Origin of the sequence: Acinetobacter puyangensis (genome assembly GCF_900096995.1) — a bacterium.
GTDB lineage: Bacteria > Pseudomonadota > Gammaproteobacteria > Pseudomonadales > Moraxellaceae > Acinetobacter > Acinetobacter puyangensis.
This window is the reverse complement of the sequence record NZ_OANT01000001.1, coordinates 634,385-749,727: the sequence shown is the minus strand read 5'-3', so window position 1 is coordinate 749,727 and position 115,343 is coordinate 634,385. Positions and strand designations below refer to the sequence as shown.

Annotated in this window: 102 protein-coding genes and 3 pseudogenes (2 of these 105 running past the window's edge); 42 read left to right on the top strand and 63 right to left on the bottom strand. The window is 39.1% G+C overall.

Annotation, left to right across the window (positions count from 1 at the left end):
* Window positions 1–1,102, top strand: the 3' portion of a protein-coding gene (gene rho, locus CRO21_RS03480; protein WP_097077921.1) for a transcription termination factor Rho. It extends 161 nt beyond the left edge of the window; 1,102 of the gene's 1,263 nt are visible here — the last part of the coding sequence; the start codon falls outside the window, past its left edge; its stop codon occupies window positions 1,100–1,102.
* Between the two features lie 408 nt (window positions 1,103–1,510).
* Window positions 1,511–1,837, top strand: coding sequence for a hypothetical protein (locus CRO21_RS03475; RefSeq protein ID WP_097078129.1), 327 nt, complete (start codon window positions 1,511–1,513; stop codon window positions 1,835–1,837).
* Window positions 1,838–2,447: 610 nt separating this feature from the next.
* Here CRO21_RS03475 and CRO21_RS03470 read toward each other — a convergent pair.
* From CRO21_RS03470 to CRO21_RS03445, 6 genes are all read right to left on the bottom strand, one after another.
* Window positions 2,448–2,741 (bottom strand): integration host factor subunit alpha, encoded by a 294-nt coding sequence (locus tag CRO21_RS03470; protein ID WP_097077920.1) that lies wholly within the window; start codon window positions 2,739–2,741, stop codon window positions 2,448–2,450.
* Window positions 2,738–5,140: a phenylalanine--tRNA ligase subunit beta gene (gene pheT / locus CRO21_RS03465; protein ID WP_097077919.1), complete on the bottom strand. Its 2,403-nt coding sequence runs from the start codon at window positions 5,138–5,140 to the stop codon at window positions 2,738–2,740. The genes CRO21_RS03470 and pheT overlap by 4 nt, the downstream gene beginning before the upstream one ends.
* Window positions 5,141–5,289: 149 nt before the next feature.
* Window positions 5,290–6,270: a phenylalanine--tRNA ligase subunit alpha gene (pheS, locus tag CRO21_RS03460; RefSeq protein WP_097077918.1), complete on the bottom strand. Its 981-nt coding sequence runs from the start codon at window positions 6,268–6,270 to the stop codon at window positions 5,290–5,292.
* A 183-nt stretch (window positions 6,271–6,453) separates the two neighbouring features.
* Window positions 6,454–7,053, bottom strand: coding sequence for a GNAT family N-acetyltransferase (locus CRO21_RS03455; protein ID WP_378234917.1), 600 nt, complete (start codon window positions 7,051–7,053; stop codon window positions 6,454–6,456).
* A gap of 52 nt (window positions 7,054–7,105) precedes the next feature.
* Window positions 7,106–7,543: an NUDIX hydrolase gene (locus tag CRO21_RS03450; protein WP_097078128.1), complete on the bottom strand. Its 438-nt coding sequence runs from the start codon at window positions 7,541–7,543 to the stop codon at window positions 7,106–7,108.
* A 13-nt stretch (window positions 7,544–7,556) separates the two neighbouring features.
* Window positions 7,557–8,087 carry an AAA family ATPase gene (locus CRO21_RS03445; RefSeq protein WP_097077916.1) on the bottom strand — a complete coding sequence of 177 codons (531 nt, stop codon included), beginning with the start codon at window positions 8,085–8,087 and terminating at the stop codon, window positions 7,557–7,559.
* 114 nt (window positions 8,088–8,201) lie between these two features.
* On the opposite strand from CRO21_RS03445, the gene CRO21_RS03440 reads away from it, so the two are divergent.
* Both CRO21_RS03440 and CRO21_RS03435 read left to right on the top strand, forming a co-directional pair.
* On the top strand, window positions 8,202–9,407 hold the full coding sequence (locus tag CRO21_RS03440; RefSeq protein ID WP_097077915.1) for an acetyl-CoA C-acetyltransferase: 1,206 nt from the start codon (window positions 8,202–8,204) through the stop codon (window positions 9,405–9,407).
* Between the two features lie 11 nt (window positions 9,408–9,418).
* Window positions 9,419–11,554 carry a 3-hydroxyacyl-CoA dehydrogenase NAD-binding domain-containing protein gene (locus CRO21_RS03435; RefSeq protein ID WP_097077914.1) on the top strand — a complete coding sequence of 712 codons (2,136 nt, stop codon included), beginning with the start codon at window positions 9,419–9,421 and terminating at the stop codon, window positions 11,552–11,554.
* A gap of 58 nt (window positions 11,555–11,612) precedes the next feature.
* On the opposite strand, the gene CRO21_RS03430 is transcribed toward CRO21_RS03435, so the two are convergent.
* Entirely contained in the window at window positions 11,613–11,819 is a 207-nt protein-coding gene (locus CRO21_RS03430) for a hypothetical protein (protein WP_097077913.1), read from the bottom strand.
* A gap of 380 nt (window positions 11,820–12,199) precedes the next feature.
* On the opposite strand from CRO21_RS03430, the gene CRO21_RS03425 reads away from it, so the two are divergent.
* Together CRO21_RS03425 and CRO21_RS03420 are read left to right on the top strand one after the other, a co-directional pair.
* The gene (locus CRO21_RS03425) at window positions 12,200–13,978 is read left to right on the top strand and encodes an ABC transporter ATP-binding protein (protein WP_097077912.1); all 1,779 of its coding nucleotides are present in this window, start codon (window positions 12,200–12,202) and stop codon (window positions 13,976–13,978) included.
* Window positions 13,971–15,767, top strand: coding sequence for an ABC transporter ATP-binding protein (locus CRO21_RS03420; protein WP_213064391.1), 1,797 nt, complete (start codon window positions 13,971–13,973; stop codon window positions 15,765–15,767). Before CRO21_RS03425 ends, CRO21_RS03420 begins: the two co-directional genes overlap by 8 nt.
* Window positions 15,768–15,805: 38 nt before the next feature.
* Here CRO21_RS03420 and CRO21_RS03415 read toward each other — a convergent pair whose 3' ends face one another.
* Window positions 15,806–17,026, bottom strand: a complete 1,221-nt coding sequence (locus CRO21_RS03415) for a class I SAM-dependent methyltransferase (RefSeq protein ID WP_097077911.1) — start codon at window positions 17,024–17,026, stop codon at window positions 15,806–15,808.
* A 150-nt stretch (window positions 17,027–17,176) separates the two neighbouring features.
* On the opposite strand from CRO21_RS03415, the gene trhA reads away from it, so the two are divergent.
* The 5 genes from trhA (at window position 17,177) to CRO21_RS03390 (ending at window position 24,850) form a co-directional block, all read left to right on the top strand.
* On the top strand, window positions 17,177–17,827 hold the full coding sequence (gene trhA, locus CRO21_RS03410; RefSeq protein ID WP_097077910.1) for a PAQR family membrane homeostasis protein TrhA: 651 nt from the start codon (window positions 17,177–17,179) through the stop codon (window positions 17,825–17,827).
* Between the two features lie 69 nt (window positions 17,828–17,896).
* Window positions 17,897–19,198 (top strand): MFS transporter, encoded by a 1,302-nt coding sequence (locus CRO21_RS03405; RefSeq protein ID WP_097077909.1) that lies wholly within the window; start codon window positions 17,897–17,899, stop codon window positions 19,196–19,198.
* Between the two features lie 320 nt (window positions 19,199–19,518).
* Window positions 19,519–20,913, top strand: a complete 1,395-nt coding sequence (locus CRO21_RS03400) for an APC family permease (RefSeq protein WP_097077908.1) — start codon at window positions 19,519–19,521, stop codon at window positions 20,911–20,913.
* A gap of 601 nt (window positions 20,914–21,514) precedes the next feature.
* A complete protein-coding gene (aspT, locus tag CRO21_RS03395) occupies window positions 21,515–23,197 on the top strand; it encodes an aspartate-alanine antiporter (RefSeq protein WP_097077907.1) in 1,683 nt (560 codons plus the stop codon).
* 57 nt (window positions 23,198–23,254) lie between these two features.
* The gene (locus CRO21_RS03390) at window positions 23,255–24,850 is read left to right on the top strand and encodes a bifunctional aspartate transaminase/aspartate 4-decarboxylase (RefSeq protein WP_097077906.1); all 1,596 of its coding nucleotides are present in this window, start codon (window positions 23,255–23,257) and stop codon (window positions 24,848–24,850) included.
* A 234-nt stretch (window positions 24,851–25,084) separates the two neighbouring features.
* On the opposite strand, the gene CRO21_RS03385 is transcribed toward CRO21_RS03390, so the two are convergent.
* Window positions 25,085–25,645 carry a flavodoxin family protein gene (locus CRO21_RS03385; RefSeq protein ID WP_097077905.1) on the bottom strand — a complete coding sequence of 187 codons (561 nt, stop codon included), beginning with the start codon at window positions 25,643–25,645 and terminating at the stop codon, window positions 25,085–25,087.
* 129 nt (window positions 25,646–25,774) lie between these two features.
* Here CRO21_RS03385 and CRO21_RS03380 point away from each other — a divergent pair.
* Window positions 25,775–26,144 (top strand): annotated as a pseudogene (locus CRO21_RS03380) (winged helix-turn-helix transcriptional regulator).
* 44 nt (window positions 26,145–26,188) lie between these two features.
* Here the strand turns inward: CRO21_RS03380 and CRO21_RS03375 are convergent.
* The 13 genes from CRO21_RS03375 to sdsA all read right to left on the bottom strand — a co-directional run bounded on the left by CRO21_RS03375 (window position 26,189) and on the right by sdsA (window position 42,320).
* Window positions 26,189–26,668: a tRNA (cytidine(34)-2'-O)-methyltransferase gene (locus CRO21_RS03375; protein ID WP_097078126.1), complete on the bottom strand. Its 480-nt coding sequence runs from the start codon at window positions 26,666–26,668 to the stop codon at window positions 26,189–26,191.
* A 194-nt stretch (window positions 26,669–26,862) separates the two neighbouring features.
* The gene (gene cysG / locus CRO21_RS03370; protein ID WP_097077904.1) at window positions 26,863–28,245 is read right to left on the bottom strand and encodes a siroheme synthase CysG; all 1,383 of its coding nucleotides are present in this window, start codon (window positions 28,243–28,245) and stop codon (window positions 26,863–26,865) included.
* Window positions 28,246–28,314: 69 nt separating this feature from the next.
* Window positions 28,315–29,586, bottom strand: a complete 1,272-nt coding sequence (serS, locus tag CRO21_RS03365; RefSeq protein WP_097077903.1) for a serine--tRNA ligase — start codon at window positions 29,584–29,586, stop codon at window positions 28,315–28,317.
* A 111-nt stretch (window positions 29,587–29,697) separates the two neighbouring features.
* Complete coding sequence (locus CRO21_RS03360) at window positions 29,698–30,525, bottom strand: RsiV family protein (RefSeq protein WP_171293972.1); 828 nt, start codon at window positions 30,523–30,525, stop codon at window positions 29,698–29,700.
* 43 nt (window positions 30,526–30,568) lie between these two features.
* Complete coding sequence (locus tag CRO21_RS03355; RefSeq protein ID WP_097077901.1) at window positions 30,569–31,000, bottom strand: YbjQ family protein; 432 nt, start codon at window positions 30,998–31,000, stop codon at window positions 30,569–30,571.
* 11 nt (window positions 31,001–31,011) lie between these two features.
* A complete protein-coding gene (locus CRO21_RS03350) occupies window positions 31,012–31,362 on the bottom strand; it encodes a YbjQ family protein (RefSeq protein ID WP_097077900.1) in 351 nt (116 codons plus the stop codon).
* Between the two features lie 34 nt (window positions 31,363–31,396).
* A complete protein-coding gene (locus CRO21_RS03345) occupies window positions 31,397–32,203 on the bottom strand; it encodes an RsiV family protein (RefSeq protein ID WP_097077899.1) in 807 nt (268 codons plus the stop codon).
* 126 nt (window positions 32,204–32,329) lie between these two features.
* On the bottom strand, window positions 32,330–33,775 hold the full coding sequence (adeC, locus tag CRO21_RS03340; RefSeq protein ID WP_097077898.1) for an AdeC/AdeK/OprM family multidrug efflux complex outer membrane factor: 1,446 nt from the start codon (window positions 33,773–33,775) through the stop codon (window positions 32,330–32,332).
* A gap of 4 nt (window positions 33,776–33,779) precedes the next feature.
* Window positions 33,780–36,950, bottom strand: a complete 3,171-nt coding sequence (locus CRO21_RS03335) for an efflux RND transporter permease subunit (RefSeq protein WP_097077897.1) — start codon at window positions 36,948–36,950, stop codon at window positions 33,780–33,782.
* Between the two features lie 13 nt (window positions 36,951–36,963).
* Complete coding sequence (locus tag CRO21_RS03330) at window positions 36,964–38,226, bottom strand: efflux RND transporter periplasmic adaptor subunit (RefSeq protein WP_097077896.1); 1,263 nt, start codon at window positions 38,224–38,226, stop codon at window positions 36,964–36,966.
* A gap of 10 nt (window positions 38,227–38,236) precedes the next feature.
* Window positions 38,237–38,854, bottom strand: a complete 618-nt coding sequence (locus tag CRO21_RS03325; protein ID WP_097077895.1) for a phosphatase PAP2 family protein — start codon at window positions 38,852–38,854, stop codon at window positions 38,237–38,239.
* Window positions 38,855–39,274: 420 nt separating this feature from the next.
* A complete protein-coding gene (locus CRO21_RS03320; RefSeq protein WP_097077894.1) occupies window positions 39,275–41,305 on the bottom strand; it encodes a site-specific recombinase in 2,031 nt (676 codons plus the stop codon).
* 31 nt (window positions 41,306–41,336) lie between these two features.
* Window positions 41,337–42,320, bottom strand: a complete 984-nt coding sequence (gene sdsA / locus CRO21_RS03315) for an All-trans-nonaprenyl-diphosphate synthase (RefSeq protein WP_097077893.1) — start codon at window positions 42,318–42,320, stop codon at window positions 41,337–41,339.
* Between the two features lie 400 nt (window positions 42,321–42,720).
* Between sdsA and rplU the strand changes: the two genes are divergently transcribed.
* The 3 genes from rplU (at window position 42,721) to lolA (ending at window position 44,202) form a co-directional block, all read left to right on the top strand.
* On the top strand, window positions 42,721–43,032 hold the full coding sequence (gene rplU / locus CRO21_RS03310; protein WP_087619020.1) for a 50S ribosomal protein L21: 312 nt from the start codon (window positions 42,721–42,723) through the stop codon (window positions 43,030–43,032).
* A 19-nt stretch (window positions 43,033–43,051) separates the two neighbouring features.
* The gene (gene rpmA, locus CRO21_RS03305) at window positions 43,052–43,306 is read left to right on the top strand and encodes a 50S ribosomal protein L27 (protein WP_087619021.1); all 255 of its coding nucleotides are present in this window, start codon (window positions 43,052–43,054) and stop codon (window positions 43,304–43,306) included.
* A gap of 203 nt (window positions 43,307–43,509) precedes the next feature.
* Window positions 43,510–44,202: an outer membrane lipoprotein chaperone LolA gene (gene lolA / locus CRO21_RS03300; RefSeq protein WP_097077892.1), complete on the top strand. Its 693-nt coding sequence runs from the start codon at window positions 43,510–43,512 to the stop codon at window positions 44,200–44,202.
* Between the two features lie 72 nt (window positions 44,203–44,274).
* Here the strand turns inward: lolA and CRO21_RS03295 are convergent, their stop codons facing one another.
* From CRO21_RS03295 to CRO21_RS03285, 3 genes are all read right to left on the bottom strand, one after another.
* Window positions 44,275–44,925 (bottom strand): HD-GYP domain-containing protein, encoded by a 651-nt coding sequence (locus CRO21_RS03295; RefSeq protein WP_097077891.1) that lies wholly within the window; start codon window positions 44,923–44,925, stop codon window positions 44,275–44,277.
* Window positions 44,926–45,190: 265 nt separating this feature from the next.
* Window positions 45,191–45,982, bottom strand: a complete 792-nt coding sequence (locus CRO21_RS03290; RefSeq protein WP_097077890.1) for an SDR family oxidoreductase — start codon at window positions 45,980–45,982, stop codon at window positions 45,191–45,193.
* A gap of 30 nt (window positions 45,983–46,012) precedes the next feature.
* Window positions 46,013–46,678 (bottom strand): DUF1062 domain-containing protein, encoded by a 666-nt coding sequence (locus CRO21_RS03285; protein ID WP_097077889.1) that lies wholly within the window; start codon window positions 46,676–46,678, stop codon window positions 46,013–46,015.
* Between the two features lie 155 nt (window positions 46,679–46,833).
* Between CRO21_RS03285 and CRO21_RS03280 the strand changes: the two genes are divergently transcribed.
* The 9 genes from CRO21_RS03280 to CRO21_RS03240 all read left to right on the top strand — a co-directional run bounded on the left by CRO21_RS03280 (window position 46,834) and on the right by CRO21_RS03240 (window position 57,569).
* A complete protein-coding gene (locus CRO21_RS03280; protein WP_097077888.1) occupies window positions 46,834–49,791 on the top strand; it encodes a valine--tRNA ligase in 2,958 nt (985 codons plus the stop codon).
* A 67-nt stretch (window positions 49,792–49,858) separates the two neighbouring features.
* Window positions 49,859–50,044 carry a hypothetical protein gene (locus CRO21_RS03275; RefSeq protein WP_097077887.1) on the top strand — a complete coding sequence of 62 codons (186 nt, stop codon included), beginning with the start codon at window positions 49,859–49,861 and terminating at the stop codon, window positions 50,042–50,044.
* Window positions 50,045–50,050: 6 nt separating this feature from the next.
* The gene (locus CRO21_RS03270; protein WP_097077886.1) at window positions 50,051–50,347 is read left to right on the top strand and encodes a type II toxin-antitoxin system RelE/ParE family toxin; all 297 of its coding nucleotides are present in this window, start codon (window positions 50,051–50,053) and stop codon (window positions 50,345–50,347) included.
* A gap of 423 nt (window positions 50,348–50,770) precedes the next feature.
* Complete coding sequence (locus tag CRO21_RS03265) at window positions 50,771–53,038, top strand: ATP-binding cassette domain-containing protein (protein WP_097077885.1); 2,268 nt, start codon at window positions 50,771–50,773, stop codon at window positions 53,036–53,038.
* Window positions 53,039–53,725: 687 nt separating this feature from the next.
* Complete coding sequence (locus CRO21_RS03260; RefSeq protein ID WP_097078125.1) at window positions 53,726–54,673, top strand: transporter substrate-binding domain-containing protein; 948 nt, start codon at window positions 53,726–53,728, stop codon at window positions 54,671–54,673.
* Between the two features lie 72 nt (window positions 54,674–54,745).
* Window positions 54,746–55,492: an amino acid ABC transporter permease gene (locus CRO21_RS03255; RefSeq protein WP_097077884.1), complete on the top strand. Its 747-nt coding sequence runs from the start codon at window positions 54,746–54,748 to the stop codon at window positions 55,490–55,492.
* Window positions 55,492–56,175: an ABC transporter permease subunit gene (locus tag CRO21_RS03250; RefSeq protein ID WP_097077883.1), complete on the top strand. Its 684-nt coding sequence runs from the start codon at window positions 55,492–55,494 to the stop codon at window positions 56,173–56,175. The genes CRO21_RS03255 and CRO21_RS03250 overlap by 1 nt, the downstream gene beginning before the upstream one ends.
* A 14-nt stretch (window positions 56,176–56,189) precedes the next feature.
* A complete protein-coding gene (locus tag CRO21_RS03245) occupies window positions 56,190–56,915 on the top strand; it encodes an amino acid ABC transporter ATP-binding protein (protein ID WP_171293982.1) in 726 nt (241 codons plus the stop codon).
* 303 nt (window positions 56,916–57,218) lie between these two features.
* Window positions 57,219–57,569, top strand: coding sequence for a hypothetical protein (locus tag CRO21_RS03240; protein WP_097077881.1), 351 nt, complete (start codon window positions 57,219–57,221; stop codon window positions 57,567–57,569).
* A 128-nt stretch (window positions 57,570–57,697) separates the two neighbouring features.
* On the opposite strand, the gene CRO21_RS03235 is transcribed toward CRO21_RS03240, so the two are convergent.
* Window positions 57,698–58,696, bottom strand: a complete 999-nt coding sequence (locus CRO21_RS03235) for a metallophosphoesterase (RefSeq protein WP_097077880.1) — start codon at window positions 58,694–58,696, stop codon at window positions 57,698–57,700.
* 300 nt (window positions 58,697–58,996) lie between these two features.
* Here CRO21_RS03235 and CRO21_RS03230 point away from each other — a divergent pair, with 300 nt between their 5' ends.
* Entirely contained in the window at window positions 58,997–60,526 is a 1,530-nt protein-coding gene (locus tag CRO21_RS03230; protein ID WP_171293971.1) for a phospholipase D family protein, read from the top strand.
* A gap of 68 nt (window positions 60,527–60,594) precedes the next feature.
* On the opposite strand, the gene CRO21_RS03225 is transcribed toward CRO21_RS03230, so the two are convergent.
* Complete coding sequence (locus CRO21_RS03225) at window positions 60,595–61,410, bottom strand: lysophospholipid acyltransferase family protein (RefSeq protein WP_097077878.1); 816 nt, start codon at window positions 61,408–61,410, stop codon at window positions 60,595–60,597.
* Between the two features lie 196 nt (window positions 61,411–61,606).
* Here CRO21_RS03225 and hflX point away from each other — a divergent pair, with 196 nt between their 5' ends.
* The 7 genes from hflX (at window position 61,607) to CRO21_RS03190 (ending at window position 70,085) form a co-directional block, all read left to right on the top strand.
* Window positions 61,607–62,944: a ribosome rescue GTPase HflX gene (hflX, locus tag CRO21_RS03220; RefSeq protein WP_097077877.1), complete on the top strand. Its 1,338-nt coding sequence runs from the start codon at window positions 61,607–61,609 to the stop codon at window positions 62,942–62,944.
* A 54-nt stretch (window positions 62,945–62,998) separates the two neighbouring features.
* Window positions 62,999–63,364, top strand: a complete 366-nt coding sequence (locus CRO21_RS03215) for a hypothetical protein (protein WP_097077876.1) — start codon at window positions 62,999–63,001, stop codon at window positions 63,362–63,364.
* A 36-nt stretch (window positions 63,365–63,400) separates the two neighbouring features.
* Entirely contained in the window at window positions 63,401–64,090 is a 690-nt protein-coding gene (locus CRO21_RS03210; RefSeq protein WP_228150345.1) for an LrgB family protein, read from the top strand.
* Window positions 64,091–64,357: 267 nt separating this feature from the next.
* Complete coding sequence (locus tag CRO21_RS03205) at window positions 64,358–64,816, top strand: DUF2147 domain-containing protein (RefSeq protein ID WP_097077875.1); 459 nt, start codon at window positions 64,358–64,360, stop codon at window positions 64,814–64,816.
* Window positions 64,817–65,126: 310 nt separating this feature from the next.
* Window positions 65,127–65,777: a hypothetical protein gene (locus CRO21_RS03200; protein WP_097077874.1), complete on the top strand. Its 651-nt coding sequence runs from the start codon at window positions 65,127–65,129 to the stop codon at window positions 65,775–65,777.
* A gap of 47 nt (window positions 65,778–65,824) precedes the next feature.
* A complete protein-coding gene (locus CRO21_RS03195; RefSeq protein ID WP_097077873.1) occupies window positions 65,825–66,934 on the top strand; it encodes an efflux RND transporter periplasmic adaptor subunit in 1,110 nt (369 codons plus the stop codon).
* A 46-nt stretch (window positions 66,935–66,980) separates the two neighbouring features.
* Window positions 66,981–70,085, top strand: a complete 3,105-nt coding sequence (locus tag CRO21_RS03190) for an efflux RND transporter permease subunit (RefSeq protein WP_097077872.1) — start codon at window positions 66,981–66,983, stop codon at window positions 70,083–70,085.
* 165 nt (window positions 70,086–70,250) lie between these two features.
* Here the strand turns inward: CRO21_RS03190 and CRO21_RS17605 are convergent, their stop codons facing one another.
* Together CRO21_RS17605 and CRO21_RS03180 are read right to left on the bottom strand one after the other, a co-directional pair.
* Complete coding sequence (locus tag CRO21_RS17605; protein WP_213064390.1) at window positions 70,251–70,502, bottom strand: PIN domain-containing protein; 252 nt, start codon at window positions 70,500–70,502, stop codon at window positions 70,251–70,253.
* A complete protein-coding gene (locus tag CRO21_RS03180) occupies window positions 70,486–70,758 on the bottom strand; it encodes a hypothetical protein (protein ID WP_097077871.1) in 273 nt (90 codons plus the stop codon). Before CRO21_RS03180 ends, CRO21_RS17605 begins: the two co-directional genes overlap by 17 nt.
* Window positions 70,759–70,906: 148 nt before the next feature.
* Here CRO21_RS03180 and CRO21_RS03175 point away from each other — a divergent pair, with 148 nt between their 5' ends.
* A complete protein-coding gene (locus CRO21_RS03175; RefSeq protein WP_097077870.1) occupies window positions 70,907–72,622 on the top strand; it encodes a proline--tRNA ligase in 1,716 nt (571 codons plus the stop codon).
* A 58-nt stretch (window positions 72,623–72,680) separates the two neighbouring features.
* Here CRO21_RS03175 and CRO21_RS03170 read toward each other — a convergent pair whose 3' ends face one another.
* The 14 genes and pseudogenes from CRO21_RS03170 to CRO21_RS03105 all read right to left on the bottom strand — a co-directional run.
* On the bottom strand, window positions 72,681–73,286 hold the full coding sequence (locus CRO21_RS03170) for a Uma2 family endonuclease (RefSeq protein ID WP_097077869.1): 606 nt from the start codon (window positions 73,284–73,286) through the stop codon (window positions 72,681–72,683).
* A 187-nt stretch (window positions 73,287–73,473) separates the two neighbouring features.
* Complete coding sequence (locus CRO21_RS03165; RefSeq protein WP_097077868.1) at window positions 73,474–74,865, bottom strand: hypothetical protein; 1,392 nt, start codon at window positions 74,863–74,865, stop codon at window positions 73,474–73,476.
* Between the two features lie 14 nt (window positions 74,866–74,879).
* Window positions 74,880–77,327 (bottom strand): DUF6160 family protein, encoded by a 2,448-nt coding sequence (locus CRO21_RS03160; RefSeq protein ID WP_097077867.1) that lies wholly within the window; start codon window positions 77,325–77,327, stop codon window positions 74,880–74,882.
* A gap of 25 nt (window positions 77,328–77,352) precedes the next feature.
* Window positions 77,353–78,129, bottom strand: coding sequence for a hypothetical protein (locus CRO21_RS03155; RefSeq protein WP_097077866.1), 777 nt, complete (start codon window positions 78,127–78,129; stop codon window positions 77,353–77,355).
* A 9-nt stretch (window positions 78,130–78,138) separates the two neighbouring features.
* The gene (locus CRO21_RS03150) at window positions 78,139–80,199 is read right to left on the bottom strand and encodes a hypothetical protein (RefSeq protein WP_213064397.1); all 2,061 of its coding nucleotides are present in this window, start codon (window positions 80,197–80,199) and stop codon (window positions 78,139–78,141) included.
* 525 nt (window positions 80,200–80,724) lie between these two features.
* Entirely contained in the window at window positions 80,725–81,312 is a 588-nt protein-coding gene (locus tag CRO21_RS03145) for a Uma2 family endonuclease (RefSeq protein ID WP_097077865.1), read from the bottom strand.
* A 43-nt stretch (window positions 81,313–81,355) separates the two neighbouring features.
* On the bottom strand, window positions 81,356–81,925 hold the full coding sequence (gene dcd, locus CRO21_RS03140) for a dCTP deaminase (RefSeq protein ID WP_097077864.1): 570 nt from the start codon (window positions 81,923–81,925) through the stop codon (window positions 81,356–81,358).
* Window positions 81,926–81,966: 41 nt separating this feature from the next.
* Complete coding sequence (locus CRO21_RS03135; RefSeq protein ID WP_171293970.1) at window positions 81,967–82,254, bottom strand: type II toxin-antitoxin system RelE/ParE family toxin; 288 nt, start codon at window positions 82,252–82,254, stop codon at window positions 81,967–81,969.
* Window positions 82,241–82,432 carry a type II toxin-antitoxin system RelB family antitoxin gene (relB, locus tag CRO21_RS03130; protein WP_097077862.1) on the bottom strand — a complete coding sequence of 64 codons (192 nt, stop codon included), beginning with the start codon at window positions 82,430–82,432 and terminating at the stop codon, window positions 82,241–82,243. Before relB ends, CRO21_RS03135 begins: the two co-directional genes overlap by 14 nt.
* Window positions 82,433–82,488: 56 nt before the next feature.
* Window positions 82,489–83,175, bottom strand: a complete 687-nt coding sequence (gene rpe, locus CRO21_RS03125; RefSeq protein ID WP_097077861.1) for a ribulose-phosphate 3-epimerase — start codon at window positions 83,173–83,175, stop codon at window positions 82,489–82,491.
* A gap of 74 nt (window positions 83,176–83,249) precedes the next feature.
* Window positions 83,250–84,245 (bottom strand): M48 family metallopeptidase, encoded by a 996-nt coding sequence (locus CRO21_RS03120; protein WP_171293969.1) that lies wholly within the window; start codon window positions 84,243–84,245, stop codon window positions 83,250–83,252.
* 18 nt (window positions 84,246–84,263) lie between these two features.
* Window positions 84,264–85,400 carry a YjgN family protein gene (locus CRO21_RS03115; protein ID WP_097077859.1) on the bottom strand — a complete coding sequence of 379 codons (1,137 nt, stop codon included), beginning with the start codon at window positions 85,398–85,400 and terminating at the stop codon, window positions 84,264–84,266.
* 195 nt (window positions 85,401–85,595) lie between these two features.
* Window positions 85,596–87,065: an AlbA family DNA-binding domain-containing protein gene (locus CRO21_RS03110; RefSeq protein ID WP_097077858.1), complete on the bottom strand. Its 1,470-nt coding sequence runs from the start codon at window positions 87,063–87,065 to the stop codon at window positions 85,596–85,598.
* 64 nt (window positions 87,066–87,129) lie between these two features.
* A pseudogene (locus CRO21_RS03105) lies at window positions 87,130–87,528 on the bottom strand (alpha/beta hydrolase-fold protein); the annotation flags it as partial.
* Between the two features lie 98 nt (window positions 87,529–87,626).
* Here CRO21_RS03105 and CRO21_RS03100 point away from each other — a divergent pair.
* Genes CRO21_RS03100 through CRO21_RS03080 form a run of 5 tightly spaced genes read left to right on the top strand, consistent with a single transcriptional unit; the run spans window position 87,627 to window position 93,521 of the window.
* Window positions 87,627–89,009: a tyrosine-type recombinase/integrase gene (locus CRO21_RS03100; protein ID WP_097077856.1), complete on the top strand. Its 1,383-nt coding sequence runs from the start codon at window positions 87,627–87,629 to the stop codon at window positions 89,007–89,009.
* 5 nt (window positions 89,010–89,014) lie between these two features.
* Entirely contained in the window at window positions 89,015–90,811 is a 1,797-nt protein-coding gene (locus tag CRO21_RS03095; protein ID WP_097077855.1) for a hypothetical protein, read from the top strand.
* Window positions 90,804–92,804 (top strand): site-specific integrase, encoded by a 2,001-nt coding sequence (locus tag CRO21_RS03090; RefSeq protein WP_097077854.1) that lies wholly within the window; start codon window positions 90,804–90,806, stop codon window positions 92,802–92,804. The genes CRO21_RS03095 and CRO21_RS03090 overlap by 8 nt, the downstream gene beginning before the upstream one ends.
* On the top strand, window positions 92,797–93,213 hold the full coding sequence (locus CRO21_RS03085; protein ID WP_097077853.1) for a hypothetical protein: 417 nt from the start codon (window positions 92,797–92,799) through the stop codon (window positions 93,211–93,213). Before CRO21_RS03090 ends, CRO21_RS03085 begins: the two co-directional genes overlap by 8 nt.
* Window positions 93,214–93,224: 11 nt before the next feature.
* Window positions 93,225–93,521, top strand: a complete 297-nt coding sequence (locus CRO21_RS03080) for a hypothetical protein (protein ID WP_097077852.1) — start codon at window positions 93,225–93,227, stop codon at window positions 93,519–93,521.
* A gap of 30 nt (window positions 93,522–93,551) precedes the next feature.
* On the opposite strand, the gene CRO21_RS03075 is transcribed toward CRO21_RS03080, so the two are convergent.
* Window positions 93,552–93,761, bottom strand: coding sequence for a helix-turn-helix domain-containing protein (locus tag CRO21_RS03075; RefSeq protein ID WP_097077851.1), 210 nt, complete (start codon window positions 93,759–93,761; stop codon window positions 93,552–93,554).
* 87 nt (window positions 93,762–93,848) lie between these two features.
* Here CRO21_RS03075 and CRO21_RS03070 point away from each other — a divergent pair, with 87 nt between their 5' ends.
* Complete coding sequence (locus CRO21_RS03070; RefSeq protein WP_097077850.1) at window positions 93,849–94,337, top strand: hypothetical protein; 489 nt, start codon at window positions 93,849–93,851, stop codon at window positions 94,335–94,337.
* Between the two features lie 51 nt (window positions 94,338–94,388).
* Here the strand turns inward: CRO21_RS03070 and CRO21_RS17600 are convergent, their stop codons facing one another.
* The 12 genes and pseudogenes from CRO21_RS17600 to tsaB form a co-directional block, all read right to left on the bottom strand.
* Entirely contained in the window at window positions 94,389–97,502 is a 3,114-nt protein-coding gene (locus CRO21_RS17600) for an AAA family ATPase (protein WP_213064389.1), read from the bottom strand.
* Window positions 97,502–98,044: an ABC-three component system middle component 1 gene (locus CRO21_RS03060; protein ID WP_097077849.1), complete on the bottom strand. Its 543-nt coding sequence runs from the start codon at window positions 98,042–98,044 to the stop codon at window positions 97,502–97,504. Before CRO21_RS03060 ends, CRO21_RS17600 begins: the two co-directional genes overlap by 1 nt.
* The gene (locus CRO21_RS03055) at window positions 98,028–99,296 is read right to left on the bottom strand and encodes an ABC-three component system protein (protein ID WP_097077848.1); all 1,269 of its coding nucleotides are present in this window, start codon (window positions 99,294–99,296) and stop codon (window positions 98,028–98,030) included. The genes CRO21_RS03060 and CRO21_RS03055 overlap by 17 nt, the downstream gene beginning before the upstream one ends.
* Window positions 99,293–100,357, bottom strand: a complete 1,065-nt coding sequence (locus CRO21_RS03050; RefSeq protein ID WP_097077847.1) for a ComEC/Rec2 family competence protein — start codon at window positions 100,355–100,357, stop codon at window positions 99,293–99,295. Before CRO21_RS03050 ends, CRO21_RS03055 begins: the two co-directional genes overlap by 4 nt.
* 88 nt (window positions 100,358–100,445) lie before the next feature.
* Window positions 100,446–101,276, bottom strand: coding sequence for an S-formylglutathione hydrolase (gene fghA, locus CRO21_RS03045; protein WP_097078122.1), 831 nt, complete (start codon window positions 101,274–101,276; stop codon window positions 100,446–100,448).
* A 58-nt stretch (window positions 101,277–101,334) separates the two neighbouring features.
* Window positions 101,335–102,021: a hypothetical protein gene (locus CRO21_RS03040; RefSeq protein WP_097077846.1), complete on the bottom strand. Its 687-nt coding sequence runs from the start codon at window positions 102,019–102,021 to the stop codon at window positions 101,335–101,337.
* Window positions 102,014–102,430 (bottom strand): hypothetical protein, encoded by a 417-nt coding sequence (locus tag CRO21_RS03035; protein ID WP_097077845.1) that lies wholly within the window; start codon window positions 102,428–102,430, stop codon window positions 102,014–102,016. Before CRO21_RS03035 ends, CRO21_RS03040 begins: the two co-directional genes overlap by 8 nt.
* Before the next feature lie 172 nt (window positions 102,431–102,602).
* Window positions 102,603–103,049, bottom strand: a pseudogene (locus tag CRO21_RS03030) (alpha/beta hydrolase-fold protein); the annotation flags it as partial.
* A 3-nt stretch (window positions 103,050–103,052) separates the two neighbouring features.
* Window positions 103,053–104,471, bottom strand: coding sequence for a C13 family peptidase (locus tag CRO21_RS03025; RefSeq protein WP_097077843.1), 1,419 nt, complete (start codon window positions 104,469–104,471; stop codon window positions 103,053–103,055).
* 167 nt (window positions 104,472–104,638) lie between these two features.
* Window positions 104,639–105,442: a class I SAM-dependent methyltransferase gene (locus CRO21_RS03020; RefSeq protein ID WP_097077842.1), complete on the bottom strand. Its 804-nt coding sequence runs from the start codon at window positions 105,440–105,442 to the stop codon at window positions 104,639–104,641.
* Window positions 105,443–106,267: an undecaprenyl-diphosphate phosphatase gene (locus tag CRO21_RS03015; protein WP_097077841.1), complete on the bottom strand. Its 825-nt coding sequence runs from the start codon at window positions 106,265–106,267 to the stop codon at window positions 105,443–105,445.
* A gap of 17 nt (window positions 106,268–106,284) precedes the next feature.
* Window positions 106,285–106,953, bottom strand: coding sequence for a tRNA (adenosine(37)-N6)-threonylcarbamoyltransferase complex dimerization subunit type 1 TsaB (tsaB, locus tag CRO21_RS03010; RefSeq protein WP_097077840.1), 669 nt, complete (start codon window positions 106,951–106,953; stop codon window positions 106,285–106,287).
* Window positions 106,954–107,088: 135 nt separating this feature from the next.
* Here tsaB and CRO21_RS03005 point away from each other — a divergent pair, with 135 nt between their 5' ends.
* Window positions 107,089–107,769, top strand: coding sequence for a Uma2 family endonuclease (locus tag CRO21_RS03005; protein ID WP_097077839.1), 681 nt, complete (start codon window positions 107,089–107,091; stop codon window positions 107,767–107,769).
* Here the strand turns inward: CRO21_RS03005 and CRO21_RS03000 are convergent.
* Together CRO21_RS03000 and CRO21_RS02995 are read right to left on the bottom strand one after the other, a co-directional pair.
* Entirely contained in the window at window positions 107,766–108,299 is a 534-nt protein-coding gene (locus tag CRO21_RS03000) for a gamma carbonic anhydrase family protein (RefSeq protein WP_087619065.1), read from the bottom strand. The two genes, CRO21_RS03005 and CRO21_RS03000, sit on opposite strands and share 4 nt — an antisense overlap.
* A 95-nt stretch (window positions 108,300–108,394) precedes the next feature.
* Window positions 108,395–108,994 (bottom strand): CoA pyrophosphatase, encoded by a 600-nt coding sequence (locus tag CRO21_RS02995; protein WP_097077838.1) that lies wholly within the window; start codon window positions 108,992–108,994, stop codon window positions 108,395–108,397.
* A gap of 182 nt (window positions 108,995–109,176) precedes the next feature.
* Here CRO21_RS02995 and CRO21_RS02990 point away from each other — a divergent pair, with 182 nt between their 5' ends.
* On the top strand, window positions 109,177–109,725 hold the full coding sequence (locus CRO21_RS02990; protein ID WP_097077837.1) for an NUDIX hydrolase: 549 nt from the start codon (window positions 109,177–109,179) through the stop codon (window positions 109,723–109,725).
* 9 nt (window positions 109,726–109,734) lie between these two features.
* On the opposite strand, the gene CRO21_RS02985 is transcribed toward CRO21_RS02990, so the two are convergent.
* On the bottom strand, window positions 109,735–110,631 hold the full coding sequence (locus CRO21_RS02985) for a polyprenyl synthetase family protein (protein WP_097077836.1): 897 nt from the start codon (window positions 110,629–110,631) through the stop codon (window positions 109,735–109,737).
* A gap of 14 nt (window positions 110,632–110,645) precedes the next feature.
* Entirely contained in the window at window positions 110,646–110,996 is a 351-nt protein-coding gene (locus CRO21_RS02980; RefSeq protein WP_087619074.1) for a zinc ribbon domain-containing protein YjdM, read from the bottom strand.
* Between the two features lie 310 nt (window positions 110,997–111,306).
* On the opposite strand from CRO21_RS02980, the gene CRO21_RS02975 reads away from it, so the two are divergent.
* The gene (locus tag CRO21_RS02975) at window positions 111,307–112,221 is read left to right on the top strand and encodes an MBL fold metallo-hydrolase (RefSeq protein WP_171293968.1); all 915 of its coding nucleotides are present in this window, start codon (window positions 111,307–111,309) and stop codon (window positions 112,219–112,221) included.
* 197 nt (window positions 112,222–112,418) lie between these two features.
* Here the strand turns inward: CRO21_RS02975 and prpF are convergent, their stop codons facing one another.
* From prpF to miaE, 3 genes are all read right to left on the bottom strand, one after another.
* Window positions 112,419–113,609 carry a 2-methylaconitate cis-trans isomerase PrpF gene (gene prpF / locus CRO21_RS02970; protein WP_097077834.1) on the bottom strand — a complete coding sequence of 397 codons (1,191 nt, stop codon included), beginning with the start codon at window positions 113,607–113,609 and terminating at the stop codon, window positions 112,419–112,421.
* 225 nt (window positions 113,610–113,834) lie between these two features.
* On the bottom strand, window positions 113,835–114,902 hold the full coding sequence (locus CRO21_RS02965; RefSeq protein ID WP_097077833.1) for a DUF1176 domain-containing protein: 1,068 nt from the start codon (window positions 114,900–114,902) through the stop codon (window positions 113,835–113,837).
* Between the two features lie 148 nt (window positions 114,903–115,050).
* Window positions 115,051–115,343 carry the end of a tRNA-(ms[2]io[6]A)-hydroxylase gene (gene miaE, locus CRO21_RS02960; protein ID WP_097077832.1) on the bottom strand. The gene runs 373 nt beyond the window's last position, so 293 of the gene's 666 nt are visible here — the last part of the coding sequence; its start codon lies off the right edge, out of view — the gene reads right to left on this strand; its stop codon occupies window positions 115,051–115,053.

Below are 115,343 nucleotides of genomic sequence, written 5' to 3'. Positions count from 1 at the left end.
ACTCGAAATTCTTTCTGATGGTTTTGGTTTTTTACGTTCCGCAGCAGGTTCTTATTTAGCGGGTCCTGACGACATTTATATCAGTCCATCACAAATCCGCAGATTTAACTTACGCACAGGCGATACCATCACCGGTACCATTCGTCCCCCGAAAGAAGGCGAACGCTATTTTGCATTGTTAAAAGTCAATCAAATTAACTACGACACACCAGAAAACTCACGTAATAAAATTCTATTTGAAAACTTGACCCCTTTATTTCCGACCGAACAAATGATCATGGAACTGGGTAACGGCACAACAGAAGATTTAACCGCACGTGTGGTCGACCTTGTTGCACCCATCGGTAAAGGTCAACGTTCTATCATTGTGGCACCACCGAAAGCCGGCAAGACCATGTTATTACAAAACATCGCGCAATCGATTGTACGTAATAACCCCGAAGTTTTTCTGATTGTATTGTTGATTGACGAACGTCCAGAAGAAGTCACGGAAATGGAACGCAGTGTGCGTGGCGAAGTGGTTGCTTCAACATTTGATGAATCTCCAGCACGTCATGTTCAGGTTGCCGAAATGGTGATTGAAAAAGCCAAACGTCTGGTCGAACATAAAAAAGATGTGGTTATCTTGCTGGACTCAATTACCCGTCTTGCCCGTGCTTATAACACCGTCATTCCCTCTTCAGGCAAAGTCTTGACTGGTGGTCTTGATGCCCATGCTCTGGAACGCCCTAAACGTTTCTTTGGTGCTGCACGTAACATTGAAGAAGGCGGCTCTTTAACCATTATTTCTACTGCGCTGATTGAAACCGGCAGTAAAATGGATGAAGTGATCTACGAGGAATTCAAAGGTACTGGTAACCAGGAAATTACACTTGATCGACGCATTGCCGAAAAACGTGTCTTCCCTGCAATGAATATCAAAAAATCCGGTACGCGTCGTGAAGAACGTCTGATGAATGAAGAAAATCTTCGTAAAGTCTGGATTCTGCGCAAACTGTTACATCCTATGGATGAGCTTGCCGCGATGGAATTTTTGCTTGATCGCATGAAAGAAACCAAGACCAATGATGACTTTTTTGATCAAATGAAACGTAAACAATAAGTTTAGCTGTCCAAGTAAATAGCCGTCATTTTATAAAAAATGGCGGTTTTTTTATGAATTGAAATTTGGTTGACAAACATTACATTTTTTTACATGACTTAACGTAGCACATGCGACTATTTTAGATGATTAATTATCCGATAAAAAATCAATATAATTCAATTCATTAAAAATTAATCATTAGAATCTTAGAATCGGCTATTGCTAAATCTTCTTAATTTTTAAAAGTTAATTTATATTTTTCATCATTAAAAAATATTAAGCCAGTAGAAATTAAAATCACTCGGTGATAGCATATTCATCAAGCCGATAAGCCTTAAGATATTTCATCCAATGCGAGGGACGTTTTATCTTTTTACTATAAAGGCGAATCTTAACTTAATCTCATTTTATATAGAGAGTGATGCCATGTTATTCAAAAATATTGCTATTGCAACCGCTATTGCTGCGTCTTTAACTTTCGTTGGCTGTGCTAAGAAAACTGAAGAAGCTGCTACTGATGCTAACGCTGCTGCTGCTGACGCAACTGCTGCTGCTACAGAAGCTGAAGCTGCTGCTGACGCTGCTGCTGCTCAAGCTACAGACGCTACTGCTACAGAAGCTACTGCTGCTGCTGACCAAGCTGCTGATGCCGCTACAACTGCTGCTGATGCTGCTACTGATGCCGCTGCTGCTGCTACTGACGCCGCTGCTGCTCCAGCTGCTGACGCACCTAAAGAAGAAGCTGCTCACTAATTTTTAAAATTAGAAGCATAATTCTTAGAAAAGAGAGCATTTGCTCTCTTTTTTATTGTCTTCACGGTTTAAAAATAAGCTTTAGTTTAATTATAATTCTTTCTTCTATCCTTATTCGTTTAACAACTTATTTTATTACAACCCATCTGCCTATCCCTGTTTTAAGCCCTATCAATGCATTAAAACACTGAATTTCTCCTTTACCTTATCAAAACGACAATCCCTCATTGCAAGCTATAGCAAAATTCGGTTTATAGGCTACGTATCATCTCGTCATACTTGCCTTGCGAGATACATCTCTCAAAGTATCCAGAGCAAAGTTCTTAAGGCCTAGGCTTTAGCTTTATAGAGTTTGATTTAGGATACGTTAACTCTGAATGCCGGATCAAGTCCGGCATGGCACAAATATAGCTTACATTTTGAATTTTGCTATATATACAGCATATAACGCCATTTATTACTCTCCCTATACTTTTTTATGATTATCCTTATCTAAAGTCATAAAGATCAATATCCAGAAGATGTTTTGTATCTTCCTAAAAAAGCTATGCCATTTAAATTCAGACATTAAAAAAGGCACCACTTGGATGCCTTAGAGCGAAAACTAGAATTAACCTTGTTCGTTTTCTACTCGCTGTCTAAATTTTTGACCAGCGCGGAAGGTCACGACACGACGCGCAGTAATTGGAATTTCTTCGCCAGTCTTTGGATTTCGTCCAGGACGTTGACGTTTATCACGTAATTCAAAATTACCAAATCCTGAAAGTTTGACTTGCTCACCTTCAATCAATGCCTGACTCAGCTCGTTAAAGAAAAGCTCGACAAGTTGCTTTGCTTCCCGACGGTTTAAGCTTGTTTTTTCACTTAGATGATCTGCCATCTCAGCTTTCGTTAATGCTGTCATGATGCCCTCAATTTTGCTTTATAGGTTGTTTCTAGGCTTTCAATCACGTTGTCCATCGCTTGCTTAATCTCAGCATCTTCGAGTGTACGTGAAGAATGTTGGAAATGCAAAGCAAATGCCAATGAACGATACCCTACCTCTACACCTTGCCCTGTATAGACATCAAACAACCAACTCGCTGCCAGAAACTCACCTGCTGCTTGTTTTATTGTCGATTCTATACGACTTAGCGCAATAGTATCATCAATTAATACCGCAATATCACGTCTAACAGAAGGAAAACGTGATAATTCTGTAAAATTATATACATACGGTTGCAAAACTGCACTTTGATCAAGCTCTGCCACCCATGTGACGCCCAAATCCAGTGCGGTTTCCAGCGAAGGATGTAAACGGCCTAAATAACCGATAGACTTGCCATTATGCAAAATCTCTGCCGATTGTCCCGGATGTAACCAGGCACGTTCGGAACGTACATATTCCGGTTGTACATGCGCAACGGCCAGAATATTTTCGATTTCACCCTTTAAATCAAAAAAGTCCATGGCTTGAGTTTTTTCATGCCATTGTTCAGGTTTATGCGAACCTACAGCAATCAAGGCCAGTGTCGGAATTTGCTTAAGATCATCAATACTGTTTGTACCTTGCTGATCTTGTGGATAGGCAAAACGTAAGCCTAGCTCAAAGAAACGTACACGACCTTGCTGACGATTAATATTGTATTGTACACATGGAATTAAACTCGATAGCAAAGTGCTACGCATCACCGCAAGATCACTGGAAATTGGATTGGCCAATGCCAATGCCTGAACCTGTGGATTCAGTTGTTTTTCCAGTTTTTCATCGACAAAACTAAAGCTGATTGCTTCCTGATAACCCAATGCTACCAAGGTTTGACGCAGTTGCCCCAATTCTGTCTGATCCTGATAATCAGCCAGCGTAATCTGCATCTCTGGTTTGGCAGTTGGAATATTGTCATAACCATAGATGCGGGCAATTTCTTCAATCAAATCCTGATAAATGCTTAAATCATAACGATGTGAAGGCGGTGTAACAATCCAGCCATCCTCTACGGTGCGTTCAACCTGACATTCAAGACGTGTCAGAACATCTTCAATAAAAGCACCTTCAATGCTAAAGCCGAGTAGTTTATCCACCTGAACTTGTGTCAAACCAATCGCTGTACGCTTTGGTAATAACTCAGGTTTTTCCTCTACGGTAATTTCAGCAAAACCGGTTTCATCTGTTGCTGCCAGTTGTTGAATCAACTGACTGGCACGCTGCATGGCAAGCAAAGGTAATTCGAAATCGACCCCACGTTCATAACGTTGCGATGCATCGGTATGTAAACCAAAACGACGGGCACGACCAGCAATGGCTAAAGGATCAAAGAAGGCACTTTCCAGAAAAATATCCCGAGTTGTATCAGTCACACTAGACGATAAGCCACCCATGATCCCTGCAATTGCCAGCACTTTTTCATCATCAGCAATTACCATCACATCATCTTGCAGTGCAACTTCCTGCTCATTCAGTAAAACCAACTTTTCACCTTGTTTGGCCTGACGCACAATCACTGAACCAGTGATTTTATCCAGATCAAAAGCATGCAGGGGTTGACCCAGTTCCATCAATACATAGTTGGTAATATCCACCAGAATACTGTGACTACGAATCCCCGAACGTGACAATGCCTCTTGCATCCAGTCTGGTGTAACTGCCTGCGTATTGACATTTTTAATGATACGGCCCAAATAACGTGGTGCACCTTGTGTTTCCACAAAGACTGGTTTTTCATCTGCAATCGTTGCGGCAACAGGCTCAATATCAGGTGCCTGATATTTCAGTTGATTGATTACTGCTACTTCGCGGGCAATCCCACGAATACTAAAACAGTCACCACGATTCGGTGTAATACTAATGTCAATGACCCGATCATCAAGCTTCAAATATTCGCGGATGCATATCCCAACTGGTGCATCTTCCGGTAATTCCAGCAAGCCATCAATCTTATCTTCCAGATCAATTTCTGATGCACCGCATAGCATGCCATGTGATTCAACGCCACGTAGCTTACCTTTTTTGATTTTAAAATCACCCGGTAATACTGCACCAATGGTCGCTACCGGAGCTTTCATTCCGACACGTACATTAGGGGCACCACAAACGATTTGTAGAGGTTCAGCCTCTCCGATGTTGACTGTGGTGACACGTAAACGATCTGCATCGGGATGCTGCTCAACCGTCAAGACCTCTCCTACCACCACACCGGTAAAAGGTTTTGCCACAGGAGCAGTTTCATCAATTTCCAGTCCCAACATGGTCAGTTGTTCGGCCAACTTGTCACTATCAACTGCCGGGTTCACCCAACTGCGTAACCAATTTTCACTAATTTTCATCTTGTCTATTCCCTAATCTCCCCTAACCCCTCTTTGGAAAAGAGGAGGAATCCACGAATTAATCTCTACAATTTATTTCGTAAGAAGTCCCCCTTTTTAAAGGGGGATTTAGGGGGATTTTAATTTCATCATTACAATCAATATCTATATTAGGCAAATTGGCGTAAGAAACGCACATCATTTTGATAGAACAAGCGCAAGTCATTTACGCCATAACGTAACATGGCAAAACGCTCAATTCCTAAACCAAAGGCAAAGCCTGAATATTGTTCCGGGTCAATCCCGCAATTTTTAAGTACAGTTGGATGTACCATGCCGCAGCCCATGACTTCCAGCCATTTACCCCGTTCATCCATAATATCCACTTCGGCACTTGGCTCAGTAAATGGAAAATAGGACGGACGAAAACGCACGGTTAATTCTTTTTCAAAAAAGGCTTCCAGTAAATTGATGATAATGCCTTTAAATTCGGTAAAGTTGGTGTTTTCAGTCACATACAGACCTTCAATCTGATGGAACATCGGCGAATGCGTCTGGTCTGAATCACAACGATATACACGCCCCGGGCAGATGATCCGAATCGGCGGCTTGCTCACTTCCATGGTACGGATTTGTACACCCGATGTATGGGTACGCAGTAAATGCTGGGCATCAAAATAAAACGTATCGTGCATGGCACGCGCAGGATGATGCCCCGGAATATTTAAAGCTTCAAAGTTGTGATAATCATCTTCAACTTCTGGACCTTCTGCCACCAGAAAGCCGGCTTTGGTAAAAAACTGGCTAATACGCTCACGTACTTGCGTCACAGGATGAATGCTACCAATGTGTTGACCACGACCCGGTAAACTGATGTCGATGGTTTCGCTGGCAAGTTTTGCCTGTAAAGCCTGTTGTTGTAATGCTGTCTGACGTTCGGTCAGTGCGTTGTTAATCGCTTCACGAACGGCATGGATTTTTGCCCCTTCAACTTTGCGTGTTTCGGGATCCATTTTACCCAGTGATTTTGACTGCTCTGCAAGCTGACTTTTTTTCCCTGTAAATTGCACACGTACTTGATCAAGTGCTGCAAGATCATTGGCTGCTGCAATCGCAGCCAACGCTTCATTGGTCAGAGCTTCCAGTGACATAATAACTCTCGTTGATTGATTCATATGTTAAAAACCGCTCTATTCTAGCAGTTTTTTAAGCCAGTTTAACCCTCTCTACGCTGTGAAAGCAGATAAAAATCTTCGCCTTACTCCTCGTATCTTGATGAAATAATTTTTCTCGACAATACAAAAAGCTGATGCTTATCCAAATACTGCCCTTTTCTAATATTTATTCTGTAATAAATCGCTTAAATGCGCTTTCACATTTGTCCATTCACCATGAACAATGCTATACATCACAGTATCGCGAATGCTGCCATCTTTACGCAAAGCATGCCCACGAATCACCCCATCTTTTTTTGCACCCAGACGTTCAATTGCTTTTTGACTGGCAAAATTAAATTGATCGGTACGAAAACCTACTGTATTGGCCTTTAATACCTCAAAAGCATGTTGTAACAGCAAAAATTTACAGGTGGTATTGACATAGGTACGTTGATAGGTCTTGGCATACCAAGTATAGCCAATTTCCACACGCCCAAGTGCAGGCACAATATCATGATAACTACTGGTACCAATCACAATATCCTGCTCAATATCAATCACGGCAAAAGCAAATCGGCTACCCACATCTTTTTGTTCAAGTGCCTGAGCAATATATTCATCAACCTTTGTATAATGGGGTGTAGACGTTACCCGCAATGTCCACAGTTCTCCATCTTGGCATGCTTTAGCCAAACCATCAGCATGGCTAAAATCCAAAGGTTCCAGACGCACACCACATTGACTTAAGATCACCCCATTTGCCAAGAAATTTGTCATTTCATCCATATTTTAAACACTCGATTTATCTTAAATTGAAACATGATCATACCTAGAAAGAATTGCTAAACAGTACACGATCAACGCCTATCGGATAAACAGGTTTTTGGCTAGTATAAATTTCAGCCTGACTAAACCATTTTGCAATAAACTGCGTCCCATCGGTTTCGCAGCCCAATACTTGCGGTTGATCATATATACGTTGATCTTTTAATTGTGCATGATACATAAACACAATTTCGTGACCTTGTTTGCCATTAAAAGTAAATAAATTTTCATATACCTCTAGCAATCCAAGCACATGGATTTCTGCACCAATCTCTTCAAGTACTTCTCTTTCAATGGCCTGTTGCGATGTTTCGCCAAACTCAATGCTACCACCGATCGGTCTTAGATAATGTTCATCTTTGGCTGGATCATAAGCTTCTGATAATAAAACTTTGTCATTATGACGAAAAATACACAAAGCTTTAGCGCGAATTGTTTGCATCATCTTTCTCTGATTAAAGCTGCTGTAAAAATGCTTTTGTTTGTTTTGTTGAAGTTAAATGAATAAATTGAATATGTTGATATTTCGGGTCTTGCATCATTGCCAAATACTTTTGTCGGTTTTTAGGATATTTTTGAATCATCCAAATAAAAATAGATTCTTTGGATAACATCATTTTAAAACTTTCCCGATTATTGGAATCTGACCATAATTGTTTGCGACTGATGACACGACTCAATGTTCGTTTAAATAAGCGATATAGATTTAACGAAAATGAATAATCCAACCAAATAATCGTATCTACTTGTTGCCAGATCATTCCCGTAGCACGAGTGTAAATATTATCAATCACCCATCCCTGTGATGCAGCCCGTATACTGTGTTCAAGTTTCGCCAAAAACTCTGTATCAGGCGATTCTTGCCAATCATCTAACCATAATAAATTATCCAATTCGATATAGCTTAATTGAAGTTTTTTTGATAACGCTCGTGCAAGCGTTGATTTTCCCGAACCTGTTGTCCCCACGATATTGATATAACGCATAATAATGTAAATTGACCAATAAGATCAGCCAAGTTTATCAAACTGGTCATTGTGATAGAGATTTTATTGCGTACACTCGTTACATAATGATTTTAATGATACAGGATCGTCAGCATGAGCGAAGCTTATATTTTTGATGCGATTCGCACGCCCCGCGGTAAAGGAAAAAAAGATGGTAGTTTATACGAAGTCAAACCCATTACACTCGTCACCACGCTATTACATGCCTTACAACAACGTCAGCAGCTTGATACTGCAAAAGTCGAAGATATTATTTTAGGCTGTGTTACCCCAATTGCCGATCAGGGTGGCGATATTGCCAAGACCGCTGCCATTGCCGCAGGCTGGAGTGATCAGGTCGCTGGTGTGCAAATCAATCGTTTTTGTGCCTCAGGTCTGGAAGCTGTTAATTTAGCGGCTCAAAAAATTCGTTCAGGCTGGGAAGATTTAATCGTGGCAGGTGGTGTCGAATCCATGTCACGGATTGCCATGGGTTCAGATGGCGGACCTTGGGCACTGGATCCAGAAACCAATTTAAAATCCTCATTTGTTCCGCAAGGTATCGGCGCAGATTTAATCGCCACTTTAGATGGTTATAGTCGTACAGATGTCGATACTTTTGCGCTACAGTCCCAGCAAAAAGCTGCACAAGCGCAAGCCAATGGGTATTTTGATCGCTCTATCATTGCTGTCAAAGATGCCGCAGGGGTGACGATTCTGGATAAAGATGAGTTTATTCGTGGCAATACTACAGTTGAAAGTTTAGCCAAACTCAATGCCAGTTTTGAAATGATGGGGCAAATGGGCTTTGATGCTGTTGCCTTACAAAAATATCCAGAAGCACAAAAAATCAATCATGTCCATCATGCAGGGAATTCATCAGGCATTGTTGATGGTGCAGCATTGCTCTTGATTGGCTCAGAAAAAGCCGCACAGGAACTAGGTTTAAAACCTCGTGCCAAAATTATTGCCACGGCACTGGTCGGGACAGATCCTACCATTATGCTGACTGGCCCTGCCCCTGCGGCACGTAAAGCATTGCAAAAAGCTGGTTTAACCATTGATGATATTGATTTATTTGAAGTCAATGAAGCTTTTGCAGCGGTAGTGATGCGCTTTATCAATGAATTAAATGTGCCTGCGGAGAAAGTCAATGTTAATGGTGGTGCAATTGCCATGGGACATCCGCTGGGTGCCACAGGTGCAATGATTATCGGCACATTACTGGATGAACTAGAACGTCAAAACAAAAAACGTGGTTTAGCCACCCTCTGCGTAGGCGGTGGGATGGGGATTGCCACCATCATTGAAAGAGTTTAAGGAGTAAAGTCATGAGCGCAATTCAATATCACAAAAATGCCGATAACATCGTGATTTTAACCTTGGATTCCCCCAATCAATCTGCCAACACCATGAATGCAGATTTTCGTGAGGCTTTAACCGACACAGTTAAAACACTTGCTCAGGAAGACAAAATCACAGGCGTTATTTTTACCTCGGCAAAAAAAACTTTCTTTGCTGGAGGAGATCTTGATGATCTGATCCAAATTCAACCCGAACATGTCACAGCATTTTTTCATACCATTCAGGAACTGAAAACCCAGCTACGTTATATCGAAACTTTGGGTGTGCCTGTGGTGGCGTGTTTAAATGGTACAGCCTTGGGTGGCGGCTGGGAAATTGCTTTAGGCTGTCATCATCGTATTGCCTTAGCCGACCCTAAAGCCAAGTTTGGTTTACCCGAAGTTACTCTAGGTTTACTCCCCGGTGGTGGTGGCATTGTGCGTATGGTCCGTTTACTTGGTTTACAAACTGCATTCCCTTATCTATTGGAAGGTAAACAGTTGGGTGTAGAGCAAGCCCTTAAGGCTGGTTTAATCCATGACACTGCGCAAACACAAGCAGAATTACTGGAAAAAGCCATTGCATGGGTCAAAGCCAATCCAAAGAGCCAACAACCTTTTGATGTTAAAGGCTATAAAATTCCAGGTGGTGATCCCAAAACCCCTGCGGTTGCACAGATGCTTGCGATTGCCCCAGCCATATTAAGGGATAAAACCAAAGGTTGCTACCCTGCACCAGAAGCCATCATGGCAGCAGCAGTAGAAGGTGCACAGGTCGATGTTGATACCGCCCTACGTATAGAAAGTCGTTATTTTACCCTGCTTGCTACAGGTCAAGTCGCCAAGAACATGATTGGTACATTCTGGCACGGATTAAATGCGATTAAGGCAGGTGCCAGCCGTCCACAAGGCATTGCCAAATGGCAAGCCCAAAAAGTAGGTGTACTCGGTGCAGGCATGATGGGTGCTGGTATTGCCTATGCTACTGCGATCAAGGGAATCCCGGTCATCCTTAAAGATGTTTCGATTGAGGCGGCGGAAAAAGGCAAAGCCTATAGTCAAAAATTACTGGAAAAACGTGTTTCTCGTGGTCGTTTAACCACGGAAAAAAAAGATCAAATTTTAGCCCTCATCCAACCGACTGCCGAAGCCAAAGACTTGCAGGGATGTGATCTGATCATTGAAGCAGTATTTGAACATCAGGAATTAAAAGCGAAGGTCACAAAAGAAGCAGAACAATATTTGCTAGATGGCGGTGTTTTTGCCTCAAATACATCGACCTTACCGATTACAGGTTTAGCTCAAACCAGTAAGGATGCAACACACTTTATTGGTCTGCATTTCTTTAGTCCAGTGGATAAAATGAAATTGGTAGAAATCATCAAAGGACAACATACCTCTGATGAAACACTGGCACGTGCTTATGATTTTGTACAACAAATCGGAAAAATACCCATTGTCGTTAATGACAGTCGTGGTTTCTTTACCAGTCGAGTATTTGGGACATTTGTACAGGAAGGTATGCGCTTGCTGGCCGAAGGGGTACATCCCGCCAAAATTGAAATGGCAGCACTTAAAGCAGGTATGCCTGTTGGCCCACTTGCCATTCAGGATGAAGTCAGTCTGACCTTATCAGAACACATTGGCAATGAAGCACGTAAAGCCCTTGCAACTGAAGGAAAATCCTTGCCACATTCACCGAGTGAAGATGTACTACAATGGATGATTCATCAACAAAACCGTAAAGGTAAAGCCGCAGGCGCAGGCTTTTATGAATATCCTGAAAGCGGAAAAAAATATCTTTGGGAGGGTTTAAGCTATTGGGCAAAAGATCATGACCTGACCGAGCAAGATATTATTGACCGTATTTTGTTTGTACAGGCACTAGATACGCTACGCTGCTATGAAGAAAATGTACTGGAATCGGTAGTCGATGCCAATGTCGGTTCAATTTTTGGTATCGGCTTTGCGCCATGGACAGGTGGGGCAATTCAGTATTTAAATCAATATGGTCTAGACAAAGCATTACAACGTGCTAATACTCTTGCAGCCAAATATGGTGAACGATTTAAAGCGCCAGAATTGTTAAAAAAACATGCTGCATCAGGTGAAATCATTCAATAACATCTGGATTCAAATCACTTACTGAAAGAGTATTCATCTACTTTTTCGGTTTTTATCGTTATTTCACTAAAACAGCAAATTTTTCCTTTAATACACCCAAACCTGTTTTGGGTAATTTTACATGATGCACTTGTTTAAATTTTTCCAGTTCCTGTTCCAGTTTTTGTATTTTGTCACGTTGTACTTCGATGATGGTCACTTGATGTTCGATAATATCTTTATATTTAGCAATGACTTTTTGTTGTAATGCATGGGTTATCTTCATCACATTTTCCAATGTATCTATTTAACCTAATCAACAAGATACTTTGAAAATATGTCATTGTGATGAATTCTATTTAATCGCAAACATGTAAGTGGAAACTTTATAGCACACTCGGATTCACCGAAACTGCATTTAAGACTAACTGATATTTTATCTTAATCTTTCAGTATATTAAGCAATCCATTCCCCAGAATTGAGCGAAAAATATGAAAAATCAATAACGCTGAATCTATGCGATCACACCGAATAGATGACCAAATCAAATATAAAGAGTTTAAATATCAGTGTACTAAATTACCCAGTTCATTTTTCACTGGTCTTCTCGAAATAGATAATATATATTCGATAATGATTATTATTATCATAAAAAGAGGATCAAAATGAGTGACAATCCAAACTGGCGAATTATTGCGCCAGTGAAAAAACAAATTAACTTTGCGATCTTACTCTCGACTTTATCTGCAATCTGCACAGTTGCTTTACTGGTTGCGATTGCCTATCTGGTACAGGCCTTGCTACAACAACACATTACACAGATTTATACGATCTTTAGCGTAATTGTATTACTCACCATTATTGCTTATGTCTTACGCTTAAATGCGTTTAACCAATCTCATTTTGCTGCATTCAGATTGGAAGCAATTTTGCGTAAAAACATGAGTGTGCATCTTGCCACATTACCTTTAGGCTACATTACCACGACTGGTTCGGGCGCGATCAGCAAAATCATGCAGGATGACGTAAAATCACTGCATGCCTTTGTGGCTGATGCAACACCACTTTTTGCCCGTGCCTACGTTTTCCCTGTTCTCACATTTCTGGCATTGCTCTGGTTTGACTGGCGTATGGCCTTACTCAGTGTTGCCATCTTGATTGTAGGCATGCTGATTATGTCATTGGTGATGAAAAATCACGATGAAATGAATAAGGTTTATAATCAGGCACGGGAAAATGTAAACGGTGCAGTCATCGAGTTTGTACAGGCTATGCCCGTCGTACGAACATTTGACGGTGGACAAAAGTCCTTCCGCCGTTATGAAAACGCGCTATATGCCTATAAAGTGATTCTTAGCGACTGGTACAAACAAAGCGGATTAACAGCCCGAATTTCCATGTTAATCCTGAATCCCCTACCCACGTTTGTGATCTTGCTGATTATCGGTATTTATTTATGGCAACACGGGCAGTTAAGTTTTGAGGTGCTGGTCGCCACTCTGTTACTCGGTACGGGCATGGTGGAATCCTTAATGCCCTATATGAGTTTGTATCATCTGATTGAAAAATCAAAAATTAGTGCAACCCGTATTCTAGAATTACTTGCCGTGGCGCCTTTGCCACAAACTGAACACAGCAAGACACCAGAACAACACGCTATCGTGTTTGAACACGTTAATTTTCGTTATCCAGAACGTCAAATACTGGCATTAAAAGACATTAATTTTACTGTCCCTGAATATAGTTTTACCGCATTGGTTGGTGCATCAGGTGCAGGTAAATCCACTGTTGCCAAATTGATTCCCCGTTTCTGGGATGTCGATAGCGGGGCAATTAAAATTGGCGGCATTAATATCAAGGATATCGCCACAACAGATCTGATGGCACAAGTTGCCTTTGTCTTTCAGGATAATTTTCTATTTTCCGATACCATTGCCAATAATATCCGGCTGGGTGTACCGCATGCCACAGAAGAACAGATTCGGGAAGCAGCACGTTTAGCACAAGCAGATGAGTTTATCCGTAATCTCAATGATGAATATGATACGCAAGTGGGCGAACGTGGTGCCAATCTTTCTGGCGGACAGCGCCAGCGGATCACCATCGCCCGTGCGATTTTGCAGAATCGTCCCATCCTTATTCTGGATGAAGCAACCGCATTTGCCGATGCCGAAAATGAAGCATTATTGATGCAAGCCCTAAAAAATCTGATGCATGGCAAGACTGTAATCATGATTGCCCATCGTCTTGCCACGATTCAGCATGCCGATCAAATTCTATTTTTTGATCAAGGTGAATTAATCGAACAAGGTACACATCAACAATTATTGCAAAAACAGGGTCGCTATGCCGAATTATGGCAGGCATTTCAACAGGCACAGCATTGGCATATTGCACTGAAGCCCGTCTCTTCAGTTGCTCAGGGAGAATCTTCTCATGGCTGATATACATCACAAAACACAGCGTATTCATTCCCTTAAAGAAATTTATCAGCAGATGTTACGTTCCGCAGGCGATGAACAGGCCAGTTTGCGTAAGGCATTTCTCCTCATGACCTTATCTGCCATTTGTCAGGGGATCGCATTTAGTTGTCTTTATCCTATTTTTCTGGCAATGGCTACGCAGCAGATTTCCAACATCACTTTTTGGCTGGTTGTTTTAACTGCTTTTGTGCTGTTGAGTTCGGCGCTACGCTGGAAGGCACAGGATTACGACTATCAAGGCCATGCTGCACAGGCACAACATGTCTTAAGAACCAACCTTGGAGAAAAATTAAGACAAATTCCCCTACAATTATTATCGAAAAAACGTGCTGGCGAATGGAATGCCACCATTGCTGGCAGTGCTGATGAAGTCATTGCCTATACCTTGACTGTGGTCAGTATCATGCTGTATGCCTTGGTGGTACCGATTACTGTCGGCATTTTATCGTTTTTCTTTGACTGGCGTATTGCTCTGATTATTTTACTGATCTTTCCTGCAATTATTCCCTTATATCGCTGGCGTAAACCTGCCTATGATCGTGGCATGCAGATGATGAGTCAACTCAATGGCGAATTGAATGCCGAGCTGGTGGAATATACTCAGGGCTTGCCAGTGTTAAAGGCAGCCAATTGTGTAGGTGATCAGACGCAGCGTCTTTACCTGATGATTGATAAAGTTCATATAGCACAGGAGATCGGCCATCGTAAAGGTGGTAAGCCCAATCTGATCGTCACCTCTGCAATTGAAGTGGGTTTACTGATTGCTATTGCAATTGGCCTATGGTTGGTATTGTTTGGTTATAGCAATGCAATGTATTTTATTGCCATGCTGGTGATCATCATTCGTTTTGCCGAACCGATTGCTGCATTTACCTCAATGACCATGTTTTTCAGTTTACTTGAAGCGGGTTATGCCCGTATTGAAAATATGCTGAATATTCAGCCTTTAATCACCCATACACCAACACAACTGCCAACCCGCTTTAATATTCATTTTGATCAGGTCAGTTTTCAATATGAACAGGACAACGATAAAAGTAATGATGAAAATCAGGACTGGGCATTACATCAGATTAATCTCCATATTCCAGAAAAAAGTCTGACGGGTCTGGTTGGGCATTCAGGTTGTGGAAAAACCACCTTGACACGCTTGATCATGCGTTATGCAGATTGTCAGCAAGGTCAGGTTAAAATTGGCGGTATTGACATTAAAAATATGCTTCCGCATGAATTGATGTCTTATATCTCGGTGGTGTTTCAGGATGTATATTTATTCGATGACAGCATCATGAATAATATTAAAATGGCCAAAGAAGATGCCACCGAAGCAGAAATCATTGCGGTTGCCAAACGGGCACAATGCCATACGTTTATCTCGCAACTCCCGGAAGGCTATCAAACCCGTATTGGTGATATTGGTGGCAGCCTTTCTGGAGGTGAAAGACAACGCATTTCCATCGCACGGGCATTGTTAAAAGATGCACCAATTGTCATTCTGGATGAACCGACTGCGGCACTGGATACCTTTAGTGAACTGGCTGTACAGGCAGCAATTGATGAACTGGTGAAAGACAAAACCGTGATTGTGATTGCACATCGCCTATCCACCATTGTTGCTGCAAGCAATATTATTGTGTTGGAACAGGGCGAGGTTCTGGAACAAGGTACGCATCAGGCATTGCTGGACAAACAAGGCAGATATGCACAGCTCTGGCGATTACAATATGCCGGTGAGAACATGCCTAGTTAATCCTGATCATGATTAAAATCAAATCAGTTTGTGCCTGTCTAACAGGCACATCCAATCTTTTGATCGACCGGTAAATCCTTTAATAACAACTCCAGTGTATGTTTTTCAATACCATAAAAAGTTTTTAACTGCTGTACCTGATCCAGAATATTTTGATCCACCTGTTTAAATGACTGTTGCCGGGTGGCCAGAATCATTTTGTTTTTACTGGTATGTTCCAACGATACAAATTCCAGCACTTTGGTTTCGTAGCCATAGGCTTGTAACAATAAAGCCCTTAAGGTATCAGTCAGCATTTCTGCTTGCTGTCCAGCATGTACGCCAAATTGCAGCATGGGTTTTAAAACCTGTGGCGCTTGCAACTGCGGACGTAATTCCTTATGACAGCATGGCGCGCACATAATGACTTTTGCGCCCAAACGAATACCAGTATGAATGGCAAAATCGGTGGCAACATCACAGGCATGTAGTGCAATCATCACATCGGTTTTTTCCGGAAAATAACTGCGTACATCACCCTGAAAAAAATTAAGCTGATCATAGCCTGCTTGCTGCGCCACATTCTGGCAAAATTTTACCAGTTCTTCCCGCAATTCAACGCCTGTCACGTGCGGCTGTAAATGTTGACCCAGTAAGTAATCATAAACAGCACAGGTCAGATAACCTTTACCTGAACCAAAATCCACCACATGTAAATCTCCTTGCTGCTTTAACTGTGCCTGTTCAATTGCACCTGCAAAAATTTCCACAAACTTGTTAATTTGTTTCCATTTACGTGCCATGCTGGGAATAATTTCGTGCTTTTGATCGGTAATACCCAACAATTGTAGAAACAAACGATCCTGTGCAATCCAGCGTTTTTTATTGCGATCATGAGATTGTGGTAGAGCCTGAACAACTGCATTTGATTTATGTTTACTTTGGCTCAGTTTCCATTGACCTTTTTTATATTTCAATTGAATTTCCCGACCCTCGGTAAATAAATTGATTTGCTGACATTGATTCAGCCATTCCTGTAATAATGCTGAAAACTCATGCCATGAATAATTTTTAGTAATATCCTGTGTTTGATAACGATACACCACATTCAGCAAAGTTTGATCTTTCAATACAATGCTGCGCACGGTTATTTTTTCCAGTTTTGCGATTTCACCTTGGTATTGACTCAAAATAATACGTTCAAAATGCTGTTGTTGCCATGCCTGCTCGACTTGATTAAAAAATTCAAGCTGATTGGGTTGTAAGATATTGGCAGTCATGGTGCTTCCATTATTTTAAGTCAAGTCGGCTATTTTAACCAACTTCAGTCCAAGCTGCATTAGCTTTGCAAAAATAGCAGAAATGCCATATCTTTTTTATGGATTATGGCGCATAAATAGATCCGATTTAAGCTTTAACTTTCCCGGACCATGATTAAAATTCCTTATACTTATAGTGCAGAAGAAGAAAGATTAAATGCATGGACACACGGTCTGGCTGCGATCCTTGCAATTTTGGGCACCATTTTCTTGCTGGTCAAAGCCGTCCCCCTATCCTGGCAAGCTGGAATCAGTATGCTGGCCTATGGACTAAGCCTGATTTTGTTATTTTCTGCGTCAACTCTCTATCATCTGTCTGATTCCGCAACACAGCGCATCTGGTTAAAAAAACTGGATCATACCGCAATTTATTATCTGATTGCCGGCACCTACACTCCTTTTCTGGCGCTCTTTTTACCCACTGAAAAAGCTAAAATTCTGCTTATTGCTCTATGGATTATTGCCCTCATCGGTACATTTTTTAAATTATTCTTTGTGCACCGCTTTCAGAAAATATCGTTGATCGCTTATATCGTGATGGGTTGGTTGGCTGTGCTGGTGATGGATGACATGAGAACCTATTTAAGCAGTACAGCGCTACAATTGCTCATTGCCGGCGGCTTATTTTATACCATTGGTACTATTTTTTATGCGGCCAAAAAATATAAATATACCCATGCCATCTGGCATATTTTTGTGGTCATGGGTGCTGCCAGTCATTTTTTTGCCATTTGGTCAATGCTGAACACTTTATCGTCTTAAATTTTTAATTTCAAAATGGCCAAGACCTCGTTAGAATAAGCAAATTTTCTTTCAGGGACATTGAAAACCATGGAAACTGCCGCTGCTGTTGATCAGCCTTTAAACTCAAAAGGACGCGTACTTGCCGCAAGTATGGTGGGAACAACCATCGAATTTTATGATTTTTATATTTATGCCACAGCAGCAGTCATTATTTTTCCGCATTTGTTCTTTCCAGACGGCGATCCCCAAGCCAATACTTTAAAATCTTTGGCAACATTTGCGATTGCCTTTATTGCCCGCCCCATCGGTTCGGCATTGTTTGGACATTTTGGTGACCGTATCGGACGTAAAGCAACGCTAGTGGCAGCTTTATTAACCATGGGAATTTCGACCATTGCAATTGGGTTATTGCCAACCTATCACGATATCGGGATTACGGCAGCACTTTTACTAGCTTTATGCCGTTTGGGCCAAGGGATTGGACTAGGCGGAGAATGGAGTGGTGCAGTTTTACTGGCCACGGAAAATGCACCTGAAGGAAAACGTGCATGGTATGGCATGTTTCCACAACTTGGCGCACCCTTTGGTTTAATTCTTGCCAATGGTTTCTTTTTATTGCTGGGTTCTATCTTAAGCGAACAACAATTTATGGCATGGGGCTGGCGCATTCCATTTCTTGCCAGTGCGATTCTGGTGATTATGGGCCTGTATATTCGTTTAAAATTACACGAAACACCAGCATTCCAACGGGTTCTGGATAAACAAGAGAAAAAAAATGTCCCTGTAGCAGAAGTGTTTAAACATCACCTGCCGATGCTAATCTTAGGTACATTGGCGGCGGTCTGTACTTTTGTAGTGTTCTATTTGACCACGGTATTCTCTTTAAACTGGGGAACCCAGCAGTTAGGCTATAGCCGTGAAGATTTCTTAAAAATGGTGACTCTGGCAACCTTATCTTTTGCTGCCTTTATTCCACTGTCGGCAATTCTGGCAGAAAAATTTGGTCGTCGCGCTACGTCAATTGTGATTTGTATTCTTGCTGCGATATTCGGTTTGTTCTTTGCCGATATGCTGGCGTCAAATAATCCCTTTACTGTATTTCTATTCTTATGCACAGGCTTGGGAATCATGGGACTTACCTATGGACCAATCGGTACAGTATTATCGGAATTATTCCCTACCTCGGTGCGTTATACCGGTTCTGCCCTGACTTTTAACATGGCAGGTATTCTTGGTGCATCTTTTGCACCATTAATTGCCACCTATCTGGCAACAACCTATGGTTTACAAGCCGTAGGCTATTATCTCTCCGGTGCAGCCATTTTATCCCTGATTGCCTTCCTACTGATTAAAGAAACCAAAAATATTGATGTTAATCGTCAGATTTAATGCTTTATTTTCAAGCCTGATCAAAATTTTGATTAGGCTTTTGATCAATAATATTTCAGCACAGGCTTTAAGCGTTAAATGATCAACTTTTCCAATACAATTTTTTTATTTTTTCCTCGTAATTTTTGCATATTTCTCTATCATTAGCCCATGTTGGCTAATTTTTTGCTTTTTTGGCCACGAACTTGCTGACAATCTACAGTATTTACGCTAGATTGGCGCACTTTTTTTAAAAAAGTGTTTTTGGGGAGGATCCACAGATGATCCTTAAACTATCATAGCGATCCTTGATCATCCTTATCTAAAAGAGGATAACGCCATTGACTACTCATACTGGGACTCAATCGGTAGCTAAACTGCAAAAAACGCTGGGTCTCTGGCACATCATTATTATCGGTTTAGCTTATATTCAACCCATGACTTTGTTCGATACTTTTGGTTTGGTATCAGAAGAAAGTCATTATCATGTACCTACATCCTATATTTTTGCACTCGTTGCCATATTGCTGACATCAATTAGCTATGGTCATATGATCAGACGCTATCCGTCTTCCGGATCTGCCTATACCTATGCTCAAAAATCAATCCATCCCAATGTTGGATTTATGGTGGGCTGGTCATCATGGCTGGATTATTTACTCTCACCGATGGTCAATATTGTCCTAGCAGTGATTTATCTTGAAGCACTATTTCCTGATGTCAATCACTGGATCTGGGTCGTGGTACTGACCGCATTTATGACCGGTGTTAATCTGCGTGGTGTCAAGTTTGTTGCCAACTTTAACAGTCTGATTGTTTTTGTACAGATTATCGTGATCATTGTCTTTACCTATCTGGTCTATCACAAGCTCAGTATGGGGATCAATGCCGATGGTAGTATGGTTGATCAGGACACTGCATATCAACTGTGGAGCCTTGCACCATTCTGGAATGAGCTGACCTCTGTAGGCGCGTTGATCACAGGGGCAACCTTGCTGTGCTTTTCATTTACTGGCTTTGATTCGCTTAGTTCATTGGCAGAAGAAACCAAAGATACCGAAAATACCCTGCCTAAGGCCATGTTTTTAACTGCTTTGTTTGCCGGAATTATTTTCATTATCAGCACATATTTTATGCAGGTTTATTTCCCGAACGATCCGAAAACTTATTTTGAAGATATTGCTGCAACGCAACCTGATATTTTGTTACTGGTTGGTGGTTCATTATTCCAGTCTTATGTACTGGCTTTTGCCATTGTCACTGTGATGGCTTCTGGAATTTCAGCACATGCAGGGGTCTCACGCCTGATGTATGTGATGGGACGTGATGGTGTCATCAACAAAAAGATTTTTGGTCATATTAGTCCAAAATCATTTACCCCTTCCTATAACATTATGATTGTTGGTGCTGTCGCATTAACTGCGGGCTTTATGGATCTGGATTTTGTGGTGTCCCTTATCAGTTTTGGTGCACTTACAGCATTTAGCTTTGTCAATTTGTCGGTGATTTCCCGTTATGCGTTGCGTGATCGTAGAACGAAGACACCCAAGGATATTTTCCAATATGTGGTGATTCCATTACTTGGCTTTATGAGTATTTTTGCGTTATGGCTAGAAATTGAAGAAACTTCGCTTAAATACGGGCTGATCTGGGCAGTACTTGGTGTCGGTTATCTGGCTTATAAAACTGGCGGTTTTACTCGACCAGCACCGCAATATAACGAGTTTGATGATTAAGCTTCGATATATGCCCTATCAGGTCTATTGCATTTAATCGAATTGATATCGTCTATCCCACTGATTAGGTCAACGTTTAAGTTGACCTAATTTTTATTATTTAATTAAAAAATAACGATAAATTTTTTGATGTTCTGCACTTATTTCATTTTTTACAATGTCACTTTTTTGTGACCAGAACTCTATTTTCTTTTTGCTTCTGCCTAAAAAATAAGTGTATCCGTGTTAACTGTTTAGTCCAGAAATGATCATAATTTCCTTTATTTGCTCATCTCTAGCCGTCAAATAAACATCTCAAGAAACCCATAATATATTTTATTTTTCAGTTATATAGTATTAGATCTTTATATTACATCAAATTAATACTTCCTTGATTTTTCTCAGTTGCATACCGCCTCACTCTAAATCAATAAAATTGCAATTCTTATAAGATTTATAACAAAAGGAACACATGCTTCAATTGAACTTTATTTTCCGTAGGTCGATAGTAACGACAGAATTTAGTCTTAAGAATTAAACATTACTGCACGATGACTTAACAACAATAGGTCAATAAAACTTAACTTTTATCTTCCTATTTTTATATAAAAAGGACAGTGTTATGACGTGGTTACAAAGTCAGCTCAGTCATTCTCCCGAAATACTCATTTTCTTGTCGTTGGCAATTGGCTTCTGGATCGGCCAATTCCAACTGGGCAAATTTCAGCTGGGCGGTGTCGCCGGATCCTTGATTGTCGCTGTTGCGCTAAGTTTACTCAATGTCCCTATTGATAATGGTGTTAAATCCATTCTATTTGCCTTGTTTATTTATGCCGTTGGTTTCGAAAGTGGTCCCCAGTTTTTCAAATCTCTAGGACCTAGTTCCATCAAAGAAATTTTACTTGCGGTGTTTATGGCCGTGGTGGGCTTAATTACCATTCTAGTACTGGCAAAAATGTTCCATCTGGATAAGGGACTTGCTGCGGGCTTGGCCGCCGGTGGCATGACCCAATCTGCAATTATCGGTACAGCAAGTGATGCCATTGCCCGTCTGGATTTACCTTTGGATCAAATTCAGAAATTGCAAGCCAATGTGGCGATTGGTTATGCCGTGACGTATATTTTTGGATCGTTGGGTGCCATTATTGTTTGTGTCAATATCTTACCCAAATTTATGGGCAAAGATATCCATGATGATGCGATTAAAGCACAAAACCAACAATTAAAAGGCGCATTTGTCCTGACTTCAGGACAATCATTGGCGATTCCGGATATTGTTGGCCGTATTTATCAGGTGGAAAAAATTGATCATCTTAGCGTGGCACAAGTTGAAACCATGGGCAAAAACATCACCATCGAACGGTTAAAAAGAAAAAATCGTCTAATCGATATTGCCCCGGATACCCTGATTCAACAGGGTGATATTGTGCTCATGGTTGGACGGCGCGCTGATGTGGTTGCCATTGCGGATCAAATCGGCAAAGAGTTGCAATCTTCAGACGGTATCGATGTGGTGATGAATACCGATGACATTGTATTAAAAAATCCCAAATATATCGGCAGAACACTGGGCGATATTAAATCTTCAACCTCTGCGATTTTAAGACACGGAATCTTTATTCTGAGCATTAAACGCAATGATGATCCTGTCCCACTTCAGGATGATACAACTGTTTTACAGGGGGATGTGATTACTGCCTATGGTGTAGAACAAGATTTAAAACGCTTTGCTCATGAAGGTGGGATTCCAATTCCAAATACTATTCGAACCGACTGGATTTTTCATGGCGCCGGTTTGGTGGTGGGTTTATTGATCGGCCTGATCGTGATTCGTATTGGTAGTATCCCAATCACACTAGGTGCAGGCGGTGGTGCCCTACTTTCCGGTCTGTTATTTGGCTGGCTCAGAACACGGCATCAAACCAGTGGTTCCATGCCACCGGCAGCCTCTCAGATTTTAAAAGATTTAGGTTTGGCAGGTTTTGTTGCCGCTGTCGGTCTGCAATCGGGTTTACAAGCCATACAGACCATTAAAGAAAGTGGTGTATCACTCTTCATGATTGGTGTGTTGGTTACATTGATTCCCCTGCTGCTCTCTATGCTTTTTGCACGTTATGTACTGCGTTACGACAATGTCGCTGTTCTGGCAGGTGCTTTGTCAGGTGCCCGTAGTGCCAATCCGGCATTCGGTGGTGTATTGGATAAAGCCGGCAATAGCATTCCAACGGTTCCCTTTGCAATTACCTATGCCTTGGCCAATGTGTTTTTGACACTTTTAGGCCCTTTGGTTGTAGCATTTGCATAACCCCGATTTTCATACAACAGTTTTCACTTTTTAAAAAGACAAGATTGGAGAAATATAATGTCTACTACAGATTATTCAAAATTTGCAAAACTCAGTCCTTTTGAACTTAAAGATAATTTAATGGCCTTGGCACAAAGCCATGCCGATCGATTGATGCTCAACGCAGGTCGCGGAAATCCGAACTTCATGGCAACCATTCCACGCCGGGCCTTTTTCCAATTGGGCCTATTTGCTACCACCGAAGCAGAATTTTCCTTTGCCTATATGTCCGAAGGTGTAGGCGGTTTCCCACGTAGCAAAGGTTTAATGGCACGTTTTGATGATTTTTTACTGGAAAATAAAGATAAACCCGGGGTACTTTTTTTAAGTAAAGCCATTTCTTATATCCGCGACCAGCTGGGGTTGGATGCCTATCAGTTTTTACAGGAAATGGTAGAAGGTGTTTTGGGATGTAATTATCCGGTTCCTGACCGAATGTTGCGCTTATCTGAACAAACCATTAAAGAATATATCATTCGGGAAATGGGCATTAAAAATTTAAATGCAGATGCTTTCGACTTATTTGCTGTTGAAGGTGGTACTGCGGCCATGGCCTATATTTTTAATTCTTTAAAAGAAAATAAAATCTTAAATCATGGGGATAAAATTGCGATTGGTTCGCCAATTTTCACCCCCTATCTTGAAATTCCAAAACTCAACGATTACCAACTCGAACAAGTGCATATCCAAGCTGATCCTGCGCTAAACTGGCAATATCCCGAATCAGAATTACGGAAACTTGAAGATCCCTCAATCAAGGCATTTTTTCTGGTCAATCCGAGTAATCCACCTTCTGTAAAAATCAGTGATGAAAGCCTGGATATCATTGCCGATATTGTGGCCAAACGTCCAGATCTAATCCTGTTAACTGATGACGTCTATGGCACTTTTGCCGACGATTTCCAATCCCTATTTTCTATTTGTCCCGATAACACCATTTTGGTATATTCATTCTCTAAATATTTTGGTGCGACCGGCTGGCGTTTAGGGGTGATTGCTCTGAGCCATAATAATATTCTTGATCAAAAAATACGTCAGTTAGCCCCAGGCGATCAACAAGAATTGGCAGACCGATACGCGTCTCTGACCGCAGAACCGGAAAATTTTAAAATGATTGATCGTATGGTGGCAGACAGTCGTACTGTGGCGCTCAATCATACAGCCGGGTTATCCACACCACAGCAAATTCAAATGGTGCTATTTGCTTTATTCAATATGATGGATGCCACACAAAACTATAAAAAAGCCCTGAAAACAGTCATTCGTAATCGTGATGCGGCGTTATACCGTCAACTTGGCGTACAGCGGCAAGATAATCCAAACAGTGTAGATTACTACACTTTAATTGATCTGGATCAAACCTGCCGTGCACTATACGGAGATGCCTTTGCCGATTGGGTGATTCAAAGCAAAAATCCAACCGATTTACTCTTTAGAGTCGCCGATGAAACCGGTGTGGTTTTATTACCTGCCTCAGGTTTTGGGGTAACACATTCTGCGGCACGTGCATCACTGGCCAATCTAAACGAATACCAATATGCCGCTATTGGTAAATCATTAAGAGCTTTTGCAGAAGAATATTATCAGGAATATCAAAAACAACTGAAATCTTAAGCATAAGATATCAGTCGCTATAAGATTAAAACTGCGTTGCAGTACAAAATAGTAAGCAACGCAGTTTTTTGTCATTTCAGAGATCAATGTCTTGAAATACCAAAGGTGAGTAAGCTAAGTTTATAAAGCCAGAGGATAGGTGCTAACTCACCTCTTACTTAAAACATGCTTAGACTCGGATTTAAAAATTCGAGTCTTTGTTTTATACGAAATTAGATTAAATACTGAGGTTATTTAGCGCGAGATATAAAATCTTTCAGTAATTTTTGCCACACGTTGTGCAAAAACTTTTGCAGTTTCCAAATCTCCTGTCGGAATTTCATCTACGCCCGCATCTGCTGGTGTTTGTACCAATAGTCCTACAGAACCCCCTAAACTATTGATGTCCTCACGTGTCGCTTGTTTCGTATTGGCAGGTAATAACCCTAAACTGACCCAGATTCCGCCATGCTGAGAAGCAAGCGTCTGTAACTGATATAAGGTAAGTTGTTTATCACCATTTAAACTGGCACTATTGGTAAATCCTGCAAAAATCTTATCTTGCCACTCTCGAGTTGCCCATAATTTTGACGTCGCATCGGCAAATTTCTTAAACTGCCACGGGGCAGCACCCATATAAGTTGGGACCCCAAATACAATTGCGTGTGCATCATTTAAGATTTGCCAATCGGTATCGGCAATTTCACCTTGTTGATCAATTTCAATCAATGCTGCATTAATTTCATTTGCAAATGTTTCAGCGACCACTTTGGTATGTCCGTATCCAGAGTAATATACTACTGCAACTTTAGCCATCTTGGTTCCCGTGTGTTTATCAATAATTATTCTATAATATATTTTAGAAACCAAGTGTCAATTAGTTACCCATAAGTAACCTACTTAGATCTTATATCCTTATCACAACTAAATATTTTGGAGAATTTTATGCATGATGATCTGAAATATAATGTTTATCGCCAGCAATGCCCTGCCCGTTTGTTTTTTGAAAAAATTGCTGATAAATGGGTGCTACTGATTTTATATTTATTGGAGCATCAGCCGTTACACTTCAATCTTTAAAAAAAAGCATTGAAGGTATCTCACCCAAAGTGTTGTCGCAAAAATTGAAAATGTTAGAACGAGATGGTTTTATTAGCCGCCATGTGCAATCGACTTCACCTATCCGGGTAGAATATCAGTTAACGAATCTTGGCCGGGAAGTATCGAAAACAGCGAATCAATTGAAAAATTGGGCGGAAAAAATATTGAACAAATTTTACATGCACAGCAGATATATGATGCACAACAAAAATAAGCGCGTATTGATCTAGTTCAATCTGCACTGTATTGCGTGACAGCTTAAATTAAAGGCTGAAACCCTTGTTGCCGCCATGCTTCATAGACAATCACTGCCGTAGCATTAGATAGATTTAAACTACGAGAATTTTCTGCCATTGGCAGTCGAATCCAATTTTGTTGGGGAAACAACAGGCGCACTTGTTCAGGTAAACCCCGAGTTTCAGGTCCCATTAATAAAGCTACCGGTTGGTTGAGATCAACTGTATAAGGTGCCGCAGAACCTTTAGTGGTTAAGGGAAAAACTTGTTCAGGGCTGATACCATGTTCAGCCAAATGGGCAAGACAGGTTTCAATATTGTCCCAGATTTGCATTCTGGCCCATTCATGGTAATCCAGCCCTGCCCGTTTCAGTTTCTTATCATCCAGTTCAAAACCTAAAGGTTTGATCAAGTGCAAGCGTGCACCGGTATTGGCACATAAGCGAATAATATTACCGGTATTACTTGGAATTTCAGGTTCAAACAGGACAACATGAATCACTTCATTACTCACTTATAAATATTTCATTGGTAGCTTAGGCACCGTCTTTTTGCAGAGCTACATTACTCAGGCACAGCCTTCGCCTTGCGCTCGGACAGCGATTATCAATCGCTGTTACAGTACTATCGCACCTATCCTCTTTGCTCAGGCATAGCCTTCGCCTTGCGCTCGGACAGCGATTATTAATCGCTGTTCTATCCTCGCTCATGCCATTGCAATTGCTCGCGCAATTTTACCACTTCACCAATAATGGTCAGGGTCGGTGCCTGAATTTCGTATTCAGCTACTTTATCTGCAATATCAGCCAAGGTACCAATCACGACTTTTTGCTCAGGCGTGGTGCCTTTGGAAATCAATGCCACCGGCATATTAGGACGTTGACCATGTGCAATCAGGTTTTTACAGATTTTCTCTAGTCCGACCAAACCCATATACAACACCAAGGTCTGATTTTCATAAACCAGTTCATCCCATGGTAATTCAGGTGAACCTTCTTTTAAGTGTCCGGTTAGAAACCTTACACTTTGCGCATAATCACGATGTGTTAAGGGAATACCCGCATATGCCGAACAACCTGAAGCTGCGGTAATCCCCGGCACCACCTGAAAAGTCACCCCGGCATCAAACAGTTGCTGAATTTCTTCACCACCACGGCCAAAGATAAACGGATCACCACCTTTTAAGCGACAGACCCGTTTCCCTGCCTGTGCATATTTAACCAGCAATGCATTAATGCCTTCCTGTGGTACAGCATGATTGGAACGTGCTTTGCCGACATAAATTTTTTCTGCATCACGACGACACATATCCAGAATCGGCTTGGACACCAAACGATCATAAATCACCACATCCGCCTGCTGCATTAACCGTAAAGCCTTTAAAGTCAGCAATTCCGGATCACCCGGCCCGGCACCGACCAGATAGACTTCACCTTTTGGTGCTTGCCAGTCCATTAAAGCCTGCTGAATATAGGTATCTGCATCACTTAAATTGTCATGAAAGACCTGTTCTTTTAAAGGGCTGGCATACAAGTCTTCCCAGAAAATCCGACGTTCATCCGGATTACTGATTTTTGCTTTCACGGTTGCCCGCCATTTACCGGAAAATTCGGCCAGTTTGCCCATCCCATGCGGAATACTGCTTTCCAGTTGGGTACGGATCTGACGTGATAATACCGGTGATGTACCATTACTCGCCACCGAAATCAGCAACGGTGAACGATCAATAATCGCAGGCACCATAAACCGACAATGTGGAATATCATCGACACTATTGACCAATATATTCTGCGCTTCACAATACAGGAAAACCTGTTGATTCACTTCTGCCTGATTGGTTGCAGCAATCACCAGTCGATAATGTCTGATCTGCATCTCGGTAGAAAATTCGGTCTTGCTGAATTGTCCACCTGTGTCATGCACCAAATCCAGCAATGCTGGTTCAATCTCAGGCGCAATCACATCAATGATCGCACCTGCTCTGGCCAACAATACCGCCTTGCGATAGGCAATATGTCCACCACCCACCAACAAACAAGGCTGATCTTTCAATTTTAACGAAATCGGGAAAATATCCAAAGATGAACCTCTACATAAGTTTGATGGCGATAGCTAAGCAAAAATCATGCAATTTATCTTTGACAAGGTCTAATCGATATATTCTGCACCGCCCATATAGGGACGCAAAACCTGTGGAATTTCAATTGAACCATCTGCACGCTGATAATTTTCCATGACTGCCAGTAAAGTACGACCAACGGCCAAACCAGAACCATTTAAAGTATGAACAAATTCGGTTTTCTTTTGATCAACACGATAACGGGCTTTCATGCGACGTGCCTGAAAGTCACCCATGTTTGAACATGAGGAAATTTCACGATACGTATTCTGAGTTGGTACCCACACTTCCAAATCATAGGTTTTGGTAGAACCAAAGCCCATATCGCCGCCACACAGAATAATTTTACGATATGGCAATTCAAGCGCCTGTAAGATACCTTCGGCATGACCTGTTAAATCTTCCAGTGCTTGCATTGATGTTTCAGGTTTGACGATCTGTACCATTTCGACTTTATCAAACTGGTGCTGACGGATTAAACCACGGGTATCACGGCCATAAGAACCCGCTTCGCTGCGGAAACATGGCGTATGTGCTGCGTACTTAAGCGGTAAACGTTCTGCATCAATGATTTCATCACGGACAAAGTTGGTCACCGGAACTTCTGCGGTTGGAATCAGATAATATTCTTTTTCGCCTTGCAGTTTAAACAAATCTTCTTCAAATTTAGGTAACTGCCCTGTGCCACGTAGCGAATCGGCATTGACCAGATACGGCACATAAGCTTCGGTATAGCCATTTTTCAAGGTATGCGTATCCAGCATAAATTGAGTAAGTGCACGTTGCAGGCGTGCCAACGGCCCTTTCAATACGCTAAAGCGTGAACCAGTCAGTTTGGTTGCAGTTTCAAATTCCAGACCACCCATCAACTCGCCTAGATCGGTATGATCCTTGATCTCAAAGTCAAACTGGCGTGGCGTTCCCCAACGTAAAATTTCGACGTTATCACTTTCATCTTTACCTTCTGGTACAGATGCATCAGGCAAGTTTGGAATAGATAAAGATTTTTCTTCAATTTCCGCCTGTAAGTCGGCCAATGCAGTTTCGGCAGTTTTAATTTCATCAGCAATCGCCTGCATACGTGCCATGACTTCTGACGCATCACCGCCTTCACGCTTGATCAGGCCAACCTGTTTGGCACCTGCATTACGTTCGGCTTGTAAGGATTCTGCTTTGGATTGAATTTCTTTACGACGAGCTTCCAGATCTGCCCATTCTTGTACATTCAACTGAATGCCACGTTTGGCAAGTGCGGCATTGACTGCTTCAATATTATTACGTAAAATTTTTGGATCAATCATAACAATCTAAATGGCTAAAAATGAATGCCATATAGTGTAAGCGCTTCGACTAAAAAAAAATAGTCACTCCATCACCATCACCGCTATTTTGCAGTTGCTTATTAATCTGCTCTAGGAAAAATTCCTGCTTAACGTCATGTCCGGTAAACTTGGCATATATTCAGTTTTTAGTAATCCATTTAAATCTTCATATGACACATAAAGTTCCGGCATACCATAAACAAACGGCGCAATTTCATAAAGTGCATAGACAAAGACCAGACCATGTTCAGCAAAATAAAAATTTTCGCTTAATTTCAGGCTCTCAAGATCTGTACCGTATTCTTTCAATTCATGTACATTATTTTGTTTAAGTAATGCCAATATCTTAGACTGGCTGTTTTTATTCAGTACATCATTTAAAGCAAGGTTTTTCCTTACTTTCAAATCAAACACATCGTATTGAACACTAAAGACATTATGTGCCCCACCCAAATAAACATTATTAAATCGTGAAAAAGTCACCAGCTGATAGCGTTGCCCCACAAAAGATACCATGCTGCCATCATAATACTGCCGGAATTCACCTTGAGACTTGTCTACATTTTTCTCTGTAGCGATCCCTGATGCAGAATCCTGTAATTGTGCATGGTAATATTGATTAATCCAGTCCACATTGGTCTTGATCGATTGTATATCGTAAGTGGTACAGGCTGCTTCGCGATCTTCAGTGGCTGCTTCACAAAGTTCTTGTTGGCTTATTCGATAAGATTTTGCCCATACCGCAGGAATATCATCTGATTGCTGTTTTGCTGGTAACTGTTCAGGCTGTGGTATTGCCTCTGATTTGGTGCTTGTATCCTGTCCTCTGTCATTGACTGGCGGATTTTTTGGGGTACATGCGCTTAATCCCCCGACCATCATGACAATTGTCAGCGTAAAAATATTTGTTTTGACCATGCTGTTAATTCCCTTTTTTAAATCTTTGTTATGCGTATATTTATTACCGAACAGCAGTGCCATAAGCAAAAACTTCCACCATACCGCCTTGCATTCCCAATTCCGTGGTACTTAACCGCAATCCCATAATCTGCGTTGCGCCCTGTGCGTATGCCTGTTGTTTTAAACGAATAATTGCTTCTCGCCGGGCACGTTCCACAATGCTTTCATAACTGGTTAAACGTCCACCAAAAAAATTCTGGATCGCAGCCAGTACAAATTTAAAATAATCATGGGACAACACCACATTACTGGAAATCAATGCACCTTGTGTATGACTAACCACAAACTTATTGGTATCAACTTGAATATGTGCCAGTTGTTTTTCCTGCTCTGCCAAATACTGTAAATGTTTTGCTTCAATATGGCGACCAAAGCCCCAACCAATCAGGAACAAAATAATAAAAATCGCAATTTGCACAATGATCCCAGACATGCGATTTCCTCTTAAATGGTAAATGGATCAGGCAATTTGGGTACCTGTGCTTCCACAATCACCGCAGTACCATAAACAAAAAGTTCGGAGGCGCCCTGTGCAATATTGGAAGTGGAAAAACGAATACCGACAATGGCATTGGCACCAAGTTGACCCGCCTTGTCAATCATACGTTGCATGGCTTCCTGACGCGATTCCTCAAGCAATTCGGTATAACCTTTTAATTCTCCCCCGACTATATTTTTTAACCCCGCCATAAAATCACGTCCTACATGTTTACTACGTACAGTGCTGCCATAGACCACATCAAGCTGGCGAACAATACGATGCGCTGGGACTGTTTCCAGATTACTTAATAGCATTTTCTCTATTCCTAAATATTTCAATTAAATGAGTTTAAAAGTCCTGTCTTGGTTCAGGTAAACTCGGTAAATATTGAGCTTTCACAAAGTTTTTTAATTCCACATATGGAATAGTCAGTTCCGATTCACCCTCGGCATATGATGCCAACTCATAAACTGGATACACCAAGACCAAGCCATCGGCACCAAGATAAAAATTCTCGCTAATATTTAAATCTTTTACTGCAATATTATGATCATCAAGCCAGGTACTATTATAACTATATAACGCATCTTTTAATTTTTCTTGTGCTCCGGGCAGTAAAATATCATTCAGGTTTAAAATCTGTTGCTGGCTCAGATCAATGACCACGTAACAACTTGCATAGGTACCGTGTGCTGCACCTGCCGGATAATAATCAACCAAATATTCAAATGTGGCAATATTATAGTTTTGACCGATATAACGTACCGATGCCCCACTATAATTAACCGATGGAATTTTAGGATCTAACGTGACCTTAACAGCAGGTTGATCATCAAAAGCCTCGGCATGATCTTTTTTAATCGTGTCCTGAAAATAGGTGTTAATCCACGCAACATTAGTGTTAATTGTCTGCAAATCATATTGCGTACAGGTAGCAAGATCATCGCTAGACTCTGCGGCATGACAGACTTCATCTTTTTTAGGCTGTACTCTCTCAACTTTTGCCTGAATCAAGGGAATGGCCGTATCCGTTTTTACTTGATTTTTTTGTATAGCCTCTTTTTCAGAAGCTGTATCTGACTTTGGTTTTTCCTGACAAGCTGTCAATGCAAATATACTGGCGAATAGCGTACAAGCGGCCCATTTAATTTCCATATTACATCTCTTATTTATATCATCATTTTTAAGTTTAACACTAGATCAAGCAGACTTTACAAAGACATAAAAAAACAGCCACCGTAGTGACTGCTTTTATATTCAAGACCAACGACCTATAATCGATTACTGTACAGGCGTACTAGTCGTATTATCAGCATCGGCTAGTGTTTGTGAAGTTACACCACCACCCAACGTTTTATATAGCTCGATCTGGCTATTGATATTGGCTTGTTGCAATGCCAATAATCCCTGCTCTGCGGTATACGAATTACGCTGTGCATCAAGTACAGTTAAATAACCATCAATTCCTGCTCTAAAGCGTGCTTCAGATAAACGATACGTGATATTGGTGGCTTCAACCAGACGACGCTGCGCTGCAATACGATCATCAATGTTAGCTCGCGTTGCCAGTACATCATTGACCTCACGGAATGCGGTCTGAATCGATTTCTCATAATCGCTTAATGCAATTTGTTGATCTACTTCTGAAATTTTGACATTCGCACGACGTGTACCATAGTCAAAAATCGGTAAATCCAGACTTGGGGCAACACTCCAAATAAACGAACCAGATTTGAACAAGTCGCTTAATTGACCCGAAGAATATCCAGCCGAAGTCGACAAACTGATAGTTGGAAATAAACGGGCTTTGGCTGCACCAATATTGGCACCTGCTGCACGAAGTTGATATTCGGCAGATTTGATATCTGGACGATTATTTAACAGCTCACTTGGCAAACCTGCATTTAATACATTGTTATTGGTAATTTTAACCACACGAGTTTCGGGCAATAAATTATCCGCAATAGTTTGTCCAGCCAATAAATTCAATGCATTTTTCGCTTGCTGAATTTGTGTCTTATAATTGGCAACATCATTTCTAGCGGTTTCAACCGAAATTTGTGCCTGACGAACAGGCACTTCACTGTCAATTCCAACATCAAAACGACGTTTATTTAAATTATAAGACTCTTGCTGTGCTTTCAATGTTTGTTCGGCAAGTTTCAGATTCTGCTCGGCAAAAGAAATTGCTGTCCAAGCCTCGGCCACTTGCCCAATTAGGGCAACCTGCGTTGCATCACGGGCACTTTGAGTAGCAAAATAGCTGTCTAAAGCTGCATCTTTTAGGCTACTGACACGTCCCCATAAATCCAGCTCAAATGCTGTGACACCTAGTCCAACACTATAAGCAGAGTAAGGCTGATAACTACTGCTTGCTGTTGCCTGTCGGGCAAAACCTGCATTTGCACCCACTGTTGGTAACTGATCATTGCGGGTGATTTGATATTGTTGCTGTACCTTCTCTACATTTAATGCTGCTGTACGTAAATCACGGTTATTACCTAAAGCTAAAGCAATCACCTGTTTTAAACGTTCATCAGCAAAAAAGTCCTGATAGCCTTGAGCTGCAATTGAAGCTGTCGATGCTTGTGACGCAGCCGTGTAAGCATCAGGAATATTTGCCTGAACGGTCGGCTCTGTACCCCGCATGCTTTGACAAGCAGCCAAAGACAATGCAAGTACAGATAATGCCAAACCACGGCCAGCCAACGTCATGATCTGTGTCATATCATTATTCCTGAGAAACCTGTTGTTTAGGTTTATATTTAAAAATACTACGAATCCACACAAAAAAGACCGGAATGAAGAAAATACCCAGAAGTGTAGAACTGATTACACCACCTAATACTCCATAACCAACAGAATGCTGACTACCTGCACCTGCACCTGTAGAAATCGCCAATGGCAACACACCAAAACCAAATGCTAAAGTCGTCATAATGATTGGACGTAAACGCATTTTAGATGCATGCAATGTTGCTTCCAGTAGATCTTGTCCTTGTTCCTGTAATTCCTTGGCAAATTCCACAATCAAAATTGCATTCTTGGCTGATAAACCAATCACCGCAATCATTGCCACCTGAAAATAAATATTATTGGAGAGATTTGAATTCTGCAAGATCACCATACCCAAGAAAGTTAAGGCAACTGCACCCAAAATACCCAAAGGAACAACCAGCAATACCGAGAAAGGTACTGACCAACTTTCATATAAAGCTGCCAAACACAGGAAAACAATTAACAGAGATAAGGCATACAGGAATGGGGCTTGTGCGCCTGAATCACGCTCTTCTAAAGATAGACCTGTCCATTCATAATCAAAACCAGATAAGCCCATAGACGGTAATTTTTGAATAATCTCTTCCATCGCAAGCATGGCATCCCCAGAACTGATCCCAGGTGCAGGATTACCCTGAATATTGACAGAAGATAAGCCATTATAGCGTTCCAGACGAGGTGAGCCATAGGTCCATTCACCCGAAGCAAATGCAGAGAATGGAATCATTTCACCACGACTATTACGAACATACCACTGATCCAGATCTTCAGGCATCATACGACGATCTGCATCACCTTGAACATACACCTTTTTCACACGTCCACGGTCAATAAAATCATTGATATATGAACCGCCCCACGCCATTGCCATGGTTGAGTTAATATCTGCAATACTTACACCCATAGCACTTGCTTGAGCCTGATCAATATTCACCTGATATTGAGGTGTATCTTCTTGTCCATTTGGACGAACACCGACCAAACGTTTATCTTGCGCTGCCAGACCTAATACCGCATTACGTGCTGCAACCAGTTCTGCATGACTTTGTCCACTCATTGCCTTTAACTGTAAGTTAAACCCAGCAGTTACCCCAAGTTCAGGCATTGCTGGTAATTGTAAAGGCATGATATAGGACGCATCCTGTGCCAGCATATTTAATGCCATACCACGTTGAATCACTGCTGAAATCTGTGTTTCAGGTGTGGTGCGCTCACTCCAGTCTTTGAGCTTGATAAACGACATCCCAGCATTTTGTGCCATACCGGAAAAAGAGAATCCAGCGACACTAAAGACCGATTCGACACTATCTTTTTCATTGTTCAGGAAAAACTCCGTGGTCTGATCAATAGTATTCGTAGTACGTTCCAAGGTCGCATTTGGTGGTAATTGTATCAGTGTCATCACCATACCCTGATCTTCTTCGGGCAAGAAAGATGATGGTAACTTCTGAAACAAAAACACCAGTACAACTGCAACCACAGCATAAATGATGGCTGAAAATACTTTATGGTGCACCATGCGGTTTACACCACTTTGATAACTATGACTTATACGATCAAAGCTTCGATTAAACCATCTAAAAAAGCGGGCAAAAATATTATTGCTTGGTTTCTTGTCTGGATCATGCTGTTTCAATAAAGTTGCACATAATGCCGGAGTAAACGTTAAGGCAATAATCAATGAAAGTACCATGGCGGTAACAAGCGTAATCGAGAACTGACGATAAATTACCCCAGTTGTCCCACCAAAGAATGCCATCGGTACAAATACTGCTGTGAGTACACTGGTAATCCCAATCAAAGCGCCTGAAATTTGCTTCATCGAATGTTCGGTTGCCGTGACAGGATCAGAATGTTCTTCTGTCATCACACGTTCGACGTTTTCTACCACAACAATCGCATCATCCACCAGCAAACCAATCGCCAACACCATAGCAAACATCGTTAAAGTATTAATACTAAAGCCGAAAATATTGATCACGGCAAAAGTACCCAAGACCACAACGGGTACAGCAAATGTCGGGATAATGGTGGCACGCCAGTTTTGTAAGAATAAAAACATGACTAAGAATACTAGAATGATTGCTTCAATCAGGGTTTTCACCACACTTTTAATCGATAATTCAATAAACGGTGTAGTATCAAACGCCAATTGATCTTTCAAACCAGATGGATAGTTTTTACGTAGTTCAACCAGTTCTGCTTCAACCGCTTTAGCCGTATCTAGCGCATTCGAACCTGTCGCCAGTCGAATTGCTACACCACCAGCTGGTTGACCATTAAATTTAGAATCAAATTGATAGTTTTCAGCACCCAATTCAACATTTGCAACATCAGATAAACGAACTTGCGCTCCAGATGTTGTGGTTTTCAAAAAGATATTTTGAAATTGCTCAGGCGTTTGCAACAAGCTCTGTGCATTTACAGTTGCATTTAAAACCTGACCTTTTACTGCGGGCGCACCACCCAATTGACCTACAGCAACTTGAGCATTTTGTGCCTGAATTGCTGCTGCAACGTCACTTGGTGTTAATTGATAACTGACCAGCTTTGCAGGATCAAGCCAGATCCGCATAGCATAGGAGCCACCGAATACCTGTACTTCACCTACACCGGCTACACGACTCAGTTGTTCAGAAATATTGGAGTTGACATAGTCTTTAATGTCATTTGCAGACAAAGAGTTATCGGGAGAATAAAAAGCCAGTACCTGTAAAAAGCTTGCACTGGACTTGGTAACTTTCACCCCTTGACGCTGTACATCCTCAGGTAACAAAGCAGTCGCAGATTGCAATTTATTTTGAACTTGGACTTGTGCAATATCTGGATCAATACCTTGTTCAAAGTTCAATTGAATTGATGCCTGTCCGTTCGATGAACTATTGGAAGACATGTAACGCAAACCATCAAGACCATTCATTTGTTGTTCGATGATTTGTGTTACCGTATTCTCTACAGTTGTCGCAGACGCACCCGGATAAGTCGCAGAGATAGTGACTGTCGGTGGTGCGACTGTCGGATATTGCGCAATGGGCATTTTTGTCAGAGACAATATCCCTGCCAACATAATCACCAAAGCAATTACCCATGCAAAAATGGGACGATGGATAAAAAATTGTGCCATTATAACCTACCCCTTATGTATTTGAAGTAGCTGGTTGTTTTGCTTGCGGCGCTTCAGATGATTGTGATTCTGAGGGAGAAATAGTTTTCTGGCTAGATTGTGCTGCAGGTTGAGCCTGTGGTGCATAAGGCTTGGCATCTACTTGTTGCCCTTCCTTAACTTTCGCCACACCCTCAACAATCACCTTATCACCAACTTTCAATCCTTCAGTCACAATCCAGTTTTGTCCCTGAACACCGGTAGTTTGAATATTGCGGGTTTCCACTACATTTTTATCATTGGTAATAAACACAGTTGCTTGTCCTGTTGGTGTACGTGTCACCGCTGCCTGAGGAATCAGATAAGCATTTGGAATAACACCCTGCACGATTTGCGCATTAGCAAACATACCCGGCAACAATAATTGATTCGGATTCTGGAATACTGCACGCAAGGTTACAGAACCAGTGGTTTGATCTACGCTTGCATCAGAAAATGCCAGTTTTCCTTCGATCGGATAAGTACTGCCATCTTCCAGCTTCAGTTTCACTGTCGTATTATTGCTTTGACCCAGTGTACCTTTGCTCAATTGCTGACGTAAACGCAATAATTCAGTACTGGACTGATTAATATCAACATAGATTGGATTCAGCTGTTGAATAGTCACCAGGGCGTCTGCCTGCCCCGCCGTCACCAATGCCCCTGCTGTTACAGAAGAACGACCAGTCTGACCTGAAATTGGCGCACGAATGGTGGAATATCCCAGATCAACTTCCGAATTTCGTACTTGCGCTCTTGCTGCGTCCACTTGTGCCTGAGCAACATTGACCTGACCCAGCAAATCATCATAATCCTGTTTTGAAACAGCATTACTTGAGACCAGCTGTTTATAACGGTTTAATTTGATTTTGAGAGAATTAAGATTGGCTTCCTGTTGCAACAAACTTGCCTTTGCACTTTCAAATGCCGCACGATTGGTTCGGGAATCCAGTTCATAAAGTGCCTGACCTTCGCGGACATAGCTACCTTCGGTAAATAATCGTTTTAAAATTACGCCACTGGTTTGTGGACGCACTTCAGAAATTTGATATGCAGAAGTTCGACCCGAAAGTTCCACAGTACTATCAACACTTTGTGGTTGTGCCACGATGACACCCACTTGAGCTGGCGGCGTCTGTTGCGCTGCGGCTGCACCTTGTTTTGCTTCTTCTGAATTCTTGCTGCATCCTACCAACGCCATACTTAACACCAGTGTGCAAGCAGTTAGCGTAGGAGCCCAACACTTTGCCGATTTCATCATTTCACCTCTAATACAACGCTTTTTGACTATTTTGTTGCTTTATTCCAGACCGATATACATTTGCATGGATACATAGCATTATCAAACCTGCCAAACTCCAACCCGCAAACACATCTGTAGGATAATGAACACCAAGATATATGCGAGACCATCCCATTAAAATGACCCAGAAACACGCCATACTCCAGATCCAGCGATATTCTTTAAATGGAAAACTCATCATCAACATACATGCGAACATCATGGCATAAGCACTATGCGCACTTGGAAAGGAACTCCCATATACTTCTACAATTTGTGTTTCAATCACAGGACGTGGGCGCGCAAAGATCCATTTTAATAACCACGTGGTTGAAGCTGTAAATAATAATCCCAAAATACATATGTATGCTTCAAGCCTGTGTCGTTTAAACACATCATACATGACCAACAGCAACACCAAAATGACAGTACCAGGCAAACCACCCATATATGCCAAATATTGTGCCAGCTGTAGAGCAAAATCTGAGTGGATCTGTTGAAAATATTGAATGATTTTCAAATCAAAGAGGTTTTCTGGAAATTTTAGAACAATTCCACATAACATCAATATGAAAATCCATAAACCGAAGCTTATGATTCGCATCAGTCCCCCTTTAAATGAATATTAAAGAATCAAATATTAAACACCCAGATCACTCCGAATGCAAAGTGTACTGATTAGTACACTTTTTTTCAAGAAGGAGATTTTAACAATAGCAAAGAAATCCTAGTATTTTTGTAAATTTTCACCCACTCACACTTTGTCCAAAAAAACCTTTCTTTATGCACACTATGCATGGCGTTTAAAGCCTTCACAAAAACTGAATTGCTTTTCAAATTACCTACTAGAATTTATTTTGCTTGGCGCATAAAAAATCAGGCATTTGCTAATCTGTAATGTTCGGTTTTAACTATCATAAGCAAAAATGATTTTAATGATAGTCTTGTATGTTTTTCAATTTTATGTGCAAAGTACGATGATGCGGAGTCATAATCGTGATTATAAGAGCTTATTTATATTTACTTAACTTTTTGTTTGTTCATCAATTTTCAAAGGTTGTTTAGGTGGCCAAAAGAAGTCAACAGGTCGGGTGACAAAATGAATTAAAATAAGTTTAAACAAGGGCTTCCAGTCTTTCAAGCGTACTCGACGTGCCCGCAATGCAACAAAGATAGTGAGACTAAAACTTACAAATAAATTGGTTACACCAATTAGAAGCACCCCCAGAAAAGAGACAAAAATTAAACCAATATCAGGTGTACCGGCAATATTCAATAAACCTTGCATCAAGTTGGCAGATGCAAAAGCAATATGGCGGATATCAAGGGGTAACCCCAGAATAAAACCCAGGGTTCCCATACTCCCCAGCATGATACCAAACAAAAAATTCCCCATAATTGCACCAAGATTACGCTCAATATAATGCGATAGCCGATCTAATCTTGATTGCCCCAGCATTTTTCTTAAACCTGGATGCGCCTGTAAACGTTCACCTATTTTCCGATAGACCGCCAAATTATCATAATAACCAGCAATTAAACCCGATAAAAACAAGCATACTCCGGCAATTGCAGCATGCGGTATCGCCAAAGAGGTAAACGGATTTAAATCATGTAATAGATGATTCGCCTTACTGGGAGAAACCAGTGCTTCACCCATGCCATGTAACCAAATTATAGAAATCAAAGCTGCCACAGGAATGGCGATCGAGATATTGCCTAAAATTGCAATAAACTGAGTGCGCATAATATTAATAATCAATGCTGCCAGTTCTGCCATTTGGGCCGCTTTCGATCCTTTACTATGCTGAATCGTCGAAGCCAGCGCTGCGGCTGTCATCGCAGGTTGTTTGGTCGCCACAGTAAAATGTAAAAAGTGAATCAAAACAAAGCCAAGACTATAATTCATACTATAGACAAAAGCCTGCATCAAAGGTGCCATACTGATTCTTGCCGCCAACACCTTCAAGGTTGCCATAGTGGCAATGATCACACCAGCCCCGGCAGCCGAGCGATACATTTGAAAGAAACCTTTTTTATCGGTACTGACATAATGCTCACCAGTCCGACTGGCATTTTCTGTGACTTGTAATGCCATTAATTCAGTATTGGTCGCTAATAACGCCCTGACACTTTGATCATCATAATAGGCAGAGGTCAAATTTCGTAATAATGCCATAATCGCAATTTGCTGGGTCTGTTGCTGATCAGAAACCACATGCAGTAGCGTTTCTATACGCTGTAAACATTGCTCAAGTAATACCAGCAAATAGGTCAAACTTAAGCTGACGCCATTACGTTTTGTACTTCGTTTTACCCGAATTAAAATATCCCGACATTGATCCAGCATGACTAATGCCTGCCTTGAATCCGGTAATGGCATCACCGATGCCGTGTCATATTGTGCTTCATATTTTTTATAAAGTTCAATATATTCAATAATTTCACGATTCTGAATCAAAAAAGGTGATTCATACTCATCAATCTCTGGATAAGCATGACTAAATTCGGGATGTAAACCAATTGAACTAATACGATAGGATAAAACCATAATCGCATGAATCATCTGCATACGAAGATTATGCTTTTGTTCCTGATTGGCATTGGACTGGGCAAATAATCTTAAAATGGCTTGCCAGTCTTCAGAACAAATATTTTCCAACCAAGTCTGATCGGCTTTACGATAAAAAATCAGACCGACCAATTCTTTTAATTCAGTTTTATCTTTGAGCAGTGGTAAAAAATGTGCACCGATGCGTTGCGATAATTGGGTATTAAAGCCTTCTGAGCTTAAAATACCACTTTCGGTATATAAACTAACCTGTTTATATTGATTTAGAAGTCTTAATGCAAATCGTTGTAAAATTTCAGTCGATGTCGGTGTAATTAAGATGGTCTGGATAAATGTCTGGATCTTTTTATGAATCTCTTGCCGATCTTCCGGATCTGATGGACGCAAACAGTCCACCAGTTGCTGTAATAGTTGTGGGTCCAGATGTTCCATCTCGGTCTGAATTTGCATCTTGGATAAAACATTCTGCAACTCAGCATGCATGATAGAACACCTCTCCTATTAATGATTGAGTTTATTGGATACGATCCAGCGCAAGTTGTGCCAGATTTTCCAGCGCTTGCCGATACTCACTTTCAGGCAAGACCTGTAAAGCCTCAACAGCTTTTTCTGTTTCTTCCTTGGCACGCTGCAAACAATACTCCAGTGCACCAGAGTTTTTTACAATCGAAATCACTTGTTCTAAATGTGAAGTCCCACCCGTTGCAATACTTTTATGCACGATCTGATGTTGTTCAGTATTTTCATGCGTTAATTTCAACGCTGCGATCAATGGTAAGGTCGGTTTTCCTTCCATTAAATCATCACCAATATTTTTACCCAGCGTTTCGGCATCTGAGGTGTAATCGAGAATATCATCAATGATCTGAAAAGCATTCCCAAAATGCCCGGCATAATGGCGCATGGCTTCACGATAACTTTCCTGTCCGGCCAGAATTGCGGCACCTTCTGTTGCCAGTTCAAAAAGTCGGGAGGTTTTACCATGAATAATTTGTAAATAGATATCCTCAGTCGCATGTGGCTGATGTTGCCATTGCAATTGTAGGACTTCACCTTCTGCAATTTCACAAGTACCGGTCGAAAAATCCTTAAGCAAATCCCAGTTTTTAATATTGACCAACAGGTCAAACGCACGGGAAATCAAAAAATCACCGACCAGCACCGCAGTCTGATTATTCCATGTTGCATTGGCAGTGGGCCGACCACGACGCAAACCAGATTCATCTACCACATCATCATGTACCAGTGTGGCGGTATGCAGCATTTCAATAATCGCAGCGAGATGGCGGGCATGCGTCATATCCGACACACCACAGGCTTTTGCTGCAAGTAAACACATGATTGGACGCATGCGTTTTCCGCCAGCTTCTACCACATGTTTACTGACTGACATCACCAAAGCAACTTTGGAGGTAATCCCCTCATTAATAAATTGATCCATCGCAGCGAAGTCATGCGCAACCGGAGCAAGCACATCCCGTTTAAAATCAATCGTCATGCAAAAACCTCATTTATCCTGCCAATTATGTATTGCGATCTGACTTTGTCATCCTATCCTATCAAAAGCCGATGATTCAAAATATTAAATTTTAACAGTTTAATAAAATCAATCTTCGCCAAGTTGCCATTGTCATGAATGTCCCTACAACTTGCAAGCCTATTTACCGACTTTAAATCACATCTGCATTGATAATTTTGTGCTAATCAAGGTAGCAATGATCATGTGCCAAGGATAAAAAATAAGTCGCAGACAAAATTCATTGTTATTTTTTATACAAACACTTGTTGTTTGATCGAAAATTTCGTAAAATTCTGCCCCTTATATACCCCAGTGGCGTTCGTTTGAAGTTCGATTATTCCTGATTGACACGACGACACGGGCATGTGTGGAGTACATTATGTACGCAGTAATCCAAAGCGGTGGTAAACAGCACCGTGTAGTTGAGGGTGAAACCCTTAAAGTTGAATTATTGAAAGCAGAAACTGGCTCAACAATTACATTTGATGATGTATTATTGCTTGTAAACGGTGAAAGCGTTCAAATCGGTGCTCCAGTTGTTGCTGGCGCAAAAGTAACTGCAGAAGTGGTTAGTCATGGTCGTCATGACAAAGTACGTATTGTTAAAATGCGTCGTCGTAAACACTACCGTAAACAACAAGGTCACCGTCAATGGTTTACCGAGTTGAAAATTACTGGTATTGCAGGCTAATCACGAGGAGTAAATAGACATGGCAACGAAAAAAGCCGGTGGATCGACAAAAAACGGTCGTGATTCAAATCCTAAAATGTTAGGCGTAAAAATTTACGGTGGTCAAACTGTAACAGCAGGTAACATCATCGTTCGTCAACGTGGTACAGAATTCCATGCAGGAAACAATGTAGGTATGGGCCGTGACCATACTTTATTTGCAACTGCTGATGGCGTAGTAAAGTTTGAAGTGAAGGGTCAATTTGGCCGTCGCTATGTAACTGTTGAAGCGTAAGTTTTAATGGTTCGAAAAGCCCGCATTTTGCGGGTTTTTTTATTACTCCTTTTCTATATCTTTTCATAAAACAGTATTTTCACTACAGAGATATGCAATTTACGACTGAATCTAAACAAAATCCTGCTATTTCTTCATTTTTTTCAATTTAAAACCCAGTAAGATGTCAACATAAATAGTAACAATCAGGATTAAATTGCGTTATGAATCTTTTACAAAAATCATCTTATGCTTTTGCCATTACGGCACTTGGCCTTTCCTCAATGATGGCAACCCAAAGCTATGCCGCAGCAGCGACCACACAACAAGCCACCAATAATCTGGTCAAACAACTCAGTGGCATTCAGAGTCTCAGTGCTGATTTTGAGCAAAGTACGCGCTTAACACAAGCACGTAACAGTAAGCAGCAAAACAAACCCACCCCACAACATCTGAATCAAAGCTTTAGTGGCGTTATGAAAGTTGCCCGTCCCGGAAAATTCTATTGGGAAACCACCAAACCGGCCAAACAAACCATTGTGACCACAGGACAATCGGTATGGATCTATGATCCAGATTTACAACAGGCCGTAAAACAAAGTCTGGATGATCAGGTGGCCAATACCCCTGCTTTACTGTTATCTGGTAATGCACAGGAAATCATGAATGCCTATACTGTAGGTCAACCTGATGCCAGTAAAACCTATTACAGTTTAACGCCCAAGAATAAAGAAGGTGCTTTTGAACGCTTGCTGATTAGTTTTGGTCCCAATAAAGCACCCACTTTGATGATTCTGGAAGATTCAATGGGCCAGACCACAACCATTAAATTTAAAAATGTGAAATTGAATGCACAAATTAGTAATAATGTATTTAATTTTACCCCACCTAAAGGCACGGATATTATTGAACAATAACGCAAGTTAGAATGCGATCAATCAATACTCGGCATTCTTTGTTCAATCTAGGATAAAGAATGCGTTATATCACTATTCTTCAGCAGCAGTCGGCAGTTGATAATTTTTTTCATAAAAAAGACGAAAGACTGCATCACATACTGCCTGATCATAAGTTTTGCCCTGCCCTTTTTTCAATTCATTTAGCGCAAAATCCAATCCCAGTGATTTACGATAAGGCCTTTTCCCTGCAATTGCCTCAACCACATCTGCCACAATCAAAATATTAGCCTGGGGCAATATCTGCTCGCCTTTCAATCCTTTGGGATAACCACTTCCATCGATACGCTCGTGATGCTGAAAGACAATCTCGGCTAAAGGAAATTCAAACGGAATATCTTTTAACAATTCATAAGTCATTTCAACATGGCTTTTGATTAATCTTTTTTCCTCATGTTCAAGTGTGGCAACTTTATGCAAAACTTGATTTGGAATCGCAATCTTACCTAGATCGTGTAGTAATCCAACATGATACATGCGTTCGCAGTCGACTTCTGCCCAACCCATTTCTTCTGCAATCGCTTGGCAGAACAAACCGACCCGATGCTGATGTCCGGCAGTATAAGCATCCTGTAACTGATGAACTTTGGCAAGAAGCTGACTAACAGCTTGGGTCATTTCAAATAATTTTTTCTGACATGGATCCATTTCATTAGAACAGTCAGAAACCATGGTATGCTGCATTGACAAATCAGCTTCTTAAACATAAAAAAACACATATAAATAAGAACATGCTAGTGATCTAAACACAATAGTCAAACTGCCTAGAATGCCAACTGATGCGACCACCCGCTAAAAATTTAACCAAATCGTCTGCCAATTATTTTTTACAGGGTGGGCTATCTAAAAATATAGTAATAAATTTTAAGCTCAGTATATTTTAAAATTGCATCACAAAAATGTTATGCAATTTTCTCTATAAATGATATCGGCTAGCCGATTAACTGCATTATTTTACCTGTGTTTTACGGATCATTTTATACAACAATTTTGGTGAAAGCCGAGAAACCAATACCCCCAGCTTTTCTTTACTGCCACCGACCACGATATATTCTTGTTTGGCTGTCAGTGCTTGTACCACTTGCCGGGCAAAATCTTCGGCGCTTAAACCATTTTCGGTTGCTTCATCCTCATAACCTTGTGGTTGTCCTGCACCATTGAGTGCATTTTTCGCCACATCGGTTTGTACAAAGCCCGGAAAAATCACCGATACGTTAATCCCTTGTTCTGCATATTCGGCACGACAACTATTGGCCCACATATGAATTGCTGCTTTGGCCGCAGAATAACTAGCACGATATTGCGTGCCCAATAAACCTGCCACACTGGAGACAAACGCAAGCTGTCCGGATTTTTGCTGCACAAAATACGGCAACACCTGTTTGCTTAGATTAACTTGAGCAAAATAATCGACTTCCATGATTTTTCGTTCAGTGTCCATGCTGGTATCAGCAATTAAGGCACGCTGGCTCAAACCGGCATTATTAATCAACACGTCTACAGTACTAAATTTTGCAAAGACTGCTTTGACGGTTTGATCCACCTGTTCAAAATCGGTAATGTCCAGTGCAATGCAGTGATGCTGGTCTGGATTAGACAATTTTGCCCGTACCGCCTCAAGCTGATCCAAACGTCTGGCAGTTAAAATCACCGTTGCACCTTGTGCTGCAAAGACCTGTGCCAAAGCTGCACCAATCCCGGAACTTGCACCTGTGATCCATACTGTTTGCTTTTTCGACATCGTTATTTTCCTTTTATTCATAACATTCATTTACTGGATAAAACTATTGAAGTGTCTGGCGTATTGCTGTGCCTGAGAGAGCGATAAATGTCTGGCAACTTTTTCAATGCGCTTATAACCCAAACTGGTCACCAAATCGATTATGCCGGTCAGGGTTTTATCGACCACATAATTAAACTTTAATATGGTTTTCGGAGTGCGAATATGGGCTGTTACTCCAGTATCAATCACCTCGATCAAATCATCAAACACTGGTACAACAGCCAGCGAATCATTTTGCATTAATCTCTCATAATTCTGCTGTACTCTGCTGGCAAGCGCCGGAGTGAGCGCATATTGTAGATAAATCTGTTGTGGATCATCACAATGAAACTGATCCAACATATAGTTTGCCACAGCTTGTAAACGTATATTACTCAGCAGTGAAATCGACCAAGGCATATATTTTTGTAAGTGTTTATCAATCTGACGCAAGACTTTGGCGGTTTCCTGTGCCTGTACATCATCGCTATTTTCTTGAGATTTTGCCAACGCCCCAAATGCCTGATCCAGCACTTCACAGGTTAACTTGGTAAACACCTGACCAAGCGGTTTTGCCAATGGTGTTTTCTCGCCACGATTGAGTGCCTGTGTGATCTGTTGTAACTTTTGATAGGTGTCACGATTTACCAGTATTTTTACGAATTGTATGGCCATGTTATTCCCTCAACAGGCTTTCTCTTTATTCATTCAATTTATACTAACAAAAACTGGTCATCGACCCAATGTTTATTTCGTGCTTTGAATAGGGCGACTGAACAGCTATTTTTTTGCTACAATAGATGAAATTTTTTTAATACTTTTTAGTTCATATGTCTGACACCAATAGCACAAATCAGCACACTTCCGCTGCAAACCCTACTGCTGAAAATCATTCTGCCGAAAATATTGCCACTACTTATGATCCCTCTCTCATCGAGAACAAATGGTATCAAGTGTGGGAAGAAAACGGCTATTTTAAACCATCTGGTGAAGGTGAATCGTTTTGTATCATGATTCCGCCACCGAATGTTACTGGTAGCCTGCATATGGGACATGGCTTTAACAATGCCATCATGGATGCCCTGACCCGCTATAACCGTATGAATGGCAAAAACACCCTGTGGCAACCGGGTACCGACCACGCCGGGATTGCCACCCAAATGGTGGTAGAACGCCAGCTTGGTGCGCAAGGCATTAGCCGTCATGATCTTGGACGAGAAAAATTCATTGAAAAAGTCTGGGAATGGAAAGAACAATCCGGTGGTAATATTACCCGTCAAATCCGTCGCTTAGGTTCGTCCGTAGACTGGTCACGTGAACGCTTTACCATGGATGAAGGTCTATCCAATGCAGTTAAAGAAGTCTTTGTCAAACTGCATGAACAAGGACTGATTTATCGTGGTAAACGTCTGGTGAACTGGGATCCCAAACTGCACACTGCCCTGTCTGATCTGGAAGTGGAAAGCAATGAAGAACAAGGGTCTTTATGGCATTTCAAATACTTCTTTGCCGATGAAAATCTAAAAACTGCCGACGGTAAAAACTATCTGGTGGTTGCCACCACACGTCCGGAAACATTATTAGGTGATACAGCAGTTGCAGTACATCCAGAGGATGAACGTTATAAACACCTGATCGGTCAAAATATTCGTCTGCCAATTACCGACCGAATTGTGCCGATTGTTGCCGATGACTATGTGGAAAAAGACTTTGGGACGGGCTGTGTCAAAATTACGCCTGCGCATGACTTTAACGATTACGAGTTGGGTAAACGCCACAATCTGCCTTTAATCAATATTTTGAATAAAAATGCCGAAATTCTCGGTGAATTTGACTGGATGGAAAAAGCAGGCGAACCAATCAGCAAGACACTGGTTGCACCTGAAGATTATGTTGGTTTAGAGCGTTATGATGCCCGTAAAAAACTGGTGAGTGAGGCAGAAGCTGAAGGCTGGCTGGAAAAAATCGATCCATATACCCTGAAAGCACCACGTGGTGACCGTTCCGGCGTGATCGTAGAACCCTTATTAACAGATCAATGGTATGTCAAAATTGCACCTTTGGCTCAACCAGCGATTGAAGCGGTTAAAGATGGTCGTATCAAATTTGTGCCTGAACAATATACCAATATGTATATGGCATGGATGAACAATATTCAGGACTGGTGTATCTCCCGTCAATTGTGGTGGGGCCATCGTATTCCTGCATGGTATGACGAAAATGGTGCGGTCTATGTTGGTCGTGACGAAGCCGAAGTTCGTCAAAAGTACAATCTGGCGGCAGATTATTATATCTATCAGGACGAAGATGTACTGGATACTTGGTTCTCCTCTGGTCTGTGGACATTCTCCACACTAGGCTGGACTGGTGATGCCAAGAAAGATGCGGAAAACTATTTTCTAAAAACTTTCCATCCGACCGATGTTCTAGTTACTGGTTTTGACATTATTTTCTTCTGGGTGGCACGCATGATCATGCTGACCATGCACTTTATGAAAAATGAAGATGGCACTCCTCAAGTACCGTTTAAAACCGTGTATGTACATGGTTTGGTACGTGATGGTGAAGGTCAGAAAATGTCTAAATCCAAAGGCAACGTACTTGATCCATTGGATTTGATCGACAGTATTGATCTGGAAAGTCTGGTTGCCAAACGGACTACGGGTCTGATGAATCCAAAACAGGCAGCAAAAATCGAAAAAGCCACCCGTAAGGAATTCCCAGACGGGATCAATGCCTATGGTACAGATGCTGTGCGCTTTACTTTCTGTGCGCTGGCCAATACTGGTCGTGACATTAAATTCGATCTAAAACGGGTTGAAGGTTACCGCAACTTTGCCAATAAAATCTGGAATGCGACCCGTTTTGTGCTGATGAATGTCGAAGGTCAGACAGTGGGTCAAACTGCTCGTCCTGATCTTTGGGAATTGCCGGAGCAATGGATTGTCAGTCGCTTACAAAAAGCTGAACAAGCGGTACAGCAAGGTTTTGCTACCTATCGACTGGATCTGGTTGCACAAACCATTTATGACTTTATCTGGAATGAATATTGCGACTGGTATGTCGAACTAACAAAGCCAGTTTTAAATGATGCGAATGTATCTGATGAACGTAAGGCTGAGGTGCGTCGTGTATTACTCAGTGTAATGGAAACTGCTTTACGTCTAGCGCATCCTTTGATGCCATTCCTGACCGAAGAAATCTGGCAAACCCTTGCACCGATGATTGGTAAAGGTGGTGCAGAGGGTAAAAACAGCATTATGCTGGCACCTTACCCTGTTGCAGAACAGGATAAAATCAGTGAACAAGCCGAAGCAGATATGCAATGGTTACAAGGTTTGATTGGTGCAGTTCGGAATATTCGTGGTGAAATGGGACTGGGTAATGCCCGTTTATTGCCAGTTCTCCTGCAAAATATTTCTGAGGCAGAACGTACGCAGATTGAACGCATTGAACCGTTGTTTAAAGCCTTGGCAAAAGTGGAAAACATCACCTTCTTGGCAAATGGCGAAGAACCACCACTATCTTCCTCATCCGTAGTTGGTCACGCATCCGTCTTTGTCCCAATGAAAGGTTTGATTGATCCAAAAGCAGAGCTTGGCCGTTTGCAAAAAGATCTGGATAAAATCCAGAAACAACATGATCAAATCGCAACTAAACTAAGTAACGAAAGTTTTGTTGCCAAAGCCCCTGCTGCTGTGGTTGAAGGTGAAAAAGCCAAACTGGCCGAATTTGCGGATCAGTTAACTAAGATTAAGGCGAATATGGAGCAGATTGCGAACTTGTAATCTATCGCAGTTCGTTATATAACAAGCCTAGGACAAAAGTGTTCTAGGCTGTATTTTAGGAGTTATCATGTCTGATTTAAGTATTAAACAGCGAGTCTTACAAACGATAGAAAAACTACCTGAAAATGTAGATATCGAAAGCATGATGTATGAGCTTTATGTTTTAGAAAATATCCAAAAAGGACAAAAGGATATTCAAAATCATCAAATCATCACTGTAGATCAGCTATTACATGATATCGAATCATGGTAATTTTTTATGGTAGTTTGGACTGAACACGCACAAAGGCAACTGCGAGATATCCATAATTATATTGCTAAAGACTCACCGCTTTATGCCAAACGAACTGTACTTGATATCGCTCAAAAAACTAAAATTTTAGAGAAGTTTTTCAAAATTGGAAAAATCACACCAGAAACGGACCAAGAGCATATTCGTGAACTTTCTATCCATAGTTATCGAATCATCTATCAAATTGAAAAGAATGATATTTATATTTTAGCGATTGTGCATAATCGACAAATATTAGAACAAACTCAATTTCAATTGGATTAATTCCCAAAATAGTTTTGTGAAACAATTTACATGGCCATTCAAGAAATGGAAAAATCGAAATAACAGAACATAGCAATTCCGATTCAATCATCAACATATAAAATATGGACTAAACACACTATTCAAGCCTGCTTATTAAAAGCAAAATTATGAATATCGGCATCATCTCGATCAAATCAAAGATTATGAATGAATTCTTATTTAAAGTAACTTCATTGATTACGATAAGAAATAAAATTCAGGTTTTGTTGGTATTCTGTTTATAACCACGTTATCAGAAAAATATACGATAAAATGACTTAAACAGTCCAAAACATCATAAGTGAAAATTATCCTTGGCATTGTAACTGCACCAATACAGCTTGGTGCACTATCGCCATTACAGAGATAAACATCATATTTTTAAAACCGGAGCAGAACAAAATGGTAAATAAAACAATCAATATTTACGGGGCACGGCAGAATAATCTTAAAAATATTTCTTTAAAAATTCCCAAACATCAAATCGTCGCGTTTACTGGCGTATCAGGTTCAGGTAAATCATCTTTAGTCTTTGAAACCATCGGTGCAGAAGCGCAAAGACAAATCAATGAAACACAGGACAGCTTTATTCGCCATCGTTTGCAGCATTTTGGTGTGGCAGATGTGGATAAAATTGAGAATCTAAATGTTCCGGTCATTATTAACCAAAAACCTTTAACCGGAAATATTCGTTCTACCGTTGCCACCATTACCGACATTTATGCCAACCTGCGTTTGTTATTTTCCCGTATGGGCCAACCATTTGTAGGCTATGCAACTGTATTTTCATTTAATCATCCCAGTGGCATGTGTCCGCAATGTGAAGGCATTGGTTTGGAACAGACCATTGATATTTACAAAATTCTGGATCTAAATAAGTCACTTAATGAAGACGGTGTGATTAATTTTCCAACCTATCGCCCTCATGCCTGGCGGTGGACACGCTATGCCGATTCCGGTTATTTCGATTTGGATAAAAAGTTAAAAGACTATAGCAAAGAAGAATGGGATTTATTTTTGAATGCACCTCAGCATAAACCCTTACATCCAACCAATAACTGGAAAAAAACCGCACTCTATGAAGGCTTAATCACCCGATTTGAACGTAATTATTTAAAAGGTGAAGCACAGGAACGCAACCGTTATCGACACAGTCTTGATCCCATTATTACGACAAAACCATGTACTTTATGTCATGGACAACGCCTGAATCAAAAATCTTTATCCTGTAAAATTAAAGGCAAAAATATTGCCGACTGTACTGCCCTCTCGGTAACAGCATTATTAGAATTTATTGAATCTCTCGAAAGTGAAAAATATGAAACCATTTTGAATGAAATCAAAAATAAACTGAACAATTTAAATCTGGTTGGTTTGAGCTATCTTAATCTGGACCGTATCAGTAATACGCTATCGGGTGGTGAATCACAACGCATTAAAATGGTAAAACATCTGGGCAACAGCCTAGTCGATCTGCTTTATATCTTTGATGAACCCAGTATTGGCCTACACCCTAAAGATTTAGAAAACATTATTGAAATTATTAAAAAAATTAGAGATAAGGGAAATAGTGTTTTACTGGTAGAGCACGATCCTGATCTGATTAGAATTGCCGATCATGTAATTGACATGGGACCTCTTTCAGGTACAAACGGTGGGGAAATTATTTATCAGGGTAATTTTGCCGAATTAAAACATTCAGCAGGACTTACCGGACAATTTTTCCGTAAACCTACCCGTTATAAAAAAATACCCCGCCAACATGATGAAAAGATTTGGATTAAAAATGCCCATGTGTTTAATTTAAAAAACATTGATGTACCGATTGCTAAAAATTGCCTGACCGTAGTGACAGGCGTTGCAGGATCAGGAAAAAGCACCTTAATCAGCAAAGTATTACCGCAACAATATCCTGAAACCAAATTGATTGATCAATCTGCCATTACCGCAACAGCACGATCCAATTTACTCACCTATCTCGATCTTCTCGATCCAATCCGGCAATTATTTGCCAAAGCCAATAACGTCAGCCCAAAACTATTTAGTTTTAATAGTGATGGTGCCTGTCCACAGTGTAAGGGAACTGGAATTGAAAAAGTTGATTTGGCATTTCTGGATGATATCGAAATGACCTGTGAGATGTGTCATGGTTCAGGTTATGCCCCTAAAATTTTAAAATACCTTTATAAAGACAAAAATATCGCCGACATCATGAAAATGACTGTCGCAGAAGCAATTCATTTTTTTGACCATGAATATTTACAGCAACAGTTCCAGTTATTGATGAATCTGGGATTAGACTATATTGCAATTGGTCAGCGTTTAAATACATTCTCTGGTGGAGAACGTCAAAGATTAAAACTAAGCAAGGAAATTGACGGAAAAGGTCATATTATTGTACTGGATGAGCCCAGCTCTGGCCTACATCCATCAGATACCGAAAAACTCATTCAATTACTCAATAATCTGGTTGATCAGGGCAATACCATTATTGTAATTGAACATAATCTGGAAATTATGACCCAAGCCGATTGGATTATCGATATTGGACCACTGGCTGGAGATCAAGGTGGAGAATTGATTTTCGCTGGAACAGTGGATGATTTAATCAAAAATCCGGAGAGATCCTCCACAGCTTTTTATCTCAGAAAATATTTGGGACTTGTCTAGCGTGTGTTGAGCATTCATCACCCTTTCAATTGATGCTCAAATTAAAGGGTGAAACATACAAATAATGACATCAATCCATCATCATTGAAACCTGATTCGATGAAATGATGAGCATAGAGGTATTACCCAGTTTTAGATGAAAAGTAGAAAATTATAGGAGTACGTCTATTAGAGCAAAATAGAGTAATGCACCACAAAAACACAATACGCACCATATTGACTCAAAATAACTAAGAATAGGAAAAGTAGTGTTTCTTGGCTAAATGATTGCTGAATCCTAAAACGATGAGGAATGAAATCAGAAGTAGCATCTATTTATGCTCAATAGCGCTGTAAATGAACAAAATTAACTATGATTTCTTGAAATATGCCAAGCATAATGATTAAATAAAACCAAGAATGAAAATAAATTCTTCGCTGTCTCACATTACTTCATTATTTTAAATGATTCTGTCTATTCACCAGATAAATCATACTTTACTCATTTATAAAAAATAAATATATAAATTTTAATTACTTAGATTACAAAATAAATTTCTATCCGCTCTTGTAGCCTTCGACAAAATTGGATTAAGATAAATTTGGTTCAATTTGCAACATATGATTATATATTTTTCATATATCGGTCATTGTGGTATGCCTTTTGAATATAAAATCAGTGATGAATTACTCAAAAACGGAGTTTTTATGCTTTCGAATAAACGTACCGTAACTTCTTTGCTTTGTGCCAGTGCACTTATGCTTGGTTTAAGTGCATGTAGTGACAACAAGACACCTGCTTCTGGCGATGCGGCTTCTGGTTCAGCCAGCTCGTCATCGGGTACATTAGATAAAATCAAACAATCAGGCACTATTGTTCTTGGCTATCGTGATTCGTCTATTCCATTTTCTTATATTGCGGATAATCCACAACAACCTGTCGGTTATGCCCACGATTTACAGTTAAAAGTGGTTGAAGCCGTCAAGCAAAAACTTAATTTACCGGACCTTAAAATTCGCTATAATCTGGTGACCAGTCAAAACCGTATTCCATTGGTTTCAAATGGTACTGTGGATATCGAATGTGGTTCAACCACCAATAATAAGGAACGCCAACAACAGGTCGATTTCTCTGTAGGTTATTTTGAAGTCGGTGGTCGCCTGTTAACCTCAAAAGATTCCGGTATCAATGACTATGCCGATCTAAAAGGCAAAAAAGTCGTCACCACTGCGGGTACAACCTCTGAACGCTGGTTACGTCAACATGCGACTGAACTGGGTGTGGGCGAAGTAATTTCGGCAAAAGATCACGCAGAATCATTCCTGATGCTGCAAAATGGTCGTGCTGCTGCCTTTATGATGGATGACATCTTATTGGCGGGTGAAAAATCAAAAGCAAAAAATCCTGATCAATGGGTAATTGTCGGTACCGCACCAATTAAAGAAATCTATGGCTGTATGTTACGTAAAGGTGATACAGGCTTTAAACAAGTGGTTGATGATGCGATTAAAACAACATTTGCATCAGGCGACATCAATCAGATGTATACAAAATGGTTTGAATCTCCAATTCCACCAAAAGGCATCAATCTGAACTTCCCAATGTCGGATGAAGTGAAAGCATTAATTGCCAATCCACACGATAGAGATCAATAATTTTTAACCCATCATGTCCTCTGGTTGATGTGGTGGGTCATTTTAATTTATTAACACCTAACTGGAGATTCTATGAACTATAACTGGAATTGGGGTGTTTTATCACAGTCTACAGGTGTGAATAACACCACCTATTTTGACTGGATATTAACGGGGATAGGCTGGTTATTGCTTATTGCTGTTATAGCATGGTCAATCGCACTGATACTCGGCAGTATTCTCGGCATCATGAGAACCCTGCCGAGTGCAACTGCGCGCAATATTGCGACCACTTATGTCACTATTTTTCGTAATATTCCCCTGCTTATTCAATTATTTATCTGGTTCTATGTAATCCCGAACTTTCTACCCGGTCCGATTAAATCGTGGTGGATGAATGATTTAAGCAATAGTGCAACTGCACTGATTTCTGCCAGTGTCGGTCTAGGTTTATTTACTGCGGCACGGGTTTGTGAACAGGTGCGAACCGGGATTGAAGCCTTACCACTTGGACAAAAAAATGCGGGTTTTGCCTTAGGCTTTTCAACGTTCCAACTCTATCGCTATGTCATTTTACCGCAAGCATTCCGCACAATTTTGCCACCCTTGAGTTCAGAGTTGACCAACTGTGTTAAAAATACCTCAGTCGCATCGCTGGTCGGTGTCGCAGAGATTATTTCACAGATGAAAACCATTAGTGAATACACGCAAAATACGATTGAAATTTATACTTATGTCACGCTGATTTTTATTGTGATTAATGTCTTTTTGATTTTAATAATGAGTTATCTGGAAAAACGCTTGCATGTTCCGGGCTTAACTACTGGAGGAGGTAAATAATGGAATGGCTTACCTCTTTTTTAACAGACTTACAAGTTTCAGCACCAGCACTTTGGCACGGTTTCACTATCACGCTTAAAGTCGTTGTGACGGCTGCAATTGGTGGTGTGATTATTGGCACCCTACTGGCATTGATGCGCTTATCGTCCATTAAGGCTTTCAATGTTATTGCTAAATCCTATGTCAATTTATTCCGTTCAATTCCGCTTCTTCTGGTATTGATGTGGTTTTATTTTGCTGTACCGTTTATTTATACCGGGATTACAGGCAAGTATCTGACCATTGATACCGCACTGGTTTCAAGCACTGTGGCATTTATGCTGTTTGAAGCGGCTTATTTTGCCGAGATTGTCCGGGCAGGGATACAGTCTATCCCGAAAGGTCAGACTTTTGCAGCCTATGCGCTGGGTATGAGTTATGGTCAATCCATGCGACTAATTATCCTGCCACAGGCATTTCGCAAAATGACCCCGCTGCTATTACAGCAAACCATTATTTTATTTCAGGACTCGACCATGGTATATGCCATTGGTTTGCTAGATTTCTTCCGTACCAACTACGTACGTGGCGATCTCATGTCTTTACTCACACAATATATTCTGTTCGCAGGTCTGGTGTACTTTAGTATCAGTCTCCTCGCTACCTACGCAGTTAAGAAATTACAGAAAAGGTTAAAAGTATGAGCAATAGCAAAGTGATGATTGATATCCAAGACGTTAATAAATGGTATGGACAATTTCAGGTTCTTACCGATTGCACCACAAAAATTACCCAAGGTGAAGTTGTGGTGGTATGTGGTCCTTCAGGTTCCGGAAAATCAACTTTAATCAAAACTGTCAATGGTCTAGAACCCTTCCAAAAAGGTGATATTGTTGTTGATGGTATTTCCATTGCTGATCCAATGACCGATCTAACCAAGTTACGCAGTCGGGTCGGTATGGTGTTTCAGCACTTTGAACTTTTTCCACACTTGAGTATCACCGAGAACCTCACCATCGCACAGGTGAAAGTTCTTGGTCGTAAAGAAAGTGAGGCCAAGCAAAAAGGATTGGCCTATCTGGATCGTGTCGGTTTAAGTGCACAAGCCAATAAGTTCCCTGCCCAACTTTCCGGCGGACAACAGCAACGTGTTGCCATTGCCCGTGCTTTAAGTATGGATCCGATTGCCATGTTATTTGATGAACCGACCTCTGCGCTTGATCCGGAAATGATTAATGAAGTACTTGATGTCATGGTCGGACTAGCGAAAGAAGGCATGACCATGATGTGCGTAACGCATGAAATGGGCTTTGCCAAACAGGTGGCAAATCGTATTATTTTTATGGATCAGGGTAAAATCGTTGAAGATTGTACCAAAGACGAGTTCTTTAATACCACCCGTAGTGACCGGGCACAGCAATTTCTGAATAAGATATTGCATTAATTCAATAAATTATTTATCAGAAGGCTGTAAAATATGCAAAAATTTACGGCCTTTTTCTTATCCTAATACAGGGCACCAATCGAAATACTAATTCAGGGTGATCTTCAATTCTGATTATAGTTTTTTAAATTCTTAAAATGAGGATCGTGGTACCTTGCACATATTATGTCTTTCCCTTTAACACATATTCATGATTCCTTCATTATTTTTACAAAATACCCCAGTTCTAAATATAAGTTTATTCAATTTTATGTCATAGATTATGTTCACCAACAAAATATATGACTCATATCAGGTCTTATTATGAAAAAACAACTGCTTTTAATCTGCCTATTCAGTTCATTTGCTGCATTGACCCATGCCAATCCACCAACAGGCGGTGGTTTTGACCGCAGCGCAATGAATAAATTATGCAATGGTAAAAAAATCGGTGATAGCATCAGCACCAAAATGGGTGATCGTACTGTTAAAGGTACATGCCAATTAAACTTTGCTGTAACAGGTAATGCCCAACTTCCACGTGGTGAACGTGGTCAAAACGCTGCATTTGATCAGGCATGTAAAGGTAAAAAACTGAATCAGGCCGCAAGTGTTAAAGTAAACGGACAAACCTTTAACGGTAAATGTGAAGTTCATTTTAAACCACAACGCTAAACCTATATGAAAAAAAGCAGCCCAATCAAGGCTGCTTTTTTATGCTTTGTTGAAACTAGAGCTTCGCAAGAAGAATTCTTTATTTTTAAGTTAAATCCAACCAGCGATCAACTTTCAATCAACAAGGTCTAATGCAAATGTAAAATATCGACAGTTGGCGGCACCCGAAAACGAAAAGGTGCACCCACCATGCCTGTTCCGACTGTGACAAAAACATTGGCTGTCTCATGTCGATAATAGCCACGTTTATGTCCCAGCATAGAAACTTTCTTCATCACATAACTGGTTAGCCACGGCAACTCAATTTGTCCGCCATGGGTGTGACCAGACAACATCAACGGTTTGGTGGGTAAATTCGGCACCATATCCACCGTATCGGGATTATGTGACAAGAGTAACCATAATTTATCCTGCGGCAATTCTGGTAAATTTTCCATATGCGCTTTACCTGCCCATAAATCCCCTACCCCATACAAGCGCACTTCATCAAATTCAACAATTTTGTTCTCGATATCAATGACGTTATTCACTTGCAATGCATTGGCAAGTAACGCCTGAATCGGTGGTCCAGGATATTGTTCATCATGATTGCCATTGACAGAATACACTGGACAATGAATCTGTTTTAAAATTGCCAATTCCTGTGCCAATTTATTTTCAGGCTCATAAGTCCAATCTCCGGAAACCACGACAAAATCCAATTGCTGTTGATTGATTTTTTGTACAATTTTCTTTAGTTGTCGCTCATGTCCCGAATACAGACCAATATGTAAATCGGCAATTAAGGCAATTTTTAACGGTTGTTGTAATGGCTGATTTTCATCAATGCTGAGATCGGTATGTTTAACCACCACATGATGCGGTTCGATAAATCTGGCATAAATCAAAAATATAGCAATCACCAGATAAGAAATCGCTTGAATATTATTAATTTCATTTACATACCATTGCCAACTGGTGAGCAAAACCCACGGGAAAAGCAAATAACTACAGTAAAATACGACCAACAAAATAAATGCTTTCAATGGCTGGGTAGTTTCGGTCCGTTTGGCACTGCGCCATGCTTGCAACATTGCCCAAACAAATATCAAAATAAGTGACCAAGACAACAAATGGGAGATCTGCATCTATTTTATTACCATCCAAAGAAACGTGGGTTTTATGATTAAATATAAAGCCATATGCAGCTTGTTGAGCATTCGTCCATCATCCGCTCAACCATTCTAAGCCATATCTGTACGAATCCCAAACGAGCTACAATTGCCGTATATCACACCTATATCTATTTCTGTCATCTATCTTTATAATTTTGGGACATTTGCATCCTGTATCAAGGGGGCAGCTACAAAATACGTCATCGGACAAGGTTATCATAACGTATGCATTTAAAGTTACTGTGTCGTTTTTTTATATTATGCAGCTTGTTCATGTTACAGGCCTGCTCAACATTACCACAGCGACAATCCGTAACGCCAACATATACCTCACAATTCGATACCTCGCATACTTATCTGTCGACCTTATTTGAACCACTAAAACAACAACATCCCGATTTAACCGGTTTCCATGTGCTTTACGATCCCAACGAAGCACTTACCACCAGATTGCAATTGATTGAAAAAACAGAAAAAACCCTTGATCTGCAATATTACATCTGGGACAACGACAAAGTCGGGGCATTAGCACTGGAAGCAATTTTACGTGCTGCTGATCGTGGTGTAAAAGTTCGTCTCTTGATTGATGATAATAATTCCAAAGGGCTGGAAGGCGCCTATCTGGCCATGTCACAACATCCGAATATTCAGATCCGAGTCTTTAATCCTTATAAATTCCGTCGTCTTCGGGCGCTGGATATTATGCTGGACTTTAACCGTATTACCCGCCGCATGCACAACAAGACCTTTATCAGCGATCATGAGGTGGCATTAATTGGCGGGCGCAACATGAGTAACCAATATTATAATGTTGGCGATAATTTCCAGTTTTCCGATATGGATGTGGTACTGGTCGGGCAAACTGTTGGGGAAATCAGCGACTCATTCGATGAATACTGGAATCACGACTATGCCTATCCGATCACACAGGTCGCCAAAACGTATCGGCATCGACTAAGCTATCAAAGTTTACGCAAACAACTCGAAGCCAACTGGTTTAAAAGTAATGTACAAGATGATCTAAATATTCTGTCCTCATCACTTTCTTTCGATCATTGGTTTAATCAAAATTTGAAGCTGGAATGGGTCAATGCGGTATTGGTCAAGGATTCAGCAGATAAAATTAATAAAGATACGCCGCAGGAACAGCATCTAAATTTTCAGCTTGCCAATATTCTCAATCATCCGCAACAGCATGTCGATCTGGTTTCAGCCTATTTTGTTCCCAATGAAAAAAATCTTGAGGTATTAAAACAATTGGCCGATCAAGGGGTAGATATTCGGGTATTAACCAATTCCTTTAAAGCCAATGATGTTCCGGTCGTTCATGCCTTTTATGCCAAATATCGCAAAAGACTTTTGCAAGATGGTATACAGCTTTATGAGTTTTTACCGGTTTTGCCCATGTCCTTGACCCGAAGTGATCGTAGCCAATTATTTGGAGAGCGTACATTTAACCGTACCGGCTTGAGCCGTAGCAGTCTGCATGCAAAATTTATGACGCTGGACAATCAACAGGTGTTTATTGGTTCTTTTAATTTTGACCAACGATCGGTTTATCTCAATACCGAAATTGGCGTGGTGCTGGACAGCCCTAATCTTGCCAAAGCCATTCATCAGAGTATGAATGACGATTTATTAAAATATGCTTATCAAGTTGAACTCGATGAAAAAGGTAAACTGATCTGGAAAAAACAGATTGATCAAGACATTACAATTTACCACAAGGAGCCACAATTGAAATGGTGGCAAAATATCGGTTTAAAACTGCTTTCATTATTGCCCATTGAAAAACAAATGTAATCCTAAAACATAGTTCAGCAATGCGTGATTGGAGCATTAAAACGCCTGAGAAAAAATCCTCATCAGCCTTAAGGCAATAATACTGTGCGATGCAGTTGCGCCAAACCTTCAGTCATTTGCTGTTGTACTTGTGTACTTAAACTTTCCAACGTATGACCTGTAGGATCAATTGAAGGTAATGCAACCAGATGTGCAGTTACTTGCTCCATCTGTAACACATGGGCAATATTCTCGATAAAGGTCTGATCATCGATAAATGGCACGACATGATCCAGTTCACCTTGTGCATTGACATAGCAGATCAGGCAGATTTGTACCGGCTTATTGGCTTCAATCGCTGCACCCAATAATTTGCCATGGACTTTTTTAATTGAACGGCCATCGCTGGTGGTCGCTTCCGGAAAAAATAAAACTGGAATCCCCTGTTTTAAAAATGATGCTATTTGTTCACGAATTTTCGCTGAATCACCTGATCCACGACGGATAAACAAAGTTCCGCCCCACGCTGCGAGTTTACCCAGGATTGGCCAGGATTGAACTTCTGCTTTTGCCAAAAAAAATACCCGCGCCCCTGTACCCAAGACCGCCACATCTAGCCAAGAGATATGATTACTGGCCCAAAGTGCAGTATGCCGTGGAATGTGTCCATGTACCTGAACTTTTACATTAAATACTTCACCCAGACGACGGCAAAAGTATTGCACATAACGAGTATTTTCCGGGTTATTGGGTTGCTTATATAATTGATGTCTAAAAATCAAATAAAAACCTTCACTCACCACGGTTAAAACATGTGCAGTTTTTTTACTGTAAAGAAAGAATTTCGATAAAGCATTTCGATGTGGAATATGTTTTTCTGTCATGGGTACAGACTGAACCGTCATGTTGTTGTTCGCTCTTACTTTAGCTTAGTCGCTAAACATAATCTATTTTTTCATTTTATTAAAGTTCCGAATATTCCAGTTTTATCATTTTATTTTCTTATTTGGCGCCACTGTGCGTAACACTTAACAATAAAAAAATGCAGTTGCAGTAAAATTTTCCTACAATGGTGTTTCAATTGATGGAGAATACAATTACGTGCAATCTTTTGAACCACAACAAAATAAGGAACTGACATTACTGGTCAGTGTGAATGTTCACATTCTAAATGATCTGGATGCCGAAGAATTTGCCTTACTGGCACAATCTGCTGGTGCAACGCTGTTTGACCACATTACCACACAACGACAACGGCCAGATCCCAAAAGCTTTATTGGTTCTGGAAAAGCTGAAGAAATTGCAGCATTGGTTCAAGAACACGATATTCAACTGGTCATTTTTGATCATACCCTCTCCCCAGCACAGGAACGTAATCTGGAAAAAATCCTGAAATGTCGTGTGATTGATCGTACAGGATTAATTCTGGACATCTTTGCACAACGGGCACGTACACACGAAGGGAAGTTACAGGTTGAACTGGCACAGTTACAGCATCTGGCCAGTCGATTGGTGCGTGGTTGGGGCACAATGGAACAACAAAAAGGTGGAATTGGTTTACGCGGACCCGGTGAATCGCAACTGGAAACAGACCGTCGACTGATTCGAGTCAGGATGACGCAACTTAAAGACAAATTGCAAAAAGTCCGCCAGACCCGTCTACAGGGTCGTGCTGCACGGCAAAAAGCTGCGATTCCTACCGTGTCTCTGGTGGGTTACACCAATGCCGGAAAGTCCACCTTGTTTAACACATTGGCACAAAGCGATGTGTATGCAGCCAATCAACTGTTCGCCACACTTGATCCGACCTTGCGCCGTGTAGAATGGGCAGGTTTGGGACCTGTAATTCTGGCCGATACCGTTGGTTTTATTAAAGATCTGCGCCACTCACTGGTCGATTCATTTCGAGCAACATTGGAAGAAACACTGGAAGCAACTTTACTGCTACACGTGATTGATGCCAGTAGTCCCGATATGCTTGAGCAAATTGAAGCTGTAGAAACCGTACTTAAAGAAATCGGCGCAGATATTGCAATTTTACGCATTTATAATAAGATTGATTTATCTGGTGATGAAGCAAAAATTGTCTATGCCAAACCGCATGTGCCAGATCGTGTTTTTGTCTCAGCACATACAGGACAAGGACTAGATTTATTACGTCAGGCTGTACAGGAAGCCCTACTCGGGCAATTGCAGCAGTTCAACCTATGTTTGACGTCACAACATGGCAAATTACATAGTCAACTCCATCACCTACAGGTGATTCAATCCGAACATTATGATGATCAAGGAAGACTGCATTTGACCGTGCGTATGGCAGCAGAAAAACTGTTGCAACTTATTGGTCAAAATCATTTTGATCTGGACAGCATTTTAGGTGAACAGGCAGCACAATTTAAACCTGAGCTAGAAGCCTTTGAACAAACTTTAATGCCTTAAAGTGAATACAACAACAGATGTCAGGATTTAAAACCAGGCATCAGGGTTATTCTTATGAAGACTAAATTTGACTGGTCTGCATTATTGCTGACCATTCTACTCATTATTGTGGTACGTGAATTTTCAGTCTGGTTAATGTCTTTGTTTGGTCATCCCGAACTCGGAAATTTAATCGGTCTAGGACTATTATTGATCGGTCTGATTCTGGTTCGCAGATTTGGAGCCATTCCATTACGCATGATTGATGCCAATGCATATCTGATGCGGGAAAGTGCATTGGCATTCTTACCCATTGCAGGGGGGTCAATCTTAATGCTAGTTGTGATGGGAGAAGAAATTCCCCTATTTCTGTTTGTCATGGTGTTTAGTACCTTGGTCCCGCTTTGGATCTATGCAAAACTTGCCAAACGCTGGTTATAAATACATCTGGAATAAATAAAATAGGGATATATCACCATGTTTGATCACGCACCTGATAGCCTGATGGTTCTGATTGGTTTTTTAGTCACTTTACTGGCTTATTTTATGGGCAAATTGACCTATAAATATATTCCTAAAGTGCCGCTTATTGTTTTAGCCACCATTTGGTTAATTATTTTATTGTGGTTATGTTCATGGAACTACAATGATTATATGGGGCATGTAGAACCATTATTCAGTCGTCTATTGGGTTATGTCACTGTTGCATTGGCCATCCCTCTGGCTGCAATGCGTCTCGATGATTTACCCCTCAAACCCATGATTGCCATTCTAGTCTTTGCCAGCATCAGTGCTGTTGCTCTGCCTATGGGGTTGGCGTATTTATTACATCTCTCAGAACCTACAATTTTAGCCTTTGCAACCCGTGCAGTCACCACACCCGTTGCACTCAATATCGCAACGCTACTCCATGCACCTTTGGCCCTCGTCACTTTAATTGTCATTTTATCCGGTGTGATTGGTGCTGCCTTTTCATCATTGATTTTAAGAAATATCAATGATGAACGTGCCTCTGGACTTGCATTAGGCTTGGCTGCTCATGCAATCGGCACAGTACAGGCATGGCAACGTGGTTTTGTTGCCGGACGCTATGCAGCTTTTGGTATGGCAATCAATGCTGTCCTCACCTCAATCTGGCTACCTATTGTTTTTCATTTATTTAAATAATAAGCCGTGACAATTAAAAATGATAAATATTTATCATTTTTAATTAATAAAAAATTATTCATCACAATAAAAATGGAAAGTATTCATAATAAGAATTCATGTAAATTAAATATATGGAATTGATTAAATAGGAAGAATACTATTAGTGACATTGAATTTTAACTTTGCAAAGAAAATAGTATCTTCGCTCATTATTGTTATTTACTCGGAATAATTTAACAGTTAATATCGCAAATTGAGACTTTTTATTACTAAAGGATGAGTACAATGAAGGCATTCAAAAGTATATTGCTACTCGGCAGTTTACTTATCGCATCAGGTCATGTTTTTGCTGCTGAAGATATTACAGGTACATGGCGCAGTATTGATGATAAAACCGGTTTCAGTAAAGGAATTATTGAAATTACCAAAGATGCCAATGGGATCTATACAGGAAAAATTATTGAAGTTATTCCACGTCCCGGTTATACACCGAAAACTGTATGCGATCAATGTAAAGGCACATTAAAAAACAAGCCAATCTTAGGCTTACACATTTTAAATAATATGAAAAAATCCACAAAAAACAACTTAGAATATGAAGGTGGAACAATTTTAGATCCATTAAATGGCAAAGTCTATAAAAGCAAAATTAAACTTAACAGTACTGGTTCACGTATTACCATGCGTGGTTATGTCGGGGTTGAAGTGGTCGGGCGTAGCCAAACATGGATTCGTCAGGAATAAAATAATAAATTATTGTCTGTTTTCATTTTTCAGCATCAATGCTTAGCAACCCGATTTTGATATGTATCAAGCTAACTACATTGAAAGATGAGGGCTGATGAATCAGCTCTCGTTATTTTTGTAAAAATTTAACATGACTTTCCATACAATAGTGATAGAGAACAAAGTGATTAAGCCGCCAATAATGTGGCCTGATAATATCGCTAAAATATGATGAAATCCGCTTATTTTATTCGCATAATGATTGACTTTAAAAAGAAACGCTTACAATCTTATATAAGGATTAAAATATCTCTTTAGAAATAATTTTATGATGCTCAATAAAAACATATCTTGTTTATCAAATCAGACTGTCATTTTAAAAGCAGTCGTTCTATTTTTATTTATTTTTGGCTATGTATTCTCAAGCAATACATGGGCAGAACCACTCCAAAAACACAAGACTCAATATTACCGTTATTATGATAACAACGGTGTGGCAACAATCAGTAAGAATGTTTCCCCAACCCATATCCGTCGTGGTTATGAAGCACTTGATCACAATATGGCAGTGATTTATAAAGTACCTGCCTATAGTGTTGAAGCAGATCTTAAGCAGGAGCGTAGCCGGGCAATACAATCGGAACAGGCCAGAAAAGATCAGGTCTTAAAACGCTCCTATCGTAATGTTGCCTATGCAACACAAAAAAAGAAAGATGCACTTGCGGTACTGCAAAAGCAAATCGATCAACAGTACCAACAAATGCGTCAATTGCAAACAGATCGCAGCAGTTACCTCAAACAACGGGCAAACTATGTATTGGATAAGAAATCCGTTCCAGTACAACTACAAAAAAATTTAGATAACAATGCCCTTCATATTAAAAACACCCGCAGTACCATTGAACAGTTAAAAAGCACTTATGTGAAGCAAGAACAGCAATTTGATTACATGATTAGCCGTTTACAAAGAATGGAATAGTTTTTATAGTGAAGTTATTCTTCTATTAATGTATTACGAACGATTTTATGCGTCCAACCATTAAAATAAATTCTCTACTCATGTTTATTGGCCTTCAAGTGTTCTGTATCGGGTTATTGGGCTGTGATAGCTCATCACAACAACAGAGTGAAAAAACCTCAAGTACAACACCAATTGATATTATTGCGGCAGATCTGGTAGCGGTCAAACAAGGGTATTTACAACAAAAAACTAATTTTACCGGCAGTATACAAGCAGTAAATCATACCAGTATCCAGTCACAGGTGTCTGCCACCGTATTGCAGGTTTCTGCCGATGTCGGGCAAATGGTCAACAAAGGTCAGCTCTTGGTTGAATTGAATAATCAGGATAATGCTGCACGACTGGCACAGGCAAAAGCCAATCTCGCCGCTGCCAAAGCACAAGCCACCTTAGACAAATCATTGCTAGATCGCAAAAAACGTTTGTTTGATCAAGGCTTTATTGCAAAACTAGAATGGGAACAAAGCCAAGTCGAATATAAGGCACAGCTAGAAAATGTCAAAGCCCAACAGGCCAATGTCGATATCGCAGCCAAAGCAGCACAGGATGCTGTGATCCGTAGTCCAATTTCAGGTTATGTTACCAGTCGTCAGGTCAATGTTGGACAAACCATTGCCATGGGACAAACACTATTTGATATAGTCGATCCTAGCCAACTTGAAATCAAAGCCAATCTTGCCGCCAGTGATCAAGGCAAAATTGCGGTGGGACAAAAAATTCATTTCCGTGTTCAGGGTAATCCTACCCTGTTCCCGGCACAGATTAGCCGAATTTCTCCGGTTGCCGATACGGTCAGTCGCAACATTGAGTTTTTTGCCCGACCTCAAACCAGTCTCAAACAACTCAGTATTGGTGCCTTTGTCGAAGGTGAGATCATTCAGCAAGGCAATATTGAAGGCCAATTAATCCCGCTTGCCAGTGTACAGGATGTACAGAAAAATCCATTTGTCTGGGTGGTACGGGACAGTAAAATCCAGAGAATCAATATTGATGTGGTGCAGCTTGATCAGCAACAGGAGCTGGCATTGGTAAAAGGTCTGCATGCGGATGATCAGATCAGTCTGGTTAAATTTACACCGCAACAGCAGAACAGATCAGTTCATATAGAAAAATAATATCTGCCAGCATTGAATGCTGTCGATTTAAATAAGGATAAACATCATGTGGTTTACACGAATAAGTATTAAATATCCTGTGTTCACGATCATGATGATGCTGTGCTTTTTGGTGCTTGGCTTTGCATCATGGCAACGCATGAATGTTGAAGAATTTCCGGATGTCGATTTTCCGTTTGTTGTAGTTCATACCACCTATGCTGGTGCATCACCAGAAGTGGTTGAAAGTGAAATTACCAAAAAACTTGAGGAGCAAATTAATACCTTATCGGGTGTTAAACAAATCATTTCCACCTCAAGTGAAGGCTTGTCCACCATTGTTACCGAATTTAATCTTGATGTGAATTCGTCGGTTGCGGCGCAGGATATGCGAGATAAAATTGCGCCGATCACAGCACAATTCCGTGATGAAATCGATGATCCTGTGATTGAACGTTATGACCCATCTGCCAGCCCGATCATGTCGGTGGTATTTGAATCCAACAACATGGACATGCGGGATCTGAGCGATTATGTCGATCAATATCTACTACCACAACTCCGCACAGTCGCTGGCGTGGGTCGTGTCGATATGATGGGCGATATAAAACGTCAGATTCGAATAGAAATTGATCCAATGCGTATGCAAAGTTACGGAATTGGTATCAATCAGGTCATACAAGCATTACAAAGCGAAAACACTCAGATTCCAAGTGGCACTTTAAGCAATGCAAATCGGGAATTGGTGGTTGAAATTCAGGCCAAATTTAAACAACCTGCCGATTTTAATACCTTGGTGGTTGCCAATCGTAATGGTGTGGCGATTACACTTGATCAGATTGCCACGATACAGGACAGTCAAGCAGAACAAGAAACCAGTGCATTTTTAAATGGCAATGCTGCCCTTTCGGTTGATATTTTGCGTAATTCTGATGCCAATGTAATTAATGTTGTCGATGCACTCTATAAACGTCTGGATACCATTAAAAACCAACTACCCGAAGGAACCACTCTGACCGTAGTATCCGATACCTCAAGGGGAATCCGTGCATCAATCAAAGATGTCGCCAGAACCATTATCGAAGGCGGTATTCTGGCAGTATTTATTGTCATGTTATTCCTTGGTTCCATTCGTTCAACTATCATTACTGGTCTGACCTTACCCATTGCCTTGCTGGGGACATTAACCATTATCTGGGCATTGGGTTTTAGTATTAATATGATGACCTTGCTGGCTTTATCTCTCAGCATTGGTTTGCTGATTGATGATGCGATTGTGGTGCGGGAAAATATCGTGCGACATGCCGAAATGGGCAAAGACCATGTCTCCGCAGCACTGGATGGCACCAAAGAAATTGGACTGGCAGTACTGGCAACCACTTTAACCATCGTAGCAGTATTCTTACCGGTCGCTTTTATGGGCGGTATTATCGGTCGATTTTTCTACCAGTTTGGGGTAACGGTCAGTGCAGCAGTGCTAATTTCTATGTTTGTCAGTTTTACCCTTGATCCTATGTTGTCTGCACATTGGGCTCAAAAGCATAAAAATCCTAAGAAGAAAAATATTCTGCAACGCTTTTTTGACTGGACCTCACACAAACTTGATCAGTTAAGTCATGTCTATGCAAAAGTTCTGAGGTGGGCGCTACATTTTCGGTTTTTAACACTGGCAATTGCTGTGGCTTCGTTATTTGGTGCATTGGCATTATCAAAAATGATCGGGACCGAGTTTGTTCCTACGCCGGACAAGGGCGAAATCACTGTTAAATTTGAAACACCCGTTGATGCATCACTCTTCTATACAGATGCAAAACTGAAACAAGTCGAATCGATTCTGCGACAATATCCGCACGTCACTGCCACCTATGGTGTGGTCAATCCCGTAACTGATCGAGGGAAAAATAAAGTCAATATTCTGGTCCGCTTAACACCAAGGCAGGAACGCAGCGAAACACTGACGGATATCAGTAATATTTTTCGTGATCGTTTAAGTAATGTGGCAGGCATTAGCGTAACTTCTATTGCATCTGCGGATGAAACAGTATCAGGTGGACAAAAACCCATCATGATTTCAATCAAAGGTCCGGATCTGAATGAATTACAAAAAATCTCCGATCGCTTTATGCTGGAAATGCAAAAAATTGAAGGTCTGGTTGATCTGGAAAGCTCACTCGGCGAACCTAAACCAACGCTAACACTGGAGATTCATCGTAAACTGGCAAATGATTTAGGATTGTCCGTCAACGAAATTGCCACCACACTGCGACCACTGATTGCAGGCGATAATGTCACCACATGGGAAGATCCGCGTGGCGAAAATTATGATGTCAACTTGCGTTTAAAAGACAGTGAACGAACCTCACCCAGTGATCTGGATAAATTATTTATTCGTTCCAATAATGTTGATGCAACAGGTCAAAGTCCTTTTATTCCGCTATCTGCGGTGGCCAGTATGCAGGAAATCATGGGTGCATCACAAATTAATAGACGTGATCTGACCCGGGAAATTTTGGTACAAGCCAATACCGCCGGGCGTCCTGCCGGTGATATTGGTGAGGATATTGAAAGACTACAAAACAATTTCCAGCTGCCGCCGGGCTATAGCTTTGCCACTCAGGGTGCAAATGCCGATATGGCTGAATCTGCTGGTTACGCCCTTACTGCGGTAAGTTTATCCATCATCTTTATCTATATGGTGTTGGGTTCACAGTTTAATAGCTTTATTCATCCGGCAGCCATCATGGCATCACTACCGCTTTCACTAATTGGCGTATTTCTGGCACTATTTTTATTCAACAGCACCATGAATTTATTCTCAATTATCGGCATTATCATGCTGATGGGTCTAGTGACCAAAAATGCTATTCTACTTATCGATTTTATCAAAAAAGCCATGGAACATGGCGCACAACGCCATGAAGCGATTCTACAGGCAGGTAAAACCCGACTGCGCCCAATTCTTATGACCACCAGTGCCATGGTGATGGGTATGATCCCGCTTGCTCTGGGTCTAGGTGAAGGTGGAGAACAAAGTGCGCCAATGGCACATGCTGTCATTGGTGGCGTAACAACGTCTACTCTCTTGACCTTGATTGTGGTTCCTGTGGTATTTACTTATCTGGATGATTTAAAGAATCTGACAATGCGATTCATAAGAAAGATGTCTGCCTAATTTTGTTGTACAGATTATCATCTTATGATTTGTACAACTTTATTCCTTCAATAAAGTGGAAATCCTTATAATTCAATGTATAAAGTATCATATTTTGTTCTATTGCTGTTGCGGCAATCAAAGCATCAGCTAAGCTTAACTTATGGCTCAAGACATATTTTTGCATCAACTGCAAAATAATCTTGAAATACTTTCATTTAAAGGAATTTGCGTTAAGCTTGCCAAATGCCGTTGAATTAATAATAATTCAACCTTATTTCTTGCACCAAAATATAATTCAGCAGAAGTAATACTGCTCACTGCAATATTTTTTGCCTCTATCTGTTTTAGTTCATCAACAATGATCAAATTTCCTTTGTATTGTTCTATAAAAATATTGGTATCACATAAAATCATCTTATTATCTCTGCCAAGCATCTTGTCTAAGCTGATGTGCATCTATATCACGGTCTTGCCATATTCCGGTGGCCAACCAGAAATCCTGTTCTATTTCATGCTGATGCAAAAGCTCTTCATCAATTTCTAATTTTTCTTTTAAGTCACTCACAACTTTTTGAGTTTGTTCATGATTCATCGACCGCTGTTCCAGAAACAGGATAAACGCTAAAGCCTGTTTTGCTTCTTCTTCAGACAGATGCAAACTGTGCTGATAGATCATTTCTACAACGCTCATTATCGCCACCCTAAATTTAAAAGTATTTCCTTACAGCATATTTAGCATAAAAGGCAATCGTCAACAATTTTAGTCCTAACATTTTATTGTAAGGATATTTTTTGACGTATAATGCTCACTTTCACTCTAGCTATCAGGAACATGATCCATGCGCGCGAGTCGCTTTTTATTTGCAACTTTAAGAGAAACACCAAATGATGCCGAAGTCATTTCGCATCAACTCATGTTAAGAGCTGGCATGATACGTAAACTTGCGTCAGGTTTATATACGTGGTTACCCATGGGGGTACGTGTACTCAACAAAGTTGAAGCGATTATCCGTGAGGAAATGAACCGTTCCGGCGCACTTGAAGTCTTTATGCCTGTGACACAGCCGGCAAGTCTGTGGGAAGAATCTGGTCGTTTTGAACAATATGGCCCAGAACTGCTACGCTTTAAAGATCGTCATGGCAATCCATTTGTGCTCGGTCCAACACATGAGGAAGTCATTACCGATCTTGCCCGTAATGAGCTCAAAAGCTACAAACAATTACCCATGAATTTTTATCAAATTCAGACTAAATTCCGTGATGAAGTACGACCACGTTTTGGTGTCATGCGTTCCCGTGAATTTGTCATGAAAGATGCCTATTCTTTTCATATTGATCAGGCTTCCCTACAAGAAACCTATGATGTGATGTATCAAACCTATTGCAACATCTTCAATCGACTAGGTCTGGATTTCCGTCCGGTACAAGCCGATACAGGATCAATTGGTGGTTCAGGTTCACATGAATTTCAGGTACTTGCTGACAGTGGTGAAGATGATGTCGTGTTCTCAACCGAATCCGATTATGCCGCAAATATTGAAAAAGCTGAGGCACTTTTTGTCGGTGAACGTGCTGCGCCAACTCAGGCACTTACAATTGTAGATACACCTAATCAAAAAACCATTGCAGATGTATGTCAGTTCTTAAATGCAGATCCTAAACAGTCGGTTAAGGCGTTACTAGTACAAGGTATTGCCGATGAACAAGGCAATACCCCTGTAATTGCCCTGTTCCTGCGCGGTGATCATGAACTCAACGAAATTAAAGCAGAACACCATCCACTGGTTGCAGCGCCGCTAACCTTTGCAACCGATGAACAGCTTCAGACACTTGACCTTAACGCTGGTTTTATCGGCCCACAAGGCTTGGTAGAAAAAAATATTCCTGTCATCGTTGACCGTGCAGCGTCAGTTTTATCAGATTTTATTGCCGGTGCAAATAACAAAGACCAGCATGCCACTGGCGTAAACTGGGAACGTGATGCGCTATTCACCGAAGTTTATGATCTGCGCAATGTGGTAGAAGGTGATCTTTCACCTGATGGCAAAGGCACCCTGCAAATCAAACGTGGGATTGAAGTCGGGCATATCTTCCAGCTCGGTCAAAAATATTCTGAAGCATTAGGTTGTACCGTATTGGGAGAAGATGGTAAACCATTAACTGTTACCATGGGCTGTTATGGTATTGGTGTCACCCGTGTCGTGGCTGCGGCAATTGAACAAAACTACGATGAAAAAGGCATTATTTTCCCACAAACCATCGCACCGTTTGAAATTGCCATTGTGCCTATGAATGCGCATAAATCCCCTGCTACACTACAAGCCGCAGAGGAGTTGTATGCAGAACTCAGTGCCAAGGGTTTTGATGTGCTTCTCGATGACCGTAATGAACGTCCCGGCGTCAAATTCTCTGATCTTGAATTAACCGGTATTCCGCATCGTATTGTGATTGGTGATAAAGGGCTTGCAGCGGGTACCTTTGAATATAAAGGCCGTCGTGATGCAGAATCAGTGAATTTAAGCAAAGATGAGTTATTTGAAAAACTCAAAGCTTAAAGACTTTTGAGATTGAATCTTTATTTATCCTCAGATTTTAATATCTGGGGATAATATTTTATTCTTGCTCGGCTTGATCTTGTTGTTTTTTCTCTAACCAAGCCAGCATATCTTCATTTTGGACATTTCGATAAATCTCTTCAACCTGTACCTTTAAGCCAATAGATGAAAAAGGCACTTCATCACCCAAATAGTAAACAGACTGCTGCCAGATTCCTTGCTCATCTTTAGACCAAAATTCAATTTCAACAAAACTCTGCTCAATCAATACATATTCTTTTAAGGTTGAAATTTGGAAATATGCTTGACGCTTCAATGTTTTATCATGCTGTCGTGTAGATTTGGATAAAACCTCAACAATGATCGTCGGATATTCTGTGTAATAATCCTGCTCCTCACCACTACAATCGACCATCACATCAGGATAGAAATAGTTTTTGTCTATTTTAACTTTCATATCGGAAGCATAAGGCTGACATGGCCAATTCAATAAGTGATTTGCAAAAATCCTGAATACTTCTCCAGTAATACGATTGTGGTCTCTATGTGCACCAACCATGGCATAAACGTCACCATTAATATATTCATGACGCACATCCGAGATTAATTCGCCTTCAAGATAATCCTGCTCATTTATTGGTTGGTATTTCTTTGCAATATTCATATTGTTATCACGCTCGTCTTTGACTTATTAAAAAGTATACCTTAAGAAAATGGCGATTCAATGTGAATTATTTTTATTCGGCAGAACTTATATGCTATGGAAATGGAGCATATAAAAATTCAACTGGCATATATTCTTTATGCTCTATAAAAAAAGCAGCCTTTCGACTGCTCTGGAAAACCACAAATTAACAAAACTTCACATTGCCCCAGCAGTTACGGTAGGGAGCAGGCAATCCTACAATATTACCCTGAGCAGCACTCCCACTTAAAATATTATTTGTAAACTCACTCATAGGCTGACTAATCATTAATTCAAATGCAGCAGGTAAATTCATTGCCCAGCCTTTTGTCATTGTCACCCGTGTCGTGGTTGCATTTCCAGCTGCATCATATTTAAAATACCCAGGATAATATAGATCTTGTGATTGAAGTGTAATCCCAAATGCAGGAGAATTAATATCCAGTGAACCGACATTACTTAAATTATAAGGAATATTATAACCCGGTATTTCGGCTACTGATATACCAAGACCTGTAGCAAGCTGACCAATAATCCGGTCATAGACATTATCACTTATTAAACCTAAAACTGCATTACCAATTGTTGTACCTAATGCGTTATATGTTCTTACAATTTCGACAGAATCGACGACCCCACGAACGACACTCTGTAAATCTGTATCTCTAATATAGGCTTGTGTAAAACGATTGCCACTATTATCCACTGCCCACATACGGCTTTGACCATCAAATTTCACTTGATATTGATCTGCCTGCGCTACACAAAAAATAACGCTTACAAGACACCAATTACTTAGACCCAGATTATAATCATATGCAGGGGTTGTAGATCCATTAGGAGCATAACCTGTTGTTGATGTTAAGGCCGTATTGGTTTGCCCCTGCATGGTGATATTTGCTATTCCCGATAGATAGCCAGAGAAAGTAATAATATCATTAAAACTCATGGGCCCTTCAGCATTTGCTGCACCAATACGTATTCCCACAACTTCACGAGTTGCGGCATTATCTGGATTACGAATCGCAAATTGATAAAAGGGATTAGTCAATACAAAATCTTTTAATTGTTGTTGATTAGCGGCTAAATCTGTAACAGTGGAGCTAATCGTGGTATGGCTTGCCGGATTATTAGTGGCTGTGCCTGTCGTATTGGTTGGTAGAGAAACACAAACACCCGAACTATTGGCAATACAACCCAATGAAAAATTTTGAATTTCTACATCACAACCACCAGCACCATTTACGCCACCACAACCGAGTTGTAAGTTTTTAATATTGGCATTAATCGCAACTTCTGCTTCAATCCCAAGCGTGTAAAAACCAATATTACCATTACTTGAATTATAGGGATTAGTTGCCTGACCAGGTGCCAGATAAGATAAATTAAACAGTGCCTGTCCCTGTGTTTGCTCTAACTCATCATCTGTAAGACTTACCATTGTAGACGTCGATAAAGAATCAGAGATCATACGATGCTCATAATATTCAGTGTCAGCATAACTGTAGCCACTTGCCAACATGACCAGCCCTAAACTGAGATAACTTAACTTTATCATAGTAATATCCTTATTTAATTCCGGGGCACAATATTAAAACGGCTATTTAATGTGCCACCTGTCAATGCAATCTCACCCAATCGTTGCCCAGCACCCATTTCAGGATAGAAATTTATATCTTTAGCTCTAAATACACCTGCCTGATTACCTTCTGGATTAAAATGTAATTCTGCATGGAAGCCAACCACACCACGATTATCTAGAGCACTATAACGATCAATCACAATTGCATTATTAAAGCCAATCTTACCTGTAAGATTATCCAGTCCCAAAATAGAACCATCAGCAGGATCACTGATTTGAATGGTATTTTTACTTGCCTCATTCAGAGCAACTTCACCAACAATATTTAAACGACTGCCCACATTTATTCCGGCAATTTTTTGTATCTCACTATTTGGAATCAGTGAAAAACTCATATCGCCACCTAACCTCAGTTTTAATCCGAACAATACATCATCTTTTTTAGCAAAATTATCCGTCGGTGCAGCACATCGAACTGCATTAACTGGACAAGTTTTATAAGCAGCTCCCGGCAAATAACCTGCTGCAACTTCTCCAGCCATGACAATTAGAACATTAGGTAATGCGATATTCAAACTACCGTTTTCAACGCCAATGCTACCCGTACCATTAAGTAACATATCTACATTTCTGAGGCCCATATAATAATCGGTTGGTGTGTCTGTTCTTGGATTATTACCACCATCAATGACTAAAATAGAAGTTGTTTTATCGCCTATGGCATTGTTTGAAGCATCTTTATCAATACCTTCTGTACTCATGGCTAAAGAAAAACCCAGTCGCTGTGCTGCACCTGCTACACCAACTGCTGTTTTAATTCCATTGGTCGTATAGTAATGAATAGTATTTGCATCAGTGGTCGAACCATATATTGCCATATTGGCATTAAGATTATAAAAAGGCAGCGCCAATCCCCATTCGTTATTAGACGAGTCATCAATCCGATCACTTGCTACTACACCAGCACTATTGGTAAAGCGGCCTTGCCGTGAAATTGCCTGAAACTCTGCACCACGAATTGCTGCAACAAGTGCATAGGGATTTGCTCCAGTTCCTGTATGGATATTTTGTTGATAATCAACATCGTTGGTCAAATGATCACTAGCTCCACCAAAGCGACTGGTTTGAAACACATAGTTATATGGCATTAATAAAGTTTTGGTATCAGTCAGATTAATATAAACATTACCACTGTCAAAATAAGCCCGATTAGATAAATCAGAACGTAATGCCGTTAAATTGGTAAATTCAAAACCATAAGTATTTAGTCCTGCCCCTCCTATTTCCAATGAAGTTTTGCTTCCTACCGGACGCACACTGTTTTGAGTTAAATCTCCACCAGAACCTGCATCATTTTGATTAGTAAATTCACCCCGCATACGAAAACCAATACCTGTACTCCCAATCACACTAGGGTTACTGTTATTATTATCGGCAAATCCTAAAATATTTGTATTATCGGTTGCATATCCAGAGGGTGCAGTCAAACCACTATCATTTGCGTCTGTGCCGCGTAATTGTAAATAACCATTAACCATACGTCCGCTGGCACCTACTCGAATCAAACCTGTTGCATTCGCTGGAGCATTATAGCTATCCATTAGATAGGGAGAAGCATCTGCTACATCTTTCTTCAGCATAAATTCAAGATTCAAACCAGCATTAGTCGGTTGACCTGCCTCGGAATATGTGCCTAACTGTGCTGTTGTAAATATGCCTGTATCATTAACCCGATTAAAATCCACATAACCATCTGCTCCTGTGGCAATGTATAAACCTTTAATCGCATCAATCTCCATTGTGCCCCGACCTTTAAAATTAAAGTTAAAATTTCTCAAAACCAGTTGGTTGAGGGTATTTGCCACACTAAAGTTTTCTTGTCCCAAATAAATATTTATATTTTTTAATCCCAATTCCAGCTCAACAGGACTGGTACTATTAAATAAACCATCTTCTGTTTTAAAATGTACCGTAACAGCTTCTGTAGATTGAATACCTAAAGAACCAATTTCAGGTGAACAAGTCACAGTACTTGCTGTATCACAAATTTTAAAATTTTCGATTTCAATCAATGAATGATTACTGCTTAACTTTAAATCTAGCCCTGCTTTATCTGCATTGCTGCCCATCTGTATTTGGTAACTAGTTCCAAGCACATCAGTAGGTTTATTCTTACCAACTTTTATGTTTTCAGCAGATATTCTTAATGCTTTTTCACCATTTGCACTTCCTGCCTGATCCTCCCAATATAAATTGTCAAGCGCCAAAGCATTATAGGTTGTTTCAATATAAACTCCCTCTTGAGCATTTGCTGCACTTAAGTCATGATCATCTAGAGCCTGCATTGCATAACTATTCTGTGCAATCAACAACACACTTAACACCAAAGGATTTAATCTTAAATCTAGCTTATTTTTTTTATCATTTCTATTTTTCATTATCCCTACTCCTGATCTTTAACGCTTAACAACGTGGATGTGATCCATCACAGCCAAAAACTTTTATTGTGCCATTCATCACCAGATTGGCATTCATAAGCATTCCAGTGAATCCAACTTCACGGCCATGATCAAATGAGTCACTATTATAAGTTAAGCCACCTACCGTAACCGGAGTTGAATAATCATATTTTCCATTTGTAAGTTTATTCAGACCTGTTCCCGATGTATTTTTTTGCCAATAACCTGGGATGTTTGCCGCATTTGTTTCCACAGCAGAATCCATCTCAACGGACAATGACTCAAAACCAAAATTACGAATCACAATAGGTCTTTGAGGATCAAAACTGAGTTGAATGGCAGATTTGACTATGGTTTGTGATCCGCCTTTTTCGGTATAGGTTAAATCTGTACCATCTAGCCCAACATGCTGTAGATCAATTGTTCCCTGTAAGCCTTTCATCACTAGCCACAATTTTCGCCCTTCAATTGCACTTCCTGTAATTATTGCTCCTGATGCATTGTGTACATTTCCCTCCCGATCAACATATTCACCATTATGATAACGGCTATTAAATGCCAATCCTAAACGGCATTGTTCGTAGGTTGAACCTGTTGTACTACAAAGATCAGTTAATTGATATGTGCCGTCTTGTTTATGGTTTAAACTCAGATATAAAGAGAGATCCGCACCTGCCTGTGCATGCACTGTATTTAAATCTTCATTATCCAGTGCCTGTAAATCTGCATAGCCATGACCACTGAGGATACATAGAGTAGAACATAAAATGATTTTTAACATGTGTCTCTCCTACAATCCTTTGGTGGTAATTTTCATATGCTGGATTAACATACCATCAATAACAACTGAACCAAGGTTATTAGAAGGTGATGCAGATATTGTTGATTGATATGTTGGTGCAGGATTACTGGTCCAAGTTGTACCGCTAAAATTTGCACCTGAACCTGTCGTTGCGTCCCAAGTAGGCAGAGCATTCCAGGCAGGAACCACAGGATTTGTCTGTCCGGTAACACTTACAGCGCCATGATTGGTCGTTGGATTATATTCACTCACAATACTTGGCACATTAAAAGAATCTACATTCTGCCATGCAACATTCGTATTGTTGAATTGATAACAACCGCCATTTGTTTCATTACAATTATTTGTGGCAGCCCAATTCCCTCCTGAAGAATTAATATAATTCCAGCGATTATTACCATTACGATTGCGGGTTTGTTGTTGCAATTGATAATAATATCGGGAATAGGCGGCTGTACTAGAAGATGACAATGCACCAAAAGATACGCCGATAGAATCTTGAGTCGTTGTTCCTTTAAATGCAGTCATTAATCCTGTATTTGGGTCATATTCGGTAGTACCTATACTTATACTACTATGTGTCGCATTATTACCCTGATAAGTTTTCACACCATTAATTTCAATCGGTGTTCCACAGGCATAAACATTACAGGTTGAACCCTTGTATTCACTGGCTGTTGCATCACCTAAATAACCTGAATAGGCAGTATAAATCTGTTTATAAATATCCGCTTTATTCGGAATAGCTGCTAGTTCCAATACTAGATTATTGCTGCTGGTGTCTTTATTTAAAATTAGAGGTTGGTAAAGGCTTCCCAGAACCAAATTAATATTGGTGCCATATAAGTGCAACCCTTCATTTGCATCAAAATTTGGTGCATTTACAGCATTAATCGCCGGCGAATCCAAAATACCTTGGGTAGCACCTGTTTCCCTTGTGCTTAAACGCAAGACACCGATATCTTCCAATGAAGGCATCGTCCATGAACTTGCGGAATAATCATCACGTGTATCCAGAGTACGCAGTCGATATAAATTAGCAGGATTTGTATGTGCTCCACCACTTGAAGCGCCTGGGCGTCCTAAATAAGTTGTTGTATAACGCATCGTTGCTACATTATTTACAGCTCTGGTCACTGTACTATTGGTACGTGAGGCTTTTAGGTTTCTTGTATCACCACTATTAAAACGTAATACGCCTGCTAGCCCCAAAGTATGGTTATATGCCGTATCTTTAGCATTACCACTGGTTGCTATACCGGTTGCACCACCTAAAGTCTGGAATAAACGAATGTCACTACCATTAATACTTAAACCATCCCAGATAACTTGTAAACGTAAGCGATTGGCTCGATTGGGATCGGGTGTACTAGTATAATTATAATGATAACGAGTTTCATCCGTTGCCGATTTTCGTGGATCTAAAACAAAGGCATCTGCCCACATCGCTAATTTCAGATTATAAGCATCTGCACCTGTTTCACCAGAGCTTGGAATATTGTTGATCACATTTTTTGAACTATCTGTATAATCCAGTGTATATAAATGATGTAATGGTGTTTCTAAAGCAAGATACGTCACACTATCTGTGCCAGTAGGGGCAAAGTTAGGTACATTATGTTCTGTTTCAACTTTAAATAACCACGGATTATCTGCGGTCCCCCAAGAGCGTATTATTGGATCAACAGCATTAAGCCGTCTATTTAAATCACCATCGCCTTTCGAAATCGCTAAACCATATAAGTAAACATCTGCTTTACCAGCCCCAGATTGTGCAGCTTGTGTGGTTAAAGGCCCAACAGGAATAAAATTAATATAGCCAGTATCATGTGTGCGGTCAGTTAATATTGTTGTCGTGCTTTCTGTAGCACCTACGTCAGTTCCACGAAATAATATCACCGAATTTTCCGGTAAAAACGCAATCCCTTCACCCGTCGCATCGGCAAGTGTGGCATCATCCAGCTTTTCCAGTGCAAAAGTTGCAGACGTAGCAGTGAGTAATGCTACAGTTAAAGCAGATAATCTTAATGACACAGATAAATAGCCCATCATAAGCTTACTCGTCCTATCTAGATGCTTACACATCTGTTGTACATCCTGTGTGATGATTATTGTTGTATTACATCACTTCACTTAAATAACTGAGAACTCTATCCCAGTTTTTACTTACTTTGCATTATGCGATGATCAAAAGCAATATGCCACAAACGTTTTGTTAAAAATACTGTTTTGTGGGTTGAATTATTAAAATTTTCGATTGTTTTTCATAAAGATAAAAAAGATAACCGTTTGTCGGGTTTCGTACTCATCCAATAGTGAAACTCATATAAAACTGCTACACCATATCCCTGATCAACTTTCACCTTAATACTTTCGGCAAATCCCGACATGATTTGCCTTTAGGATGATTTCCTGTTGCTCTGGAGATATTGATCATCAAACCACCATGCTGTAATGTACCACCAGCCATGGCATAGGCTTCACCATCAATATATTCATGGCGAATATTTATCTGTTGTTCTAATACAAATTATTTCTATTCTATATGAAGCTAGTGAAATCGATAAGCAAAATTCATTCGCTTTCCTCCTGTTTAAGCAACCACTCCTCCATATCTTCATTTTTAACTCGATAATAAATTTGAGACACCGTAGTTTCGAGACCAATTGCGGGAATTTGTACCGGATCATCCAGATAAAAATGTTCCGATTGCCAGCCATTACTGCGTCGCTGGATTTCTATATCAACAAAGTCTTGCTCAATCAGAATATATTCCTGTAAGGTCGGTATTTTTAGATATTGTTCCCGTTTCAAGGTTTTATCATATTGTCGTGTAGACTTGGATAATACTTCAACAATAATTGTAGGATTTTCGGTAAAGTATTCATTGTCATCCTCACTACAATCCACCATCACATCAGGGTAAAAAAAGTTTTTATTCACTTTAACTTTAATGTCTGAGGCATAAGGCTGACACGATTTTCCTCTCAAATGTTGCTGTAATAGACTCAGCATATTCACAGCAATAATATTATGATTTTTCTTTGTACCTGCCATGGCATAAACTTCGCCATCAATATATTCATGGCGAATATCCGCAAGCAACTCTGCCTGAAGATATTCTTCTTCAGTCATTTTATGGTGTCGATATGCCAGATTCATGATGTCATACCTCTTAGTGTCTAGCCTTTAGACTAATCAAATTTTAGGCTTTAGGCAAGGTTACACCCGTCTGTCCCTGGTATTTCCCGCCACGATCCTTATAAGAGGTTTCGCACACTTCATCACTTTCAAAAAAGAGCATTTGTGCCACACCTTCACCCGCATAGATTCGTGCCGGTAAATTGGTGGTATTGGAAAATTCCAAAGTGACATGTCCTTCCCATTCCGGCTCAAGTGGTGTCACATTCACAATGATACCGCAACGTGCATAGGTAGATTTACCCAAACATATGGTGAGTACATTACGCGGAATACGAAAATATTCTACTGTTCTGGCTAGAGCGAAGGAATTAGGTGGAATGATGCAAACATCTGCTTCAATATCAATGAAGCTTTTTTCATCGAAATGCTTTGGATCGACAATTGCAGAATGGACGTTGGTAAAGACTTTAAATTCACGGGCACAGCGCACATCATAACCATAGCTTGATACGCCATAAGAAATGAGTTTTTCACCTCGCTCATCATAACGAATCTGATTAGCTGCATAGGGTTCAATCATGCCATGCTTTTCGCTCATTTCACGAATCCAGCGATCTGATTTGATTGCCATTATTGTTCCTGTTTCTATATTCAATTTTGTATTTAAGATGCTTAATCCATTGAAAATGGATACTGTTTACTCGTATGCAGCACATTCACAATTTGAATGCTCGAATTTGTTATACGGTAAACCATCACATATCTAGGGTGTGGAATTTTCTCACGTGTACCAAGCTCACGTCCAGGGCGGCCAGTATAAGGTTGATCCGGAATTTTTTCCGCAGTAACCTCAAATAAATCTGTCATATCCATTGCAGCTACTGGATCAAATTGTGCAATGTAAGATGTTATTTCAATCACATCCTGAACTGCGCTCTCCAGCCATTCAACCGTTAGCACGCTCGGCAATCCTCTTTTTTAGTTCAGCTCGAATACGAGCCATCGCCTCATCGTGTGGAATGGAAGGACGTGGGTCAGCAAGTGATTTTCTTACTTTTGCACGAAACCATAGATCATATTTTTCTGCATCATCAGAACTATCAAACTCAGATATAAGCGGATCAAAAGTCGTATTCATTCTATATCTCCATAATTATGGAAGTCCATACTTTAAATTAACATATCTATGATCATTTAGGTAGTAAGACTGCCCACTTTGGCAAGCTCACTGCGCATTTGGTCAATCACGGTTTTATAATCGGGTTTACCAAAAATCGCTGAACCAGCCACGAACATATCTGCACCCGCTTCTGCAATTTCTCGAATATTACCGGGACCTACCCCACCATCAACTTCCAGATGAATATCCCGACCGCTTGCATCAATAATTCGACGTGCCTGACGCAATTTATCCAACGTTGTCGGGATAAATTTTTGTCCGCCAAAGCCCGGGTTGACACTCATCAATAAAATCTGGTCAACTTTGTCCAGCACATAATCCAGATAATGTAATGGCGTTGCCGGATTAAAAACCAGCCCAGCTTTTGCCCCACCGGATTTGATCAATTGTAAGGAACGATCAATATGTGCTGATGCTTCTGGGTGAAAGGTAATAATGTCTGCACCGGCCTCAAGAAAATCACCAATCATACGATCCACAGGCGATACCATCAGATGGACATCGACGGGTGCTGTAATGCCGTAATTTTTGAGTGCCTTACAGATATGTGCACCAAATGTCAGGTTGGGGACATAATGATTGTCCATCACATCAAAATGGACAACATCTGCACCGGCTTCCAGTACTTTTTCAACATCTGCACCCAAACGGGCAAAATCGGCAGATAAAATGGAAGGTGCGATTAAATAAGGCTTGGACATGATTCACCTGACAATGCAATATTGGCATCAGTATAACAGAATCACATGGTTAAATTAATGCAAGCCATATCAAATCAAGGGGATTGGGCCTCTATTTGTGCAATGCGTTTTGCCGTGGTCGGATGACTGTGTAAAAAATCACTGGCTTCCTGATCTTCACCACTTTCTTGACTTAAGCGTTGTAAAAAATCGGCTAAATATTGAGGTGAAACGTTCATACGTCGCATTTCGGCAATGGCGTGTTGATCTGCTTGTAATTCAAAACTCTGGGAATATTTGGCAGAGACCATTGCCAGTGGCAAACCACCTAAAATGTCCGAGCTATCCCCTGTCAACGCAACATATAAAATGGTAATCCCCAGACTTTGTAAGGCTTGTTGCAAACTATGCTTCTCATCGAGATGGCCCTGTTCATGTGCCAATACACCGAGTAACTCATTGTCACTCTTAGTCAGTTTTACCAGTTCATCGGTCAGGATAATGGTGCCATTCGGTACAGCCAAGGCATTGGCATGGATAAAATTGCCACCTTTACGAAAGACAATGGTTGCTGGTCGAGTGGCTTGAATGTTGTTTTGATAAAGGGCACGAATCTGCTGCTGTCTTTGTGGCGTTAATTCGCTTTTTTCGGTTTGATCAATGATAAATTGCTGTGCCTGATTGCCCAAAGTATTCAGCGTTTTTTCTGGTAACTGCATGGCAATTTCATGGGCTGCAAAAGGAATTCCCCATTTAAATGTAGTCACAACCACCACAATCATTGCGACAAAACTTACCGCAATCCAGCGCCAACTGCCTTCAATTTTATGCACACGTTCAGATAATTTACGTTGCTTTAACTGCAACCATTCCGGCACATCAGCAGTTAAAAACTCAATACGGGCATCATTGGGTAACTCGATCACAGGTAAAATTTTACCGAGTGCGCCGATATAGGTCATCTGATCGAACGTATATAATTTTTCCTCATCGCCATAACGCACGATTGCACCCTGCGGATGCGGCAAAAGCTCTGCCAGATGAACATGGTTAATTTTGCCATCATAATAGTGAATCTGTGTGCTTGTCATCATGATTATCCATCACCATTACAGGGAAATATCAAAATCGAAAATATCAGCAACTTCTTCACCTATGGCATTGTAATCTTTCTGCGCCATATTGATCAGATGCTGTGGATCATCATTAAAGGTTAAACTCAATGACTGAATTTTATACCGGTAAATCCGTACCATCGCCCAAGCATAAAGTAAGCCGATACTAAAAATAATGGCAATGCTATTGCTCATTTGAATCCATGCAAATTTCCATGGATTAATATCGGTCTGCATCTGGCTGGAACCTACCTCAACATTTGACCAAGTTGCTTTAAATAAATAACCCTGAATCAATGGTCCCAGATAAAAAATCGCCAGAATATATAAAATACCGGCCAGTCCAATAGCAATTTCTGGGGAAAATCCGGTGAAATAACTAAAAGCAACCAAAGCGATGGCAATGATCATCAAAACCATAAAAGCTAGACTAGGTAATAAGACCGCAACAAAAAAATCGCCTGCTTCTGCTTTGAGTTTAAACTGTAATTGGCCCACATATAAATGATTAAGCTGATAGCGCTTAAACCATAATAGTGCGATTGGATATAAAATTCCCAAACTTAGTACAGTAATGATAACACAGCAAAAAAATACCCAATAGGTATGTTTCATAGACGCTGAAAAATAAAAACGGCTATTTTCATACTTACTATTTCTTGCCTTAAATCGAGTACTGGAACGAATGAGCCACGGCACACACAGCATAATAACGATAAAAGCAATGGCATAAATTTCAACTGATAATTGAGATACCAGAATAAAGATAAAATATAGCCCCAATGCAATTAAACGACCAACCAGAATTCGCACCGGTATACCAGTAAAATCAAATTTGCGACGATTTAGGTAAGTGTTACCATAAAAATAACGCAGACGCCGAACTTTTGCCCAAGGCGCATAAAGTGTTAGGGTGATAATGGTGAGAAATAAATTGGTAATCCAGATTTTAAAATATTCCAGCCCTGTGCCACGAAAAGCAAAGCGCCAGATTTTGCTCAATTCAACATGATCAAATGCTGGAGGAATTGATGTGGAGTCAGGCAATTGTGGCGGAACAGATTCACTTGAACCACCATGATTTGACAATGGATCATTAGAAACAGGATCATTTAAACTATCGTTATTCATTTTATAAAACAATTATTGTTAAAGAAAAACAAGATTCTAAACGATCCAATCCAAAAAGAAAAATGGATATTATAAATAATTCTCATTTCCTTTTTTCAATAAGACATTCATCATTATTTCCTTAAAGCCTTCTCATTCAGTTGCTGGATTTAAGTTGTTGTTATCACTACTGATCATTCGTGTTAAATAAAAAACTTATGTTTGTACATCAAACTTTTTTTTAATTTCCCAATAACCACGCGTACTACCCACACGCTCTAACCAGCCTAAATTTTTTAGATTTTCTAAATGTTTTTTAACTGCGGAATCATTAATGCGTAGCTTATCAGCCATTTCTCGATATGAAATTTTACGGTCTTGTTGAATTAGACCCAAAATTTCCTTCTGTCGTTCTGTCAAATGATTTTGTTGCATTGAGCCACTTATTGAGCCACTAAAATCTTCAATTGATCCACCTATTGAGCCACTAAAATCTTCAATTGAGCCACCTATTGCATCTTTAAAATCATTCTTGATTGTCTGTATTTTCGGACGATATAGCTTCACATCAAAAAAATCACCAGTTTCCACAAATTCAGGACTTCGTAAATTTTCTGCTTTACACATTTGTTGAATCCGCTGAATACCACTACCCCAATGCTCAATATAACCTAACTCTCTAAATACCCTCGCCAAAACACGGTTACGAATTTCCGAACGGCCTTGTAATAAATCGACTTCGGTTAAACCATTCGGTAATCCGCCTGGTGACACAATATTTACCAAGTCATCATATATAGCAACTTTAATATTACGTCCAAAGTTACTGTAATCCCGATGAATATAGGCATTAATTAAGGCTTCACGAATGGCACTCTCCGGAATTTCCAGATAATCGTGGCGCTTTAATCCTCGAATTTCAGCACGTAAAGATAAATGATTTTTGATAAAAATTTCAGTTTGAGTGAGTTGTAAAAATAAGTTGCCTGTATATTCTTTTCGGTCTAGGAACACACTCATGTTTGTGCCCTTGAAACGGGCACATTGTGTTACGACATGTTCATATTCACCGAGTAAAATAAGCAAACCATGCGTAGCAAAATATGTTCCTTGTTCTTCGACTGCCAGTTTTAAATTAAGCAGTTTGTCTAAATTCAGGGTTTTATTGACTTCCTGAAATGCTTCTTCTAATCGCGTTAAATCTAATTTTTCTAAAGGGTATTGATAATTCACCAACTCATCAAAGCTTTTATTTAAACGCTGTAATTCAAGTTGTTGAATATATTCAGCCGATGCCACCCGATTATTTGCACCGAGACGAATATAAACACCCTGTTCACGCCCAAGAGGTGCTAAATAATAAGGCATTAAACTACCCCGCGCTACGTCAACTACCAGTAACTCTTTATCCATAATATTTTCAATATAGATATGTGGTAATAGACTTGGACGACACAACTCATCAATCATTGAGCTGATTTTGTCCTGCAACTCGAAGACATCATCGCTGATTCCCACTAATTCCAGATCATCAGTCACACCAATAATCAGCTTCCCACCATTACCATTGGCAAAAGCAATCAGCGTTTTGGCAATTTGTTGTCCTTTCGGAAGTTGTTGTTTAAATTCCAGAGTTTTACTTTCACCTTTTTGTATTTCTAACCACAAAGGATGCTTATTGCTCATCACCTGCCTCCTTTTAATTTTTTTAATCCAAGTCGTGAAGTCAATCAATACCCTAATCTATTCATCACCTATTGAGATACTTTACATGGTGCTTTAAATGATCTTCAATAAAGCTCTGGATAAAATAATAACCATGATCATAACCGTCATGATAACGTAGTGTTAAAGGCTGCCCGACCTGATCACAAATCTGTTGCAGTTTTTCTGGATGCAGTTGAGCATAAAACTGATCATTTTTACCCTGATCAACCAAAATGCTATCAAATTTTTTACCCTGCGCCTTGATCAACTCTACCGTGTCGTGCGCTTGCCATGTGGTTTGATCATCACCGAGATAATGACTAAAGGCTTTCTCCCCCCATGGACATTGGGATGGTGCACAAATCGGTGCAAATGCAGACACCGACTGAAATTTTTGCCGATATTTAAATGCCAGTGTCAGTGCGCCATGTCCGCCCATGGACAATGTACTTTGTGTAGTATGCTTCTTCAACGTGCTGTAAAAACTATATGGAATTTATAGCATGTTGTAAATAGATACTATTTAGTGAGTGGGTAAACATGAGCAAAAAATTAGAGCCGTATTTTTCCAAATCTAAAGCCCATATAAATTTTATAAAAGAATATCGTCCAACCTATTTTGACTCCATAACAAATAGCTTTGACCAAATGGAAAGTATCTATTGTCCAAGATTTCCGTCATTGATCAAAAGTGACAATACTGTATGGCATTTATCTTCAAATTATTTCAATCACTTACTCATCGATGAGAAAAAAAGCACAGCTCTATTAGAGTCTGTTGCATCAGACTTAATAGATTTTTTAAGATTCTTAGAGGAAAATGAATTAGATATATTGCACCTCCCTCCTAAGCCTGAAAAAAGAGTGACTTATCAATTTCATACATCACTTTTGCAAAGAATAAGACTTGGTTTAATTTCACCAAGCACTGCTCGTCAACGGATGAACAGAATTTTACGATTTTATGATTTCTTAATTGCAGAAAATGTATTTACTCCTGATGAATTAAAGAATCGACCATATGAAAAAATTAAAACCTATGTGTCATGTATTACTTCTTCAGGTGATATTTATACAAAACAGGTAAATAGTTCAAATCTGAAAATTCGGCATAGCCCTAATCCTCGATATGGAAATGAAATTATCGATGGTGGAAGACTTCATCCACTTTCTACGATTGAACAACAAATTTTTCTTCAATATTTAGAACAATATAGTTCTAGAGATTTTCAACTTATTTGCTATATAGCTCTATACACTGGGGCAAGATTACAGACTATCTGTACGTTAAGAGCATTTCATATAAAAGAGTTACTTACTAAACAAATGCCGAATAGTGTTGATGATACCTACAGCATTCGAATAGGCGGAAAATCAATTATTGATACCAAGGGTGGCTATGAACACAATTTGAAAGTACCAGCATGGTTAATCAAAGATATAGTTCAATATTTAAGCTCTGAATCTTGGAAGAAAAGAGCATCACAGAGCCTTTATAAAGTTGAAGATGAAAATTACGTCTTTCTTACTAAACATGGAAACCCATACTACACATCCATCAAAGAAATTGAGGATCGTAATCTTCAATTATTTTCAAAAGAAATAAAGTCTTCAATACATAGAGGTAATGCAGCCAGACAAGCACTGACTAAGTTGATTGATCTAATGCACAAGAATAAAGAAGACATAAAGACATTCACTCTACATGATTTACGTGCAACTTTTGGAGTCAATCTACTTTTATCTGCCTCAAAGCATGTCAATGATATTGATAAAATTTTACCGTATATACAAAGCCGAATGGGTCATCGAAATATCATGAGTACAATTCACTATGTTAGGTACATTGCTTATTCACAACTCAATACCGAGATGGACAAAAAGTTTGAAGAAATACTATTTAACTATCAAGGGATGAATTAAAAATCATGTTTGAAGAAAGAGACATTAAATATCTGTTCCCAGAAGATTATGACGCCCTATCTACTTCTTTTTTGCCTAATGTCGTTTTAAAATTAAAAGTTGTTGGAAAAATTTCATACTTAGATTTTGGTACAATTTTTTTTCAAAATCATACAGCAATGAATAGACAAACACATTACGCGTTAGTTGATAAAAAATCATTGTTTATAGAGTTAATCTCGCCTTTACATGAGTATATTTTAGATATGACTCAAAGGTATTCTCATGCCTCAATTAAACATTATTTTAAAGTGATTAGAAGTGTAATTAAAGAACTCTACTCTCTTTATGGTATATTTGAATTACAGGAAAGGGCTCAAGCATTAGATATATATAGAGACTATACACAATATTTAATTATGGATCGAGCAACCAAACTTAAAAATTCGATTACAGATCTTGGTCAATACAATAGAAAACAACATGTTTTTGCAGAAATCTTATCAAGATCACTAGAGATTAATATTAAAGAAGTAAAAAACTCTTATATAGAAATTGCATCCAAGCATAAAGAACATAATATTCCTGTTGACGAATATAAATTTCAAAATTTCTTCGAAATAAATAAAACAATTTTTTTAACTTTTTCTGACTTTTTAATTAACAAAAAGAGTCTACCAATTCATTTAAAAAATGAAAAAAACAATATTGATATTTCATTTTATGAAGTATTTAATAACAATAAAATAGAACAGAATAATATAGATAAGATTAATCAAAATAATGCAAAAATTTCGAATTTAGCAATCACGGCATTTATAAACTGTTTTGTATCAGCATCAGCACTAAACACATCACAAATATACAATTTGAAAGTCTCTGACGTAAAAGATTTACACTCTTCAACAAAAGGGATGAGAGTTATTACCACAAAACCGAGAGCTGGCTATAAAAATATTGAATTAACTTTACCTTTGAAATTTCGAAAAATATTATTAGATTATTTAAACTTTAGAGAGTGGATAATAAAAAATTATAATTTTAATTACAATACAGATAAAAGTGAGAATTTACTTTTTATAGGTTTAAATAATACTAAAGCAGTTTATAAAGAAAACTTTATTATATCTTATTCTGAAAATCAACATAATATATTTAGGACATGGTTTATAAAACATTTTCATGAAATAGAGTGGATTCCCTTATCAAAGTTAAGATCCACTATTGCAAATATTTATCATAATGAAAGTAAAAATCTAAATATAGTTGCCAAAAAATTAGGTAACACTCCACAAATCGTTGCTAGCTCATACAGTGAAGCTACAGAATTTCAAGTCTTAGATGAAATGAGCAATACTTTTCAAAGTATCGCTACTTCAGCACCTATCATCTCGAAGAATATTTCAACTATAAAGCTAAATTTAACTGATACCTTAAATACTGACATGGGGCACTGTTTTTCTAAGATACCTAAACTTCATAGCATTTATCAAAATATTGACCTAGATACACCCAATTGCTCAAACCCAATTTCATGTTTATTTTGCGAAAACTATGTCATCCATACAGACAAAGAAGATATTCATAAGCTTTTATCAGCTAAAAAAGTTTTTGAAATGGCAAATTCTAACCAAAACTCAGAAAATATTTTTCTTGTTATTCAAAAAATAAATGATGTTTTGGATTCTATTCTTAATAACGACCCCAAGAATGAACTAACTATTATGCTTAGTTCCAAATTAATAAGCACTGGAAAATTAAGCCCTTTTTTTAAAATTATGCTCAATACACTTACAGATTTAGGTGTGAATTTTTATGAATAATATTCCTGCTATTGCAGATACATTTGGTGCATCGAAACAAGAATTTAATCACCACCCTAAAAATGATACCGTCATTAGCTTAGATCAATTAGGAAAACCACTTAGCTACTTCGAAAGTGAAATTTGGGAATTGGGTTGCTACGCACATAATTACACTGACCAATCTGAAATTAATTTTTATCTAGACCACACATCCCCCCAAAAATATACTTTGTCACATCAAATAAAAATTGTTTTATTTTATTTGATGTTCTCAAGAAAAAGACGAGATAACAATATTACATTGAAAACTATCCAAGGTAATTTCTTTATCATTAGAAAAATTGCATATTTATGTTTAGACTTCAATTGTGATTTTACAAGCATAAAAAATAATGGAATTTTTCTAAAATCTTTAAAAAATCATTTATCGGAATTAAGCTGGGAAAGTAAAAAGAAATATATAAATATATTAAATTCAATTAATAAAGCAGGTATGCTTTATCAGATTGATAATTTTGGATTTAGTGAAAAATATATTCAAGAAATAAAAATAGCTCAGCATTCTGAAATGAAAGAACACAAGCAGACTCTTTTAATTCCATCTAGGATTTATGGTCAGTTTATTGACAGTGGCTTAAAATTCTTTGATGAAATACAGCCATTTATGAATGGAATTCATAATTTGGTTCGTGAGAATGACTTTCATACACATAAAGAAGGGAATAATTATCGTCACAAACCCAAAATATTTAAAGCAATGCTAGAAAAGCACGGACTAACCGAATTAAGCGAAAAATACGACATGAGGTTTAGTCAACGTGTCTTATTCTTCATCCAGTCTATTCAAAATTTAGGTGCCTTTCTACTACTGTGCTTTAGCGGAATGCGCCGATCAGAAGCATTAAATTTAAATTATGTATCGTATCAGGAGATAAAAAGAAGAAATCTACCATCGGCATGGATTTTAAAAGGAACTACTAGTAAGTTTACTCAAGTTGGAGCCGTCGCAACGTATTGGGTTTCATCTAATGTAATACTCCATGTTATTGATACATTACGGAAACTGACAAAAATACATCAATCATGGTGTGCTAAACGAGGAGTCATTTCACATTTAGAACTTGAATCGTATCCTCTGTTTCCATCATTTGCGATTAAGCATGAAAAATCATTCCATCCCATTTTTGAGATGCCTTTAGGCGGATTTATGGAAGATCATTATTCAATTTATAGAGCGATAGATCCCATCATTTTCACAGAAGATGATTTACATGAGTTAAATATCTTTAATCCATTAATTAATTGGTTAGATGACTATAAACTTGAAATTGGAAAACCATGGAAGTTTACTAGCCACCAGTTTCGCAGATCTTTGACGGTATACAGTGCTCGAAGTGGTTTAGTGAATATTCCAACACTAAAACGGCAATTGAAACATATCACTTATGATATGACGCTGTACTACGGCAAAGACTATATGAATGCTCAAAATATCATACAAGATCAAAACCTTTCAGATAGTGAGTATGAGTCTAGTCTAATTAAAGAATATAGAAATCAAACCTTATATGAACAATTATCTGATTTCACAAAGGATGTAGTACAAAAAGATACGCCTTTATTTGGAGGTGAAGGTACTAGACTACAAGTACTTAAAGATCAAAATAAAGCTCCTGTATTTTTAACTGATAAAAAACAGACCGAAAAGTATATTTTTGAAGGAAAAATTGCTTATCGGAAAACAGTTCTGGGTGGATGCTCTCGTACTTCAGGTTGTAATAAGTTAGGATTTTCTTATATTACAGCATGTATCCCCTGCTCTTATTCAATTTTCAACGAAGACTCCATTGATGCTCTGGAATTAGCAAAAAACGCATACGCTAAAATTGCTGATGAAAAATTAAATACAAACGAGTCTTTGTTATATGAGCAGTACATGCAAGAAGTCAAAGCAGTCGAACAACTTCTAGAAAAACTTCGTAAGAAATACATTGAGGTAAAAAATGTCTAAAGCTTTGGTGAATCTTAATGAAGCGCTGAATCGTCTAATTGTAAATACGCCTATTAGAGTACCTAAAGGCTCAAAAATCAATAATGATACGGTAGCACTAGAAGCTGGTCTGAAAAGAGGTGCTGTAAAGCGCTCTCGTCCTGAACTTGCAGAGTTATTAGATAATATTAGGGAAGCTGAAGCAAAAAGACTTGGTAAGGAATATAGTAAGAAGAACTCAAAAATTGTAATGCAAAATGAAGCTTTAAAGCTCAAGCAGCAATTAAAAGAACTTCAGGAAAAATATGATGTTCAACTTAGCCAAATCAACTCTTTAATTTTCGAAAATCATAGGTTAAAGCGAGAAAACCAGTTCCTCAATGAGGAAAATGATAATAAAATCATAGGCTTTAAGATCAACAAAAATTAGAGGTATTCTTCATGAAAGACTGGTTGATTAATGAGTTTTATACATTTTTAGAAATTCTGCATAGACGCAAAACTATATTGCTTTTGCCTTGTTTTGGCATGATTTTATTTATTTTTCTAGACCAATGGATGCAACATTTTCTTTTAGAAAAAGCTAATCAAACACCAAAGTCTATTATTGATTTCACCCCTATTTTCGTAAAACATTACGAAAAAATGCGATGTATCGCTTTTTTCGAAATAGTTCTTGTTGGTAGCTTCTTATGGGCAATTAAAGAATATTTAAAAATGAGAAAAAGACATTATTAGAACTGAATAGATGCTCAATTGAAGCATGTGCTAAGGTATTAAACTCTTTATATCTACGTTCAATACATGGGCAATCTGAGCCAATTTTTCGACGGTCACACTCACCTCTCCTCTTTCAATTCGCCCAAGATAACTACGATCAATTATTGTCAATAATGCTAACTGCTCTTGGCTTATTGATTTATTTTTTCGAGCCTCTCTAATTTTAGAGCCAATCGACAAGGCTAATTCTGTATTCATAGTTGATAACCATAAATACAAGAACTATCAGGAATTGAAGTGTTTTAATCCACGGACTATAATCCTCATTATTTATCAAAGATTGGCATGAACTTAGAATCTTTACCACTTTTTTCTCAAGTTATGAGAGTGTTATGTAGCTATCGAATCTCAGAGTTTCAGGTCAGTGATATATTTAGTAAAGTTATACTTTTAGGGGTAGAAAACAATAATATCAATTACCAAAATGTCTATCGTTTAGTTCAGCGACTTGTAAAAGAAGGATATTTGATAATTAATAATATTAAAAATCCCTATACAACATATACAGAAACAGATGGAATGATGAATCTCAGAGATCAATTCTGTATAGAGACAAATGATACAATTCTTGAACTTGTAAAAGAACAAAAACAACTTGAATTAGTAATTTTAAGCCTTAGAGAAGAGGTTGATATTTATGATGAATTGAAACGATGCTATCCTGATTTACAATTTAAAATTGAGCAACTTAAGCAAATTAAAACTAGAGAGATCCGTCTTATAAAAAATAAATATAATGCATTAAGCTCTTTAATTAGCTATCTTGAAGAGTAAAATTCACGAATATAAAAGAGTCAACTTGTAAAGCAAGCTGACTTTACATTTCTAAACTTGTTGTTCAACTACTCCATAGCTACTAAGTCTAAAAAATTTAGAATTAAAAAAGTGAGTTGGGACTTTCTTTTGTAATAAACGATAAAAATTCTCATCATGTGTAGAAATAATTATTTGCTTATCAAATCTCAAAGAAATACTTCTTAGCAAATCAATTGTTGAAAGTATATTAATGGAGTCCATAGCCTGAATTGGATCATCAATTAATATTAACTTTAAGGCATTTCCATAATTATCTTTAGCGTGAATCGCACGAGAGAGAAAAACACTTAAACTAAGTATATTTAACTGAGCCGAACTAAAATAAATAATTGGAGAAATTGTTTGATCTTTTTCATCTTTGATTAGAATATTCAAGCAAGGCCTATCTAAAACTGAAAAATCAGGTTCAAAAACAACTTCCTTAAAATGTGGATGCGGATCAATTTTTTTATAAATTGAATTAATTAAATCAGTATAAAAAAAAGATTTAATATATTCAGACAAATACCCAACAACATTTCCAAGCTCTTTAGACAATTTATCATCTACATTATTATATTTAATTAACTCACTATCAATTCTACTTAACTCCTCCTTCAATTTAAGATTATTAGAATAAGGTTTAATCGATGCAATAAGCCCCAATATAACATCAAACTTAGAACTTAAATTTCGAGCCAAACTCATCTCTAAATCAATACTATTAACAGCATTATCAATAAATTCATCTATTTTAGAATAATTATTATCATTTGATTTGTATTTTACTGCATTACAAAAAGAATTTATATATAAGTTTTCACTAAAAATTAAATTCTTCAAATCATTAATTTTTAAATTTAATTCATCTAAAGATATCCAATTTTTACTTTCAATTAAATTTTCCTTCAACAAATTACATTCACCAGAAATATTAAATAACTGTTTATTGAGATGTTCTTTTGTACTGTAAAGACTTTCAACTTTATCAGCATAAGAAGATTTAAATAAATCAGCACTTATATTCTTTGATTTCAAATATTCAAAAACACTATAATAAGAATAATTAATTCTGAGATTGGCAATGTTATTGAAAATTAAAGACAATTCATTATCATGTTTTCCAATATCATCTTTTAACTTAGATATGCTTTCTCGAAGAGATCTAACTCTATTTTGCTTTTCCACAAGAGTCTTTTTAAAAGAATCAATTTTAGGCTTAATACTATTAATAAAATCATTAAGATCCATATAATCCAAATATTTCAAATTATCATCATAATCAATTTTCAATTTAGACATCAAACTAATAGAACTATTTATTTTAATACTTTTCTCATTTATTTTTTTATTAATTTCAACAAGTCTACCATTTAAAAATCCTAATTTACTGTTTTTAGATTTTTCAAACTCCTTTAAGTTTAGATTCAACATTTCCTCAATATTATTTTTTTCCTCTAACAACTCAGCCATTTTCACTGCATTTGAATGTGCTAGTTCAGTAACTAAATTATTAGTTTCAATAAAAGTCTTTAAATCACTATGTGTATTGTGCTTGTGCTGACAAAGAGGGCATATACTTGTCTCATTTAGAGCAACATATTCAACTCCTAGTAATGCTATTTTTTCAGCAATATTCATTTGCTTACTTAATGATGACTGTACTTCTTTTACATAGTTTTCAGTATGCTCTATACTTCTTAATTTAGAAATATTTTGATAGAAACTTTCAATGGTATCATTATTAGATTCTATTACTCCAATATTATTTGAAATAACTCCATTAATACTGATATCAAAGTTCAATAATTTCTCCACCTCATCATCTAATACTTTCTTTTCCAACTTGAAAGAATCTAATATTTTATTATCAAGACTTATATCGACATCTAAGGAGGAAATCTCAACACTTAAATCTCTGGACTTTATAAACTTTGATTCGGAATTATAAAATTTTTCCTCTAAGTTGTGAATGTCTCTATTTAAATTTAATATTTCAGCCTCATTATCAATTAAAAGCTTACTTAATTCTTCGTTTTTATTTTCACAGTTTAATTTTTCTAATTTCTTTATTTCCAATTCTTTTAATTTTGACTGAATATTTTTTTCAATTATTTCATATTGATTAATATTACCATACACTTCATCAGTTTTAGAAATTTCACCAACAACTCCCTCTAGATCTTTTGAATATACTAGATAACTATTATACAACTCATTATATTTATTTATTTTATCAAATGATGAGTTTAAAACATCTAAATTACGACTCATTTCATCCAAACCAACTAATTTAGACTTAAATTCATTTAATTTAGACTTGGATTCAATATAAACTATTTTTACTGATTCCAAATAACTAAGATTTTTTTCAATTTCAATTTTTCTTCTATTAGAAATAGAAATTATCTCATGTTCTAGGGTTGAATCAAAACCATTAGTTACCAATGGTAAAGTCTCACCTGACTTATTGATTTCACTTACATAACTATTATACTCATCAAAAACATTTTCATTAATAGGAATTTGAAGTTCCTCTAATATCAACTTCCTCTTTGTATTAATATCATCAACTTTCTGTTTATTTTCATTTATTAAAATTGTTAATTTTCTTCTTAGATACTCCACATCACCACAAAAATCCTCCATAAAATTTTTATATCTATTCTCAGGTTTTATCTCTCGAATAAATCTATCAATATTATCTTGTGACAATACTACATTTCTAAAAAAAATATATTTTTTATCAGTATCTGATTCATTGAATTTCAAATCCATAGAATCAACTCGGGGCTTTACCCAAGGTTTATAAAAATTCCCTATTGTAGTCTCAAGCGATACATATGTTTGTATATTTGAATCTACATCTTTATTTCTTAATATAATTTGTGGAACACCATCTTGTTTTGTAGATCTTGCAGCTTGTTCATTATACTTTCTATTATTATCTGTTATATAACGTGATATATTCCCTGTTACACCCCATTCAACAGCATCATAAAATGAGCTTTTTCCAAAACCATTTGGTGCATATATTGCAATAAAATTTGAAACGTCATTTTCATTTAATTTGAAGTTAAATGTACCATCCCTCTTAGTTTTATATGCTCTAAAACCTTGTATTTCAACTTTTTTTATTTTCATTAGTTTAATATCCTGAACAAAACATTGAGTACATTACTTCTTATATTTTTAGATTCTTTTGTAGAGTCTAATGGTACATCTTTAATTAATTCATAAATACTCGGATTTATAAGGGTTGAAACTTCTGCACATAAACTTTCACTATTAATTAAGTACATATCCTCTCCAAGTAACTCAATATTAATTAATTGCTCAACTTCTGAAATTGTTGGTAATTTTACAAGTCCATCCAAAATAATTTTTCTAGCTGAAAACTTATCATTTTCAATTCGATACTTCTCATTAATAGGTATTTTTTCTTCATTCAAAAAAATTAGATAAGTATTCCACCTAGCATATTCCCTTTCAGACTTATAGTTTAATGAGAGTATACTTTGTACTTCACTCCATCGAGTAATAGTATCTTTAATAGAATTGCTCCAGCATACAATACAACTAATAAACAGTTTGTCTTCTATATATGATGAATAAAGCTCAAATTTAAATTCTTGAAACTCGGAGTCTAGAAATTCAACTTTTTTCGGCTCATTTAATAATTTCATAATATGATCCTTTAAAGAAATTAATCATTTCACGAGGTTTTAAATCTCTATACTTATATTCATGTTGTGAAACACAATGATTATTTAATGTTTGTAAATGTGTAATCACCAAATTTTCATAAAGTTTTTCATATGTATTATCTATTTCATCTCCATAACCATCTAGAGGAATTTGTGAAATGTCATCTACAACATCAGCTAAAGTTTCTTTATGAGGATATAACATTGCATGTGACTCTGGAGAACTAATAATCAAAGTCCCTTTATCAATAAAAACACTTTGTGCATAAATTAATATTTCTTGTAGTTTGCGAGTCCAATTTTCAGTTGAATTATAATAAAGCAATCTTCTTTTTCCATCCAAACCATTTAAATAGTTTTCATCTGCTATTTGAGGAGAATCTACAATCAAACATATAATTAAAAACTCACAATATGCTATCCATAGTTCTTTTTCTTTTAAATGCTCAATATTTTTCGTTAGTAGTACTAATTGTTCATTGTATCTCTGCATTATAATATATGGTGATAAACCATCTTTAATCAAATTTTCAGCAATATGATTTAAATAGGATTTAAGTTTTTCAACATTCGATGACTTTACAACATTAAATTTAAAAATATCATCTTTAATTCGTGAAAAACACTCTAAAAAACTTGGAATCATTGGTGGAATTTTATAATTTTGGATAATCTCATCAAATAAAGCTAAAGAGTTACATTTCAACCTACCAAAAAATTCTTCTCTAATAGTTCCATCCATTCTATGTTCTATACCGATTAAATATGCATTATCATTCTCTATAAAATATACACCTCCTCCAGACATTCCCATAATTATGTCTTGACCAGGAATACCGTCAGCACTCAAAACAAATTCATTATTTAAGTGTTCTACAAAAGTTCCATTCTGATGTCTAATTTTATCATCTGCATTTCGCCTACAGATCGGATATCCAACTAAAACCAATGAAGCTAAATCAGGTAAGCTTCCTATGTAATGTGTCTTCTGCTTAATATCAGGTTGATAATCAACAATCAAAATTGCGCAATCTATTTTATCATTTTCATGTTTAAAAACGTCTAAAACATTAATATATGATCCATCTATTCTCTTTACCACATTACTTTCTAAAACAGCATGTTTTGCAGTTAAAACATACGTATAGTCTTCTGTCATGGCATTAACTAAAACACCACTTCCATCATTAACTATTACACTATTTACTGTCATAAAATCATGTCTGTTCATATTTTTAGTCCACTAGATTCATCGAACTCTACCAATATATCTTTATATAAATCTTTATCGCTTTCATTTAAAATCATCTCCTCAATAACATTTTTATAATTAAACCAAATTAAACTTTTATTATGGGTTTTTATTATTTTTGAAATAGTTTTTTTACTTGCTGAACCTTTTTTTCTTGCATTTGTTGAAATAAGAAAGTTCCCAACCTTAAGAGTATTAAGTAATTCTATACTTGTATTATTTTTACTTGCATGGTGTGATACTTTCATTATTTCTACACTTAATTTATTATTTTCATCATACCCTAAATTTTTTAGACTATTAATTATTGTTTTATTATGAGCATCACCTAAAAATAATAGTTTTTTTTCGTCAGCTTCTAGTATAAATGCTATTGAACTTTCATTTGCTAATGAATCATCTTCTTCAAAATTTTCATCAACTAGCAAATCATTAAAAGTCAGGTGATAATCATTTACTACACCTGATGTCTCAGCATCACTTTCTTCTTTAGGCCAAATACATACTAGTTTTCTCAATACTTCTTTAGTTGGTGATAATATTTTAAATGTAAAAGGACCAAATTTAGTTTCCTCTCCTGTTGTTAATATTGGTACGAGTTCACATCCAATTCTAAGTAATAATTTTTCTAAAGTTGCACCTTGATCTGGTGTTGTTTGAGCAGTATCGCTGGCAATCAATATATTATTTTCTTTAATTTCTTCACATTCAAAATAATTAGTTATAGCTAATGATGAGTTAAACCAAACTTTCTTCACCATTTCTTGTAAGTAACCCTCAGTTTCAAATCCTCTAATTAATCCTCCAATATGGTCATCATCAAAATGGGTAAGTATTAGAAGATCAATGCATTGTTTCTGTTCTTTTAATTCATTTAACAACTTACGTAATGGACCTTCAACACGTTGACGATGCCCTTTACTAAAGGTGGTTTTAGTTCCACCATCTATTAATATATTATATATCTTATCGCCATCTACATGACTTATTAAAAAACAATCCCCATGATTTGCTTGAAGCATTCTAATATTTATAGGCATATTCGACTCTTAATCAGTAGGAAGAACTCTTATACTTGTATATTAACAAATTTAATAAAAAAATTCTTCCTAACATAAAATTCGTTAACTAATTAATGAGATAAGATGTGTGAAATTTTATATGATTTTCTATAAAACTAGCTATAAAATAATAACTATGATCATATCCATCTCTCATGTTTAAAGTAACTGGATAGTCTTTCTCTCTACATACATCTGCTAAGATTTCAGGCTTCAACTGTTCTTTTAGGAAAGAATCTTCACTACCTTGATCAACTAAAATAGGCATCTTCACGGAACTAGATTTGATTAGCTCGACAGCATCATAATCAGACCATAAAGCCTGATCTTTACCAAGATAAGCAGTAAATGCCTTTTCCCCCCAAGGAACTTGAGAGGGTGCAACTATTGGCGAAAATGCAGAAATGCTCTTGTATATATCAGGATTTCTTAAACCAATGACTAATGCCCCATGTCCACCAGCACTATGCCCCATAATACTTTGAACTTTATTTGTAGGAAAGTTGCTATCAATTATTGCCCTTAACTCATCTACAATATAATCATACATTTTATAATTTTCTGACCAAGGCTCTTGAGTTGCATTAACATAAAAACCTGCGCCTTGCCCTAAATCATAAGCTTCATCATCTGAGATGCTCTCACCTCGTGGGCTAGTATCTGGAGCAACAATAATGACTTTATTCTCTGCAGCATATTTTTGCGCACCTGCTTTAGTAATAAAGTTTTGTTCATTGCAAGTAAGACCAGAAAGCCAATAGATTACGGGTAATTTTTCATCTTTCTCATGTGGTGGAATATAAATTGCAAACTTCATTGAACATTTCAGTACTTCAGAATGATGTTTATATACTTCTTGCCAACCACCAAATGAAGCATGCTTCTCAATTATTTCCATGTTAATTCCATTCAATTGTATAAATGACTTATAGTAAATCTTAAAACGAGTAAAATTATCAAGTCGGATCATTCCATCCTTTTTTCTCACATAATTTTTTTAACTCTTCCCTAGACTCTGCATTCTCTCTATGTACTTCATCATGAGGATTTTGATTGGCAACGACAATATTATTGAGATCTCTCGCAAGCCTAGGCTTATCAGCTCTACGCTCAATATGATGAGCATGTGCATCTTTCTCAAGTGGATCGCCCGAAAGCTGACAATTCTTAATATTTTCTAGTCTGATTTTTTTAAATTTTAAATTTGATTGCTCTTTTCTATTTTTCGACTCTTCTATCTCTCTGATTTTTTCTAGTTCGGGTGCATCTCTAAAAGCATTTATACAATTTTCTGAATCTCTAAGTCTTTCCCGTTGTAATGTATCTCTAGGTTCTTGTAACCTTTTAGAAACTTCTTTAGTAACCGATTCAATAGATGCGTATCTCTCAGCCCCATTTTCAAATTTATCTACATTATCTAAATTATTATAGAATCTATTAGTACCTTTCTTATCAGTTCCCATCAAATGAGGTAAGCTTTTAGTATTTAGATAACCCTTCGAGTCAGGTGTATAAATACTAGTTTCCTTTATTAAACTTCTTGTTTTAGATGTTTCTTTTTCAGTCAAATGACAGCTAGGAGCAGGAAATGTAATGGTTAGATCTTCTGCTGAATATACTACGATTGAATTTTTATCAGTCATCTTCATATTCCTCATCATCTACCATAACATCGTACAAATTTCTTAAAATATCAAATGCTTGGCTACTACCACCTTTATCAGGATGTACATAACTTTCTATCGTTCGTCTCCATTTCTTCGCTGCTTCAACACTTTCATAACACTCATCATTAATTCCAAGAACTTTATTTCTACTTTCACCCTCTAATTCAGTTAAGCAATAAATATATTTAGCTTGTTCTGAAACAAAGGGACCTTCAATAAAAGGTACCCAGTTCTTTTTTAATACACTTAACTTCTGAAATAAATCTTCAAAACTATCAGCCTTAATAAACAGAGGAAAGATTTTCTTATTGAGTTGTTCTATAACATCTTCCAATGAACCAATAGATTCTAGATCCTGTATTGATTGTATTTCTTTAATTTCCATTTGACCTTCCTATAAACTTAAAAAATTGATAAAAATATGGAATTTTGAATAAGAAGTTTTAATGTTTTTAATGAAAATATGGATTTTTTTATGGAATTCACAAACCATTAAATAAAATCTATAAAAATCAAGAAACTAAAATAGTTTCCATATTTTCAAAAAAACATTGTTTTGAATGTCCCATGATACCAATCTTGTCACCATCAAGAGCAAACTGTTTTTTTACCAAATCATAGAGTTCATTGACCACATAATCTTCCATGCGAAAATGTGCAGCCCAGGGTTGTTGTGTCGCATTAAGATAAAATCCTGCGCCCTGCCCTAAATCCCAATTAACATCATCTGCAACATCTTCTCCCCGAGGGGAAGTATCCGGCATAATCAGAATCAAACCCAACTGACTGGCCCAATATTGGGCATGTGCTTTGATGGCGAAGGTTTCTTCGGTACAGGTTAAACCGGCCAAATAAAAAACTGCGGCACAGGATTTTCCTGCTAGAGCCTGTGGTGGCAAATACACTGCAAATTTCATTTTACATGCCACAGCAGTTGACTGATGTTGATAAAAATGTTGTTCACCAGCAAAACATTGATGCTTTTGTATGAATTCTAATGTCATGAATTAATGCTCCGCTTTGAGTGAAAAAGGAATATTGCTGCTTTGAGGTGGCATATTCAATGTGGTATCAGGAAATAATCGGCGCTCAAATTGAGGCAGAATTAGTTTCATATTCTCGCCAATGACCCATTGTGGCTCTGATGGTTCAAAGCCCTGCGCAGTTTCCCATTGTTTCACAGTTTTTTGCGCCTGTGCAAATGCAGTTTTTAGTGCATGATTTTCCCGCATGGCTTCATCAAAAAATGCCCGACCAAAATAGGTATAATCCATTTCATTACTACAGCCAAATGAGCTACGATCAGCTGCCGAAGCAGTAATAATCAAGGTATCTGGTGATTGTAATGCCGGAATAAAGCTGCCGGAATAGCATGATGAAATCACAATCACACGCCAGCGGATCCCAGCTGTATCCAGTGCCTGTCGCAGCCACTTCGGATCAACCGGCTCCATGGCTATCGGTTGTTGTGATAGTTCAAATTGATTCACCAACCCATGAGAAGTCATATATAGAAACAGCACATCACTCTCACGATTCATTAAAGCACCAATACGATTGAGGCTATTTTGAATACTAATATGCGTTGCCATCGGCAGGGTTTCCGTGGTGGCATCATTATTAATTAAGGCAATAGAACGCCCATAAGTACCAAAACGGGTATCGAATTGTTCCTTAATCCGCTCAATTTCGGATTTAAAGACATTCTGATAACCTGCACCGGCAACCCCCATAAAATACCATTGCGTATCGGTATAATTGCTTGGTTGCAAAGCCTGTAAATTTTGATTGAGCAGCAACGATTGTTCATATAACGCTTTTTCTGAAAATGTTGGTTCAACATCTTCAATTTTCCAGATGGGCTGACTTTTTACCGATGACTGCCACACCACCAACGTAAACAAAGTCGCTGCAAGAATCAATCCCCGCTCCCACCATGGCCATTTCAACGCACGAGAAAATACCCATACCACGGCCAAACTTTGCCAGACAAACAACAGCATAAACAGATGCGGTAAAAAACTATAGGTAAAATAAGGCAGTAAATCCAGTTGCCCTAGATATTGCAATAAACTTTGCAATAAAGCGACATGCACATCGAGGATCAACCACAACAATGCAGGCACCAGCATGACCCGTGACATTTCAGTTCGTTGCGAAATAAAAATACCGGCAATCAAGGCCAAAAACGGCCACAGCAAATAGCTCACCAAACCCTGAGAGTTAAATTCACCTTGACCATTGGCAACCAACCAACTAAATAAGGTATTGGCAGAACAGCCTGCAATTCCCCAGAACAAAAATTGCAATGGTGTTGGTGCAACCCAGTCAAAGCAACGCCGAGACCCAAGAAACAACCACATTCCTGCGATTTGATTACTGCGTAAATTACGTAAAAAAAATGGCGTAGCTTTAATCTCAATCATATTTTGACAAGCAGCAAGTTGATTAGGGGCTGTTGATTATTCATGACGCCCAAAATTGAGCGTTCAACAAGCTCTTATAGTGTAAGTCCTTATTTTTTTTTGACAATGAGAAATACAACGGTAATAACAAAATGATAATGAATTTTCCGATTATACTTTACGAAAACTTAAATCTTGAAATAACCATCAAAACGACAGGCATCACCATGCCATTGATGCTGAGGCATTTGATCCGCCAAAAAAACAGCATGTTTAGGCCGTTTAACAATCACACGACTGGATTTTAGCCGTGCTTGTTTTAACAGGTTTTCACCTAAATCCATGACCCCATCAACAGGTAGCAACATATGCAAAAGCTGCATCTGTTTCTTGACTTGTGCCTGTTTTTTGTCCTGTTTTTGATTGGCATCACGCGACGGAAACATTGGATCAAGATAGACCACATCATATTGTTCAGAAGCAATATCAGCTAAATAGTGTTCTGCATCAATGTGTAATAATTTTATTCTTTGCGCTGTATCCGCCAATCCAGGATCTAGTTTTGCCTGTTCAAGTGTCGAGAGCAAAAGCGCAAACAGCACAGGATGACGTTCCAGTAAAGTCACCCTTGCACCTAACCATGCCAGCAACAAAGCATCATGCCCAAGACCCGCCGTGGCATCAAGTATTGTTTCAACTTTGTTCACCTGACAGGCACGGGCAAGTAACTCATTCTTGGGATTGGCACGCTTTAAACGTGGCATCTCGGCCTGCCAGGCAGGTTGCATTTTCATGCCGTTTGCAGCAAGCCATAAACCATTTTCATCAACAATTAAACTAAGTTCCGGATGAAAACGTAAAAAACGTGCATTAATCTCATCAACCCATTCAATCTGGGTGTGCACATTCAAATCAGATAACTGTTTTTGCCATGCCAATGCACAGCTCTCATGCTCTGGCGCTGCATAAAGGAGAAAATTCAAATCTTGCATTTACCACAATTTCCAGCCGGTAAATGCAAATAATAAAATCACCAAACCAGATGCAATACGATACCAGGCAAAAATCATAAAATCACGTTTTGCCACATAAGCCACCAAGGCACGAATCAATAATAAAGCCGAAACGAAAGATGTAATCAGACCTACAGCCAAAACGGTCCAGTCCTCACTGCCTTGTAACACCCCACGACTTTGCCACAGATCCAGCAAGCCAGCACCGATAATGACGGGAATCCCGAGGAAAAAAGAAAATTCTGTTGCAGATTTACGCGATAAACCTAACATCATACCGCCAATAATGGTGGCACCAGAACGTGATGTTCCCGGAATCAATGACAGGACCTGAATCAAACCGATATAAACAGCCTGCTTAAAAGTAATATTTTCAACTTCCGGTGCATTAATTTTGAACGGATGTTTTTCCACCAAAATAATAATCAAACCACCGACAATCAAACCAATAGCAACAGCCACATCATTAAAAAGCAAAGTTTTTACAGTTTGACCAAGGGTCAGGCCAATCAGAATAATCGGAATTGAGGCAACAATAATCCCCAGACCTAAACGACGTCCTTGTGGTTCACCAGTAATGATTCCAGTCGCTGCTCCCCAAAGGCGGGACCAGTATTGATAAATGACCGCTGCAATTGCCCCCATTTGAATTGCAATAACAAATACCGCACTTTTTTCTGCGGTCCAGAAATTCATGATTTCTGAGGCAAGGATTAAATGTCCGGTACTGGATATCGGTAAAAACTCGGTAATACCTTCCACGATACCCATGACAATGGCTTTAAGAATGAGGATTAAATCCATAATGTTCACTTATTTGGTTAAGAAGATGATTTGTTTTGTTCGCTTATTTTTTTCCATGCATTATCACGCAAATAGACCGGCAAAGCCTGATCTGCGGAGACGGTATGCCCCTGATGGAATTCAGCTTGCGCAATTTCAGCAATATCCTGCGCATTCGCATAGCGTATTTTTGTATAACTCTGGTGACCAAGCAACGCTGCCCCACTGCCCACCACAGGATATTGTATCTGTGCAATCGCCTGATCATAACTGAGTAGTTGTTCCTCACCCACTGCCTGCATAATGCCCTGCGCATTCAATGCAAATTGTGCAAAATAAACTTCCTGCATCCGCGCATCAAGCACAGTGGTAACTTGTGCTAACCCCGCCTCATGATAGGCATGTTGTGCCAATGCCTGCAAGGTAGATACAGCAATCACGGGTAAATCATTGGCCCAAGCCAGTGCTTGCGTCACTGCGGCACTGATACGCACCCCACTAAATGAACCCGGCCCACGGCTAAAAGCAATCGCCGAAAGGTCTCGCCATGTCGTTTGACTTTGTTTTAAAGCCCGCTCAATCATGGGCAAGATTTGCTGTGTCTGCGCACGAGGTTCATCATACTGCTCAAAATACACAAGTTGACTGTCATCAATCAATGCGACAGAACACTGCTCATTTGCGCTTTCAAGTGCAAGGATTTTCATAAAAATAAAGGGTTGCTCATGGGTTCAACTCGACAGGGCGTTATGATACCTTTTTTAACTTGCTGGGACATCTGTTATTTTTTAGGTTATGATCAATAAGCCATCAACTTTTAATTACACATCGTGAGGCATGTGATGAATTTAGCCAGAAAACACGTTATCGATAAGACTCAAAAACGGAGTGAACAGGACTATTTCGCTCTGGAACATACAAGCGAATTACGTCATGAATATATTGACGGTGAAGTTTTTGCTATGGTTGGTGGTAGCTTTAATCATGCTCGATTAGTCAGCACTTTCTCTCGATTAATAGGCAACCATCTTGAAGGGCATCCCTGCGAAGTTTTTGCAGAAAGCACCAAGCTTAAAGTTTCTTTAAATCACAGTAAAAACAATTATCTGTATCCGGATGTGGTGGTCGATTGCTCAACAGATGAAGCAAAAGATAATATGCTGACTACACCTGTCCTCATTATTGAAGTGATTTCCAGCTCCAGCCATCGTCATGATAAATTAACCAAACGACATTTATATGAACAAATCCCGGCCTTGCAGGAATATGTCACGGTCGAACAAAATAGTGTCGAAATCAGCATTCGCCGCCGCCGTACCGGCTGGCAAATTGAACAATTTTTCCTTGGTGATGATGTCAATTTTGAGTCTATACAACTTACTGTAAGTGTAGAGACCTTATATCAGCGGGTGGATAATGAAGAAATGCTGCTTTGGCTTGCCGAAAAAGCGCAACAAGCCGAAGATAAAGAAGTATTCACACAAGAACAGCAAGAAAATAATCTAAACACAGATATGCGCTAAAGTTGAAAAGGCTTTAACTCATGCTTAAATTTTTTAAAATGCTGGGCATAATGTAAAGCACTGAGTCTGATCATTTGTGCCACCTGTTCTGAGGCTTCTTTGACCACTTTTCCCGGTGACCCCATTACTACAGAATTATCGGGAATCACCTTACCTTCCGGAATTAAAGCATTGGCACCGATGATACAGTTTTTACCGATCACCGCATGATTGAGAATCACAGAATTAATGCCAATCAAGGTATTATCGCCAATGGTACAACCATGTAGCATGGCCTGATGTCCAACCGTAACATATTGACCAATATTAAGTTGAATTCCAGCATCGGTATGCAATACAGCATTTTCCTGAATATTACTAAAATCACCGATTTTAATCAGAGAATTATCCCCTCGGATAACCGCACCAAACCAGATACTAACCTCTTGCCCTAGCTCGACCTGCCCGATGACTGTAGCATTGTCGGCCACCCAGCCATTCCATGGCGTCACCGTTGTTGTTGGGTGTAGCTCTCCTAATTGATAAAGCATAAATTCTTCCTTGTTTAAAATACCTAGCCTGAATATCTACAATATAAGCATGTTCGGCATGAAACATGTCTGCACGAATTGCTTTGATATAGATACTAGCGGGGTGGGTTTAATAAAAATGGCCATTCTTTATGATAGCCTAAACCACGTTGTAATAATGAGACTAAAATTCTGGCTGTGAGTCCCCAAACCACTTCATTATCAAATTGAATACTGGGAAAATATAAACTCTGCTCTGCATATTTGACATGGTAGGCTTGTGGCGTACTCAGCATAAATTCCTGCAAAGGCATGTAAAAAATACGATCAATTTCACTCGGTTCTGGTATCAAAGAAATTTCAGGCTGGATTAAACCCACGATCGGCTTGACCAGCATACCACTACGGGCTTTTTGCATCGGCAACTCACCCAGCAAACTCACATCATAAGGATTGAGTGCCGTTTCTTCATGAGCTTCTCTTAAAGCCACAACAATATTACTGGTATCACTTTTTTCACGCTTTCCACCCGGAAAGGACACCTCTCCGCCATGTGTGCGCATTTGTGCAGCACGACGCGTCAACAAAATTTGTGGATTTTGCTCCTGCGTAATGGCAATCAGTACCGCAGCATCCGCAGATCGTGTTCTGGTCTGAAACGATAAATTCTGCTGTAACTGTTCAATAAGTGCTGGCTGCTCCAATAGCCGTGACATGATAACCTCATAAAGTCATTACGGGCTTGTCGATATTTTATGCATCATTCATTTATCAATGATCAACAAACACGATTATTTCTATTTAATTTATACTCTATAACACAGATATTGATGCAGTGCTAAACTTTTTAAGTTATGCTCATGGCTAATTTATTTTAACCTGATTTACCGAATATTATATGAGTTTTTGTTCCTGTTGTGGTCAGCCCACAACCACCAAAATACCTTTAGGCGATAGCTTGCCCCGTGAAGTCTGTACTTCATGTGGCACAATTCATTATGTGAATCCAAAAGTGATTTGTGGCGCATTGGTCGTTTGGGAGAACAAAGTTTTATTATGTCGTCGAGCAATTGAACCACGCTATGGTTTATGGACGCTACCGGCTGGCTACATGGAACTGTTTGAAACCATGCAAGAAGGTGCAGCCCGAGAAACCCGAGAAGAAGCCGAAGCAGAAGTGGACATCGAACAACTCTACTGTATGTATAATATTCCGCGAATCGGACAAATCTATGTGCTATTTAAGGCAAATCTGATTGAGGGTAAATTCGGTGCAGGCGAAGAAACCATAGAATGCCGACTGTTTGAAGAACAGGACATTCCATGGAACGATCTAGCATTTCCAAGTGTCAAACGCACACTAGAACATTATTTTATAGACCGTCAGAACGATGAATTCCCAATGCATCTTGAAACATTGGGAACTCGTCTAGATCATACAGGCTAAACTAAAATATCAGCTCTGCCGATGTAATAAAAACTGTGTAACATCCTGTAATGGCTGAGTATTACCCGTGACCTGTTGTAAAGCCTCTAGCGCCTGATCATGCAATTGCTGTGCATACACCTGTGCAGCATCAAGCCCCAGTAAAGCAGGATACGTGGATTTCTGCACCTGAATATCCTTGCCTGCGGTTTTACCCAAAACTTCAGTATCCGCAGTAATATCTAGAATATCGTCTTGTACCTGAAATGCCAGACCAAGGGATTGACCAAATATCCGCAAATGCGTAAATGACGGATGAGCCACGGGCAATACTGTCGTTGCCCCCAGCATGATGGCTGCCTGAATCAATGCACCAGTTTTATTACGATGGATATTTTCCAGATGTGACTGATCAATCGACTGACCCTCTGCCTGTAAATCCAATACCTGACCACACACCATTTTTGAACTGGCTGTCGCAAGTAGCTGCATCTGACGCAAGGCAATCGCTGGATTAGGGAGATCTGCCGTGTCAAACATGCGGCTTCCCAATACTTCAAATGCCATAGATTGCAAAATATCCCCCGCCAGTAAAGCCGTTGCTTCACCATAAGCAACATGACAAGTGGGCTGACCACGACGTAATTCATCATTGTCCATACAAGGCAAATCATCATGGGTCAATGAATAACAATGAATCAGTTCCACAGCAACCGCAGCACGCCGCGCAGCCGCAGACATGACATCACCATCCAGTTGTGCTGACGCATACACCAATGCAGGTCGAACGCGCTTTCCACCCAACATCACAGCATGATGAACAGCATCTTTTAACGGATGCGGGAGATCAAAATAATCCAGACAACTGTGCAAATCACGCTGAATTTGTTGCTGAGCGGACAATAAGGCTTGAGGGGCTAGAATCATAACAAAGCTCTAAATTAAACTTTCTTGACAAATTCTGATTTTAATTTCATCGCACCGATACCATCGATTTTACAATCAATATTATGGCCATCGCTGGCATCGGCAACCAAACGGATACTTTTGACTTTGGTACCGACTTTAACCACAGAAGATGACCCCTTGATTTTTAAGTCTTTAATAACAGTTACACTGTCACCATCAGCCAAAACATTGCCATTGGCATCTTTAATGATGATCTGATCATCCTGTCCTAGGTTTTCATTTTCTTTCCATTCATTTGCACATTCCGGGCAAATAAATAGATCTGCGTCTTGATAGGTATATTCAGAATGACATTGTGGACATGCAGGAAGTTGATCAGACATGATAAAAACTCAAATAAAGAGAAAAATTAAAGTCCTAGTTTAGTTTGTATCGATTGTTTTAAGCAAGCAACAAATCTGGCTGGTCTATTTTAATCGGGCAGTTTTTATTGGTTTTACCCTGATTCCACTCGATAAAAACAAGCGATCCACTTCACTATTCCTTCCACAGCCAAGCCCTCTGTCCATTTGATCACCTGTATCAAATTCGTGTTTATATCAACATAGCAGATACATCCATATCAAAAAAATCATAGTATTTTTAATGGATATGGTTAATATAAATACGATAGATAATAGTGAGGTGTGTCCTATGCAGCGTATGTTTGTTTGCTCCGCTTTAATCCTTGGTCTTAATGTTAGTGCGATGGGCATACAAACCACTTCTGCCCAAACAGAGGCTTCAACCGCCGTTTCACCCTCTTCCCAAGCCACTCAATCTTTACAATTTCATCAACTCTCATCCAACATTTATTGGGTCAGTGGTGGTGTGGGTAATGTCGGTATCATTATTGGTACGCAAGGCGTTATCGTGATTGATACCACTATTTCTACCGACACAGCACAACAGTTGCTTGCCGGCATTAAAAAAATTACCGATAAACCCGTGACAACTGTAATTCTGACCCATGAAGATGCCGATCATGTAAATGGTCTCCCTGCCTTTCCGGCAAATATAGAAATCATCGCGCAAAAGAATGCAGCCAAAAATATTGCAAATAGTCCAACATTCGCCAATGCAGCCCAATATTTACCTAACCATCTTATTGATCAACAAGACACCATCGTTAGACAAGGTATTACTTTAAAACTTTTACACTGGGGACCTGCGCATACCGCTGGTGATCTGATCGTTTACTTACCCGAGCAGCATACTGTATTTACTGGCGATATCTTTACCTTAAATCAGCACCGCACACTTATTCACTATAACAAACAAGGCAGCTCCGCAGGATGGGTCACCAATGCACAAAATATTCTGGCACTTGATGCCGATACATTTGTGGTCGGACATGGTGAGGTACAAAATAAAGCAGGTATTGCACAACGGGTAAAACTGGTTTCTGATGAAAGAGATCAAATCAAGACACTGGTTGCGCAAAAGAAAACCTTAGCAGAAATTCAAAAAATTGTTGGTGACCCACCACCCACTCCGGCAGGTAGCCCGCCACCACGTTTTGCACCATTTTCAGAAGTGGTCTATCGGGAATTGACTGAAAAGAAATAGGTTTTTCTTTTTGCTGAACAATTTGTCTATGAGGACTTTTAGAAGAATGACTTATCGTTGTTTTATAGTCATGCTGCTTGTTCTGATTTATTTTTGAAATGCATTTAAGAAACACCTTAAAACAAATCATGATAAAAATTAACTGCAAATAGCCAAAATCCACTTTAGATTTTGGCTATAAATTTTCCTAGATAAAACTAAAACGTATCCGCAGGAATCCTTACCCAGCCTTCCATTAAGACTCGGGCACTACGGCTCATAATGGCTTTTTTTACCTGCCATTGTCCTTGTTCATCCTGTATTGCCTGCGCACCAACACGTAATGTCCCCGATGGATGACCAAAGCGAACCGCTGCACGATTATCACCACCTGCGGCCAGATTGACCAGTGTACCCGGAATGGCTGCTGCGGTACCAATGGCGACCGCTGCGGTGCCCATCATTGCGTGGTGCAGTTTTCCCATCGATAAGGCACGTACCAGCAAATCCACATCATCAGTATTCACTGTTTTACCACTGGAGGAAATATAGGTTTTCGGTGGAGAAACAAAAGCGATCTTAGGGGTATGCTGTCTTGTCGCAGCCTCGGCAATATCCTGTATTAGCCCCATCTGTACTGCCCCGTAAGCACGAATGGTTTCAAAACGTTGTAGAGCTTGTTCATCGCCATTAATCGCGTCCTGTAGCTCGGTACCTGTATAACCAAGTGCGTCTGCATTTAGGAAAATTGTCGGGATTCCAGCATTAATAAAAGTTGCTTCAAATGTGCCAATTTCTGGTACTTGTAGTGTATCCACCAGATTACCCGTCGGAAACATTGCACCGCCATCTTCACCATCATCAGCCGGATCAAGAAATTCAATTTGTACTTCGGCTGCCGGAAAAGTCACGCCATCCAGCTCAAAATCACCGGTTTCCTGTACTTGTCCATCGGTGATCGGCACATGAGCAATGATGGTTTTCTGAATATTCTGCTGCCAGATTCGCACCGTGCATAGACCATTTTGAGGAATTCGATCTACATCGACTAAACCATTAGAAATTGCAAACGAACCGACCGCTGCGGTTAAATTTCCACAGTTTCCACTCCAGTCGACAAATGTCCGATCAATCGCAACTTGTCCAAACAGATAATTCACATCATGTTCAGGATCATCACTTTTCGATAGAATCACGGTTTTGCTGGTACTTGAACTTGCACCGCCCATGCCATCAATCTGTTTACCATAAGGATCCGGACTGCCAATCACCCGAAGTAAAATTTTATCCCGTGCTTCCCCTGCCACTTGAGCCTCTACAGGCAAATCACTTAACTTAAAAAATACACCCTTGCTGGTGCCGCCACGCATATAGGTGGCTGGAATTTTAATTTGTGCTGCAAAACTCATTATTGATCCTTCTTCGTTACGCTACACTGCATCATGCCATGTAAAAATTACTTGGGATATGGACGATATCCAGTCTGCAATATCATATACAAAAACGCTGCTGAATTGCGATGCTATAGACTTTAGCACAAGATAGAATCCATCATAACTATAAAAAAAGCGCTTAATTCCTCAATAAAGCATACAGCCAAATTCACATCACAAGCTAAAGTTTAAACAGAATAATTATTTAACAATGATCGATATCTGTTTCAGCTCCCATATACCGCCTGCGGCAATGCCTTTGCACATGCCCGTCCAGTAATCTTCACTTTGTACAAATTTTTGTCCATTCCAGACCCACTGAGCAATCGACCAGCAATCACCAATACCACGACCTTTTTGTGAGGAATAAATAATACCTTGATCAAAATCGCTGGCAGATGTGGTCACATTCTCTGCTGGACCAGTCAAATTTTTATTCATAACCCAGTATCCATAGCCTTCATTATAGGCACCACGCCAGCAAAATGTCGAAACCAGCACTTTATCCGCTGTCAATCTCGCAATATGAATCGGTTCTCTGGCATCTGTATGCCATTGATCACCATCAATAATGACCTCACAACTCTCGGGATCTTTTAAACTTTTGAACAGTATCTGTGCCAGTTTTTGATATTCTGGCTGTTCCGGCTGGATTCGTCGGATCAGTTTCGGATCGATTTTTACATAATGAATGATAGGCAATGCCTTGGCTTTTAATACATTTTTTTCTGATGCAGTACCTTTTTTAATCAAGGCTCCTGTAGTCCCCACACGTTTTTGTACATCATCCATTTTCAGTAAAACCGCTGTCATGCCCAGATCAGAAATCTGCCATTGCTGCTGCCCGGCATTTTTAAATTCGATATTCTGTCTTTGCTGACTATTCGCAAGTAAAGCCTGTACTTGTTTGCTAGATAATTTTCCCGTAATCAGTTCACCATCATCGCTATCCAAATTAACTTGCCCTAGATCAATATGATTACTATACAATTTAAGTGATTTTGCCTGCGCCGGGGTTTGTTGCTCATAAGTTGATAAAACAAACTCAGCAGTGACAGCTTGCTTTGCACCAGCTTTTCGGGTTAATAAAATCGACGCTGGCATATCCCCATCATCGGCCTGATAGCCAGCGGCTTGACACGTCCCAACATTGTCACAGGCAATTTCCCAATTCTGATGTGAAAAATAGATTCCCTTTTCTGCATGGGCAAAAGTGCTGAACAAAACTGAAAATGACAACAAACCCAAATAAAACGATGTTTTTTGCATTGATGATTTCCTGATCATTCGAATATCATCTCATCTTCTATAACTCTTGATGCAATTTCAATGGCAATATGCGCAGCGCAGACATGTGCTTTGTAAAACAGTTTTTACAATCCTTGCTGATCTAACGCTGCAAATTTATATTTTCTACTTATGAAACAACTTGCGCTGGCAATATTGTAGGTACGCCACTATGGAAACGGAACACCGAATCTGGGCTTAAAATTAATTCTTTTTCAACTTCACGAATATGCACAATACGCTCGGCAATATCTTCATCAGGATTTTTCATCTGGACTGTTGCAGCAACTTCTTTTGCCAAAGTCAAATAATCTTCAAAATGTCGGGATTCGGACTTGAGTAAATAGCGATAATATTTACCCAGTTCTTCATCAACAATATTGGCAAGGGCTGCAAATCGTTCACAGGAACGGGCTTCAACAA

What these genes read in the sequence shown, in the direction of transcription:
- CRO21_RS03230 (WP_171293971.1), top strand. Translation starts at nt 58,997, where the DNA reads ATGTTACAGGCCTGCTCAACATTACCACAGCGACAATCCGTAACGCCA.
- CRO21_RS03100 (WP_097077856.1), top strand. Translation starts at nt 87,627, where the DNA reads ATGAGCAAAAAATTAGAGCCGTATTTTTCCAAATCTAAAGCCCATATA.
- CRO21_RS03050 (WP_097077847.1), bottom strand. Translation starts at nt 100,357, where the DNA reads ATGCCTATAAATATTAGAATGCTTCAAGCAAATCATGGGGATTGTTTT.
- CRO21_RS03095 (WP_097077855.1), top strand. Translation starts at nt 89,015, where the DNA reads ATGTTTGAAGAAAGAGACATTAAATATCTGTTCCCAGAAGATTATGAC.
- CRO21_RS03455 (WP_378234917.1), bottom strand. Translation starts at nt 7,053, where the DNA reads ATGACAAATTTCTTGGCAAATGGGGTGATCTTAAGTCAATGTGGTGTG.
- CRO21_RS03205 (WP_097077875.1), top strand. Translation starts at nt 64,358, where the DNA reads ATGAAGGCATTCAAAAGTATATTGCTACTCGGCAGTTTACTTATCGCA.
- CRO21_RS03325 (WP_097077895.1), bottom strand. Translation starts at nt 38,854, where the DNA reads ATGCGAATCATAAGCTTCGGTTTATGGATTTTCATATTGATGTTATGT.
- CRO21_RS17600 (WP_213064389.1), bottom strand. Translation starts at nt 97,502, where the DNA reads ATGAAAATAAAAAAAGTTGAAATACAAGGTTTTAGAGCATATAAAACT.
- CRO21_RS03110 (WP_097077858.1), bottom strand. Translation starts at nt 87,065, where the DNA reads ATGAGCAATAAGCATCCTTTGTGGTTAGAAATACAAAAAGGTGAAAGT.
- CRO21_RS03245 (WP_171293982.1), top strand. Translation starts at nt 56,190, where the DNA reads ATGATTGATATCCAAGACGTTAATAAATGGTATGGACAATTTCAGGTT.
- tsaB (WP_097077840.1), bottom strand. Translation starts at nt 106,953, where the DNA reads ATGAAAATCCTTGCACTTGAAAGCGCAAATGAGCAGTGTTCTGTCGCA.
- CRO21_RS03210 (WP_228150345.1), top strand. Translation starts at nt 63,401, where the DNA reads ATGTTTGATCACGCACCTGATAGCCTGATGGTTCTGATTGGTTTTTTA.
- CRO21_RS03330 (WP_097077896.1), bottom strand. Translation starts at nt 38,226, where the DNA reads ATGAAATCGGCAAAGTGTTGGGCTCCTACGCTAACTGCTTGCACACTG.
- CRO21_RS03145 (WP_097077865.1), bottom strand. Translation starts at nt 81,312, where the DNA reads ATGAATCTGGCATATCGACACCATAAAATGACTGAAGAAGAATATCTT.
- CRO21_RS02975 (WP_171293968.1), top strand. Translation starts at nt 111,307, where the DNA reads ATGCAGCGTATGTTTGTTTGCTCCGCTTTAATCCTTGGTCTTAATGTT.
- adeC (WP_097077898.1), bottom strand. Translation starts at nt 33,775, where the DNA reads ATGACACAGATCATGACGTTGGCTGGCCGTGGTTTGGCATTATCTGTA.
- CRO21_RS03470 (WP_097077920.1), bottom strand. Translation starts at nt 2,741, where the DNA reads ATGACAGCATTAACGAAAGCTGAGATGGCAGATCATCTAAGTGAAAAA.
- CRO21_RS03015 (WP_097077841.1), bottom strand. Translation starts at nt 106,267, where the DNA reads ATGGATTTAATCCTCATTCTTAAAGCCATTGTCATGGGTATCGTGGAA.
- CRO21_RS03225 (WP_097077878.1), bottom strand. Translation starts at nt 61,410, where the DNA reads ATGACGGTTCAGTCTGTACCCATGACAGAAAAACATATTCCACATCGA.
- CRO21_RS03295 (WP_097077891.1), bottom strand. Translation starts at nt 44,925, where the DNA reads ATGCAGCATACCATGGTTTCTGACTGTTCTAATGAAATGGATCCATGT.
- CRO21_RS03275 (WP_097077887.1), top strand. Translation starts at nt 49,859, where the DNA reads ATGTCTGATTTAAGTATTAAACAGCGAGTCTTACAAACGATAGAAAAA.
- pheT (WP_097077919.1), bottom strand. Translation starts at nt 5,140, where the DNA reads ATGAAAATTAGTGAAAATTGGTTACGCAGTTGGGTGAACCCGGCAGTT.
- dcd (WP_097077864.1), bottom strand. Translation starts at nt 81,925, where the DNA reads ATGGCAATCAAATCAGATCGCTGGATTCGTGAAATGAGCGAAAAGCAT.
- CRO21_RS03415 (WP_097077911.1), bottom strand. Translation starts at nt 17,026, where the DNA reads ATGACTGCCAATATCTTACAACCCAATCAGCTTGAATTTTTTAATCAA.
- CRO21_RS03475 (WP_097078129.1), top strand. Translation starts at nt 1,511, where the DNA reads ATGTTATTCAAAAATATTGCTATTGCAACCGCTATTGCTGCGTCTTTA.
- CRO21_RS03120 (WP_171293969.1), bottom strand. Translation starts at nt 84,245, where the DNA reads ATGACAAGCACACAGATTCACTATTATGATGGCAAAATTAACCATGTT.
- CRO21_RS03025 (WP_097077843.1), bottom strand. Translation starts at nt 104,471, where the DNA reads ATGATTGAGATTAAAGCTACGCCATTTTTTTTACGTAATTTACGCAGT.
- CRO21_RS03215 (WP_097077876.1), top strand. Translation starts at nt 62,999, where the DNA reads ATGAAGACTAAATTTGACTGGTCTGCATTATTGCTGACCATTCTACTC.
- CRO21_RS03355 (WP_097077901.1), bottom strand. Translation starts at nt 31,000, where the DNA reads ATGTCTGGGATCATTGTGCAAATTGCGATTTTTATTATTTTGTTCCTG.
- prpF (WP_097077834.1), bottom strand. Translation starts at nt 113,609, where the DNA reads ATGAGTTTTGCAGCACAAATTAAAATTCCAGCCACCTATATGCGTGGC.
- CRO21_RS03320 (WP_097077894.1), bottom strand. Translation starts at nt 41,305, where the DNA reads ATGCATGCTGAGTTGCAGAATGTTTTATCCAAGATGCAAATTCAGACC.
- CRO21_RS03240 (WP_097077881.1), top strand. Translation starts at nt 57,219, where the DNA reads ATGAAAAAACAACTGCTTTTAATCTGCCTATTCAGTTCATTTGCTGCA.
- CRO21_RS03005 (WP_097077839.1), top strand. Translation starts at nt 107,089, where the DNA reads ATGAATTTAGCCAGAAAACACGTTATCGATAAGACTCAAAAACGGAGT.
- lolA (WP_097077892.1), top strand. Translation starts at nt 43,510, where the DNA reads ATGAATCTTTTACAAAAATCATCTTATGCTTTTGCCATTACGGCACTT.
- CRO21_RS03255 (WP_097077884.1), top strand. Translation starts at nt 54,746, where the DNA reads ATGAACTATAACTGGAATTGGGGTGTTTTATCACAGTCTACAGGTGTG.
- CRO21_RS03165 (WP_097077868.1), bottom strand. Translation starts at nt 74,865, where the DNA reads ATGATAAAGTTAAGTTATCTCAGTTTAGGGCTGGTCATGTTGGCAAGT.
- CRO21_RS03175 (WP_097077870.1), top strand. Translation starts at nt 70,907, where the DNA reads ATGCGCGCGAGTCGCTTTTTATTTGCAACTTTAAGAGAAACACCAAAT.
- CRO21_RS03335 (WP_097077897.1), bottom strand. Translation starts at nt 36,950, where the DNA reads ATGGCACAATTTTTTATCCATCGTCCCATTTTTGCATGGGTAATTGCT.
- CRO21_RS03430 (WP_097077913.1), bottom strand. Translation starts at nt 11,819, where the DNA reads ATGAAGATAACCCATGCATTACAACAAAAAGTCATTGCTAAATATAAA.
- CRO21_RS03060 (WP_097077849.1), bottom strand. Translation starts at nt 98,044, where the DNA reads ATGAAATTATTAAATGAGCCGAAAAAAGTTGAATTTCTAGACTCCGAG.
- CRO21_RS03290 (WP_097077890.1), bottom strand. Translation starts at nt 45,982, where the DNA reads ATGTCGAAAAAGCAAACAGTATGGATCACAGGTGCAAGTTCCGGGATT.
- CRO21_RS03040 (WP_097077846.1), bottom strand. Translation starts at nt 102,021, where the DNA reads ATGACTGATAAAAATTCAATCGTAGTATATTCAGCAGAAGATCTAACC.
- CRO21_RS03000 (WP_087619065.1), bottom strand. Translation starts at nt 108,299, where the DNA reads ATGCTTTATCAATTAGGAGAGCTACACCCAACAACAACGGTGACGCCA.
- CRO21_RS03200 (WP_097077874.1), top strand. Translation starts at nt 65,127, where the DNA reads ATGATGCTCAATAAAAACATATCTTGTTTATCAAATCAGACTGTCATT.
- CRO21_RS03450 (WP_097078128.1), bottom strand. Translation starts at nt 7,543, where the DNA reads ATGCAAACAATTCGCGCTAAAGCTTTGTGTATTTTTCGTCATAATGAC.
- CRO21_RS03035 (WP_097077845.1), bottom strand. Translation starts at nt 102,430, where the DNA reads ATGGAAATTAAAGAAATACAATCAATACAGGATCTAGAATCTATTGGT.
- CRO21_RS03055 (WP_097077848.1), bottom strand. Translation starts at nt 99,296, where the DNA reads ATGAACAGACATGATTTTATGACAGTAAATAGTGTAATAGTTAATGAT.
- CRO21_RS03435 (WP_097077914.1), top strand. Translation starts at nt 9,419, where the DNA reads ATGAGCGCAATTCAATATCACAAAAATGCCGATAACATCGTGATTTTA.
- CRO21_RS02965 (WP_097077833.1), bottom strand. Translation starts at nt 114,902, where the DNA reads ATGCAAAAAACATCGTTTTATTTGGGTTTGTTGTCATTTTCAGTTTTG.
- CRO21_RS03155 (WP_097077866.1), bottom strand. Translation starts at nt 78,129, where the DNA reads ATGTTAAAAATCATTTTATGTTCTACTCTATGTATCCTCAGTGGTCAT.
- rpe (WP_097077861.1), bottom strand. Translation starts at nt 83,175, where the DNA reads ATGTCCAAGCCTTATTTAATCGCACCTTCCATTTTATCTGCCGATTTT.
- CRO21_RS03080 (WP_097077852.1), top strand. Translation starts at nt 93,225, where the DNA reads ATGAAAGACTGGTTGATTAATGAGTTTTATACATTTTTAGAAATTCTG.
- CRO21_RS03360 (WP_171293972.1), bottom strand. Translation starts at nt 30,525, where the DNA reads ATGGTCAAAACAAATATTTTTACGCTGACAATTGTCATGATGGTCGGG.
- CRO21_RS03235 (WP_097077880.1), bottom strand. Translation starts at nt 58,696, where the DNA reads ATGCAGATCTCCCATTTGTTGTCTTGGTCACTTATTTTGATATTTGTT.
- serS (WP_097077903.1), bottom strand. Translation starts at nt 29,586, where the DNA reads ATGATTGATCCAAAAATTTTACGTAATAATATTGAAGCAGTCAATGCC.
- CRO21_RS03405 (WP_097077909.1), top strand. Translation starts at nt 17,897, where the DNA reads ATGGAAACTGCCGCTGCTGTTGATCAGCCTTTAAACTCAAAAGGACGC.
- CRO21_RS03070 (WP_097077850.1), top strand. Translation starts at nt 93,849, where the DNA reads ATGAACTTAGAATCTTTACCACTTTTTTCTCAAGTTATGAGAGTGTTA.
- CRO21_RS02980 (WP_087619074.1), bottom strand. Translation starts at nt 110,996, where the DNA reads ATGTCTGATCAACTTCCTGCATGTCCACAATGTCATTCTGAATATACC.
- CRO21_RS03160 (WP_097077867.1), bottom strand. Translation starts at nt 77,327, where the DNA reads ATGAAAAATAGAAATGATAAAAAAAATAAGCTAGATTTAAGATTAAAT.
- CRO21_RS03265 (WP_097077885.1), top strand. Translation starts at nt 50,771, where the DNA reads ATGGTAAATAAAACAATCAATATTTACGGGGCACGGCAGAATAATCTT.
- CRO21_RS03085 (WP_097077853.1), top strand. Translation starts at nt 92,797, where the DNA reads ATGTCTAAAGCTTTGGTGAATCTTAATGAAGCGCTGAATCGTCTAATT.
- CRO21_RS03385 (WP_097077905.1), bottom strand. Translation starts at nt 25,645, where the DNA reads ATGGCTAAAGTTGCAGTAGTATATTACTCTGGATACGGACATACCAAA.
- CRO21_RS03420 (WP_213064391.1), top strand. Translation starts at nt 13,971, where the DNA reads ATGGCTGATATACATCACAAAACACAGCGTATTCATTCCCTTAAAGAA.
- CRO21_RS02990 (WP_097077837.1), top strand. Translation starts at nt 109,177, where the DNA reads ATGAGTTTTTGTTCCTGTTGTGGTCAGCCCACAACCACCAAAATACCT.
- CRO21_RS03270 (WP_097077886.1), top strand. Translation starts at nt 50,051, where the DNA reads ATGGTAGTTTGGACTGAACACGCACAAAGGCAACTGCGAGATATCCAT.
- CRO21_RS03285 (WP_097077889.1), bottom strand. Translation starts at nt 46,678, where the DNA reads ATGGCCATACAATTCGTAAAAATACTGGTAAATCGTGACACCTATCAA.
- sdsA (WP_097077893.1), bottom strand. Translation starts at nt 42,320, where the DNA reads ATGACGATTGATTTTAAACGGGATGTGCTTGCTCCGGTTGCGCATGAC.
- CRO21_RS03390 (WP_097077906.1), top strand. Translation starts at nt 23,255, where the DNA reads ATGTCTACTACAGATTATTCAAAATTTGCAAAACTCAGTCCTTTTGAA.
- CRO21_RS02995 (WP_097077838.1), bottom strand. Translation starts at nt 108,994, where the DNA reads ATGTCACGGCTATTGGAGCAGCCAGCACTTATTGAACAGTTACAGCAG.
- CRO21_RS03115 (WP_097077859.1), bottom strand. Translation starts at nt 85,400, where the DNA reads ATGAATAACGATAGTTTAAATGATCCTGTTTCTAATGATCCATTGTCA.
- CRO21_RS03345 (WP_097077899.1), bottom strand. Translation starts at nt 32,203, where the DNA reads ATGGAAATTAAATGGGCCGCTTGTACGCTATTCGCCAGTATATTTGCA.
- CRO21_RS03170 (WP_097077869.1), bottom strand. Translation starts at nt 73,286, where the DNA reads ATGAATATTGCAAAGAAATACCAACCAATAAATGAGCAGGATTATCTT.
- rplU (WP_087619020.1), top strand. Translation starts at nt 42,721, where the DNA reads ATGTACGCAGTAATCCAAAGCGGTGGTAAACAGCACCGTGTAGTTGAG.
- CRO21_RS03350 (WP_097077900.1), bottom strand. Translation starts at nt 31,362, where the DNA reads ATGCTATTAAGTAATCTGGAAACAGTCCCAGCGCATCGTATTGTTCGC.
- aspT (WP_097077907.1), top strand. Translation starts at nt 21,515, where the DNA reads ATGACGTGGTTACAAAGTCAGCTCAGTCATTCTCCCGAAATACTCATT.
- CRO21_RS02985 (WP_097077836.1), bottom strand. Translation starts at nt 110,631, where the DNA reads ATGATTCTAGCCCCTCAAGCCTTATTGTCCGCTCAGCAACAAATTCAG.
- CRO21_RS03020 (WP_097077842.1), bottom strand. Translation starts at nt 105,442, where the DNA reads ATGCAAGATTTGAATTTTCTCCTTTATGCAGCGCCAGAGCATGAGAGC.
- CRO21_RS03445 (WP_097077916.1), bottom strand. Translation starts at nt 8,087, where the DNA reads ATGCGTTATATCAATATCGTGGGGACAACAGGTTCGGGAAAATCAACG.
- CRO21_RS03260 (WP_097078125.1), top strand. Translation starts at nt 53,726, where the DNA reads ATGCTTTCGAATAAACGTACCGTAACTTCTTTGCTTTGTGCCAGTGCA.
- CRO21_RS03150 (WP_213064397.1), bottom strand. Translation starts at nt 80,199, where the DNA reads ATGGGCTATTTATCTGTGTCATTAAGATTATCTGCTTTAACTGTAGCA.
- rpmA (WP_087619021.1), top strand. Translation starts at nt 43,052, where the DNA reads ATGGCAACGAAAAAAGCCGGTGGATCGACAAAAAACGGTCGTGATTCA.
- pheS (WP_097077918.1), bottom strand. Translation starts at nt 6,270, where the DNA reads ATGTCACTGGAAGCTCTGACCAATGAAGCGTTGGCTGCGATTGCAGCA.
- CRO21_RS03090 (WP_097077854.1), top strand. Translation starts at nt 90,804, where the DNA reads ATGAATAATATTCCTGCTATTGCAGATACATTTGGTGCATCGAAACAA.
- trhA (WP_097077910.1), top strand. Translation starts at nt 17,177, where the DNA reads ATGATTAAAATTCCTTATACTTATAGTGCAGAAGAAGAAAGATTAAAT.
- fghA (WP_097078122.1), bottom strand. Translation starts at nt 101,276, where the DNA reads ATGGAAATAATTGAGAAGCATGCTTCATTTGGTGGTTGGCAAGAAGTA.
- CRO21_RS03250 (WP_097077883.1), top strand. Translation starts at nt 55,492, where the DNA reads ATGGAATGGCTTACCTCTTTTTTAACAGACTTACAAGTTTCAGCACCA.
- CRO21_RS03425 (WP_097077912.1), top strand. Translation starts at nt 12,200, where the DNA reads ATGAGTGACAATCCAAACTGGCGAATTATTGCGCCAGTGAAAAAACAA.
- CRO21_RS03440 (WP_097077915.1), top strand. Translation starts at nt 8,202, where the DNA reads ATGAGCGAAGCTTATATTTTTGATGCGATTCGCACGCCCCGCGGTAAA.
- CRO21_RS03180 (WP_097077871.1), bottom strand. Translation starts at nt 70,758, where the DNA reads ATGAGCGTTGTAGAAATGATCTATCAGCACAGTTTGCATCTGTCTGAA.
- CRO21_RS03190 (WP_097077872.1), top strand. Translation starts at nt 66,981, where the DNA reads ATGTGGTTTACACGAATAAGTATTAAATATCCTGTGTTCACGATCATG.
- CRO21_RS17605 (WP_213064390.1), bottom strand. Translation starts at nt 70,502, where the DNA reads ATGCTTGGCAGAGATAATAAGATGATTTTATGTGATACCAATATTTTT.
- CRO21_RS03075 (WP_097077851.1), bottom strand. Translation starts at nt 93,761, where the DNA reads ATGAATACAGAATTAGCCTTGTCGATTGGCTCTAAAATTAGAGAGGCT.
- relB (WP_097077862.1), bottom strand. Translation starts at nt 82,432, where the DNA reads ATGAATACGACTTTTGATCCGCTTATATCTGAGTTTGATAGTTCTGAT.
- CRO21_RS03280 (WP_097077888.1), top strand. Translation starts at nt 46,834, where the DNA reads ATGTCTGACACCAATAGCACAAATCAGCACACTTCCGCTGCAAACCCT.
- CRO21_RS03195 (WP_097077873.1), top strand. Translation starts at nt 65,825, where the DNA reads ATGCGTCCAACCATTAAAATAAATTCTCTACTCATGTTTATTGGCCTT.